This window comes from Marinomonas atlantica, assembly GCF_001639725.1.
Taxonomy (GTDB): Bacteria; Pseudomonadota; Gammaproteobacteria; order Pseudomonadales; family Marinomonadaceae; genus Marinomonas; species Marinomonas atlantica.
In genome coordinates this window covers 173015-288357 of record NZ_LTAW01000001.1, presented here as the reverse complement: position 1 = coordinate 288357, position 115343 = coordinate 173015, and the positions used below count along the sequence as shown (strand labels likewise).

115 protein-coding genes (2 of these 115 running past the window's edge) are annotated in these 115343 nt (G+C 47.0%); 48 read left to right on the top strand and 67 right to left on the bottom strand.

Annotation, left to right across the window (positions count from 1 at the left end; translation table 11 throughout):
- The 4 genes in view from rarD to AYW75_RS01340 are tightly spaced (at most 37 nt apart) and all read right to left on the bottom strand, a layout consistent with a single transcriptional unit that may run on beyond the window.
- Nucleotides 1-163, bottom strand: partial view of an EamA family transporter RarD gene (rarD, locus tag AYW75_RS01355; protein ID WP_231886123.1) — the 5' end (the start) only. Its footprint begins 734 nt before the window's first position; the window shows 163 of its 897 coding nt (coding positions 1-163); it begins with the start codon at nucleotides 161-163; its stop codon lies beyond the left edge, outside the window.
- A gap of 37 nt (nucleotides 164-200) precedes the next feature.
- Complete coding sequence (locus tag AYW75_RS01350) at nucleotides 201-2528, bottom strand: ATP-binding protein (protein ID WP_067094287.1); 2328 nt, start codon at nucleotides 2526-2528, stop codon at nucleotides 201-203.
- Nucleotides 2525-3349 carry a substrate-binding periplasmic protein gene (locus AYW75_RS01345; RefSeq protein WP_067094285.1) on the bottom strand — a complete coding sequence of 275 codons (825 nt, stop codon included), beginning with the start codon at nucleotides 3347-3349 and terminating at the stop codon, nucleotides 2525-2527. The genes AYW75_RS01350 and AYW75_RS01345 overlap by 4 nt, the downstream gene beginning before the upstream one ends.
- Entirely contained in the window at nucleotides 3337-4122 is a 786-nt protein-coding gene (locus tag AYW75_RS01340) for a response regulator (protein ID WP_269447773.1), read from the bottom strand. Before AYW75_RS01340 ends, AYW75_RS01345 begins: the two co-directional genes overlap by 13 nt.
- Before the next feature lie 606 nt (nucleotides 4123-4728).
- On the opposite strand from AYW75_RS01340, the gene nhaC reads away from it, so the two are divergent.
- Nucleotides 4729-6249 (top strand): Na+/H+ antiporter NhaC, encoded by a 1521-nt coding sequence (gene nhaC, locus AYW75_RS01335; RefSeq protein WP_067094283.1) that lies wholly within the window; start codon nucleotides 4729-4731, stop codon nucleotides 6247-6249.
- Nucleotides 6250-6361: 112 nt separating this feature from the next.
- On the opposite strand, the gene AYW75_RS01330 is transcribed toward nhaC, so the two are convergent.
- A complete protein-coding gene (locus AYW75_RS01330) occupies nucleotides 6362-7678 on the bottom strand; it encodes a Na+/H+ antiporter NhaC family protein (protein ID WP_067094280.1) in 1317 nt (438 codons plus the stop codon).
- Nucleotides 7679-7901: 223 nt separating this feature from the next.
- On the bottom strand, nucleotides 7902-10238 hold the full coding sequence (locus AYW75_RS01325) for a glucose/quinate/shikimate family membrane-bound PQQ-dependent dehydrogenase (RefSeq protein WP_067094278.1): 2337 nt from the start codon (nucleotides 10236-10238) through the stop codon (nucleotides 7902-7904).
- Between the two features lie 302 nt (nucleotides 10239-10540).
- Here AYW75_RS01325 and AYW75_RS01320 point away from each other — a divergent pair, with 302 nt between their 5' ends.
- The gene (locus AYW75_RS01320; protein WP_067094275.1) at nucleotides 10541-12691 is read left to right on the top strand and encodes an FAD-dependent oxidoreductase; all 2151 of its coding nucleotides are present in this window, start codon (nucleotides 10541-10543) and stop codon (nucleotides 12689-12691) included.
- An 88-nt stretch (nucleotides 12692-12779) separates the two neighbouring features.
- Here the strand turns inward: AYW75_RS01320 and AYW75_RS01315 are convergent, their stop codons facing one another.
- Nucleotides 12780-14306, bottom strand: a complete 1527-nt coding sequence (locus tag AYW75_RS01315) for an FMN-binding glutamate synthase family protein (protein WP_067094272.1) — start codon at nucleotides 14304-14306, stop codon at nucleotides 12780-12782.
- 164 nt (nucleotides 14307-14470) lie between these two features.
- On the opposite strand from AYW75_RS01315, the gene AYW75_RS01310 reads away from it, so the two are divergent.
- Nucleotides 14471-16111: a phosphoethanolamine transferase gene (locus AYW75_RS01310; RefSeq protein WP_197478873.1), complete on the top strand. Its 1641-nt coding sequence runs from the start codon at nucleotides 14471-14473 to the stop codon at nucleotides 16109-16111.
- A gap of 163 nt (nucleotides 16112-16274) precedes the next feature.
- On the opposite strand, the gene AYW75_RS01305 is transcribed toward AYW75_RS01310, so the two are convergent.
- The 7 genes from AYW75_RS01305 to AYW75_RS01275 form a co-directional block, all read right to left on the bottom strand.
- Complete coding sequence (locus AYW75_RS01305; protein ID WP_067094267.1) at nucleotides 16275-17333, bottom strand: class I SAM-dependent methyltransferase; 1059 nt, start codon at nucleotides 17331-17333, stop codon at nucleotides 16275-16277.
- On the bottom strand, nucleotides 17323-17922 hold the full coding sequence (locus AYW75_RS01300; protein ID WP_067094264.1) for a gamma-glutamylcyclotransferase family protein: 600 nt from the start codon (nucleotides 17920-17922) through the stop codon (nucleotides 17323-17325). The genes AYW75_RS01305 and AYW75_RS01300 overlap by 11 nt, the downstream gene beginning before the upstream one ends.
- A gap of 92 nt (nucleotides 17923-18014) precedes the next feature.
- Nucleotides 18015-18581 (bottom strand): copper chaperone PCu(A)C, encoded by a 567-nt coding sequence (locus AYW75_RS01295; RefSeq protein WP_067094261.1) that lies wholly within the window; start codon nucleotides 18579-18581, stop codon nucleotides 18015-18017.
- A gap of 60 nt (nucleotides 18582-18641) precedes the next feature.
- Nucleotides 18642-19040: a hypothetical protein gene (locus tag AYW75_RS01290; RefSeq protein ID WP_067094258.1), complete on the bottom strand. Its 399-nt coding sequence runs from the start codon at nucleotides 19038-19040 to the stop codon at nucleotides 18642-18644.
- 198 nt (nucleotides 19041-19238) lie between these two features.
- Nucleotides 19239-20369: a DUF4147 domain-containing protein gene (locus AYW75_RS01285; protein WP_082856360.1), complete on the bottom strand. Its 1131-nt coding sequence runs from the start codon at nucleotides 20367-20369 to the stop codon at nucleotides 19239-19241.
- Nucleotides 20370-20485: 116 nt separating this feature from the next.
- The gene (locus AYW75_RS01280) at nucleotides 20486-23461 is read right to left on the bottom strand and encodes an NAD(P)-dependent oxidoreductase (protein ID WP_067094251.1); all 2976 of its coding nucleotides are present in this window, start codon (nucleotides 23459-23461) and stop codon (nucleotides 20486-20488) included.
- 510 nt (nucleotides 23462-23971) lie between these two features.
- On the bottom strand, nucleotides 23972-24388 hold the full coding sequence (locus AYW75_RS01275) for a GNAT family acetyltransferase (RefSeq protein WP_067038567.1): 417 nt from the start codon (nucleotides 24386-24388) through the stop codon (nucleotides 23972-23974).
- Between the two features lie 336 nt (nucleotides 24389-24724).
- On the opposite strand from AYW75_RS01275, the gene AYW75_RS01270 reads away from it, so the two are divergent.
- Both AYW75_RS01270 and AYW75_RS01265 read left to right on the top strand, forming a co-directional pair.
- Nucleotides 24725-25213, top strand: coding sequence for a hypothetical protein (locus tag AYW75_RS01270; protein WP_067094248.1), 489 nt, complete (start codon nucleotides 24725-24727; stop codon nucleotides 25211-25213).
- On the top strand, nucleotides 25200-25739 hold the full coding sequence (locus tag AYW75_RS01265) for a DNA-deoxyinosine glycosylase (RefSeq protein WP_067094245.1): 540 nt from the start codon (nucleotides 25200-25202) through the stop codon (nucleotides 25737-25739). Before AYW75_RS01270 ends, AYW75_RS01265 begins: the two co-directional genes overlap by 14 nt.
- Before the next feature lie 19 nt (nucleotides 25740-25758).
- On the opposite strand, the gene AYW75_RS01260 is transcribed toward AYW75_RS01265, so the two are convergent.
- On the bottom strand, nucleotides 25759-26652 hold the full coding sequence (locus AYW75_RS01260; protein WP_067094242.1) for a LysR family transcriptional regulator ArgP: 894 nt from the start codon (nucleotides 26650-26652) through the stop codon (nucleotides 25759-25761).
- Between the two features lie 108 nt (nucleotides 26653-26760).
- Here AYW75_RS01260 and AYW75_RS01255 point away from each other — a divergent pair, with 108 nt between their 5' ends.
- Nucleotides 26761-27372 carry a LysE/ArgO family amino acid transporter gene (locus tag AYW75_RS01255; protein WP_067094239.1) on the top strand — a complete coding sequence of 204 codons (612 nt, stop codon included), beginning with the start codon at nucleotides 26761-26763 and terminating at the stop codon, nucleotides 27370-27372.
- 151 nt (nucleotides 27373-27523) lie between these two features.
- On the opposite strand, the gene AYW75_RS01250 is transcribed toward AYW75_RS01255, so the two are convergent.
- From AYW75_RS01250 to AYW75_RS01235, 4 genes are read right to left on the bottom strand one after another with little or no spacing between them, the layout of a single operon-like run.
- Nucleotides 27524-28252: an amino acid ABC transporter ATP-binding protein gene (locus AYW75_RS01250; protein ID WP_067094236.1), complete on the bottom strand. Its 729-nt coding sequence runs from the start codon at nucleotides 28250-28252 to the stop codon at nucleotides 27524-27526.
- Complete coding sequence (locus tag AYW75_RS01245; protein WP_067094233.1) at nucleotides 28239-28889, bottom strand: amino acid ABC transporter permease; 651 nt, start codon at nucleotides 28887-28889, stop codon at nucleotides 28239-28241. Before AYW75_RS01245 ends, AYW75_RS01250 begins: the two co-directional genes overlap by 14 nt.
- On the bottom strand, nucleotides 28886-29548 hold the full coding sequence (locus tag AYW75_RS01240) for an amino acid ABC transporter permease (RefSeq protein ID WP_067094231.1): 663 nt from the start codon (nucleotides 29546-29548) through the stop codon (nucleotides 28886-28888). The genes AYW75_RS01245 and AYW75_RS01240 overlap by 4 nt, the downstream gene beginning before the upstream one ends.
- A 10-nt stretch (nucleotides 29549-29558) precedes the next feature.
- A complete protein-coding gene (locus tag AYW75_RS01235; protein WP_067038586.1) occupies nucleotides 29559-30353 on the bottom strand; it encodes a transporter substrate-binding domain-containing protein in 795 nt (264 codons plus the stop codon).
- A gap of 356 nt (nucleotides 30354-30709) precedes the next feature.
- Here AYW75_RS01235 and AYW75_RS01230 point away from each other — a divergent pair, with 356 nt between their 5' ends.
- The 3 genes from AYW75_RS01230 to AYW75_RS01220 all read left to right on the top strand — a co-directional run bounded on the left by AYW75_RS01230 (nucleotide 30710) and on the right by AYW75_RS01220 (nucleotide 33962).
- Nucleotides 30710-31657, top strand: coding sequence for an SPFH domain-containing protein (locus AYW75_RS01230; protein WP_067094228.1), 948 nt, complete (start codon nucleotides 30710-30712; stop codon nucleotides 31655-31657).
- Complete coding sequence (locus AYW75_RS01225; protein ID WP_067094225.1) at nucleotides 31657-32118, top strand: NfeD family protein; 462 nt, start codon at nucleotides 31657-31659, stop codon at nucleotides 32116-32118. Before AYW75_RS01230 ends, AYW75_RS01225 begins: the two co-directional genes overlap by 1 nt.
- Nucleotides 32119-32294: 176 nt before the next feature.
- A complete protein-coding gene (locus AYW75_RS01220) occupies nucleotides 32295-33962 on the top strand; it encodes a formate--tetrahydrofolate ligase (RefSeq protein WP_067094222.1) in 1668 nt (555 codons plus the stop codon).
- Between the two features lie 7 nt (nucleotides 33963-33969).
- On the opposite strand, the gene AYW75_RS01215 is transcribed toward AYW75_RS01220, so the two are convergent.
- From AYW75_RS01215 to AYW75_RS01185, 8 genes are all read right to left on the bottom strand, one after another.
- The gene (locus tag AYW75_RS01215; RefSeq protein ID WP_067094219.1) at nucleotides 33970-34374 is read right to left on the bottom strand and encodes a DUF1801 domain-containing protein; all 405 of its coding nucleotides are present in this window, start codon (nucleotides 34372-34374) and stop codon (nucleotides 33970-33972) included.
- 17 nt (nucleotides 34375-34391) lie between these two features.
- Nucleotides 34392-34541, bottom strand: a complete 150-nt coding sequence (locus tag AYW75_RS18730) for a hypothetical protein (protein ID WP_156490789.1) — start codon at nucleotides 34539-34541, stop codon at nucleotides 34392-34394.
- 84 nt (nucleotides 34542-34625) lie between these two features.
- Entirely contained in the window at nucleotides 34626-36116 is a 1491-nt protein-coding gene (locus AYW75_RS01210; protein WP_067094216.1) for a transporter substrate-binding domain-containing diguanylate cyclase, read from the bottom strand.
- 415 nt (nucleotides 36117-36531) lie between these two features.
- A complete protein-coding gene (locus tag AYW75_RS01205) occupies nucleotides 36532-36966 on the bottom strand; it encodes an EVE domain-containing protein (protein WP_067094213.1) in 435 nt (144 codons plus the stop codon).
- Nucleotides 36963-37328, bottom strand: a complete 366-nt coding sequence (locus AYW75_RS01200) for a VOC family protein (protein WP_067094210.1) — start codon at nucleotides 37326-37328, stop codon at nucleotides 36963-36965. The genes AYW75_RS01205 and AYW75_RS01200 overlap by 4 nt, the downstream gene beginning before the upstream one ends.
- 77 nt (nucleotides 37329-37405) lie before the next feature.
- A complete protein-coding gene (locus tag AYW75_RS01195) occupies nucleotides 37406-38104 on the bottom strand; it encodes a helix-turn-helix transcriptional regulator (protein ID WP_067094207.1) in 699 nt (232 codons plus the stop codon).
- Nucleotides 38101-38580 carry an AAA family ATPase gene (locus AYW75_RS01190; RefSeq protein WP_231886122.1) on the bottom strand — a complete coding sequence of 160 codons (480 nt, stop codon included), beginning with the start codon at nucleotides 38578-38580 and terminating at the stop codon, nucleotides 38101-38103. Before AYW75_RS01190 ends, AYW75_RS01195 begins: the two co-directional genes overlap by 4 nt.
- A gap of 95 nt (nucleotides 38581-38675) precedes the next feature.
- Entirely contained in the window at nucleotides 38676-39413 is a 738-nt protein-coding gene (locus AYW75_RS01185) for an NAD(P)-dependent oxidoreductase (protein WP_067094204.1), read from the bottom strand.
- A 96-nt stretch (nucleotides 39414-39509) separates the two neighbouring features.
- Between AYW75_RS01185 and AYW75_RS01180 the strand changes: the two genes are divergently transcribed.
- Entirely contained in the window at nucleotides 39510-40388 is an 879-nt protein-coding gene (locus AYW75_RS01180; protein ID WP_067094201.1) for a LysR family transcriptional regulator, read from the top strand.
- 82 nt (nucleotides 40389-40470) lie between these two features.
- Here the strand turns inward: AYW75_RS01180 and AYW75_RS01175 are convergent, their stop codons facing one another.
- A complete protein-coding gene (locus AYW75_RS01175; protein ID WP_067094198.1) occupies nucleotides 40471-40662 on the bottom strand; it encodes a DUF3185 family protein in 192 nt (63 codons plus the stop codon).
- Between the two features lie 359 nt (nucleotides 40663-41021).
- On the opposite strand from AYW75_RS01175, the gene AYW75_RS01170 reads away from it, so the two are divergent.
- Nucleotides 41022-42044, top strand: a complete 1023-nt coding sequence (locus tag AYW75_RS01170) for an alpha/beta hydrolase family protein (RefSeq protein ID WP_067094195.1) — start codon at nucleotides 41022-41024, stop codon at nucleotides 42042-42044.
- A gap of 47 nt (nucleotides 42045-42091) precedes the next feature.
- Here AYW75_RS01170 and AYW75_RS01165 read toward each other — a convergent pair whose 3' ends face one another.
- The 9 genes from AYW75_RS01165 to AYW75_RS01125 form a co-directional block, all read right to left on the bottom strand.
- Complete coding sequence (locus AYW75_RS01165; RefSeq protein ID WP_067094192.1) at nucleotides 42092-42778, bottom strand: DUF4336 domain-containing protein; 687 nt, start codon at nucleotides 42776-42778, stop codon at nucleotides 42092-42094.
- A 44-nt stretch (nucleotides 42779-42822) separates the two neighbouring features.
- Nucleotides 42823-43170 (bottom strand): VOC family protein, encoded by a 348-nt coding sequence (locus AYW75_RS01160; protein WP_067094189.1) that lies wholly within the window; start codon nucleotides 43168-43170, stop codon nucleotides 42823-42825.
- A 115-nt stretch (nucleotides 43171-43285) separates the two neighbouring features.
- Complete coding sequence (locus AYW75_RS01155) at nucleotides 43286-44749, bottom strand: P-loop ATPase, Sll1717 family (RefSeq protein WP_067094186.1); 1464 nt, start codon at nucleotides 44747-44749, stop codon at nucleotides 43286-43288.
- A 1060-nt stretch (nucleotides 44750-45809) separates the two neighbouring features.
- The gene (locus AYW75_RS01150; protein WP_067094183.1) at nucleotides 45810-46538 is read right to left on the bottom strand and encodes a spermidine synthase family protein; all 729 of its coding nucleotides are present in this window, start codon (nucleotides 46536-46538) and stop codon (nucleotides 45810-45812) included.
- A 213-nt stretch (nucleotides 46539-46751) separates the two neighbouring features.
- A complete protein-coding gene (locus tag AYW75_RS01145; RefSeq protein ID WP_067094180.1) occupies nucleotides 46752-47078 on the bottom strand; it encodes a hypothetical protein in 327 nt (108 codons plus the stop codon).
- Between the two features lie 278 nt (nucleotides 47079-47356).
- Nucleotides 47357-49129 (bottom strand): ABC transporter permease subunit, encoded by a 1773-nt coding sequence (locus AYW75_RS01140; protein ID WP_082856333.1) that lies wholly within the window; start codon nucleotides 49127-49129, stop codon nucleotides 47357-47359.
- Between the two features lie 15 nt (nucleotides 49130-49144).
- Nucleotides 49145-50677 carry an ABC transporter substrate-binding protein gene (locus AYW75_RS01135; RefSeq protein ID WP_067094177.1) on the bottom strand — a complete coding sequence of 511 codons (1533 nt, stop codon included), beginning with the start codon at nucleotides 50675-50677 and terminating at the stop codon, nucleotides 49145-49147.
- Nucleotides 50678-50705: 28 nt separating this feature from the next.
- A complete protein-coding gene (locus AYW75_RS01130; RefSeq protein ID WP_067094174.1) occupies nucleotides 50706-51488 on the bottom strand; it encodes an ABC transporter ATP-binding protein in 783 nt (260 codons plus the stop codon).
- Nucleotides 51485-52285 (bottom strand): ATP-binding cassette domain-containing protein, encoded by an 801-nt coding sequence (locus AYW75_RS01125; protein WP_231886121.1) that lies wholly within the window; start codon nucleotides 52283-52285, stop codon nucleotides 51485-51487. The genes AYW75_RS01130 and AYW75_RS01125 overlap by 4 nt, the downstream gene beginning before the upstream one ends.
- 282 nt (nucleotides 52286-52567) lie before the next feature.
- On the opposite strand from AYW75_RS01125, the gene AYW75_RS01120 reads away from it, so the two are divergent.
- The gene (locus tag AYW75_RS01120; RefSeq protein ID WP_082856332.1) at nucleotides 52568-54193 is read left to right on the top strand and encodes a methyl-accepting chemotaxis protein; all 1626 of its coding nucleotides are present in this window, start codon (nucleotides 52568-52570) and stop codon (nucleotides 54191-54193) included.
- 86 nt (nucleotides 54194-54279) lie between these two features.
- Nucleotides 54280-55035 carry a histidine utilization repressor gene (hutC, locus tag AYW75_RS01115; protein WP_067094165.1) on the top strand — a complete coding sequence of 252 codons (756 nt, stop codon included), beginning with the start codon at nucleotides 54280-54282 and terminating at the stop codon, nucleotides 55033-55035.
- Here hutC and AYW75_RS01110 read toward each other — a convergent pair.
- Together AYW75_RS01110 and AYW75_RS01105 are read right to left on the bottom strand one after the other, a co-directional pair.
- Entirely contained in the window at nucleotides 55032-55640 is a 609-nt protein-coding gene (locus AYW75_RS01110) for a HutD/Ves family protein (RefSeq protein ID WP_067094162.1), read from the bottom strand. The genes hutC and AYW75_RS01110 overlap by 4 nt on opposite strands.
- The gene (locus tag AYW75_RS01105) at nucleotides 55633-57030 is read right to left on the bottom strand and encodes a formimidoylglutamate deiminase (RefSeq protein ID WP_067094160.1); all 1398 of its coding nucleotides are present in this window, start codon (nucleotides 57028-57030) and stop codon (nucleotides 55633-55635) included. Before AYW75_RS01105 ends, AYW75_RS01110 begins: the two co-directional genes overlap by 8 nt.
- 290 nt (nucleotides 57031-57320) lie before the next feature.
- Here AYW75_RS01105 and hutU point away from each other — a divergent pair, with 290 nt between their 5' ends.
- From hutU to AYW75_RS01080, 5 genes are all read left to right on the top strand, one after another.
- Nucleotides 57321-59006, top strand: coding sequence for a urocanate hydratase (gene hutU, locus AYW75_RS01100; protein ID WP_067094157.1), 1686 nt, complete (start codon nucleotides 57321-57323; stop codon nucleotides 59004-59006).
- Nucleotides 59007-59019: 13 nt separating this feature from the next.
- Nucleotides 59020-60555, top strand: coding sequence for a histidine ammonia-lyase (hutH, locus tag AYW75_RS01095; protein WP_067094155.1), 1536 nt, complete (start codon nucleotides 59020-59022; stop codon nucleotides 60553-60555).
- Nucleotides 60556-60569: 14 nt separating this feature from the next.
- Nucleotides 60570-61796 carry an imidazolonepropionase gene (gene hutI / locus AYW75_RS01090; protein ID WP_067094151.1) on the top strand — a complete coding sequence of 409 codons (1227 nt, stop codon included), beginning with the start codon at nucleotides 60570-60572 and terminating at the stop codon, nucleotides 61794-61796.
- Nucleotides 61793-62620 carry an N-formylglutamate deformylase gene (gene hutG / locus AYW75_RS01085; protein WP_067094148.1) on the top strand — a complete coding sequence of 276 codons (828 nt, stop codon included), beginning with the start codon at nucleotides 61793-61795 and terminating at the stop codon, nucleotides 62618-62620. The genes hutI and hutG overlap by 4 nt, the downstream gene beginning before the upstream one ends.
- A gap of 77 nt (nucleotides 62621-62697) precedes the next feature.
- Complete coding sequence (locus tag AYW75_RS01080) at nucleotides 62698-63507, top strand: MurR/RpiR family transcriptional regulator (RefSeq protein ID WP_067094145.1); 810 nt, start codon at nucleotides 62698-62700, stop codon at nucleotides 63505-63507.
- Nucleotides 63508-63582: 75 nt separating this feature from the next.
- Here the strand turns inward: AYW75_RS01080 and AYW75_RS01075 are convergent, their stop codons facing one another.
- The 3 genes from AYW75_RS01075 to uraH all read right to left on the bottom strand — a co-directional run bounded on the left by AYW75_RS01075 (nucleotide 63583) and on the right by uraH (nucleotide 66392).
- Nucleotides 63583-64623: a glycosyltransferase family 9 protein gene (locus AYW75_RS01075; RefSeq protein WP_067094142.1), complete on the bottom strand. Its 1041-nt coding sequence runs from the start codon at nucleotides 64621-64623 to the stop codon at nucleotides 63583-63585.
- Between the two features lie 77 nt (nucleotides 64624-64700).
- Nucleotides 64701-65855 carry an FAD-dependent urate hydroxylase HpxO gene (hpxO, locus tag AYW75_RS01070; RefSeq protein ID WP_067094139.1) on the bottom strand — a complete coding sequence of 385 codons (1155 nt, stop codon included), beginning with the start codon at nucleotides 65853-65855 and terminating at the stop codon, nucleotides 64701-64703.
- Between the two features lie 180 nt (nucleotides 65856-66035).
- Nucleotides 66036-66392: a hydroxyisourate hydrolase gene (gene uraH / locus AYW75_RS01065; protein WP_067094137.1), complete on the bottom strand. Its 357-nt coding sequence runs from the start codon at nucleotides 66390-66392 to the stop codon at nucleotides 66036-66038.
- A 131-nt stretch (nucleotides 66393-66523) separates the two neighbouring features.
- Here uraH and uraD point away from each other — a divergent pair, with 131 nt between their 5' ends.
- From uraD to AYW75_RS01030, 7 genes are all read left to right on the top strand, one after another.
- A complete protein-coding gene (gene uraD / locus AYW75_RS01060) occupies nucleotides 66524-67063 on the top strand; it encodes a 2-oxo-4-hydroxy-4-carboxy-5-ureidoimidazoline decarboxylase (protein WP_067094134.1) in 540 nt (179 codons plus the stop codon).
- 92 nt (nucleotides 67064-67155) lie between these two features.
- Nucleotides 67156-68328, top strand: a complete 1173-nt coding sequence (locus AYW75_RS01055; RefSeq protein WP_067094131.1) for an amidase — start codon at nucleotides 67156-67158, stop codon at nucleotides 68326-68328.
- A 3-nt stretch (nucleotides 68329-68331) separates the two neighbouring features.
- Nucleotides 68332-69912 carry a gamma-glutamyltransferase family protein gene (locus AYW75_RS01050; RefSeq protein ID WP_067094128.1) on the top strand — a complete coding sequence of 527 codons (1581 nt, stop codon included), beginning with the start codon at nucleotides 68332-68334 and terminating at the stop codon, nucleotides 69910-69912.
- A gap of 246 nt (nucleotides 69913-70158) precedes the next feature.
- Complete coding sequence (locus tag AYW75_RS01045) at nucleotides 70159-70977, top strand: sulfite exporter TauE/SafE family protein (RefSeq protein WP_067094125.1); 819 nt, start codon at nucleotides 70159-70161, stop codon at nucleotides 70975-70977.
- 10 nt (nucleotides 70978-70987) lie between these two features.
- Nucleotides 70988-72238 carry a pyridoxal-phosphate-dependent aminotransferase family protein gene (locus tag AYW75_RS01040; protein ID WP_067094122.1) on the top strand — a complete coding sequence of 417 codons (1251 nt, stop codon included), beginning with the start codon at nucleotides 70988-70990 and terminating at the stop codon, nucleotides 72236-72238.
- Nucleotides 72235-73461: an allantoate amidohydrolase gene (locus AYW75_RS01035; RefSeq protein WP_067094119.1), complete on the top strand. Its 1227-nt coding sequence runs from the start codon at nucleotides 72235-72237 to the stop codon at nucleotides 73459-73461. The genes AYW75_RS01040 and AYW75_RS01035 overlap by 4 nt, the downstream gene beginning before the upstream one ends.
- Nucleotides 73462-73604: 143 nt before the next feature.
- Nucleotides 73605-73970 (top strand): AraC family ligand binding domain-containing protein, encoded by a 366-nt coding sequence (locus tag AYW75_RS01030; protein WP_067094116.1) that lies wholly within the window; start codon nucleotides 73605-73607, stop codon nucleotides 73968-73970.
- A 55-nt stretch (nucleotides 73971-74025) separates the two neighbouring features.
- Here AYW75_RS01030 and AYW75_RS01025 read toward each other — a convergent pair whose 3' ends face one another.
- Both AYW75_RS01025 and AYW75_RS01020 read right to left on the bottom strand, forming a co-directional pair.
- Nucleotides 74026-74310: an addiction module antidote protein gene (locus AYW75_RS01025; RefSeq protein WP_067034916.1), complete on the bottom strand. Its 285-nt coding sequence runs from the start codon at nucleotides 74308-74310 to the stop codon at nucleotides 74026-74028.
- On the bottom strand, nucleotides 74307-74612 hold the full coding sequence (locus tag AYW75_RS01020) for a type II toxin-antitoxin system RelE/ParE family toxin (protein ID WP_067094114.1): 306 nt from the start codon (nucleotides 74610-74612) through the stop codon (nucleotides 74307-74309). Before AYW75_RS01020 ends, AYW75_RS01025 begins: the two co-directional genes overlap by 4 nt.
- A gap of 177 nt (nucleotides 74613-74789) precedes the next feature.
- On the opposite strand from AYW75_RS01020, the gene mntA reads away from it, so the two are divergent.
- The 3 genes from mntA to AYW75_RS01005 are packed head-to-tail and all read left to right on the top strand — an operon-like array spanning nucleotide 74790 to nucleotide 75912.
- On the top strand, nucleotides 74790-75182 hold the full coding sequence (gene mntA / locus AYW75_RS01015; RefSeq protein ID WP_231886119.1) for a type VII toxin-antitoxin system MntA family adenylyltransferase antitoxin: 393 nt from the start codon (nucleotides 74790-74792) through the stop codon (nucleotides 75180-75182).
- Between the two features lie 6 nt (nucleotides 75183-75188).
- Nucleotides 75189-75614, top strand: a complete 426-nt coding sequence (gene hepT / locus AYW75_RS01010; RefSeq protein ID WP_067094110.1) for a type VII toxin-antitoxin system HepT family RNase toxin — start codon at nucleotides 75189-75191, stop codon at nucleotides 75612-75614.
- Nucleotides 75615-75660: 46 nt separating this feature from the next.
- On the top strand, nucleotides 75661-75912 hold the full coding sequence (locus AYW75_RS01005; RefSeq protein ID WP_067094107.1) for a hypothetical protein: 252 nt from the start codon (nucleotides 75661-75663) through the stop codon (nucleotides 75910-75912).
- A 24-nt stretch (nucleotides 75913-75936) separates the two neighbouring features.
- On the opposite strand, the gene AYW75_RS01000 is transcribed toward AYW75_RS01005, so the two are convergent.
- A complete protein-coding gene (locus AYW75_RS01000; protein WP_067094104.1) occupies nucleotides 75937-77616 on the bottom strand; it encodes a hypothetical protein in 1680 nt (559 codons plus the stop codon).
- 326 nt (nucleotides 77617-77942) lie between these two features.
- On the opposite strand from AYW75_RS01000, the gene AYW75_RS00995 reads away from it, so the two are divergent.
- Entirely contained in the window at nucleotides 77943-78980 is a 1038-nt protein-coding gene (locus AYW75_RS00995; RefSeq protein ID WP_067094101.1) for an NAD(P)H-dependent flavin oxidoreductase, read from the top strand.
- Between the two features lie 168 nt (nucleotides 78981-79148).
- On the opposite strand, the gene AYW75_RS18725 is transcribed toward AYW75_RS00995, so the two are convergent.
- Complete coding sequence (locus AYW75_RS18725) at nucleotides 79149-79745, bottom strand: CGNR zinc finger domain-containing protein (protein WP_197478872.1); 597 nt, start codon at nucleotides 79743-79745, stop codon at nucleotides 79149-79151.
- A gap of 111 nt (nucleotides 79746-79856) precedes the next feature.
- Between AYW75_RS18725 and AYW75_RS00985 the strand changes: the two genes are divergently transcribed.
- The 6 genes from AYW75_RS00985 (at nucleotide 79857) to AYW75_RS00965 (ending at nucleotide 83102) form a co-directional block, all read left to right on the top strand.
- Nucleotides 79857-80660, top strand: coding sequence for an alpha/beta fold hydrolase (locus AYW75_RS00985; protein ID WP_067094096.1), 804 nt, complete (start codon nucleotides 79857-79859; stop codon nucleotides 80658-80660).
- 122 nt (nucleotides 80661-80782) lie between these two features.
- A complete protein-coding gene (locus AYW75_RS00980) occupies nucleotides 80783-81265 on the top strand; it encodes a YehS family protein (RefSeq protein WP_067095011.1) in 483 nt (160 codons plus the stop codon).
- Between the two features lie 104 nt (nucleotides 81266-81369).
- Nucleotides 81370-81579: a DUF4177 domain-containing protein gene (locus AYW75_RS00975; RefSeq protein WP_067034953.1), complete on the top strand. Its 210-nt coding sequence runs from the start codon at nucleotides 81370-81372 to the stop codon at nucleotides 81577-81579.
- Nucleotides 81580-81588: 9 nt separating this feature from the next.
- Nucleotides 81589-81819 (top strand): membrane protein insertion efficiency factor YidD, encoded by a 231-nt coding sequence (gene yidD, locus AYW75_RS18580; protein ID WP_082856330.1) that lies wholly within the window; start codon nucleotides 81589-81591, stop codon nucleotides 81817-81819.
- Between the two features lie 8 nt (nucleotides 81820-81827).
- Nucleotides 81828-82226 carry a TM2 domain-containing protein gene (locus AYW75_RS00970; protein ID WP_067094093.1) on the top strand — a complete coding sequence of 133 codons (399 nt, stop codon included), beginning with the start codon at nucleotides 81828-81830 and terminating at the stop codon, nucleotides 82224-82226.
- Nucleotides 82227-82244: 18 nt separating this feature from the next.
- Entirely contained in the window at nucleotides 82245-83102 is an 858-nt protein-coding gene (locus AYW75_RS00965) for a DMT family transporter (RefSeq protein WP_231886118.1), read from the top strand.
- A gap of 3 nt (nucleotides 83103-83105) precedes the next feature.
- Here AYW75_RS00965 and AYW75_RS00960 read toward each other — a convergent pair whose 3' ends face one another.
- A complete protein-coding gene (locus AYW75_RS00960; RefSeq protein WP_067094091.1) occupies nucleotides 83106-83732 on the bottom strand; it encodes a methyltransferase family protein in 627 nt (208 codons plus the stop codon).
- A gap of 18 nt (nucleotides 83733-83750) precedes the next feature.
- On the bottom strand, nucleotides 83751-84101 hold the full coding sequence (locus AYW75_RS00955) for a DUF2834 domain-containing protein (RefSeq protein ID WP_067094088.1): 351 nt from the start codon (nucleotides 84099-84101) through the stop codon (nucleotides 83751-83753).
- Between the two features lie 173 nt (nucleotides 84102-84274).
- Between AYW75_RS00955 and AYW75_RS00950 the strand changes: the two genes are divergently transcribed.
- Nucleotides 84275-85267 carry an NADP-dependent oxidoreductase gene (locus tag AYW75_RS00950; protein WP_067094086.1) on the top strand — a complete coding sequence of 331 codons (993 nt, stop codon included), beginning with the start codon at nucleotides 84275-84277 and terminating at the stop codon, nucleotides 85265-85267.
- Nucleotides 85268-85491: 224 nt separating this feature from the next.
- A complete protein-coding gene (locus AYW75_RS00945) occupies nucleotides 85492-86088 on the top strand; it encodes a hypothetical protein (protein WP_067094084.1) in 597 nt (198 codons plus the stop codon).
- A 64-nt stretch (nucleotides 86089-86152) separates the two neighbouring features.
- Here the strand turns inward: AYW75_RS00945 and puuE are convergent, their stop codons facing one another.
- The 3 genes from puuE to AYW75_RS00930 are packed head-to-tail and all read right to left on the bottom strand — an operon-like array spanning nucleotide 86153 to nucleotide 88504.
- On the bottom strand, nucleotides 86153-87082 hold the full coding sequence (gene puuE / locus AYW75_RS00940; protein WP_067094081.1) for an allantoinase PuuE: 930 nt from the start codon (nucleotides 87080-87082) through the stop codon (nucleotides 86153-86155).
- A 16-nt stretch (nucleotides 87083-87098) separates the two neighbouring features.
- Entirely contained in the window at nucleotides 87099-87830 is a 732-nt protein-coding gene (locus AYW75_RS00935; protein WP_067094078.1) for an aspartate/glutamate racemase family protein, read from the bottom strand.
- Nucleotides 87831-87841: 11 nt separating this feature from the next.
- Nucleotides 87842-88504, bottom strand: a complete 663-nt coding sequence (locus tag AYW75_RS00930; RefSeq protein ID WP_067094075.1) for a GntR family transcriptional regulator — start codon at nucleotides 88502-88504, stop codon at nucleotides 87842-87844.
- Nucleotides 88505-88781: 277 nt separating this feature from the next.
- Here AYW75_RS00930 and AYW75_RS00925 point away from each other — a divergent pair, with 277 nt between their 5' ends.
- Nucleotides 88782-90221: an NCS1 family nucleobase:cation symporter-1 gene (locus tag AYW75_RS00925; RefSeq protein ID WP_082856329.1), complete on the top strand. Its 1440-nt coding sequence runs from the start codon at nucleotides 88782-88784 to the stop codon at nucleotides 90219-90221.
- A 386-nt stretch (nucleotides 90222-90607) separates the two neighbouring features.
- On the opposite strand, the gene cyoE is transcribed toward AYW75_RS00925, so the two are convergent.
- From cyoE to AYW75_RS00895, 6 genes are all read right to left on the bottom strand, one after another.
- Complete coding sequence (gene cyoE / locus AYW75_RS00920; protein ID WP_067094072.1) at nucleotides 90608-91543, bottom strand: heme o synthase; 936 nt, start codon at nucleotides 91541-91543, stop codon at nucleotides 90608-90610.
- 12 nt (nucleotides 91544-91555) lie between these two features.
- Complete coding sequence (gene cyoD, locus AYW75_RS00915) at nucleotides 91556-91879, bottom strand: cytochrome o ubiquinol oxidase subunit IV (protein WP_067094069.1); 324 nt, start codon at nucleotides 91877-91879, stop codon at nucleotides 91556-91558.
- The gene (gene cyoC / locus AYW75_RS00910) at nucleotides 91880-92488 is read right to left on the bottom strand and encodes a cytochrome o ubiquinol oxidase subunit III (protein WP_067094066.1); all 609 of its coding nucleotides are present in this window, start codon (nucleotides 92486-92488) and stop codon (nucleotides 91880-91882) included. It abuts the gene before it with no gap.
- 2 nt (nucleotides 92489-92490) lie between these two features.
- Nucleotides 92491-94467 carry a cytochrome o ubiquinol oxidase subunit I gene (cyoB, locus tag AYW75_RS00905; protein ID WP_067094063.1) on the bottom strand — a complete coding sequence of 659 codons (1977 nt, stop codon included), beginning with the start codon at nucleotides 94465-94467 and terminating at the stop codon, nucleotides 92491-92493.
- A complete protein-coding gene (gene cyoA, locus AYW75_RS00900; RefSeq protein ID WP_067034993.1) occupies nucleotides 94467-95429 on the bottom strand; it encodes a ubiquinol oxidase subunit II in 963 nt (320 codons plus the stop codon). Before cyoA ends, cyoB begins: the two co-directional genes overlap by 1 nt.
- A 158-nt stretch (nucleotides 95430-95587) precedes the next feature.
- Nucleotides 95588-95971, bottom strand: coding sequence for a hypothetical protein (locus AYW75_RS00895; protein ID WP_067094060.1), 384 nt, complete (start codon nucleotides 95969-95971; stop codon nucleotides 95588-95590).
- Between the two features lie 298 nt (nucleotides 95972-96269).
- On the opposite strand from AYW75_RS00895, the gene AYW75_RS00890 reads away from it, so the two are divergent.
- Both AYW75_RS00890 and AYW75_RS00885 read left to right on the top strand, forming a co-directional pair.
- Nucleotides 96270-97811 carry an ABC transporter substrate-binding protein gene (locus tag AYW75_RS00890; RefSeq protein WP_067094057.1) on the top strand — a complete coding sequence of 514 codons (1542 nt, stop codon included), beginning with the start codon at nucleotides 96270-96272 and terminating at the stop codon, nucleotides 97809-97811.
- Nucleotides 97812-98258: 447 nt separating this feature from the next.
- Nucleotides 98259-99149, top strand: coding sequence for a diguanylate cyclase domain-containing protein (locus tag AYW75_RS00885; protein WP_082856328.1), 891 nt, complete (start codon nucleotides 98259-98261; stop codon nucleotides 99147-99149).
- Here AYW75_RS00885 and AYW75_RS00880 read toward each other — a convergent pair whose 3' ends face one another.
- The 5 genes from AYW75_RS00880 to AYW75_RS00860 form a co-directional block, all read right to left on the bottom strand.
- On the bottom strand, nucleotides 99150-99500 hold the full coding sequence (locus tag AYW75_RS00880; RefSeq protein ID WP_067094051.1) for a putative quinol monooxygenase: 351 nt from the start codon (nucleotides 99498-99500) through the stop codon (nucleotides 99150-99152). It abuts the gene before it with no gap.
- 18 nt (nucleotides 99501-99518) lie between these two features.
- A complete protein-coding gene (locus tag AYW75_RS00875; protein WP_067094048.1) occupies nucleotides 99519-99866 on the bottom strand; it encodes a DUF6404 family protein in 348 nt (115 codons plus the stop codon).
- Between the two features lie 21 nt (nucleotides 99867-99887).
- Nucleotides 99888-100775: a DMT family transporter gene (locus tag AYW75_RS00870; protein WP_067094046.1), complete on the bottom strand. Its 888-nt coding sequence runs from the start codon at nucleotides 100773-100775 to the stop codon at nucleotides 99888-99890.
- Nucleotides 100776-100932: 157 nt separating this feature from the next.
- On the bottom strand, nucleotides 100933-101322 hold the full coding sequence (locus AYW75_RS00865; protein WP_067035011.1) for a hypothetical protein: 390 nt from the start codon (nucleotides 101320-101322) through the stop codon (nucleotides 100933-100935).
- Between the two features lie 79 nt (nucleotides 101323-101401).
- Nucleotides 101402-101734, bottom strand: coding sequence for a DMT family transporter (locus AYW75_RS00860; protein WP_067094044.1), 333 nt, complete (start codon nucleotides 101732-101734; stop codon nucleotides 101402-101404).
- Between the two features lie 159 nt (nucleotides 101735-101893).
- Between AYW75_RS00860 and AYW75_RS00855 the strand changes: the two genes are divergently transcribed.
- The 7 genes from AYW75_RS00855 (at nucleotide 101894) to arsJ (ending at nucleotide 108302) form a co-directional block, all read left to right on the top strand.
- Nucleotides 101894-102985, top strand: coding sequence for an NADH:flavin oxidoreductase/NADH oxidase (locus AYW75_RS00855; RefSeq protein ID WP_067094041.1), 1092 nt, complete (start codon nucleotides 101894-101896; stop codon nucleotides 102983-102985).
- Nucleotides 102986-103056: 71 nt separating this feature from the next.
- Nucleotides 103057-103980: a LysR family transcriptional regulator gene (locus AYW75_RS00850; RefSeq protein WP_067094038.1), complete on the top strand. Its 924-nt coding sequence runs from the start codon at nucleotides 103057-103059 to the stop codon at nucleotides 103978-103980.
- Between the two features lie 85 nt (nucleotides 103981-104065).
- Nucleotides 104066-104440 carry a metalloregulator ArsR/SmtB family transcription factor gene (locus tag AYW75_RS00845; protein ID WP_067094034.1) on the top strand — a complete coding sequence of 125 codons (375 nt, stop codon included), beginning with the start codon at nucleotides 104066-104068 and terminating at the stop codon, nucleotides 104438-104440.
- 45 nt (nucleotides 104441-104485) lie between these two features.
- A complete protein-coding gene (locus tag AYW75_RS00840) occupies nucleotides 104486-105475 on the top strand; it encodes a permease (RefSeq protein ID WP_067094031.1) in 990 nt (329 codons plus the stop codon).
- 9 nt (nucleotides 105476-105484) lie between these two features.
- Nucleotides 105485-105721, top strand: coding sequence for a thioredoxin family protein (locus tag AYW75_RS00835; protein WP_067094029.1), 237 nt, complete (start codon nucleotides 105485-105487; stop codon nucleotides 105719-105721).
- A 54-nt stretch (nucleotides 105722-105775) separates the two neighbouring features.
- Nucleotides 105776-106786, top strand: coding sequence for an ArsJ-associated glyceraldehyde-3-phosphate dehydrogenase (locus AYW75_RS00830; RefSeq protein ID WP_067094026.1), 1011 nt, complete (start codon nucleotides 105776-105778; stop codon nucleotides 106784-106786).
- A gap of 295 nt (nucleotides 106787-107081) precedes the next feature.
- Complete coding sequence (gene arsJ, locus AYW75_RS00825) at nucleotides 107082-108302, top strand: organoarsenical effux MFS transporter ArsJ (RefSeq protein WP_067094024.1); 1221 nt, start codon at nucleotides 107082-107084, stop codon at nucleotides 108300-108302.
- 190 nt (nucleotides 108303-108492) lie between these two features.
- Here arsJ and AYW75_RS19190 read toward each other — a convergent pair whose 3' ends face one another.
- Nucleotides 108493-109203 (bottom strand): carboxymuconolactone decarboxylase family protein, encoded by a 711-nt coding sequence (locus tag AYW75_RS19190; protein WP_197478871.1) that lies wholly within the window; start codon nucleotides 109201-109203, stop codon nucleotides 108493-108495.
- Nucleotides 109204-109309: 106 nt separating this feature from the next.
- On the opposite strand from AYW75_RS19190, the gene AYW75_RS00815 reads away from it, so the two are divergent.
- A complete protein-coding gene (locus tag AYW75_RS00815; protein WP_082856327.1) occupies nucleotides 109310-110158 on the top strand; it encodes a LysR family transcriptional regulator in 849 nt (282 codons plus the stop codon).
- A gap of 7 nt (nucleotides 110159-110165) precedes the next feature.
- Here AYW75_RS00815 and AYW75_RS00810 read toward each other — a convergent pair whose 3' ends face one another.
- The 4 genes from AYW75_RS00810 to AYW75_RS00795 all read right to left on the bottom strand — a co-directional run.
- A complete protein-coding gene (locus tag AYW75_RS00810) occupies nucleotides 110166-110606 on the bottom strand; it encodes a GyrI-like domain-containing protein (protein ID WP_067094018.1) in 441 nt (146 codons plus the stop codon).
- Nucleotides 110607-110761: 155 nt separating this feature from the next.
- Entirely contained in the window at nucleotides 110762-111676 is a 915-nt protein-coding gene (locus AYW75_RS00805) for a response regulator transcription factor (RefSeq protein WP_067094016.1), read from the bottom strand.
- Nucleotides 111657-115136 (bottom strand): hybrid sensor histidine kinase/response regulator, encoded by a 3480-nt coding sequence (locus AYW75_RS00800; protein ID WP_067094013.1) that lies wholly within the window; start codon nucleotides 115134-115136, stop codon nucleotides 111657-111659. Before AYW75_RS00800 ends, AYW75_RS00805 begins: the two co-directional genes overlap by 20 nt.
- 86 nt (nucleotides 115137-115222) lie before the next feature.
- Nucleotides 115223-115343, bottom strand: partial view of a HupE/UreJ family protein gene (locus AYW75_RS00795; RefSeq protein ID WP_067035053.1) — the 3' portion only. 464 nt of this gene lie beyond the right edge of the window; the window shows 121 of its 585 coding nt (coding positions 465-585); its start codon lies beyond the right edge, outside the window; its stop codon occupies nucleotides 115223-115225.

Genomic DNA, 115343 nt, shown 5'->3' with positions numbered 1-115343 from the left:
GTATCACGACTACCACAAATGACCATAAGATCCGATGCGATAAAATATCCAACGCGGGTATGTGGTCAATGGTTTTAAAATACAACGGAGCGATAGACCACAATAGAAACGCGGTAATCCCATAAAGCATGCCTGATTTTGCCGTCGAATCCATGTTTGACATCGTCACTCCGTGTCTAAGGTTTGGAAGCTAAAGTACATTAAGCCAATATGGCATCAAACTCTGCTAGTGTATTTCTCACACTGTGTTGCAGCGTCGTAACAAGGTGTTCAAAATCCTTTAGTTGACCAACATTGGCCGCTGTTTCTAATTGTCGTAGTAAATTAGCAAGCTGTAGTGCGCCAACCGCATCCGCGTCACCGGCCAATCGGTGCGCAATATCCGCTACCTCGTAATCATCTTGCTCAGCGTGCATTTGCTTTAGATCTGTCAAACCTTCAGCCATGGCATGCTCTAAACTGATTAACAACTTACGCAGCCGTTGTTCACCTAAAGCGGATAAGTGTGACCGTAGAAGAACTGGATCAATTAACTCAGAATCACCTTGTGTTTCTTTAAGCGAAGTCGACGGGGCTGTTTGAGTACGCATAATTTGCTGCAACGATTCTTGTTTAAACGGCTTAGGTAATACCGCCCAAATACCGGCTGCATGACACTTTTGCACATTGCTGGGTTGAACATTGGCCGTCAAGGCTACGACAGGTGTGTGCTGGTTTACACCAGACTCGGAACGAATGCGTTGTGCGATTTCTAAACCGCTCATGTTGGGCAGGTGAATATCCATTAAAATCAGATCAAATGGATCCGAGGCAATGGCTGCGAGAGCCTGAGTACCATTTTCAGCCAACGTCACTCGGTGACCATCTTGCGTCAATAACTCTATTGTCACAGCTTGGTTTATCGGCGTGTCTTCTACTAATAGAATCGACATAGGAGGCAACGCTGATAGCACGTCCTCTGCCGGTACAGGTGCATGCCTTGTTTCAGTGGCTACTGGGGCAAGTGGCACGTAAAACCAAAATAGGCTGCCATGCCCTACTTCACTGGTCACACCAATTTCACCCTGCAACACCTTTACCAACTGAGCTGTAATGGCCAGCCCTAAACCAGTACCACCGAAGCGGCGGGTAATGCTTTCGTCTGCTTGGCTAAAGCGCTCGAAAATCTGCGTTAAATAGTCTTCCGATATACCAATACCAGTGTCTTCTACTTCAAAAAACACACCATCGCTGTGGTCTGGGTCGTTAGCGGGCATCACCGTAATGGTCACGGTACCTGCCTCAGTAAATTTAATGGCATTCGATACGAGATTCGACAAAATCTGACGTAACGCTCCAGCACCACCAGAATAGTGTTCAGCTAGTTCCTCATTGATATTGACGACAATTTGGCTATTTTGAGCTTTTGCTTGGGCAGAAAACAGCAAGCCGGTTGACGACACTAGCTCTTGAATTGAAAAAACACTCACCTCAGGACAGTACATACCCTCCTCTAAACGCGCATAGTCAAGCAAGCCATTTAGAATCTCTAGTAACGCATCGCCAGACTGATAAATAGCATCAAGCTTTTCTTGATTTGCAGCGGCTTGCTCGGTGCGTTGCAACAATTCCACCATGCCTAAAATACCATTCAACGGTGTTTTAATTTCATGGCTCATGGTTGCCAAAAACTGACTTTTCGCTTTATTCGCTTGCTCAGCTGCTTCCTTAGCACCTTGTAATCGTTGCGTGCGGCGTAAGACCTGCTCTTGCAGCTGATCTCGGTGGTAACGCAACTCGGCTTCAATCCGGTCTTTTTGCTTAATATCTTCTAAAATCGCTTCGCGCATATCGTTCAGAGCATTGACTACTGCATCCAATTCATCGTCTTGATCTACTTTCTTTTTATGCGGTAGACGCAACGTTTGTTTAAGGTTTCCAGCACCAACAGAGCGAGTATAACGTGACATATACTCCAAATGCCGGATCACCATAAAATGCACGATCAGCAATAATAGCAAACCATTAACTAATACTAAGCCACTTTGGAATAAGGCAATTTCTACAGCTGACCGCAATAAACGTGATTGGATGGCGACCATGTCGTGGTATACCGTTAACTCTCCGAGCAAACGCTCAGTCTGCAAGCCGTTTCGGTTTTCATAGTAAATATCGAAGGTTGTACCGTAAGCTTGGGATGCCCTTTCTGGAAGGTCGCCAACAATAATGTCATCTTGCCAATCTTGCGAGTGCAACATTACGGCATTGACGTTCGAAAAATTCATAATTCCTTTCAGCTGAAGCAGCAACTGTTCTTGATCAAGGTCCCACAAACCTTTTCGAATGCCTTCAATATGCGACGATGTGATAAAATCGGTTTGTTGCTGAAGTGCAGCGCGTTCACGACGATATTCATTGTAGACTTGAATGCTGGTCGACACGAGAGCCAGTAATAAGCTCAATGAAATCAACTTGATAAAGATACGATACGCTAACGGGTGGGCTTGTTTGTAGCCCAATACTTTGGCTAATGTTGAAGGCCGTGTCATGGAATATCCTTCTCAGAAGTCTTCGCCTCGGCGCTTTGTAGATACATAGTACGCTGTTGAGCCATCCACAAAGGAATGAGCTTGGGATCGCTTAACAGCACGTTTAACTGGCTATTAAGCTCAGGCAACCATTTTATCAAGGGGGAATGTTTAGAAATCGCAATGTACCAATAATCACTGACATCCGTCGCTACTGAGTCAATCTGTCCCGCCAACCCTAAAACATCTATCTGAAGTTGCCCAGAGCGCTTACCCATTGGCACAGCATCCAGACGGCGATCCGCTAGTTTCAAAAGATTTTGATCTTGACTGGATACCCACTCTAAGCGTGGATACTTGGCTAATTCGGCATCTGTGCGATCACCAAAGCTATCGCCCATCAAGACACCAATACTTTTTCCTGATAATCCTGCCCAGCCATTAAATTCAATCGGTTCAGATGCTGGGTAGAATAAGTTAATGTCTTCTTTAACAAGCGGTGTATCTAGGAACACCATGTAATGGGTGCGAGCTTCCGTTCGAAACCCCGTCATCACATCAACATTGCCTAGTTCGACTTCTTTTAAACATCGCCGCCAGTTACTGCTTTGCCTGTCATCCACTGAAACGCCAAATGAGTTCAGTAAAGTACGAACAAGCATGGCATTAACACCTTCAACACGGCCACTTGACGTAACCCAAGAAACTGGGGGATAAGCCGGTGTTCCACAAAGGCGCACGGTCATACCTTGTAATTCAGAAGATTCATCGAAAAGGCTTTCAGTCGCGCAACTAGACACACTAAAAAGCAGAGCACTCAGTGCAACAGCTAAGGTTCGCATGGCTCATCTTCAATCGCAGAGACACTGAACAGATAACCTACCCCATGAACTGTAATGATCATAGGCGGACAATCTGGATCTTCAGCAAGCTTGCGACGAATACGGCCAATCAACACATCAATTGTTCGATCCGTTGCATTCCAAGTACGATTTTTAATGCGGTCCATCAATTGATCGCGACTTAATGGCGTGCCCTCATGCTCCATCAATGCAAGCAATAGTTGAAACTCGCCTTCTGTCAATTGGGTGATAGTACGATCAGAGCGGACAAGCACTCTACGGGAAGTATCCAGGTGCCATGGACCTAGAGTACGTAAGACAGGCTCTTCCGTGAATTTATTCATGTCTCGTTGGGCTCTTACCCGACGAATAAGGTTTTTACCTCGTGCAAGAATTTCTCTGGGGTTAAATGGCTTGCATACGTATTCGTCTGCACCGCACTCAAGACCGATAATCCGATCTATCTCATCTTGCTTACCCGTTACCAAAATAATGCCTATCTCAGAACGAGAGCGAAGCTCTCGGGTAAGCGTTAAGCCATCTTTGCCAGGTAACCGAATGTCCAATAAGACCAGATCATAAACGTCATTGCTTAAACGCTGCTCAGCCGCTTCTGCAGTATCAACACCATCGACACTGTAGCCTTCTTCAGCAAAGTAGCTTTGTAATGTTTCTCGGGTGACACTGGAGTCGTCCACCACAAGTATTTTGATTTCAGATGTCAGCATAGTCTGATCACAGTTAGCATTAGGGAAGGAAAGATACATCGTCATAAAACCGTCATTAGACGATGATGTCATAGGACTATAGCAACTCAATCTCTAAAAGATAAGCACTGCTTTAGTATCCAGTTATGAACGAAATATAAACAGATTGATGTAATGTAAACGCATGACGAACACTTATAACAAACAAATCAATGGATCACACAGGAGCATGACAGATCCTTTCAATTAACAAAGAAAATAGCACACTTAGGGTTTGGGCTTTGCCTCAAAATCCATCACTAGCTTTCATGTTCGCTCCCACTCAGTGCAACCTTCCTTAAAGCGACATGATTCGTCTGCCTTTCTCCAATTAGCACACACTTGTTGAGTTTTAAATGCGTCATTTTAGACCATACACTCTATATCAACAGGTTACTCAGGCCTTTCTATAACTTCATATAGCGTCAGTTACTGAGTAGCTTCACGACCCTTTTGACAGCACTAAACGCTCAACTGGAAGCGGTGATCGTTTACTTACCGTTTCACATTGTTGATACAAAGTATTACGAGTTGTTTGTAAATTACGCAGCTGATCCTGCTAAAACTTAACTACTGAGTAAACTCAGACGGTTTACCAAATATAAAAAACATTTAAGAGAGCAGGAACCTAACATGGCGATAAACCAACCCACTAAAACGGCGCAGATGCCAAGCTTCGGCTTAGCACTTGTGCCCGTTATTTTGACGCTAGCAATACTCGGTGTTCAAATCTTCTACTTCGGTGATTTTACTCCTCATATTCCATTAGCTATTGGCTTAGCCATTACAGCGTTAGTCGGAATAAAATTGGGACTTCGTTGGAAGGATATCGAAGAAGGTATTTTCCATGTTATTCATGTGTCAATGCCCTCAGTATCTGTGTTGATTTTGGTAGGCATGATTGTCGGTGTATGGATTGCTTCTGGTACTGTGCCGACATTGATCTATTATGGACTGACCTTATTGTCACCACAGATTTTCCTAGCGGCAGCCATGATTCTGTGTTCCGTTGTATCGCTTTCACTAGGTACTTCATGGGGAACAGTAGGTACAGTTGGTTTGGCCTTGATGGGGATCGGTGCAGGTTTTGAGATTCCTATGTACTGGACTGCAGGTGCCGTAGTATCTGGCGCTTTCTTCGGCGACAAGGTTTCACCTCTGTCAGATACAACAAACCTAGCGCCTGCAGTGACTGGCACGGATGTGTTTTCTCACATTAAAAATATGATGCCAACGACTGTGCCATCAATGTTGATCGCATTGGTTATTTACTTAGTGGCTGGTTTTACTTTAATCGACACCGATAGTGCATCGTTTGAGCGCATTAATTCGATAACAACGTCTTTGCAAAATAACTTCGAAATTTCAGCATGGTTGCTATTACCAGCACTTGTTGTCATCGTGTTGGCCGTCAAACGTATGCCCCCAATTCCCTCTCTTTTTGCGGGTGTGTTAACGGGTGCGGCTGTTGCAATGTTCACTCAAGGCGCTGGCGTACATGACGTTTTAACGTATGCAAACAGTGGTTACTCTATTCAAACATCGTCTGATGCGATCAACAGTCTATTAAATCGTGGTGGTATTCAATCGATGATGTGGACAATTTCGTTGATCTTGATTGCCCTTGGTTTTGGTGGTGCTTTAGAGAAAACACGCTGTCTTGAGGCGATCATCGCAGCCATTATGTCAAAAGTAGATTCATTCCGTGGCATTCAAACGTCTGCGACACTTACATCTGTCGCAACTAACCTAGTAGCAGGTGACCCGTACCTATCGATCGCACTGCCTGGTCGTATGTACGCGCCGGTGTATCGTGGCATGAAATACTCCACGTTGAACTTATCTCGTGCAATCGAAGAAGGCGGTACACTGGTATCACCACTTGTCCCTTGGAATGCGGGCGGTGCGTTTGTTATCGGTGCATTGGGTTTGACAATCGGTGATGGTAACTTTGAAAACCTATTGTACATCCCACTTGCTTTCGCTTGTTGGATCTCTCCTGTACTGGGTCTGATCTACGCACAAATTGGTGTGTTCTCGCCAAAAGCAACGGCTGAAGAACAAGCCCTTTGGGAGAAACAAGGTGAAGCCATTGCAGATTATGCAGAAGGCTCATTATCTGAGCGCAGTGCATCAGGTGCTTATTCAAAATAATGCTATTTGACAGTTATCACCGACCTATTCCCTAAATGGGCTGGGGATGACAGTCATAAAAAAACCGCTTGCCGTAAATGTTACGGCAAGCGGTTTTTTTTGCATTAAACGCTTATAGCGTCTTTGGTTTCGGCCAGCCAAATAGGATCGAAGTCAACGCAACCAGTGCTAAAATCCAGCTGTATTGAACGTGTGTAATCAATTCAATGGGTGAGATACCGGCCAATGAAGACGCCAATAGGATTTGCGCGCCGTAAGGTATCAGGCCTTGTATAACACAAGAGAAGATATCCAATAAGCTCGCGCTACGACGCGGATCCACGCCATATCGAGTCGCCACATCTTTTGCAACGGAACCGTTGATCAAAATAGCGACCGTGTTATTTGCTGTACATAAGTTAGTAAGCGCAACCGACGCACTGATACTTAATTCGCCCGCTCTCTGGGAGCCTTCTTTGGCACCCAACCGGCGACTGATCGATTCAATCGTTTGTACGATCCATTCCAAACCACCTTGGGACTTCATCAGACCGCCCAAGCCGCCGATCAGCAAAGACAGAATCATGATTTCTTGCATACCGGTGTAGCCTGAGTAAATATCTTTTGACAAGCTTGCCACACTGTAATCCGCCATCGTTAGCAAGCCAATAGCCCCAGCCAACACAATGCCTGAAAACAATACTAACAGCACGTTAACACCGAGCACAGCCAACACTAGAACGGTTAGATAAGGCAAAACTAACCAGATATCAAAGTCCTGCAGATCTTCAACTTGTGCGTGTGAGCCTTGAAAAAAGAGCCATACCAACACCAATAACGCGGCAGGTAATGCGATTTTAAAGTTCATACGGAATTTATCACGCATTTCACAACCTTGAGTGCGCGTTGCGGCTATCGTCGTATCCGAAATAATCGACAAGTTATCACCAAACATCGCGCCACCCACCACAGCACCCACCGTCGTGAGCAACGGTAAATCAGCGGCATCCGCTACACCCAGTGCAATCGGTGCAATCGCTGCGATTGTTCCCATAGAAGTCCCCATCGACGTCGCTACAAAAGCGGTGATGATGAAGATCCCAGGTAAAATAAAGCTCGGAGGGATAATGCTTAAACCAAAGTTCACCGTTGCATCGACCCCACCAATGGCTTTCGCCACGCTCGCAAAGGCACCTGCCAGCAAGTAAATCAACACCATCGTAATGATAGTGGGATCACCCACACCTTTCATAAAGGTTTCAATACGGTCATTTAAAGCGCCACGGCTTAGCAATATAGCCAATACCAAAGCTGGCAAAATCGCCACAGGCGCTTGAATTTGATAGAACGCAAAATCAACGTCTTGGCTTTGGTACCAAAGACCACTGCCGACGAAAAGCGTCAAAAAGAGAAGCAATGGCAGCAATGCCACAGGGGTAGGTTTGTTCATAGTCACTGTTGTTTCCAGCTTAATTACTTGAATTTCGCAGCTTTTGGCTACGGTTAGGCGGGCATGATAGGGAATTCTCAACACTGTCGCCAATATCAAATCGTACTTTTATGGCATCGTTTCGTTATAACTAAAAACTCATATCCCCTCCAATTAAAAAACTAAAAGAAATAAAAAGCCCAGCAGGGCTGGGCTTAGTGGTCTTGCAGACTGAGACTTTCGATTAGGGTAACTTATAGGCCACAACATAATCCCCGATAGTCGTACCCAGAGAGCCATGACCACCTGCTACTTGTATGACCATTTGCTCACCTTGACTATTCAAGTATGTCATAGGTGTAGCTTGGCCACCGGCTGGCAAGCGCGTTTCCCATAACTGGGCACCTGTTTTGACATTGTAGGCGCGTAAATAGTTGTCCACACTTGCAGCCATAAATGCGACACCGCTGTCTGTTATAATCGGCCCACCGATACCAGGAACGCCCATTTTGATCGGTAATTTCAGTGGTGTTAGATCCTCAATGGTGCCGTTTTTATGTTGCCACGCTGTTTGGCCCGTTTGCAGATCAACCCCAGCAACATACCCCCATGGTGGTTGCTGACATGGGATACCAATAGGAGACAAAAATGGCCCCATTTGCACGGCATAAGATGCGCCTGCGTTCTCGTTAAGGCCTTGCTCACCTTGATTCGTTTCACCCAAATCTTGGCCTTTTTTGGCCACTAGCTTGGACGTAAAAGCTAAGTACAGTGGCATACCAAACATCACTTGGCGTTTGGGGTCGACGGCTACACTGCCCCAGTTGAACACGCCAAAGTTACCGGGATATATCAAAGAGCCTTCTTCAGAGGGCGGCGTGTAACGACCTTCGTAATTCAAGCTGTTGAACTCAATACGGCACAACATCTGGTCGATAGGTGTGGCCCCCCACATTTTGGCTTCTGTCAGCGGATCAGGCTTAAACGTAACCGCTGATGTCGGCTGAGTTGGCGCAGTAAAGTCGCCAGGGATGGCACCTTTAGGTGCGGGTTCTTCAGAGATAGGAAAAATCGGTTTGCCTGTTGCACGGTTCAGTACATAGACATCGCCCTGCTTCGTTGGAACTACCAATGCAGGCTGCTTACCATCGTCCGTGTCTAAGTCAATCAGAACGGGCTGTGCAGGCGTATCCATGTCCCACAAATCATGATGCACAAATTGTTGCACCCATTGCGCTTGGCCCGTTTCAAGACTCAACGCCACAACAGACGTAGAGTACTTTTCATCCGCAGGAGAGCGGTACATCCCTAATTGATCAGGTGTACGGTTGCCCATTGGAAAATAAGCCAAACCAAGTTCTTCGTCCGCACTTGCTACCGACCAGCTATTTGGCGAGCTAACCGCATACGTTTCATCTGCTCCAATGGGTGTCGTGTCCTCAGGGTGGCCAGCATCCCAGTTCCACTTCAACTCACCGGTCTTCACATCGTAACCACGGATCACACCCGATGGCGAGTTAACCGCATAATTATCGTTTACAGCACCAGCGACCACCACTTTGCCATTGGCCACTAACGGTGGCGACGTGGAATAGTAGTAGCCCGACTGTTTGTAAGGCATGTTATGCATTAAGTCTAACGTACCAGCGTCAGCAAAGTTCTTACACAGCGCCCCTGTCACCGGATCAAACGCCAACAAGCGAGCATCTGATGTTGGCATAAATAACTGAGCATCACACTGAACCGGCGCTAAGTCTTCAGAAGGCTGTGTCATTTTCATGGCGATATTTTGCGTGTTTGAGTTACTTGAAGGCAAATACGAAACACCGCGGCACGTCTGATGCTGACGCTGACTCTCTGCAGGTACTTTGGCATCGTACTTCCAAAGTTCTTTGCCCGTATCGGCATCCAGTGCAATCAACCAGTTGTGAGGGGTACAAAGATACAGAGCATTGCCAATTTTAAGGGGGGTTGCTTGATAAGTAGTTTCCGTGACATCTTTCGGCCCTTTGGTATCGCCCGTTTGGTACTCCCATGCTAATTCAAGATCTGAAACATTCTCGATAGTAATTTGATTCGTAGGTGAAAAGCGTTGCCCGAGATTACTGCGGCCATAAGCCAACCACTCATCTTGCCCTTCAAGACCAGTATTGGCATCTTCATCAATGACTTTTTCTGCCATCGTGCCTTTAACCGCAGTAGAGTCTTCCATTGCCAGTGGACTTAACGTGATCGCTCCACAAATTGCCCACACGGGCAGTAACAAAGCATTGGCACGCACACCTTGGCGTCGTACGAAAATCAATAGAGGCACTGCCATCACTAACCAAAGCCCCATTCGACTCGCGAGTGGCCACCAGTTTAGTCCTGACTCCCAAAGTGCCCACGCCATTGTTCCCAGTAGTAGCAAGGCGTAAACAGAATTGGCCACTACTCGGCGACGCTTAAGCGTCACACCGACGACGATAAACATTAAGCCAGCAATCAAATAGTAAGGGCTTCCACCGAGAGCTAAGAGCCAAACTCCACCGGCAGATAACGCAATACCCATTACATTAAACAGTACGGTTAAAAGAATCATGGTACAAATGAACTCCCAGTGAAAATAATAAAGTGGCGGTTTGTTTATTTAGAGTAGAAACTATTTTCACAAAAGGTAAAAGCTCAGTAGTACTGTTCCCCGTTTGTTAAGAATTTGCGTAAAATGTGCACCCACAAGTCACTAATTTAATGAAAACTAATACTTAGCCACCTCACGAAAAAAGCCATATGTAAATCAAATTATTTTTATTTGTTAGTGATGTAATATTTTTCTAGCGCTTCCGTCTAATAACAGACAAAACTAGAGTGGCATAATCACCTTATTTAATCGGGTAAAATTATATGAAAAAAATTGTTTTAGCCTGTACTGTTTTATTGTTGGGCGTCATCCTTTTCACCCAATTTGGTGACTATCTTACGCTCACTTCGATGCAGCAAAACCTAGCGCAATTTCAGGACTGGCGAGATCAACAGCCTATTTTAGTCACCCTCGTTTTCTTTGTGCTGTATGTGTTGATGACAGCGCTGTCCATTCCTGGTGCGACATTGCTAACGTTGGCTGGCGGCGCTCTATTTGGTTTAGCTTGGGGTCTGGCGATTATTTCCTTTGCCAGCACATTAGGCGCTACGCTCGCTTTCATTGGCGCACGTTTCTTTTTGCGTGACTGGGTGCAAAAACGCTTTCATCAACGCTTAAAGGCGATCAACCAAGGCGTTGAAAAAGATGGGGGATTTTACTTATTCACACTTCGTTTGGTGCCGGTTTTCCCTTTCTTTTTAATCAACTTACTCATGGGTTTAACTCCAATCAAAACTTGGACCTTTTACTGGGTGTCTCAAGTCGGCATGTTGGCAGGCACAGCCGTGTACGTGAACGCAGGCACACAATTGGCTCAGATCGACAGCCTTAGCAGTATTGTTTCTCCGAGCTTACTCGCTTCGTTCGCTCTGTTGGGTATTTTTCCTTGGATAGCAAAACTGGTACTGGGCTTCATCAAAAAGCGTCGAGTGTACGAGCAGCATCAACCACCAAAGCATTTCGATCGTAACCTAATCGTTTTAGGTGGAGGCGCTGCAGGGTTAGTAAGCGCCTACATTGCAGCTACAGTAAAAGCCAAAGTTACCCTTATAGAACAACAACATATGGGAGGCGATTGCCTCAACTTTGGCTGTGTACCAAGTAAAGCCTTGATCAAAAGTGCCAAAGTAGCGCATCAGATGCGTCATGCCGAGCGTTACGGCTTAACCAATGCCACACCAGAGTTCTCGTTTAAAACCGTTATGGCTCGCGTGCAGGACGTAATCAGCCAAATTGAACCACACGATAGCATTGAGCGTTATACCAATCTCGGTGTCGATGTGCGTCAAGGCCACGCTAAGCTGATAGACCCTTGGACCGTTCGCATTACTTCCCCTGATGGAAGTGAGGACACACTAACCAGTCGCAGCATCGTCATTGCCACCGGAGCTCGACCTTTTGTGCCTAAAATGAAAGGCTTAGATGACGTTCCGTACGTCACCAGCGATACTCTTTGGCAAACATTTAAGGACTTAGATGTACCACCTAAGCGTTTATTAGTTCTAGGCGGAGGTCCCATTGGCTGTGAATTATCCCAAGCACTGCAGCGTCTTGGTAGCCAAGTCACTTTGCTTGAAAAAAGTGAGTCTTTACTATCAAGAGAGGATAAGGATGTCAGCAGCTTAGTCAAAGATAAGCTAGCGGCCGAAGGCATCGATATACGATTACAAACACACGCCACACACTTCGTTTTTGAAGATGGCCAAGCCAGCGTCTATGCTTCTGAGAAGGGTAAAGAAAGCCGTATCGAGTTTGACTATGTGCTGCTAGCGTTAGGTCGCCAAGCACGCTTAGAAGGCTTTGGCTTGGAAGAATTGGGCATCCCTTGCGAACGAACCATCGAGACGAATGCGTTTTTAGAAACCTTGTATCCGAACATTTTGGCGGCGGGCGATGTCGCAGGGCCATACCAATTAACGCACGTAGCAGCACACCAAGCTTGGTATGCCAGCGTAAACGCCCTATTTGGCCAGTTAAAACGCTTTAAGGCCGATTATCGTGTGATTCCTGCAGTCACTTTTGTTGAGCCTCAAGTGGCTCGTGTGGGACTGAACGAAGCCGAGGCCAACGCTCAAAACATTGACTATGAAGTAACGGTTTACGATGTGTCTGATTTGGATCGCGCCATTACTGAAAGCCAAGCCACCGGTTTTATCAAGGTTCTCACTGAGCCCAACAAAGACCGTATCTTAGGTGTCACCATTGTGGCTGAACAAGCGGGAGAAATGCTGCCTGAGTTTGTTCTAGCGATGAAACATGGACTCGGATTAAACAAAGTATTGGGCACCATTCATGCTTATCCAACTTGGGCTGAGGCCAACAAATATGCCGCTGGAGAATGGAAAAAATCCCACGCGCCTAAGGCCATCATGACATGGCTTGCGCGTTATCATGCATGGCGCAGAAGAAGTTAACTGATACGCCACAGACAAGCATACGTTAATCTTAATGCTTGTCTGTGGCGGCGAGTGAATTACTAAATTTTATAGATCGATAGAGACGTTAAAATGCATCCGCCTCATGTCGGTCAGCGTTTTCTTTTGGCAACGGATTCACATCGTCGTAGCAAACAGAATGACTTTGATCTTGAATCATTCGTACATGCTTACGATTAAGCTGGCGCGCTTCACTCACACCACAAGCATGAGCAATCAAACCAATGCTGTACGCTATTTCACTGGCGTAGTTTGCAACACGGACAGATTTTTCTTCCGGCACCAGCCCTTTTTGCAGCTCAGTATCGTGCGTAGTAATCCCTGTAGGACATGTATTATGGTTACATTTCAGCGCTTGAATACAGCCTAATGAGAATAAGAAACCACGAGCACTGACCACAAAATCCGCCCCCATTGCCAAAGCCCAAGCCGCTTTGCCAGGCGTGATTAATTTGCCTGTTGCAATAATCTTGATACGCGAACGCAAGCCATAGGATGTCACGCGATTAACAACTTCAGGTAAGCTCTCACGGATGGTTACACCTACATAATCGATCAATGTTTGCGGGGCTGCGCCCGTACCGCCATCAGCACTGTCCAAAGTAATGAAGTCAGGCGCATACTCCAAACCACGCTGATGGATGCGAGAAAAGAACTCATCAAAAAAGCTCAAATCACCGACCACCATTTTGATACCTGTAGGTTTGCCAGTTAATTCACGCACATGGTGAATCATGTTAAGCAAATCATCGGTACAAGAAATGTCGACATGACGATTGGGGCTGATCGAATCTTCACCCTCTTTGATATGGCGGACCTCAGCGATTTCAGCGGTTACCTTTCCCCCTGGCAGCATGCCACCTTTGCCAGGCTTCGCGCCTTGAGACAGCTTAATCTCGATCATTTTCACTTGCTCATAAGAAGCGACTTTCAATAGACGATCATCGTCTAAATGCCCTTGTTCGTCTTGCACGCCGTATTTTGCAGTACCAATTTGAAAGACAATATCGCAGCCGCCTTCAAGATGATAAGGCGATAGACCGCCCTCGCCAGTATTCATCCATATACCGGCTTGTTTTGCACCTTTTGATAAGGCTCTTACTGCTGGTTTAGACAGGGCACCATAACTCATCCCGGAAATATTCACTAAGGACGACGCTCGGTATGGATGACGCGCGGTGTGCTCACCGATACAAATTTCTGCTGGTTTAACCGCCTCTTCTTTCAATTTAGGAAACACGCTGCTGACAAAGAAAATATCGCCAGGAGTTTCTAACGAGCGTGTCGAGCCAAAGGCCGTTGTGGTATCTTCGTGTTTTGCAGCACGGTAAACCCAAGAACGCTCAGCACGATCAAACGGCCGCTCATCACGGTCAAAGGCAAAGAAGTATTGGCGAAAAAACTCTCCCATGTGCTCAAGGGTATAGCGCATGCGGCCAATGACAGGATAATTTCGGCGTATCGTATGTTTAGTTTGGCTAACATCAACCCAGTACATAAAAGCGATGTACACACACCCTACAACCAAAGCACACAAAAATATTAGCGCCCCCCAGTGAATGATGGATTCTGACAAACTCGTCAAAAAGTTCATGCCCTTTCCTTAATAATTAACGTTGTAAATTAAGATGACATGAGTCTGACGAATGAACAACTCCCAAAACAAGCAAGAGTACAGTAAACAATCAGCACTTAAGCTACTGTTAAGAATTGCCACATATATTGCGATGCTTAAAATAATGTTTAAGGCTGTTATCTGTGAGACGCATTCTATCCGCAAGGCCCTCTATTAAAATTCAACACTTAATTCTTCTGTTATCGTTGTATTACTCGTTAGTATTGAACAGAGCATTATTAGACAAGCTATTTCAACTGGCCGCTGACAGTAATCTTGCGATATTCCCTTATACCGCTCCCATTCTATTATTTTGCTTACTGGCGTTTCTGTTTACCGTGGTTTCGCTTCCTTACGTGTTTAAACCGTTCATGATTTTCCTAACACTCACATCAGCGGTTGCCATGTATGGAGTTGAGCAGTACCACATTTTACTGGGTGTGAGCATGATGGAAAATGTCTTTGAAACCAATCAAAATGAATTGAGTACCTACATTAGCCTGAGCTCGGTACTTTTTATTATGATGTACGGCATCCTCCCTAGTTTATTCATTGGCTTCGTTAAGATTGAGTATCCGAAAGGCATCTGGGGACAATTTAAACCACGCTTAGGTGTTTTTTTAATCGCTATCATTGGCATCGGATGCGTTCTTTCAACGGAATATAAAAACTATGCATCCATCGGTCGTAATAACCATTATTTAGGAGGAATGATCATTCCGGCTCAGTTTTTTAACTCGATAAAGTACCTAAATAAGACCTATTTTACAGCCCCACTTCCTTACGTCTCGTTAGGTGACGATGCCCAGATTGCCACCAGCCAAAATGCTAAACCAACTCTTGTGGTACTCATCTTAGGAGAAACCGCTAGGGCAAAAAATTTTTCATATAATGGCTATGAGCGTAATACTAATCCTTACACTATGGTCGATCCCCTCATTACATTTACAGATGTAACATCATGTGGCACCTACACCGCTCGTTCAGTACCTTGTATGTTTTCCGATTTGGGTCAAAATGATTTTGAAAAAGCACGTGCTCAAAGCCGAGATAGCCTTGTCGACGTGATCAGGAAAGCCGGTGTCGAGACGTTATGGATTGAAAATGACGGGGGCGATAAAGGTGTTGCTCGGACAAGCAGCACGATGAATGCTATTTCTCAAGTCAGCCCTTTTTGTCAAAAGGATTACTGCTACGATGAAAGCTTAATTGCACCAATGAAAGCGTTTATTGAGTCAGCGCCACAAAACAAATTTGTCGTGCTGCACACGATGGGAAGCCACGGTCCGACTTATTGGCAACGCTACCCTCAATCGATGGAAATTTTCTCGCCTAGCTGCAATCAAAGTGATATCGAAAATTGCACCGATGAGGCAATTCGGAACGTGTATGACAATACCATTGCCTACACAGACTATTTCATCGCCAAGACCATTGAGACACTTAAACCCTTTCAGTCACAGTACAACATTGCCCTATCGTACATATCCGATCATGGAGAATCATTAGGCGAAAGTGGCCTATATCTTCATGGTACGCCTTATGCCATAGCACCCAAAGAGCAAACTCACGTGCCATGGCTACTTTGGCTACCCGAACAATACGCACACAGTAAGGGGATTGATAAAGCGTGTGTGTCAAAGAAAGCAAGTGAAACAGCACTTTCTCACGACAACTTATTCCACTCTATTTTAGGCTTATATGGCATCCAGACTCGTGCCAAAAGCCAACAATTGGATCTGTTCAGCTCATGCAAAAGCCATCTTCTAACACATGACGCATAATCGCATAGCGATTTTTTCCGGACTCCCCACTACCCCAACGACCGGCGACTCCATCTATGCCAACAATTGGCTGTAATAATCCATCCAACTGAAAAAGCACAATCACCAAACTGGATTGTGCTTTTCTAATTAACAAGAACTAACGCATTGAACGCTGTATCGCTTATTTCTTGATCTGACGAGCGTGATAAATCACAAAACCCTGCGCTTTATGAAGCTTTTGATGCTTACCTAACGAAGCATCGATCAATGGCGGGTAACGTAAGAAATCATTCGCAACTACGAACAGTTCGCCGTTTAAGGTTAAATGCTGTTTCACACCGATAAAGAAACGCTCTGCGATGGAGTAGTCGGTATGAACGCCTGAGTGGAATGGCGGATTGGTAATCACATAATTAAACCGGCCTTTCACATTATCCAAGCCATTCGATGCAATCAGCGTCAGCGCGGCACTTGCGTCATTGGCCGCAAACGTCAACTCAGTGGCTTTCAACGCCAAAGCCGAGTCATCCAATGCAGAAATATTGGCGCCCGTTTTTTGGTGTAACCACATACTGATAATGCCGTCACCACAACCAAAATCAAGCAAGCGCGCATTGGCAACATCACTCATAAAACGATGCTGCGACAACTGTTCCAGCAGCAATGTTGTGCCTTTATCAGTTTTACCATGGCCAAACACCCCTGGAATACTGCATAAGGTGAACGTCTGCCCTGCCACGTCTTGATCCCAGCGTTTGACCCATTTATCAAATACAAAGGGCGTCGCTTCACCCAATTTACGCCCGCTAAACAGCAAACAGTGCTTGGCACTTTCAACTTTGCCCACTTCTTCAAGCGGCGCCACCAAGCGCTTCATAGAAGACTTCACACCACTTTTGTTATCGCCCACTAGCCAAACACAGCCACCTTGCTTCAACAAAGGTAACGTGACCGCTAGAAGATAATCTAATAGCTCTTTCGCTTTCGGCTGATAAATAATGACGTGGTCAAATTCATTCGCCTTGGTATCATCCCACTGGTGACCAAAGTGTAAAACGTCTTCACCCATCCCCAGTCGAGTCAGAAGGTCAAACACTGTACGTGACTGACACCAAGCATAGACCGTTGCGTCTTTGCTTAAATTATGTGGGTAAGCGTCTTCTGGGTTGGCGAATAATACCTTGCCAGTGAAGTGAGATGCGTTGCGCTCTAGCAGTAAGCTAGGGGAATTAAGAGTCATAGGATCGAGATAGCTCATGTAAGGTCAGGTTCGAGACTGGCGCTAATAAATGATTCAAACGCTCAGTCGAAAGGTCTAGTTGGGCCCGAGGATAAATCGGTGTCGGGCGATCGTTCACCAGTGGCGCATGCCAGCCTTTGGTAAGCGATAAAAAATCATCAGTGAAAGCCGCGCCATGCTCTAAGCATCCCGCTAGAATGACATCCACATAACTCAATACAATCGGGTACACATGACACGGCTCTACCACTTGCTGTGTATGGTATACCCAATAGGTACCTTCTGGTAACGTTTCTTGGTGATAAGACTGTAATTGATGGCGCTCAAGTTGAGCACGCTGATAGCCCTGTTCACGCTCATCAAATAATGGAAACTGATCTTCCGCCACTTCGATTAGCACGCCGTTACAAGCTTTCGCTTCGGCTTTCATCACCGCTACTGAACTCATTCCCAGAGCCGAAGACATCACCGCCCACGATCGTTCATAGCCGAGTAACTTCACTGGCCACACTTGGCCTGTTTCACCCGTTTTAGCACGGCTTTCTGAGCTGATAAGGCTGCCGTAGCCTAGAATAAAGTGGCGGCTCATGGTCGATTCCTTCACAGGGTCACAAAGTTAAAACCGAATGATAACGCGCGTCGCCGGCGGAGGCTAGCGACTAAGCGGCCCCCGCCAATCGATTAATGATGTGCGCTGTGCTCATCCTTATCTTTCATCTCATGGCCTTCATGACTCTTCATGTCATCATGCTTCATCGTTGAATGGTCCATGTGTTTCATCGACATGCCCGCTGGCATATAGCTCGCCATTTGTTCAGGAGACATCACCGGCGCTTGCATAGGAATGCGTTCACCATTTTTCATCACTAACGTGAACTTGACTTGGTCGCCGGCTTTAAAGGGTTTCGCTAAGCCAATCATCATGATGTGATAACCACCAGGTTTTAGCATCGCTTGCCCATGTGCTGGTACAGCAATATGAGGCACACGCGCCATCACCATAGTGTCGCCTTCCATTTTACTGATGTGGATCTCAACCGTGTCCGCTGCATCACTTTCCACATCCACCAAAAAACGCTCTTGATCAGAATGATTGGTCAGTGTCACGTAAGCACCACTGGCTGGCGCACCCGGCGGCATTGCTCGTACAGCAGGATCGGACAATTCAATAGTGCTGGCCAATGCCAAGCTAGACGCTGATGCTGTCGCTAACAATACAACCGATGAAATAAACTGTTTAACAGGCATAAATTGCCCTCCTAGAAATTGGGTATTGGATTTTACGCGTATTGATATGTAACGGATGAATCAGATAACCAAACTAGGAGGTGCTCGGGGAGAATAATGAGCATCGAAAGTCGCGAGAACGTGCCCATTATGGGGGATTGCCCAGCGCGCTGGTGCAAAATTCGTGTCTGGCAGAGGAAAATCAACAGCCAGAATAGAGAGATGATCGACATTCAAACCACATTTACAACTGGCATGTAATTGGCCAATGTGGTCTTTCACTTTACTGTCTGAATACTCGGAAAGCGGTACTTTAATAAACTGTACGCCGTTCATTAAAGTACATACACGCAGAACGACATAGTCATCTTGCACAACCGGCTGCGTTGGCACCACTAAGGGTCCCAGCAAGGACAGCATCCAGGCAAATAATACCCAGCGTCCGTATTTACGCAAACCTGAAGCGACTGTATTCGACATTATCATCTCAACATTAGAAGTAGCGATATTGTAGATAAAACCCTTCGCAAAGGATAGTGCGCGCGCAGCACGCTATCTCATCACGTTACGCTGTATCTATAGAATGAGTGGCGGGCTCGAAACAAGAGAAGCGGCTCAAATCTACAGCCGCTTCCCCTATTTTTAACCGTTAAAACGCGCTGTAAAAACTAGTAATAACTAGCGCACAATCGCAATTACAACATCCATAACATTGGTGTTAGTTGGACCCGTAATAAAGATGCCATCATGCTCTCGTAAATACGTCCCCGCATCAGCGCGTTTAAGCGCATCACGCACTTGCTCTACGTTTACGGCTGTCGAACCGTCCACAATACCGCCAGCTGCGTCGGTTGGACCATCACTGCCATCGGTACCTGCAACCAAAATCAGTATGTCATCACGGCCGACAATATGCTGTGCCAAGCCTAACGCTAACGCTTGGTTACGACCGCCGCTACCAGGATTCTCTGGCAATTTTACCGTCGGCTCGCCACCGTAGATGTACACACCAGGCGTTGCTTTCGCTAACTCTTGACCGATACGCTCCGATAACACAAGTACATCATCGTAGAGACACTCTTGGTTATCATTGACAGTAAAGCCTAGCGCTTTGGCTTTTGTTGCCGCCGCGGTACGCGCTACTTCGTTGGTTGCGATTAGGTCAACGCTCGACTTCGTCGGACAGCGCTTCGTATCACCCGTTCCTGAGCCAATGGTTGCAATGCTGTCGCCCTCTACGTCCGAAATCGCTAAGACGCGCACTTCCGCACCTTTAAAGTTCAACAGCAGCTTACCGTCTTTGATTAGCGAGGTTTCTTTGCGGCGCGCATTGATTTGACCAATGTTATAACCGGCCGCCAGCATTTGGTCTGTCAATTGCTGCCAATCTGCTAATGACACATCATCAGGTAAGGCTTCTGATAGAGCCGACGTTCCCCCTGAAACAAGCAACAATAGCTTGCCCCCAGGTACCATGGCGTCGACTGTCGCTAGCATTTCTTTACCGGCATCCAATGAATGCTGATCTGGCACCGGATGCGCCGATTCGATCACTGTCACATTAGGCGCCGCCCACATAGTTTGATCTGTGTGATCGTATTTGGTCACCAGCAGTGCTGGGCAGTCTGGGTTAGAGGCTGCCAGCGCTCCGGCACACATGCCGCTCGCAGCCTTACCTACAGCAATAATTTGATCTGGCTTAAATCCATCAAGCGCCGATACAGCTCGATAGGTTGCACTGTATCCTGCGACCGCATCAATGGCAGCGTTAAAAATAGCAACTGCGGAATCTTTATCTACTGAATGCAAATCTGTTCCCCTCATTTTCCTAGCGGCATAATATATAAAAAAGCCGCATCAACAGGACTTACGTCACGGCGTTGATGCGGCTTATCGAGCTATCTATTGGAACTGGCTAATAGCGATTACTTTCCGAATGGACCTTGAAGACCATTTTGTGCAAGTAGCGTACCGTAGATATTAGAGTTCAATACCATCATTTCCGTGTACTCTGCAACCAATGCTGCACGCTTGTCTGCATCTTCTGTCGCGTTAATTGCGCCCCAGTAAGCTGCTAATTGTGTTGCACTGTCTGCAAGTTGCTTGATCTGCTCAGCAGATAAGTTCGCAACCGAGCTAGAGTTCACTTTGCCCACACCGTTTACTGTTTTAGCGCCACCATCTGTAAAGCCTTCAGGTAGATCACCTTTCAGATTCACAACTTTACCATATTGAATAACCGATAGAAGTTGGTCAACAGCTTGCTTAGCACCTTCAACACGAGAAACGTGCTCAGTGTCTGCTGCAGCGTGCGGAAGAAGCTCCATCTTACCAACGTGTTTTTCGTAGATGTTACGGTATGGAACCATAGGACCAGACAATTCGCCAGTCTCTGGATCTTTAAATAGATCCGCATCGATCGCTGCGTAGCGGATTTGGCCGCTTGCTAGTGCCGCATCAAGCGCTTCGATATCAACTACTTCACCGCGGTCGTAGTTCACTAGTACGGCACCTTCGTTCATTGCAGAGAAAACGTCTGCATTGATGATGTCAGCGTTAGCGAACTTGCCAGAGTCAGCGTTGAATGCACCTAGACCCGTGTGTGGGCTAAGCACATCAGCGTCTTGCGCTGCTTCAACGATGCTAGACGCGTAAGTAAAGCCTTCAGATTCGATCCACTGCTGGTGAGCAGGACGCGCGTAGACAGATACGTTCATGCCGAATGCCGCACCCAGTTTCGCGACTTCACGACCGATGTTACCGTAACCAACCACCGCAAGTTTCTTACCTTCTAGCTTCGTTGTTGGGAATTCAGCAAGGTTCTTACCTGTGTCGAAGTCACCAGCAACAACGCGATCATGCATTGCAGAAACTTGTAGGTCTGGTAGTACTTTAAGTAGCGCTTTCATTGCTGCTTGTGCTGTTGCACGAGAGTTGAAGCTTGGCGTGTTCATCAGTGGTGCGACACCACCTTCACCGTTACCGCCGCCCCAGCTAGCAGAACCCATGTTACCCGTACCCGCACCGATACGTACGCCACCTAGCTCGAATTTAGACTCAGCTGGGAAGAAAGTTGCTGCTGCGATCACGGCATCGTATTGACCTTCGCCAGTTTCCGCTAGCAGCTCGTCTTCACGGCTTAGGCTTGGCTGGTAGAAGAAATGTACTTTACCTTTCGCAAGCTCGCCTGCGTCAGCGACAGAACCGAAGTGGAACTCACCGCCTTGAGACTTAATGTACGCGGCCACTTCACTGCAGTCGGCTTCGCCATCTGCATTGAATACCATACCAACAAGATCAGCAATCAATACTTTGTAAGCGCGGTTAGCGTCGTCTACACGAACGTCAGCAGCATTTGATGCAGAAACAGCACTTTCGAAAGACTCGCCTTGCTCCGCTAGAATTTCTTCTAGGACAGCATTTTTCGCACGTAGGTAGCAGTACTGGATGTTGTCTAGTAGCGCCGTAATATCAGCCGTTGGACGAATACCACCGATCCATGCACGGTAGTCACCTGGAGAACCTGGGAATGCGTTCACGTAACGTGCAACGTCTAGGCCTTTCTCATGGGTGCCGTCTGTGTGAGTAACGCCTTCGTAACCTAGCATTTGCTTAGATTTCACGATGATACGGTTGTGTACATCTGCATCTGTGATGTCTTTGTCAGTTACTTTCAGAAGAGTAACCGCTGCACCACGAGAATCAGAGTTCTCTACACCAAGTTCAAATAGGTCGCTGTTTGCGATCCACTCGTTTACTAGCACACGGTTTTGCGCAGAACGTGCGTTCAGTGTGTATACATCACCGATCATGCGCTCGTTGCGTAATACAGCGAAAGTAGTTTCAGCAAATGCAAGCGTACTGAATGTGTTGATGATACCACCCAACATTTGATCTTTTTCAGCGTCGTAGATAGGACCAAGATCTGTTGTTTTTTCGCTTGATAGAGGCGCTTTTGCATCGCGTGGCACAGCAATTTTCAACTGACGAGGAATCGCCCATGCTGGATCTTTTTGATTCGCATTGATACGCGCAAGTGCTGGCTTCGTCAGAGAGACAATGAAGTAACCAGAGATACCACCGATGGCCTTTTGGAACGGCATGAACATGTTACATTTCGTCAACACGCCATCTACTAGCTCTTTTGACCAAGGCATAGCACCTAGAAGAGATGTCGCGTCGATTACCGCGTGGTGTTCTTCTGGGTTTGCGTCAACCCATTCTAGAAGGTTGCGGATTTCTTGCTCTGTGTAAGTTGTCGCGCCTGTTGTTTCGTGACCAACACCAAAGAACAACTTAACGCCTTTCTCTTGTAGGAAAGATGCGCTAGGGATCGCGCCTTCGCCTTCTGCGAAAAGGATACGGCTTTCGTCACCGTTCGTTGCATAACGCTGAAGTTCCGTTAGCTGAGTACCCCAAGATTGACGGAAGAAGCCGCCTGCTTTGCCTTCTTCTGATTCAGGCTTAGGCGTATCAACAAAAACGATTTGTGAAGGATCGTTTGCTGTCATCAAGTGAAGAGCCGCTGCAGTGAAACCGCTGTGACCACCACCAAGACCTACAGCCATGCTGTTGGCTTTAGGGAAACCAAAGTAACGGTGGATTTCACGCATCATGTCATTTAGGACTTTATCTGCAGGGTAACCACGGTGCATACCACGACCTAGCTCAGCCGTTGTGAAACTGCCAATACGGTTACCTTTGTCATCCAGTTTTGGATAGTTTTCTTCTATCCAAGCATCAAATTCAAAGCGTAATTGACGTGCATCAACTTCATTCTGAGTCATATCAGTGATAGGACCGACACCAAAAAATTGGTTGCTAGTCGCTTTAGGCGCACCGTTTTGAGTCATAGAAAGCGCACTGGCGCGTGCGGATTTGATTTGCTCAATAGAAGTCATCTTTTCGTTACCTGCAAGATAGTTAAATTCGTATGCTCTGGCGTTTTAATTTTTTTAAAACCAGACAAGGGCTCTCTGTCTTATTTTGGGAATAATGCGTTCAGCTTTGATCAGCATTACGACAGAGCATTGCTTCTTTGTTTAAGCACAAAACGATATAAGAAAGAAAATCTGTATAACTTTTGTCCTAGTACACTTAGTTTAATCGTGTTTAAACGTGTGAATGTATACTAAAAACGTCAAAATTATGCGCTTCTACTACATATGTAGAATAAGACAGAGGGAAGAGGCATGGTATTACGCTCAGCGGTCTAGTAATCGTAATGCCAAAGAAACCTAAGCAATTAAAATGAGAAGCAAGAAATAGCCATGACAACGCGATGTCAGGTAGCGTTATCAAGGTTTTGAGGAAGTAGACAAAAAAGCAAACAGCAGGTATTAACGGTCGGAGCCTCCTTTTGTGTCACCGTATTTCAAGACGAGACACAAAGATCGTTCAAAGAACAGACACTAACCGTCAATTAATTTACCCATACTAATGCGTTTTTCTACTTCAAAACCCAAGGATTCGTAGAAAGCAATCAGTTCTGGATTGTTCACCTCACGCACCTGAAGATTCACTTTAATACAGCCAAGAGATTGCAGTGTCTGAAACGAAGCATTGATCAAATTTGTTCCGACACCTTTACGACGGTAGTCTGGGTGTACAGCAACGGCATACAACCAGCCACGGTGACCGTCATAGCCAAGCATACAGGCACCAATTAACTTGCCCTCTTCCCAAGCCACTAAAATCAGATCATCTACATCCAGTTTCGTGGGTAACATAGAGCGTGGTGCATTGTGGGACGGATCATCTGGAAAGACCATTTCCCAAAGTTCTACCAATGGCTCTAAATCAATGGGTTGTACCCTTCTTATCGTCATCACACCTACTCCTATGAGGACACCTGTTTACATACCAATATATACAAAAGCACCATCAATGCACATCATGGCCCTAAATAGTTGCTATTAGATTTCTCAATTTAACAAATATACATGAGGAAATGCATAATTCTGCAACATGACTCCTCTCCAATGACAAATAGTTGCCCAACTTTTCACCTTCTTATCGAAGACCTACCGAAATCCATTAGCCGCCGTTTGCACCTCATCATAAAAAGAATTTCCAGTGCAACGCGAACTCTTCAATGCTCATATGGTCTGTTACAGGGTAAAATACGTAACAGACTAAAAATTCGATTAAAGAAACTCTGACTTATGAAATTTTTCAGCAAAGTTGAGCTGCTGTTTTACGCTGGCGCATTTGTGTCTGTGTTTGGTGTAGCAGCCATCGTTAAAATGATTCACTCGGAAGACCCGCTTCCAGAGGCATTAGGACCTTGTAATTTAGACACTGGTGCGTGCTATTTACAGGAAACACCGAAACGCTTTAACGGTGCAACCATCCAATTTGAAGACGGTATACGCCTTAATCGCCGTATTAATACGACATTGGAATTACCAAAAGCAGTTCAAAATGCTCAAGCCGTGAAGCTCGTACTTGAAGGTCGAGACATGTACTTAGGTGTTTACGAATACCCACTGAGAAAATTGCCAGATAATACATGGCAAAACCAAGTCGTCGTGCCCTTATGTACCGATGAGCGCATGCAGTGGGTGCTGAAAGTTCAAATGGTCGATGCCATGGGACGAGATCAAGAGTGGGCTTATTTATTCGATATTGAAAACCCAAATGAAGCCCTCTAACCCCTTATTGAAAAGTTTCGCGCCAATAGTGGATGAACAAGCAACCACATTGGTGCTCGGCTCTATGCCAGGCCAAGCATCTCTGGACGAGCAACAGTATTACGCACACCCTTACAATCTGTTCTGGAAAATCCCAGCTGCGGTATTAGACCAGCCTGTACCAGGCGCTTACGCAGAACGCGTAGCCATGTTGAAACGCTTTAAGGTTGCGTTATGGGACGTATTACAACACTGTGAGCGGCAAGGCAGCTTAGACTCAAAGATTGTCGCGGGTAGCGAGCGGGCCAACGATCTGCTCGGTTTGCTTTCACAGTACCCAAACATTTCAAAGCTTTGCTTCAACGGACAAAAAGCTTATCAATCCTTCAAACGCCACTTACTAAAAAATAACCCAGTCTTCTTTGCAGCGTATGAACTCGTCATTTTACCTTCAACCAGCCCTGCTAATGCCTCAATCCCCAAGGAAGTAAAGTTCGAACAGTGGCAGCAACAGGTTTGGCTAAACTCAGTAAACGCCATACTTTAGAACTAGATTTGGCAATCGCCTATCCCATCGCACTCTTTGCTTGAGCGATAAAGACACGAGTTAGATTACTCAAGACAGCGGAGCGCACTGAGGTATGCTGCCAATACAAAGGCACATCCACAGTGACGCGGCTGTCTAACAACACAACTCGTTGTTCTGCCAACGCTGACTGAATCATGCATTCCGGAACCATACACCATCCCAACCCTAACGCCGCTGCCTCGACAAACCCTTTCGAGGTTGGTAAGTAGTGTGTTGGGGGCGACAGTGGCTGATCGGTAAATTGCGCCATGAAGCGGCTTTGCAAAGTGTCCTTACGATTAAACACCAGCATCGGAGCTTGCTGAAACGCCTTAGCTGTCAGACCGTTGGCAAAGTACCGCGTTTGATAAGCAGATGAAGCAATCGCATGGTATCGCATAGTCCCGAGTGAATGAATATCACAGCCCTGTATCGCCTTAGCCTCTGACGTCACAGCTCCTACCGCAGAGCCATCTCGCAATAAACTTAACGAATGATCTTGATCGTCGACAATCACATCAAATAAGTAACCAAAATCATGAGTTAAGGCGGCTAAAGCTGGCAACACCCAAGTCTCTAGAGAGTCATCATTGACCGCAATTTTGAGGCGACGTATGGCTGTCTCAGCGGGTTGATCCAACTGAAAATCTGAAAAGGCTTCAGCTTCCAGTACCAACATCGGCTGAACCTTACGCAACAAGATCTGCCCTGCTTCAGTTGGTCGACAAGGCGGCTGACGTACGATCAAGACCTGTCCGAGACGATCCTCTAACGCTTTGACTCGCTGAGAGATTGCCGATGGTGTCACTGCCAAGCGTTTAGCCGCACCGTCAAAACTGGCTTCTTCTATGATGGCAGCAAACGCTGCCAATTGTGGATGCAATAAACTCATCATCACCCCAGATTAATTTATCTTAATCATACTCAGAAAAATTAAATTTACTAATTTAACGTTGCACACCATGATTCACCCTACTTATCACCTCATAGGAAAGTCTTGATGCTACTCACAGCACTATTAGCAGGATTCACCACTGGAGCAGGCTTGATCATTGCGATTGGATCACAAAATGCGTTTGTTTTACGTCAAGGTTTACTACGTAGACATGTTGGCGTGATCGTAGCGATCACATCCTTGAGCGACATTTTACTCATCAGTGCCGGCGTTGCGGGCATTGGCTACATCGTCAACGAATGGCCAAAAGCCATTCATCTACTTCAACTTGGAGGCGCAGTGTTTCTTGCTGTGTACGGACTGCAAGCCGCATACCGTGCCTGGACTGGCGCTGGCGCCCTTCAAGCCAGCCAATCAGGTGCAGGAGCTTCACTAAAAGTGGCTGTATTAACCTGTTTGGCGTTCACGTTTCTTAACCCACATGTTTATCTCGACACCATGGTTTTGCTCGGCAGCTTGTCGACTCATTACCCTGGCGTCGGGCAGATTGTTTTTGGCATTGGAGCCTGCTGCGCGAGTATCGTCTGGTTTGTGGCACTAGGCTACGGTGCTCGGCTACTGCGTCCGGTGTTTAACAACCCCAACGCGTGGCGGGTTTTGGATGGGATCATTGCGGTTTTCATGCTAACTCTCAGCGTATTGATGATCTTGAACTAATTATATGTATATGACCTACTTTGCTCGTTAAGAGTATTAAAACTGACTTTCTAGTCGTGTCTTTAGATAATTAATAACTCTCGAAGCGATCCATTGAGCTAACCGTCAAGTCCAGTATGGTGATAATCCTGTTGCTATACTGGCACTTTACCTACAATACCGCCCCGATAAACTGTTTCAGTTCTTCTGTCTGAGGTTCTGATAAGAGTGTTTTCGAATCACCCTGTTCCCATACTTTGCCTTGATGCATAAACACCACTCGATCGCCCACATCGCGTGCAAAGTTCATTTCATGGGTTACCAACACCAACGTCATTCCTTCTGCGGCCAGCTGCTCCAACACTTTCAGTACTTCGCCCACTAATTCAGGGTCTAATGCTGACGTAATTTCATCACATAACAATACCTTAGGGTTCATTGCCAACGCTCGAGCAATCGCCACACGTTGCTGCTGTCCGCCGGACAATTTCTCTGGATAACTGTCAAACTTATCCCCAAGCCCCACTTTTTCTAGCATTGCCTTAGCGATCACTTCAGCGTCGCGCTTTGACTTTTTCAACACAATGGTCGGCGCAAGCATAATGTTTTCGCCGACTGTTAGATGCGGAAACAAATTAAAATTCTGGAAGATCATACCAACGCTCAACGCCAAACGACGTACTTGAATGTCTTCTGATGTCACCTCTTTATCGTCTACCGAAATCCCACCTTGCTGATATTCTTCAAGACCATTAATGCAACGTAGCAGTGTGCTTTTGCCAGAGCCGCTTCTGCCAATGATCGACACGACTTCGCCAGCCTTAATGTTTAAATCGATGCCTTTGAGTACATGAAAGTCGCCATAGTATTTATGGACTTGATCAAGCTTAACGAGCGACATGGTATTTCTTCTCCAAAAACTGGCTGAACAGTGACAGCGGATAACACAAAGCAAAATAGATCAGCGCCACGAAAATAAAGACTTTAAACGGTTCAAAGGTTGCGTTATTCAACATAGTGCCCGCCTTGGTTAACTCAACAAAACCAATAACCGACGCAAGTGCCGTGCCCTTAACCACTTGCACAGAAAAGCCGACTGTCGGAGCAAAAGCCACACGCATCGCTTGTGGCAAAATGATGAACCGTAGCGTCTGCAAAAAATTCATGCCTAATACTCGGCTGGCTTCCCATTGCCCTTTTGGTAAGGTGTCGATACAACCACGCCAGATCTCAACTAAAAAAGCACTGGTAAAGAGCGTCAGTGACAGAATAGCGGCGCCCCATGCTGAAATTTCATAACCCATCATGGATAAGCCAAAGAAGCACAAGAACATCTGCATCAACAACGGCGTGCCTTGAAACAGCTCAATGTAGACCTTAACAAAACGCACCATAACCGGATTGCGAGTCAAGCGAATCGCGCTCAAACATAAAGCCACACTGGATCCGCACACAAATGCCGCCAGCGAGAGCAATACTGTCCACTGAGTCGCAAACAACAAATTGCGTACAATGTCCCAGTTCGAAAACTCAATCATCGGACCTCCCGATACGCAAACACACGCTTGCCGATTAAGCTAAAGGCATAGCGCATTAACATAGCCAAACCTAAATACATCAACGCCGTTATGACATAGCTTTCAAAAGCGCGGAAATTGCGCGACTGAACTAAATTGGCGGCATAGGTTAAATCTTGAACCGAAATTTGTGATAACACTGCCGAGCCCAACATTACGATGATGCATTGACTGGTTAACGCTGGATAAATCTTTTCAAACGCTGGCGTGAAAACCACGCGCATCAGAGTTTGGCGAAAGTTCATCCCCAACACCTTAGCTGCTTCCCATTGCCCTTTAGGGATGTTGCTCAACCCAGCACGAATGATCTCAGTACTGTAGGCACCTAAATTAATCGTTAACGCAATGATGCTGGCTTGCCATGGCGTCAATAAAAAGCCGATCGATGGCAAACCGAAGAAGATAAAAAACAACTGCACAATAAAGGGGGTATTACGAATCAATTCCACGTAAGCCGCTACAACTCGACGGCTAGCCTTGCTTCCATATTGACGGATCGACGCACACAGCGTGCCCACCATCACCCCTAAAAAAGTCGTCAACACGGTGAGCTCGATGGTGGTCAACAGACCACCAAGAAACACATCGGTATACGGCAATAAGTCCGAAAAATTCAGCATAGCCTACGCCTTACACACCAAAGCCTGCTGGTAACGGCGCTTTTAGCCATTTCATTGAAATGTCATTGAGCTTACCCTCGGCTAATGCTTTCGCAATGATGGCGTTCACTTCGCTTTGCAGCGCAGCTTCCCCCTTCGCCATACCGATGTAACACGGCGAGTCTTTTAGCATAAACTTCGCTTCTGGCGCTCGAGCTGGTTTGCGTTTCGCAATTTCCGTTGCCACCAAATTACCCGTCGCAATCAAGTTAACCTGACCTGTTAGGTAAGCGGTAAGTGTGGTGTTGTTATCTTCGAAACGCTGAATATTGACGCTAGTCGGGGCATTTTTTTCTAGCTCTAAGTCTTCTACCGAGCCTCGCGTGACACCGACCGTTTTGCCTGATAGATCTTGAAGCTCTCCTACTGAGACACTTTTCTCACCAAACACACCGAGAAAGAACGGCGCATACGGTGTCGAAAAATCAATCGCTTTCTGACGCTCAGGGTTTTTGCCCAAACTTGAAATAACCAGATCAACCTTACTGGTTTGCAAATACGGAATACGGTTTGCGCTAGTAACCGGCACAATCTTTAAGTCCACGCCCATTTGATCAGCAATGTAATGCGCCATATCAACATCAATGCCTTGGGGCTTTAGATCAGCACCAACGGAGCCAAACGGAGGAAAGTCTTGCGGTACAGCAATTCGAATTTCATCACGAGATTTAATATCACTTAGCACATCGGCGGTTGCCGTCATTGCCGCAGCCACACAAGCAGTTGCGATTAAGGTTTTACCAAGCAGTTTTTTAAGAGCTTTCATTGTCAGACTTCCTCGCTTCATTTATAGAGAATATGAAACGAAGTTTGCAACACCTGTGCCAATATGAAACAAAAGTTTCTTTAAATGACTTTGATGAGACGAAAGTCCCAAGTATTCAAACTATTACCTCAAAATATAACTAACACTAGCTTAACTAGTTGACCAATAAGTCAATTATATGAACGCCAACCCTTAAAGCACAATCGCTATACCATGCACCAATACCGAACACGTTTCAGTCTATTGACTTACTATTAAGCTGCATTTCATTGACCAATTAAATGGTATCTTTGCCCTAACAAGCACAGTAAACTCGGACTGTTTATTTATTGACCTACTAGGAAAGACCCAACGCCATGGATATGATCGAGACTCTCATTGATAACTTATTTACAGTGCCCGTCGCACTGCTAATTTTTGCTCTAATACTGCTTAAATCTTCTATTATTTTTGTACCGCAAAACCGAGCTTACTTAATTGAACGCTTTGGTAAGTTCCGTTCCACTAAAGAAGCGGGCTTGAACTTTTTAATCCCGTTTATTGATCGTGTCGGCGCGGATCGTTCGTTGAAAGAGCAAGCCGTGGATGTGCCGAAACAAGGTGCGATCACCAAGGACAACATCTCCCTGCATGTCGATGGCGTGTTGTACTTTCGTGTACTTGATCCGTACAAAGCGACTTATGGTGTCGATGACTATGTTTTTGCCGTCACTCAACTGTCTCAAACAACCATGCGTTCTGAATTGGGTAAAATGGAGCTGGATAAGACTTTTGAAGAGCGTGATGCACTGAACACCAATATTGTCGCGGCCATCAACGAAGCAGCCGGCCCGTGGGGTATCCAGGTACTGCGTTACGAGATCAAAGACATCATTCCACCACAATCTGTCATGGAAGCGATGGAAGCCCAAATGAAAGCGGAACGTGTGAAACGTGCCCAGATCTTAGAATCTGAAGGTGACCGCCAAGCGGCGATCAACCGAGCAGAAGGTCAAAAACAATCAGTCGTTTTATCCGCTGAAGCCGATAAAGAAGAGCAGGTTTTGCGTGCCGAAGGTGAAGCCAAAGCCATCATCGCTGTTGCCAATGCACAAGCCGAAGCCCTACGTACGGTCGGTGAATCTGCGAATACGGAAAGCGGACAAAAAGCCATTCAGCTAGACTTGGCTACGAAAGCGATTGAAGCCAAGCACGCAATTGCGAAAGAGTCGTCTATGGTCATCCTACCGGATAGCTCAACGGACGCTGGCTCTCTTGTTGCTCAAGCCACCTCTATTATCAGCCAACTGAATAAGCACGCGTAATGGATTTTATTACCTCTCACCTCGTTCAAGCACTCGCTGTCTTAGGGCTAGTGCTACTCGCTGTGGAAGTCATGGTATTGGGAATCAGTACTTTTGTACTCTTGTTTGCAGGGCTGGCACTTTTGTTGACCTCCCTGTCGATGTACATGGAGTGGATCCCAACCACGTGGCAATGGGCTCTGATCGCTACCACGGTCTACACTCTGTTAACGGGCATCGTACTGTGGCCCATTATGAAACGGGCACAACAAACCCCAGAGCACTCCACCGTCAGCAGCGACTTAATCGGACACAGCTTTGTACTGCCCGAAGACGTTGCGCCTGATAAACAAGTGACTTATCGCTTCTCTGGCATTGAATGGCGCTTAATCACCAACGACCCCATCGCCAAAGGTACTCTTGTCGAAGTGGTGAATTTGCAAGTAGGTGAACTGTACATCCAAGCGAAAGAAACACCTTAAAGCACGCTTATAAAGGGGCGATTCGCCCCTTTCCTTTATCTCGCCCAACTAAGCACTAACTCATTGATCTACCAAGTAGGCGAGCTTCTTTTCGATGCACTACACTAATACTTTTATTTCCAGCTAACGTTGACCCGTTATCTTTTCCAGTTGGTTTAGCCGTAGAGGTGAGCACTATGAATGACATCGACATCGCTCAAGCAGCGTCATTACAGCCGATCCGGCACATTGCCGAAAAGCTTGGCATTCCAGAAAGCGCTTTACAGCCATTTGGACACCACAAAGCCAAAGTCGACCTAGCCTACCTAAAAACACTCGAACACAAGCCTGATGGCAAACTCATTCTGGTAACGGGCATTACCCCCACCCCCGCAGGCGAAGGCAAAACGACCACGACGGTAGGGCTAACCGACGCACTCAACCGGCTAGGCCATAATGCCTCAGCGTGCTTGCGCGAACCAAGTCTTGGCCCTTGTTTTGGTATGAAAGGCGGCGCGGCTGGCGGTGGCTATGCGCAGGTTGTTCCGATGGAAGACATCAACCTTCATTTTACTGGCGACTTTCATGCTATCAGCACCGCGCACAACCTACTTTCGGCGTTAATCGACAATCATATACATTGGGGAAACGAGCTAGAATTCGACCAGCGTCGCATTGTTTGGCGACGCGTCATGGACATGAACGACCGTGCCTTACGTCAAATCACCTGCGCACTGGGCGGACCCAATAATGGCTTCCCACGCCAAGATGGTTTTGATATTACCGTGGCATCAGAAGTCATGGCGATCTTCTGCCTTGCTCGTGACTTAAAAGACTTAGAGCAGCGCTTGGGTAACATCGTCGTCGGCTACCGTCGCGACGAAACCCCTATTACGGCCAAAGAGCTTAAAGCCCCCGGCCCGATGTCGGTATTGTTAAAAGAGGCCCTAGCGCCCAACCTAGTACAAACCCTCGAGCACAACCCAGCCTTCGTTCACGGCGGCCCATTCGCTAATATTGCCCATGGCTGTAATTCGGTGATTGCCACTCGGGCCGCATTGAAATTGTCCGATTATGTGGTCACCGAAGCTGGTTTTGGTGCCGACCTCGGCGCAGAGAAGTTCATCGACATTAAGTGTCGCAGTGCAGGCTTAAACCCTGATGTGGCTATCATTGTCGCCACAGTAAGAGCCTTAAAAATGCACGGTGGCGTCAACAAAGAAGCGCTCGATACGGAAAACATCGACGCCGTTCGATCTGGTTGCGATAACCTGATTCGACACATTGAGAATATGAAGCAGTTTGACGTGCCTGTACTGGTCGCCATCAACCGCTTCACCACCGACTCTGATGCGGAGCTAGAACTGATCCGAGACATTGCCAAATCCCATGGCGTAAGAGCTGAGATTTGCTCACACTGGTCTGACGGCGGCGCAGGCACCGAAGCCCTCGCTCAGCAAGTCGTGCATGTAACCCAAACAGAAGAGTCTAACTGCCAGCCTCTCTATGATAACGACCTGAGCTTATGGAACAAAGTCCACACGCTTGCTACACGTCTATATCGCGCCGACGACATTACTGCCGACCAAAAAACACGCGACCACCTTAAAATGTTGGAGGAGTCAGGTTACGGTCATTTGCCCGTCTGCATCGCCAAAACACAATACAGCTTCTCCACCGACCCTTCGTTAAAAGGTGCGCCCTGTGGACATGTTGTACCGATTCGAGAAGTCCATCTGTCCGCAGGAGCAGGTTTTGTCGTCGTCGTTTGCGGAGACATCATGACCATGCCGGGACTACCACGAGAACCCGCCGCTAATCGCATTCGCCTCAATGAACAAGGCAATATTGAAGGGCTTTTTTGAAGCTCTTCTAGGCCCCCAAAAGAGGTAAATGCTTTCGCTGGTGATAGGTTAAAGCCAGCTCTAAGCAATGCTTGATCGCGAATTCAGGGATCGGTTGCCGTACGTCTAAGACAATGGCCCGATTACCTTCAAATACCAGCTCATCGCCGTGTAACGCGCGAAACGTGTCGACCAACTTGGTTTGGCAATGAAAGAACAAACAGTAATGCTGTGGCGATGTTGCTTTCCAATCCATACGAATCGGGCTGCCTGATTTCACACGGTAGCTCGGCTCACCCCATTTTAAAGACTCTTCGACCTGCCCAAGAGTCAGCGTATCAGCCAATTCATAGATATAACTGCGCAATGCTTCCAGACACAACCGAGCATCTTCAGGGTACTCATCAAACCGTTCTTGCACCGCTTTGTTCATTGTCATTGCCTTAGGGTTCACGCCACATTAAAAATGTGTTCACTATATAAACACTCTAACTCTTTGATATCGCATAGATCCACCACACGACCTAAAATGCGCTTGTAGTAGATAAGTTGTGCGATTGGCATCACCGATACATCAATGCCGTGATAAGGATATGCCATGTGTTTAACTCACGCTGACGTGGTCGAGGTACGAGGATTGCGCAAGCGAATTAAATACATGAGATAGAGCCTGAAAAGCAATGACTAGCCAGCGACAAGCTCTCGCGAAATTGCCACACGGTTACGGCCTGCTTTCTTAGCCTGATACATAGCTATATCCGCCCTATTTAGCAATTCATCAAACTTTTCAGAGCGCTCCAGGGACGCCAAACCGACACTGATTGTTACGCAATGCAAAGCATTATCGACACATTGGATAGGCTCATTTTCAACACGCTCCCTTAGTTGCTCTGCTACAGAGTGTGCGTCCATATCGTCAATCATAGGAAGGAGAATCACAAACTCCTCGCCACCAATACGACCGATATGACCAATATTTTTGGCCTTCAACACCTCACGACAGACGTTTACAACAGCTCTGATTACCCGATCTCCAACCTCATGACCGTATTGATCATTCACTTGCTTAAAGTGATCAATATCAATCAGCAACACACTAAAGAGCTGCCCTTCATCAAGGCACTTTTGATAATCAGTATGTGCGATTTCCAAAATAGCACGGCGATTATAGGTACCGGTTAACTCATCGGTCGTCGCGAGATTTTTTAGCTCTTCTTCTCTCTTTTTTTGCTCTTCAATTCGCTGAGTCAGCAGCTGCATTTTCACTGCAGATCTTTTTCGCCACCCCCAGCCAAATAGGACCAATAAAATAAGCACCAGAGCGCCAGCCATGGCGATTAACATATAATCCTTCGTGAATTTCCAGCCATCTGAAGAATCTAAATTAATCCAATAACGATATATATCTCGTTTCTGCAACGCGGTAATACTGTCTAGGCTTTTTTGCATAATAGACAACAACGGTGCCCAGTCATCTCTTACCGCGAAGCGTAAATTCCATTCAAAGCCCGACTCCCCGATTACTTTAAGATTTGTCAGACCATTTTTTTCAATATAGTAAATAGCCGCTGCGTTGTTAGCGACGATCGCATCAGCCGCCCCATAAGAGACCATCCGCAGCCCTGCCTCTATATCCGGTACACCTAACGCATTGAGTTGCGGGTAGTTCTCTTGCAAATGTTCATAGGATGCGTAATTTTCGATACCTACGACTTTTTTGCCTACAAGCGCCTCTATTCCGTCACCGGTATACTCTTGGCGTACAATAATCACCGCTGGCAAGCGTATATAAGGCTCGGTAAACTGCATATATTGACTACGTGATACAGTTTTCTCAGCAGCGCCCCACATATCTATTCCACGCGAGCGCCCTTCAGACATTACTTCACCCCAATCCTCAAGCTGGACGATCTCTAGCTTCTGTCCCAAGTTGAGTTGTTGATCGATTATTTTAATAAAGTCAGCCGTAATACCTTGATATTCGTTATCTTCATTAAAGAATTCAACCGGGGGAAAATTGGGGGCGGGTGCAAAGCGAATAACGGATTGTTGATCCAGCCAAAGTCGTTCATCAGCCGTTAAGATATCTTGCCCGTACAACATACCTGTCATACTGGATAGAAGCAGACATAAAAAACTGAACAAGCTTTTAGTCAAAAATCCACTTATCTTCATAACATCCCTATGAACAAAATATCCGTTGCTCAATTTACGAGCATTAAATAACCATTCCTTATAGTAATTCAATGACCTCCTATTGACCATCCCAGAAAAAGCACTCGACCTACAATTAACGACCAACTTAATGCAAACGCTTCAACATGCCTATGAACATGAATTTAAGTCGCGCATTCTTTAAAGCAGATAAGGCCAAAAACCTGATATCGCATAAGCGAATTGACCACCTTGGATCCAGCGATACAAGGTTTGTCTGACTCGGCTTATTAACGATATTTCGTATTGTTTAACTTGCGCTGACGCGTCGAAGCATGAGACTTGGCGCAAGCGAATTAAATACATGGAATAGAGCGGTACTAGAGGCGGGCTGAGGCAACTCTTTAACAGAGCTACTTTCCCTCGGCAGCGAGGTCTACAAAAGCGACGACGTCACTGCGAGGCCTTGATAGATGTGTTTCAAATCATCACGAGTGACTTCAAACAAGCCAAAGCGAAGCTGGTATCCCCAGTTAGGGGTCGATTTTGAGAAAGACAAATTTGGTAATAATGGCCGGATGGGCAACCGACCAACCTGAGACCATGCTACATCTCGTCGATAAGGTTTAAATTCAGGCGTTATCTCTACTTGATAGGGTTCACCCAGTTTGATCTGTCCAATGGCGGTAAACGCTTGTAGTTTGTCTTTTCCACCAAGTGTTTGAGTGGGCGAGTAATACGCCACCCAATCCCCTGCGTTTAAGCGCTTTAACGGCCCTGCTTTGCCATGGCACACTTGCATAAAGCCTTGCGCCACACCGATGGCGACATGATCAGCACTGGCGACGGCAACCCAGAACCGCGCGCTCATACAGACAGTCTCATCAAACGTAAGCGATGACCATCGGGATCAGTCATCATGAAAGTCTCGCCAAAGCTCAAGGTTTCAATGGGTTGGATCGGCTGCAAACCAAGTGACTGCCAACGACACCATTGTGCTTGCAGCTCATCTAGACTGTCGATGTTTAAGACGACTTCAGCGCCACCGGCCGAGGCGTTGGTCGTGGGGATAACTTTATCTTGTTGCCACAAACGCAAGGATTGCCCTGCGGGCGTGACAAACAACGCAAAATCATCGGACTGTCTGGTGGGCGACTGTTCGAGAATCTCGCTGTATAGCGCGACACTTTGGGAAAGAGATGCGACATAAAGCACAAAGCCATTTAACATCATATTAATACTCCATTCTGTATTGAGAAGAAGTACAGCATAAAACGCCTGTGCGTCAGTTTCTGTCAGCAGGGTTTTGCTTAAAACGGCAGCGGTTTAGGGATCTGTTGTTGCTCGTACCATTGATTCATCAGCGTGCGCCGAGCCGTTGGGTAACGCACCTGACCTTGAACAACTAAATCGTATAATCGATCCACACGAAAATGGCGGAAGTCTTCGCGCGCCTCACACCAAGCAATCAACATCAGCACGGTTTGAAAGTAACCCAGCGCCATCGGCCACACTACCCGCTGGGTACTACGCCCTGTTTGATCTTGATACTGAAACTCAATTTTGAATTCAGCTTGCAGTGCGGCACGCAAACGCGCCACATTAGTATCGTCCGCCAGAGATGCAGTAGGGCCAACTAATAGCGTGTTGTGCGTCACCTCATCGGCTAAATCGTCCGGCAACTCAGACAACACTTTGCCCAAACAAGACGCCGCACTGTGTGCCAACTCAGGGTCCGCTTGTCGGGTGACCCAGCGCATGCCTAATACCAATGCCTCTAATTCTTGTGACGTGAAATTTAGTGGCGGTAACCAAAAACCCGGTGCCATTTGATAGCCGACACCAGCTTCCCCTTCTATTTGTGCTCCTTGCTCTTGCAGGGTCGCAATATCGCGGTAAATACTGCGTACGCTGACATTAAGCTGTTGTGCTAATTGGCGTGCAGTTATCGGACGACGGCTTTGACGCAACAAGTCCAGCAAGGTTAACAAGCGCTTTGAGCGACTCACTTTATTGTTAACCCTTCATCAGCGGTTGGTGGCTGGAAGTATTGTGTTACATGATGAAAAACAGTTTCAGTATCAAACTGCGCTCGTTCTGGGGATTCAATACGACGCTGTCCGATCTGAGACAAACATTGCTCATCCGTAACGTCTAAAAACCAAAGTTCGTGGCTGCAATTCACTTCGTGACAAAGGGATACAAACCATGCCCTTTGCTTCACTGTATTGGCAGGAAAATCCATGACTACATTTACACCGAGGCTGAGTAGACTTTGAATGTGCTTTTTAACAAACGGTTTGATGAGATTTGAGTACTTAATATAGTCCTCAAATGTTTGAATTTGCATGGGGTAATGGGCTGCTAGCCATTCGTCTTCTGACACGAGAACGGAATGGTTATCTGCCGCAATGACCTTGGCTTTGGTCGATTTCCCCGCCCCCATTTTTCCACAGAAAAAAAACAACGTACTCTGATTTTTCACTTTGCCCCCATTTGCTCTAAAAGTTTGCTTTATTACCCTCATAATGTCCGAGATGACGAACAAAACCAACCCTTCAAAAGCGCCTCTACATCAAACTAAAACGATGAAAATGAAACGCATTTTTCATGTAAGTCAGCGGCGTTATACAACACTGGCCATTGGCCTCGCCAGTTCTCCCACGTTACTTCGTCTGTCAGCAACGTGCTCATAAAGTGTGCCACGTTAATTCGGCTTGTTTGACCAGTATCTGTAATTACACCTAACTGCGGTGAGGCAAAGGCCTTATAGTCAGTCACGTCATCATGATCAACCAAGTTATCAGGGCGGACAATGCACCATTCCAAATTCGAGTAGGTTTGGTTTTGCAACAATGCCGCCGCCAATTCATTGTCTTTATGGGGCGGTAAGATTTTACGCAATATCGAAATCACAGCACGATCCACTCGTTTAAATTGCTCATTGTTATGGATATTGATGACACCATTACTGCTCATCAACACCAAACGCATCGGTTTGTGCTGGGTTAATTCAACCAATCGCTGCACGGCGTCTCGAACCAGCGTTCGCGGCTGCCCCCAAATACCTTGTCGCGTTAGGTTATGGCCCAAGCAACATGCAATACCCTCAACTTCATTTAGTACTGCGTGTAATTCCTTATCAGGTATATCCAGCAAGCTACCCCGCTGAATTCTCATATTCCAATGGAAGCGAATATTGACAGGTAAAGTATTTGGATCACGAGCAAAACCAAATACCGTATGTCCATTTGCAAGCAGTTGAGACGCAAGCAGCCTACCCGTAGCACCAGTCAAACCTGCAATAAAAATTTTCATATCGAATTACTTGTCTCTTGGTTATGATTTGCTCACTATACGAATGCAAAAATGAAAGATACATGGCAAAAAAAACTAGAAGGTATGCATTAACGGATGGATAAAAACGCTTTTGATTGGAATCACGCGCGTGTGTTCCTGACTGTTGCCAACATGGGTTCATTGACCGCTGCAGCCGACGCACACGATCTCAGCCAGTCTACTCTAAGCCGACAAATGAGTTCGCTGGAAGCTCAGCTCGGGCTCACCTTATTCGAACGCATGGGCCGCGGGATTCAGGTAACAGAAGCAGGCCATCAATTAATTCGTTATATCGAGGTCATGCAAGAGGCGGCGACGCAAATTTCACTGAACGCAAAAGGTCAATCAGAAAGTTTGCATGGCTCCATCACCTTGGCGGTCAGTGAACTGGATGCGGCTTTTCGAATCCCTCCCATTGTGAAACGCATTCGTGAACAAGCACCCGAGCTACAATTGAACATTAAAGTGTCCAATGCAATGGCCAACCTCAAAACACATGAAGCCGACATCGCTATCCGCAATAAACGTCCCGAACAGGCTGACTTGATTACTCGCAAACTGGCAATGGAACCGATTGACGTATTTGGCACACAAGAATACGTGTCACAACTGGAGCAAACGGACTATAAAAATGTACAAATTATTGGCTTTGATCAACAAGAAGAAGTGATTGAAATTTTGAATCGGCGTGGCTGGTCAGTGGGTGTTGAGAACTTTCAAGTAACTACTGGCTTTCAATGGCTACATGTGGCGCTTGCTCGTCAAGGCAACTGTTTGGTCATTCTGCCAACAGACATTGGCAACAGCCTTGGGTTTAAAGCCGCGCGCCGGACTGCTCAACCTTTACTTGAATTGCCGATCTGGTTAGTCAGCCACCGAGAGCTGCGAACTAACCCGCGAGTGCGCTTTGTCTTTGACCAGCTTGCGACAGGGTTAGATTACAACGATGCTTAATCACTGCATAAGCCAAGCCTGCGTTTAGCTACGTTAGAGTCAGAAAAAATGTTGTTTCAACTGACTCTAACGAGCAGTCGACTTACTTGATTCTTAACAAGCCAATACCGACACAAACAGCACCGCCGACCATGCCTAGCCAAGCCTCAATAGGTGTATCGCCGCTCAAAGCTCGATCAATTTGTGACCCTGCAGCGTCATAAACATTGTATCCCCATAGAGCCAAAGCCGCGCCAACTGCGATCAATATAATCCCGATAATTTTATTATTCATAATAATTCCTCAGCCATAAGTGATGCTCATACATAAGCACCTAATCTGTTCGACGTAAGCGCTTTTTAAACAATACACGCTTCGCTCTTTGAAACACCATGATGGACAATTTAGGCTAATTCGCGCCTAGTTCCAAGGCTCTCACAAGCAGCTGGGGCCATTAGACATTTTTTTACTTGATGCCTAACCAATGCGACTCAATCGTGCTTAAAAGAATTACGATCATCATGATTTAGCACCGTTTTAATGTCCTATATCGAGTTTTAGGACGTCCTAAGTACGGTCTTAGGACGCACCCATGCTGTGTTTCACTCATAGTTGAGGCTACTTACCATGTTAACACTAAGGAGTCACCCGCGATGAAATACCTTTTAATCCTGATCAGTTTCTTGTTTGCTATGGAAGTGTCTGCCAACAGCCCGTCTTATCAAGTGGGCTTTACTCAAACTCAGATTGGCAAAGAGTCTGACCGCCCTGTGCCAGTAACCCTCTGGTATCCAACCGCAGATCAATCGCCTGTCACGCAAGTGGCTGAAAACAGCGTCTTCCTTGGTACATCAGTCATACAAGAAGCCACACCACAAGCTGGACACTTTCCGCTGGTACTGCTCTCCCATGGCTACCGTGGTAGTTGGCGTAATTTAAACTGGTTAGCAACGCGTTTAGTACAAGATGGCTACATCGTGGCTGGCGTCGACCACATCGGAACCACCTTTTATAGCCATGACAAAGAAGCGGCACAGCAATGGTGGCAACGACCACGAGACCTCACCCGCACATTAGATTGGCTGCTGGCGAGCCCCACTTGGCAAGACGCTATTGATCAGCACCGCATCAGTGCCATTGGACATTCCCTAGGTGGTTGGACGGTTATGTTACTTGCAGGCGCTCAGACCGACCCAGTGCAGCTGTTAGCGCAATACAACCGCTACCCTAACCCTAGAATCGCAGCCGTCATTGACGAGATGGACCTGACACAAAAAGCGCCTTCAGACGCATCGAATTTACAGGACTCTCGTATTCAAAAAGTCGTCTCACTGGACCTTGGTCTCGCACGAGGACTATCGACCGACAGCTTAAAAGCCCTCTCAACGCCAGCGTTACTACTGTCTGCCGGCATTGATATCGGTGACTTAGATGAGAAGCTGGAAACCGGCTTTTTGGCCGAGCACATTCCGCTTTTAAAACGTCGCTACAAAACCTACAGCGAGGCACTGCACTTTAGCTTTATGCAACTCTGCAAAGAAGGTGCAGAAGCCATTTTGGAAGAAGAGTCACCAGGAGACAGCATCGTATGCCGAGATGGGGAAAGCACACGCCCTGCACTTCACGATAACATGTACCACGATATTTCAGCGTTTTTGCAGCAAGACGTATATTAAAAAATAAGGGCCAAACGCGAGGCTGGCAGGGATTATTCAAGGGCTTGCTACAGTAACCATTTGAACGACCTTTGTAAGAACCTGTCCGTCTCTTCGCTGACAATTTCCCCATGAGCCATTACCAACCTTTGCGGGTTCCAAGACAACACTTTATTAAGGTGCTTTCGGGCTTTCGCCTTGCCAAAGATAAAACTCAAACGCCAATCCAAAGGTGTCTTGCCATTCGGTGCTAAGATACCCGCACCTTTTGCCACCACACGTTGGCAGCCGTTAAACTCATTACCCGAGAAGTTCTCTACCAAGTCCGTCACAATCAACGTACCTGAGCCTTGATGATAAAACACACACTCTTCCATCAATGGCGAGCCAGTAAACAACTCATGCTCAATGTCTGAATCCCAAGCATAACGTTGTGAATTATTCAGCGGCGCATGAAAAGACAAATCACTGCGTTTTTTCATTACCCCATCTGTGCCATAAACCTCTGCATCAGGGTAAGCCGCCATCCATTCAGGCAAGAACAAATGGTGCAATTGATTCGGCGCGATCAAATATTTAACGCCGCCCAAACTGTCCACCTGCGCCATAATGGACGCCGACAACTTGATCGGACTGTGAACCCAAAGATCGCCACTAGACAACCTAACCACCGTCATCCGCGTGGAATAAGGCAACCCAAAAAACGGCACAGACTCGCCATCAAAAATCCAAATATCATCGGCTAACTTCTTCATGTTCTTGCCATCCCATCAACGTTCAACGTGACATAATTGACTTGTTAACTGCTAAACTCAGTGACATGCCACAACTCCCCTGATGGCCCCCAAAGATAAATGACCTTTCCCCAAGGCTCCGATTTGATTGGCCCAAACCTGATATCAATGTCCCTTATCTTAGATATCACATCAAATGCCTCTTGAATATCTGACACGATAAGCTGAAGCATCAGATTTTTTGCCAACTCCTCATTGAAAAATCTTTGCAAAAAGAATGTACAAGGGCCCTTGCTAAAAATCGTTAAATCATCGCTGGCAGGCTCCATTTGAAACCCCAACGCCTTGTAGAAAGATTGGGATTCTTCGTAATCCTTACTCGGGATAAACACCCTTAAATCACTTGGTTGCATGATCGCCCTTTGGGGAGTTAACGCCGCCATAAGCGGTGAGTAACAGTTAGCTATAATAGAGCGAAGCGAAACGAGCTAACTGTAACGAATCCGACTTCATGGCCTTGTTAGCATTTTAGTACGCTTTTCCCTGTGTAACATTCAGGTAAAACCTATAGATAAAAGGAATTTTATATACTTTTTCATTTTTGGCAGTTTTCAGTTCAAAAAAACCTAACTCTGAAAGCTTATTTGCTTTTATGAGGGCCATATTAGTATCCACTCCCCAAACAGTGCATAGCGTTTCAACATTGTGTTCCGCTTTTTTATTTTCAAATGCAAGGATATCATCTTTAAATTCAGGGTACTCTGCAAAAAGTGTTCTTAAAATCCGTGTTTTAGATACCTCATAAGCTGCATTTTTTATTGCGACTTTACTTATAATATTTGGCTCTTCTACATTATTGTTTGCAATATCTTGTTCGTTTATTTCTTGCGATATCATTTCGTTATAATAGTGAATCAACTCTCTAGGTGGTGCGCTATTTAAACCATCTCTAATCCTACTTAGAACCCATTCGAAAGTTTCAGATTGTCTTTCTCCTACGTCAACCTGTTTCGGAAACATTTTATAATAAAAATCTTTTTGCTTATCATAGTCCGCCAATATATCTTTACTATCTACATTATATTGTTCGAGCAAAATAGTGTTTTGCAGGGCTCTACTTACGATCAAATTCAAAAGATTCCTGCTGTTCCATGATATTGTTATATCTCTATTAATATGGCTCGCCTCCCTAAATCCCTCCTGAGTAATTCTATTCCAAATATCATCTCTCAAAAATATTTTAAGGAAAATTGATTCATACTCCTCTAGGTCTCTATAAACCTTAAAAAGGGCTCTCAAAGCATTTTTTTCTAATTCAATACTTTGGTCAAACGCCACATCTAGTCGGTCACATAGAATCCACCCTACCTTCCCGATTTCACTAAGATATTCATTCAGTGTATCCAAAATTTCATCAACAGAGCTATATCCCTTGGTCTTTAATTCTTGATCAGGAGTATGAAATGTAATCTTCCCCGAAACACCTCCTTCTAACCCTAAACCTCCTTCAATACCTTCAACACGAGTTAGTTGTTTAGCAAATTTCTTTGCGCTAGCTAACAATCTCTTAATTGTGTTTTTTTCCTCAATCAATCCAGCGTCAACAAGCTTATCTGCGACTACCTTAGCAGATCCTTCACACATTTTATTTTCTATAAGCCAATTAACGATGAGCTGACAAAAATATACTTTCCAAAGTGTAATGAATTCATTTTCTTGAGTAGGAGGCTCACTAGACATATCAGAAAAAACTGTTTTACCTGTTGGCTTCTCTGCGGATATAAGAAAAACATCCCTTTCATATAAACTATTACTTTTATTCAGTAACAAAGTATATAAGGCACTTTTTCCTGCACCTTTACTACCGAATATGACATCAACCTCACCATTAAATAATTTCTTCCAAGCCTGTGTTTCAACGAAATATGTAGATAGAGCATTTGCTTCATTCTCAGCAACTTGATTACCAAAGTTTACTTCTTCCAAATTCATTTATATTCCTTACTTATCTGTATAACACTGAATGCTAACATTTTAATAGTGCGCATGCGCGTTTACACGGTATTGGATAGCTCAGAGAAAATGTTCTAACGATTTGTTTTAAAAACATTTTTCAGGCTTACCCAGTAACAACTAAAAACACAAATTCGAGCATGCGCGTTATAACAGTTTTCCACAGCACGCTATTCTGGCTGCAACATTGTTTAATTATTGATCTTAATACAGTTTCCTTAACGCTTCCATGACAAACCGCGAAGCTGAACGGCATTCAGATCATAAAAGTGTGCCTTGGATTTAATAAATCAAAAATAGACTGTATATAGAAACAATTTTTTAAACTTATCCACAAGAGGTCTAAGAGCTGTTGAAGCTATTTCTAATTGAGATTAAACCCTCGCAAAGCAAGGCCTTACAATAGAACAAAGCGGTCATTATGATCGCGGATACAATCCGCTCGTACGCGGTATTTCAGCGATGTTCCATGTTGTTTAATGAGCGCTGACGTGGCCGAGGCACGAGGATTGCGCAAGCGAATTAAATACATGGAATAGAGTCTGCAATAAGGTTAGTGAGCACCGAAACTGGTGCATTGCCAACCTAGAGGGAAGATTGTCTAGGTTGCGATGCGGTTTCCCTCGCGCAGCGAGGTCGTACAACTAAACAAAGCTGCCGCTTTGATCGCGGATACAATCCGCTTGTACGCGGCATTTTAGCGATGTTCCATGTTGTTTAATGAGCGCTGACGTGGCCGAGGCACGAGGATTGCGCAAGCGAATTAAATACATGGGATAGAGTCTGCAATAACGTTAATGCACGCCGACACTGGAGCATTGGCAACCTAGAAGGAAGATTGTCTATGTTGTGATGCGGTTTCCCTCGCGCAGCGAGGTCGTACAACTAAACAAAGCTGCGCTTTGATCGCGGATGCAACACGCTCATACGTATAAATAGCGATACTCCATGTTGCTTAATTCGCGCTGACGTGGCCGAGGCACGAGGATTGCGCAAGCGAATTAAACACATGGAATAGAGTCTTCAAAGCATTTTTTGCTTATCGAATCGGCCGTTTACAGACGTAGACCGAGTTGGTGGCGATGCCGCCTTGGAATGGGTTTTCAAACGGTACTAAGTGGGGTTCGACGGTTTCAAATACGGTTTTCAGTAACGCAATGAAGTCGTCTTCCGGTGGGTTCTGCGACCACATGGCGAATACGCCGTCTTCAACCAGTTGCTCTGCCATTAAGGTCAAGTTCGTGGTGGTGTAAAACCCAGCGTTGGCAGGGTTGAGGTATTCCGTTGGCGAGTGGTCGATGTCTAACAAAATCGCGTCAAACTTCTTGCCTGCCTGCTGCGGATCAAAGCCTGTCTCTGGGGACGTAGCTAAATCAAAGAAGCTGCCTAATACATAGCGATTACGAGGGTCAGCGTTAAGCACTTTGCCTAAGGGCACCATTTCCTGTTGATGCCAATGAATCACGGTTTCTAACGCGTCCACTACCAACAGCTCAGCAATGCGCTCATCGGCCAAGGCTGCAACCGCGGTGTAACCTAGGCCCAAGCCACCCACGACTACTTTTAGTTGCTCGCCTTCTACCTGCGCCAAACCCAGCGTTGATAATGCTTCTTCCGCCGCAACAAACATGCTCGACATCAAAAACTCTTCGCCCAGTTTCACTTCATAGATATCACGATCACCCAAAGCAGGGATACGGCGCTTACGCAGGGAAATCTCACCTAACGGCGACTCTTGGCTGTCCAGCTCTTCAAACAGAAGCGACATATATGTGATCCTAAAACAGGTAAATGGCCGACTAGTATACGCGTAATTTCAAATTCATACTTGAAGAGTCATAGCATGAGGCCTAAACACGCAAGGCATCCGCTCGTCAGGGAAGTGTTAGCAAGATGGCGTAAAGACAAGTGAGCGCGGTTTATACGAAAAAGCCCCATGGCGCATACCATAGGGGGCTTTTTAAAAAATCAGATCACTAAATTACTCTTGCGTAATTTTATTCCAGCCGTTCCAAAAACCTGGCGTTTGGTAGCAGATGTAGTAAGTGCCATCTTTTCCACCTTCTTTGGTGTAGGCAACCACTTGGATTTGGCCATTTGGATTGGTACACGCTTCAACGCGCGTTGCATTTTTCAGCGGTTCATTGCTGCCCGTATGACTACACGTGCCCTGTAAGGGCTGCGGCTTAGACCACTTGGTTTTACTTGAATCCTCAAGTTGCCATGTGTGCATCACTGTTCCGGATTCATCAATATAAAACGCTTCTACTTTAGAGTCTGCATTGGTCGCAATAACGTAATTTTCCATTGTTCATCCTTCCTATATTGATTGCCCCTACTCTTGTCGCTTTTCAGGTCGCGCGGCATTTTTGAAAGTTATGCTCTCTGTTCGTTGGTGTCCTGTTTAATCAGTTTCTAGCCAATCCATTTGACCAATATGAAAACCAAACTGTGTCCCTTCGAAACACCCTATGCATTTCACGTTAACGCACTCACTAGGGGATTCCAACAGAGTGCTCATTTCATTAGCACTATTTACTTTAATGCACGTTTTTCGCACGTTGATTAAGGGGCTAGCCAATACTCTTATCGGCGGTTACCAAATGCGCTGGCAGTGCTGACGGCCAAGACCGATAGCAATGCCAAGGCGCTTACAGGGGCTAAGACGACCCAGTAGCTGCGTTCAATATACGGCAAGCCTTCGGCTAAGATACGGCCCCACTCTGGGCTCGGTGGCATGGCCCCTAAGCCTAAGAAGCCCAGCGATGCGAGTGTGAGAGCAATCCCCGGCACTCGCAGCATGGCATGACGAAGTAACGGTTTAATCACGGCAGGGAACACGTAGAAGGCATTACGACGTATCATGCCGACACCAATCAACGGCAGCATTTGAATGTAGGGGCGCGCTTTGACTTCGGCGGTGAGTGCTGCCGCATGCGCCGCCAAAGGCGCCCAACTGACGATGATCACAGCAATGGACGCGCCGACTAATCCCGGTCCATAAACGGCTGCAACGAGCAAACCACTCAATATGGGCGGCAAGGCATTGGCGACTTCAATCGGTCCCGCCATTAGGCGTGGAAATTGACCAATCAAAAAACCAATCATCAAACACACCAACGCCACTAAGATCGCCAACACACAGGTATATAAACTGCCGTGCGCCAAACGCGCCAAGAGATCACGCCCCATGGCATCAGCCCCGAAAGGCAGTGCCATTGATGGCGCTTGCAAGCGCATAAACTCGACGGAGTAAGGGTCGCGCGGCAACCCTGCGAGCATGAGTGCCAGCAAGACAAATACACAAAACAGCGGCAGCAAGCGGGTGCTTTTTGACATTACCACGTCTGCTTCTTTGGGGATTGGCATTGCGCCTTGACGTAATGCTCGCCCCAGAATCATGGTTTTCAGAATATTGACCACCATGCCGACCAAGAAGGCAAACAGCAGCATTAATAGAATGCCCAACTGTAACGCCGGCACATCTTTGGCTATGGCCGCCCCTAAGGTTGCACGACCAATACCCGGAATCGCAAAGATCTTTTCTATGGCTACCGCGCTGCCCGTTAAAGCAACCACGGTTAAACCAATCATCGGCAAAACGGTCGCCAAAGCACGACGCACTACCGCCACTACAATATGCCAACGGCTCACGCCCGCGACACTCCACGTAGCCACCCACGCTTCGGTGAATACTTGGGCAATGTTGTCAGACAACAAACGCCCTAAATAGCCCCCAGCAGGGATGGCCAAAGCCAGCGCAGGTAGGACCACATACGAAATACCTTTCCAGCCATAGGTCGGTAACCACCCTAGCCAGACTGCACCCAGCAATAACAGCATCGAGGCCAGCACAAATTCAGGTAACGCCGTGAATGTCACCGCCAATATTCCGCTGCTGCGATACGCTTGACCGCGTAATCCACGACGAATGGTGGGCACACACAGCAACAGCGCAATCACAAACGCCGTACCGAGCGCGAAGCCCATCAGCGTTAGTGACACGCTCGCCGCTTGCAGCATATCGCCCAGCAAAGGCTTGCCGGATACCCATGATACGCCCGCGTCCCCATGGAACAAACCTTTGAGCCAATTGAACATCAGCACAATCGGACCTTGATCCAGCCCTAATGATTCACGAATGGCGTTTAAGGTTTCTTCGGTTGGGTTTTGTTCGGAGAAACGCGCCCGCAGCAAAGCCAATGCGGGGTCTTGCCCTGATAACCAAGGCAACATCGCCACCAACACCACAACGCCGGCTAATGACAGCAAACGTGAGCAAAGGGTAAACGCCGCAGAGCGGTCAAGGTCTAAGACCCTGCCCGCTGCGCTTAAGGTATGTCGTAAACGGATTTTCATAGAAGTGCTTAACGCTTATTCCGTCATCTCAGGTGAGACCAAGTGAGTGCGAGTTGAGATAATTAAACGCTCTCGTGGGTCAGCAATGGCATCACGCACACGCTTAGATTCACCTTGGATCACACGTTCATGCAACATTGGAATCGCCGCGTCAGTCGCTAAGATCAGGTTCTCAGCTTTCATAATGGCTTTTTGACGGGCTTCTCCAGCGGGCAACACTGCAGCGGCTTTGATGGCTTGGTCAATCGCAGGGTCACACAACTGAGCTAGGTTATACGAACCGTCACAAGTGAAATCGCTCGACATGTATGCCACGGGATCACCTAGGTCTAACATGGTCGCACGCGACAAAATAAAGGCATCAAATTTACCTGCTAACGCATCGGTTTCGATCTGCGAGTATTCGCGCACATCTTGTTTCACAGTGAAGCCTGCATCCGTTAGCTGTTGTGCTAAGTACACCGCCACTTCCGGTAATTCTGTGCGGTCAGTATACGTGCCTAAGGTAATCGTCACGCCATTCGGCTCGGCGGGTGTTACAGGATCAGCCACGGACTGGCGCAGTTTCGCGGCCCAAGGCAGTGCTGGCCCAAGCAGACCTACGCCGATGTCTGCGCGCGACTCGTAAACGTTGTCGATAAGCTGCTGACGATTGATCGCTTCACGCACCGCAGCACGCATGCCTGGGTTGGTCATGACGCCATTATGCGTATTCAAATACAGCGTATTGGTACGCGGCATCGGCACTTCACGAATCATATCGGGATCAAGCAAAGGCGCTTGCGAGACAGGGATGGCTTCTACAATATCGGCTTCACCTGAACGCAACGCCGATGCACGCGCGATGCCATCCGGTACAAAGCTGACATCGATACCCGGTGCTTGGGCTTTTTCACCCCAGTAGCCATCGAATCGATCAATGGTTGCAGTGCTCGAACCGTTAAGTTTGACCAAACGGAACGGCCCTGTGCCGGTACTCTCAGGGTTAATCGTACCGTTGTCAGCATAGGCACTCGGCGCCAACATGGTTAATTGCGGGCTGGTTAAACGCTGCGCTAACAATGGGTCGGGTTCTGCACTGCTGATGATAACGGCATTTTCACCGTCTGTTTTCACCGTCCAAGACACGCCATCTAAGATACGCGGTTTAGGGGATGCATTGATCGCAGCTTGCAACGCATTTTCAACGGCTTTCGCATCCAGCTTGGTACCGTCGTGAAACATCACATCATCACGCAAGGTAATGCGCCAATCGTTCGGTGTGAGTTGCTCCCATTGAGTGGCCAAACTGGGCTGTAAGTTGCCTTCCTTATCCAACAAAACCAAGGTCTCACCAACACTCCAGCGGGAGAATTTAAACGCATCGTCACTTAATGGCGACAAGCCCGTTCTCGGCGTAAGCAACATCGCCAGTTTAATACGTTCGTCTTGCGTGTCCGTCGATGTATTGGCTTGTGCGTTGATGTCATTGGCATCATCAAAACAACCGATTAGCACTGTCATAGACAAGGCTAGCGCGACCCACGGCCATTTTTTTACGTGTTTCATGGAAGTTTCCTTTGCGTTTATTAGGATATTAAGAAGGGGAATGCCAAGTATTGGCATGAATAGTCGGAACCGCCTCAAGAAGGCGTTGGGTATAAATATTGTTCGGTGTGCGCAGCGCTTCTTCGGTCAACCGATCCTCGATAATGTGACCTTGCTGCATCACCAACATGCGCTCACACAGACCGGACACCATAGAGATATCGTGTGTCACCACCAGCAAGCCCATGTGGTTCTCAGAGCAGACTTGATGCAATAGGCCTTTGATCTGCTCGCGAAGCGGCAGATCGAGGCCACTGGTCGGTTCATCTGCAAGTAGAAATTTGGGTTTGATGATCAAGGCACGAGCTAGCGCCACACGCTGAGCTTGGCCCCCGGACAACTCACTCGCCTTTTGCGTTAACACAGCATGCGGCAGCTCTACTTGCTCAATGGCGCGCTGTAACACCTGAGTATTGGGCGTGCCGAGTTTGAGGCGTTTCACCGGCTCTGATAGTAATTTCGCCACGGTTTGTTGTGGAGGCAGCGCTGTATGCGGGTCTTGTGGGATGTATTGCACCAATTTGCGATAGTGGTTCATTGGTCGCCATGGCTTGATGCGTATCGGCTCGCCTTCGCAATGAATCTGACCTGACTGGGCCTGAATCACGCCGAGTATCAATTTGAGCAAAGTGGATTTTCCGCAACCCGACTCCCCGACTAAACCGATGCGCTCTTGTTGACCGATATTCAGGCTTAGTTGATGAATGATATTGGACGCGCGGTCACGACCATAACGTAGCTTTTCCAGCTCTAGAAAAGGCACCTTACTCATGCGTTAACGGCCTTTTTTTGCGGTAATCTGGTATCACAAAAGACTTGTTGCGCGGCTTGCACTAAGCGCTGGGTATAAGGATGTTGTGGAGCATTCAGCAGATCTTGCAATGCTCCTTGTTCAACTATTTTTCCGTCTTGCATGACAATCGCACGATCACACAGTTGTGCAGCGACGCTGATGTCATGGGTGATAAATAGCAGGGATAATGGACTGCCATGCAGTTGTTCAGAATGAGAACACACATGGTCATCGCAGCATTGGCGTAACACCTTGATCACTTGCTGCTGACTTAACACATCTAACGCTGTGGTTGGCTCATCAGCCACCAACAAATTCGCGCCACTTAACAGAGCAAATGCGATGCATAAACGCTGACGCTGGCCGCCCGACAACTCAGAGGGCAAGCGTGTTAACAGGGACTCAGCGTCTTTCAACTGCATTTGTTTGAGCAATGCCAACAACTCATCGCGTGATTGTATATTGGTACTCAGCGACAATTGTTTACCCACACTCATGAGTGGGTTCAACGCGCTGAACGTATCTTGAAACACGGTAGCAACACGGGCTTCGGCACGACGCGCTAATACCGGCTGTCGTGCCACAGGCAAACCATTCACAATCACATCACCGGCTACCTCAATATACGGCGCTACCGTGCCGTTGATCGCGCGTGCAGTGAGCGACTTCCCCGATCCTGACGCGCCAATCAGACACACCCGCTCCCCTTCATACAACGAAAAGCTGATGTTATCGACCAGCGTTTTCTGGTCTAAAGACAGGGATAGATTACGCACTTCTAGTACGCATTTTGAGGCTGAGTGGTTAGATGACATGGTATGAGTGTATTAACGTGTTTTGATAATGTTATAACATATCAAAAAGAGCGTGTTTGAGAAAGACAGAATTACACTTATTTATATAACGAACACACTCCAATCTGCCTATTATTGAATAGGCCATAAAAAACGGATAACTGATCGCACAAAAAATAACCTCTTTTTGGTGTAAGAATGTCTGTATCTTGTTCGTATAAGGTTTAAGATCTAAATCTAACTAATCCGTGCGGGGAATAAATAATGGTCGTAAGCACCATCAAAGGAAAACTGATCGGCAGCTTTCTAGCATTGCTGATTTTACTATCGGTGATTACCAGTGTTGCCATTACTCGTATGCATAGCTTTACCAACAATTTAGAACAAATTGTTGAAGGCAAAGCGATGCTAGTTGAATCAAGCACTGAACTGACTAACCTTGCTGAAGGGCTGGCTAGCCGTTTATTACTGCTATTTGTTCTCGAAGAGCGCGAACAGCGCGTCGCCATTTATAAAGAAATTGACGCAAAGAACGCTGCCATGGATCAGCAAATAAAATCGATGCAGGCACTTGTCACGACGGCGGAGCATAGCCGCACTTTAAAGCGCCTAGCTGAACAAAAGACGCTCTACCAAGGTGCGCTACAGGCCACAGTAGAAGCTTTAGAATTTGGTGAATTGGCCGATGCAAGAACACAAATGGCCGGCAATACGCGCACTCAACTGGAACAATTCACCCAACAAGCGCTTGGCTTTGCCAATGAGCAGCGCCAAGCAATGACGGCTCAGCAACAAGCAGTGATAGCCAGCAGCGATCAAGCCATTTTCATCATGTTGGTAGTCGGTGTGTTAGCACTATTAGTTGGCTTACTGATGGCCACACTGATTACTCGCTCTGTCGTCTTACCAATTCAACAAGTAGGCCGAGTGCTAGACCAAGTCGCCAACGGGGATGTATCAAAGGTCGTCAATGTGGGCGCGTCTGGCGAATTGGCTCAACTGACCAGCAGCACTGAAAAAATGCGCCTTAGCTTGGTTCGGCTTGTTGGAGAAATAGATCAGAGCGTTAACAGCGTGTCACACTCTGCCACAGCGATCGGGAAAACCGTCAATACCGTTCGTGACGGCGCTCACGCTCAAGAATCGATGGTCTCAAGCATTGATTCATCGGTCAATCAGCTAAGTTCAGGTTCGTCTCAAATTGCCCAAAACTTGGGCTCGGCTAAAGATCAGGCACAAACAGCCCATCAATTAGCGCAACATGGCGTTCAAGTGATTAACTCTGCGTCGAAAGAAATCAATGGCGTTGCTAACTTTATGGCCGACAGTGCCTCTTCTGTAGCAAACTTAGAGCAGAGTGCAGCAAAGGTCACCGAGTTTGTCGATCAGATCCGAGAGGTTGCCGACCAAACCAATTTACTGGCACTGAATGCTTCCATCGAAGCCGCTCGCGCAGGGGAAACTGGCCGTGGTTTTGCTGTGGTTGCAGATGAAGTACGTAACCTTGCCAGTAATACAGCGCGCGTCACAGAATCCATCGACCAAGTTATCACGCAAATCAGCCAGCTGGCCTCGCAAGTGGCCAATGAAATGGGACAAGGGCGAGAGAAAATGCGTCAGGGAATCGATCAGATCGAGCAAGTAGTCACTCCTCTATCACAATTAGAGAAAGACTCGGCACTGGCCTTACAGAGTTTAAACGACCTCACCCATTTGGCGAATCAACAAGTTCAGGACGCAAGTAATATCAACCAACAGGTCCAAGCCATTGCAGACATCATCCACCGTAACACGCAAACCTCACAAGAGCTTGATGAATTAACTAGTGTGTTAAATGAAGCCGTAGGACAAAGCAAAAGCGCGACGTCGACCTTTTCTCTACCTAAGTAATCGATTGCCACTAGGGGCTAGGCATGGTGTCTCTAGCCCCATTTGGAGTACCATAATGCTTTCGTTGGATTCTTGGATAGCACACTGTGTCGAAACCTGAAAACCCATTACTTGAGCATTTATTCGATGGCTTAGACGATACGCCGCAGCCGATTTATGCGCGTTTGAAACATGCGATCATTCAACGTATTCAAAGCGGCCATTGGAAGGCGAAACAACGGGTGCCCTCCGAAGCAGAATTTGTACAGGGTTTAGGCGTCAGCCGCATGACGGTTAACCGTGCTCTGCGCGAGCTGACGGCAGAAGGCATTCTTACGCGTCAGCAAGGCTTGGGCACGTTTGTGGCGGAGAAAAAGGCGCATTCGGCCTTGTTTGAAGTGCATAACATCGCCGAAGAAATCCGTGAACGTGGCAATCAGCATCATATGACACTGTTGTTGCTGGAGTCTGGCAAGGCGACTGTCGAAGAAGCCATGATGCTTGGACTACGGACTGGTCACGCTATCTTTCGCTCCGCTGTGCTGCATTTTGAAAACGATTTGCCCATCCAGATCGAAGAGCGCGTTGTCAATGCGCTGATGGCACCAGACTACCCTACGCAAGATTTTACTCAGCATACTGCCTACGAATATCTAATGAGCGTCGCTCCCATGACGGAAGGGGAACATTTGGTAGAAGCTGTGATGCCAAGCAAAGAAGAAAGCCAACATTTGCAGATTGAAACAAGCGAACCCTGCTTGCAAATTCAACGACGCACTTGGGCGGGCGATGATATCGTCACCGCCACACGCTTGTTGCATCCGGGCTCACGTTTCCAGCTGTTTGGCCATTTTGGGCGCTAACGAATTCTCGGAGTTGCTGTCACGGTTACCCAAATGCCACTCCCCGACACCAATGTTAGCTCAGCCGCTGCCAGCATATGCACAGTATGGTCCTTTAAAACCGACACAACTTCAGGCGCTCTACCTGCGACGTTGATAACGATCTGATAATCAGATTGCGCGTACAATCCTTCAAATAAGGCGACATCCGCTTCACTTTTAAGCATCATGGGTGAGCTATGCGTGGCAACATGAGCCACCGTATCCACTTGTCTCACCATAATATTTAGATCCTCTATCGGCCCATCAGTTAATGCGGCATACGTCTTATCACCCCCAGAAAAAGACGCCTGATCTAAGGCGCAGTTCAAAACATGCGGGGGATGACACGTCCTATCAGATTGATGCGACAACATCATTCCGTTACCAGACAGCATCACCAGCGTTCGCTGCAAACCATCAAAGAAGGAGAACATACCGTCTTCGATCACGGCCGCTTGGCTCAAGCGAAAACGAACACCTATTGCATCTTCCAAACGCACAATTTCCAGCGTTTCACCTAGACCATTTTTCCACGGCATGCGCTTGTACTGAGTCGGTGAAATAATGCGATATAGACTAGGCATCGTATATCACTCTTTTAATCACATTAGCGAAATCGCGACGACTCTCCGCTTCTTGTTCATGCTGAAAGTCTTTTACTACCTGCTTACCGAAGACAAACACATCTTTGATGACATTGTCTTGGCAGGCAAATAACCAGCGATTGAGCAGATCGTGCGATTCACTGGCGGCGATGAACGGATACGTGTCATCCAGCACCATGAAGTCTGCTCGACACCCTGCTTGCAATCCCAGTGTCACGTCACAGGCTTGATTGCCCCCGTGTAAAGCTTGGTCAAATAAATAATCGCCAACGCGCGGCTGATTGACACGGTACAACCGGTTGCGTTGTTGATCACGCAAACGCTGGCTGTATTCCAAAGTACGTAACTCTTCCACGACCGACAAACTCACATGGCTGTCAGAGCCAATTCCCCAGCGACCGCCAGCCTGTTCAAACGCCACGCCTGGGAAAATGCCATCGCCAAGATTCGCCTCCGTGGTAGGACATAAACCAGCGACGGCGTTTGAGCGCGCAATGGCCTGTAACTCGCTGTCATCCAAATGGGTGGCATGCACTAGGCACCAACGGCTATTTAAACCAATGTGCTCTTGCAGCCACGCCACGGGGCGCTGACCGCTCCATTTAACACAGTCTTGCACTTCCTTTTGTTGTTCGGCGATGTGGATATGTACACGGGCCTGCTCTGGTGTAGCCTGCAAAACTGTTTCAATTTGCGTCTGTGTCACCGCCCTTAGTGAGTGGAAGCAGACGCCCAATTGATGCTGCGGTTGACCGGCCAGTAAGGACTCACAGGCTTGGTATAATGCTAAATAGGCATCGGTGGAATGAATGAACCGCGCCTGCCCAGACGTCGGCGCTTGCCCGCCGAAACCGGAATGACTGTAAAGCACCGGCAGCAAGGTCACCCCGATCCCCGAATCGTTCGCGGCTGAAAGCAGTTGCTGTGCCATTTCAGTGGGATCGTTATACGGCGTACCACCGACTTGATGATGCAGATAATGAAACTCCCCGACTTGGGAGTAACCCGCTTTGAGCATATCAATATACAGTTGCTTGGCGATGATACACGCGTCTTCAGGTGTCAGTTTTTGCACGACCTTGTACATCAGGTCACGCCAGCTCCAAAAACTATCATTCGGATTCAAGCAGACTTCAGCGGCCCCCGCCATCACCCGCTGAAAGGCGTGTGAATGCACATTGGCCACCGTTGGTAGTACCGGACCTGTGAGAAGCGTCGCGTCTGTCGGACATTTTTGATCGGATTGCACCGAACGGATAACCCCCGCTTGAACATCCAACACAACATTGTTTGCCCACCCGGTCGCCGACCATGCACGCTTAGCGAAGTACAGGTCACTCTTTGTAGGTTTGGTTTTCGTCTCGATCATGATCATGTCCAATAAGAAGCGATAAGGAAGAGTGTAATAGAGCCATTAATGTATATACAAGTAAAACGAAAGCCTCATATGAACATAAACCCTTACTTAAATCTATAACTGTTTGTTTTATTTGAAATAATCCTAAAAAAAAAGGTTTAACATTGATGAATAGTTCATTTATTCATAAAAAAATGTCCGTGAAATACTTGCATACCTCCCTTAAAACCACTAATTTCAATACAAGCTTGTATATACATCTAATAAAAAATAAACAGCCGTATTCACTGTAGGAGTGGTCCATGTCACAACCTAATCATCATACCCGTCATCGCTCTGGCGTTATCAAAGCCGCTACCGGCACCCAGTTAACCGCTAAATCGTGGCTTACCGAAGCGCCACTGCGCATGTTAATGAATAACCTAGATCCAGATGTGGCAGAGAACCCAGAAGAATTGGTGGTCTATGGTGGCATTGGCCGCGCCGCACGCAATTGGGAAAGTTACGATAAAATCGTTGAATCCCTCACCGAACTAGAAGAAGACGAAACCTTGCTGGTTCAGTCGGGTAAGCCGGTAGGCGTATTCAAAACCCACAGCAACGCACCGCGCGTTTTGATTGCTAACTCTAACTTGGTGCCCCACTGGGCTAATTGGGAACATTTCAACGAACTCGACGCCAAAGGTTTGGCGATGTACGGTCAAATGACGGCGGGCTCTTGGATTTACATTGGCAGCCAAGGCATTGTGCAAGGCACCTATGAAACGTTCGTGGAAGCAGGTCGCCAGCATTATGATGGCAAACTCGCAGGTCGCTGGGTACTGACGGCAGGCTTGGGCGGCATGGGTGGCGCGCAGCCTCTTGCAGCCACCTTAGCGGGTGCCTGTTCATTGAACATCGAATGTCAGCAAAGCCGTATCGACTTCCGTTTACGCACTCGTTATGTGGACGAGCAAGCGACCGATTTAGACGATGCTATGGCACGCATTAAGCAATACACAGCCGAAGGCAAAGCGGTGTCGATCGCCCTCTGTGGTAATGCTGCCGATATTCTGCCAGAGATGGTCAAACGTGGTATTCGTCCTGATATGGTGACCGACCAAACGTCCGCGCACGACCCGCTTAATGGTTATTTACCGATTGGCATGAGCTGGGAGGAATACCGCGACAAAGCGCAAACGCAGCCTAAGGAAATCGTCACCGCTGCAAAAAAATCCATGGCGAAGCACGTGCAAGCCATGTTGGATTTTCAAAAAATGGGCGTACCAACATTTGATTACGGCAACAACATTCGTCAAATGGCGATGGAAGAAGGCGTCGAAAACGCGTTTGATTTCCCAGGCTTTGTACCCGCTTACATTCGCCCCTTATTCTGTCGCGGCATTGGCCCATTCCGTTGGGCGGCACTGTCAGGCGACCCCGAAGACATTTATAAAACTGATGCCAAAGTGAAAGAGCTGATCGCCGACGATGAACATCTGCATCACTGGCTTGATATGGCTCGCGAACGCATTCAATTCCAAGGTCTGCCAGCACGTATTTGTTGGGTCGGACTGGGACAGCGGGCCAAACTTGGCCTGGCCTTCAATGAAATGGTGCGCAGTGGAGAATTGTCTGCGCCTATCGTGATTGGCCGAGACCACCTAGACTCAGGGTCTGTTGCCAGTCCAAACCGTGAAACCGAAGGCATGCAAGATGGCTCCGACGCGGTATCAGATTGGCCGCTATTAAACGCGCTTTTGAACACCGCTTCTGGCGCCACATGGGTGTCGTTGCATCACGGTGGTGGCGTGGGTATGGGCTTCTCGCAACACTCCGGTATGGTGATTGTCTGTGATGGCAGCGACGATGCCGCTGAACGTATTGCGCGTGTACTGCACAACGACCCAGCAACAGGCGTTATGCGTCATGCCGACGCTGGCTATGACATTGCCATCGACTGTGCCAAAGAACAACAACTTAACTTGCCAATGATCACTGGCCAATAATTCGAGGTAGACCATGTTTGAATTAACCTTACAACCGGGCAAGTTAAGCCTAAACGATTTGCGCCAAATCAGCCGCCGTTCGGTCAAGATACAATTGGACGAAAGCGCTATTCCGGCGATTAATGCCAGCACCCAAGTGGTCAACGATGTAATCGCACAAAACCGCACGGTTTATGGCATTAACACAGGCTTTGGCCTACTGGCCAATACCCGCATCGCCCCAGAAGATTTAGACGAGCTGCAGCGTAGTATCGTGTTGTCCCACGCCGCTGGCATCGGCGCACTGATGGACGATCAAACGGTTAAGCTGATCATGGCGCTTAAAGTAAACAGCCTAGCACGTGGTTTCTCGGGCATCCGTTTAAGTGTGATTGAAGCCTTGATCACCTTGATCAATAAACAAGTTTATCCGTGTATTCCGAAAAAAGGCTCCGTGGGCGCGTCCGGTGACCTAGCGCCATTGGCTCATATGAGCACGGTGCTACTCGGCGAAGGCCAAGCCCGTTACCAAGGCGAAATCCTATCGGGTAAAGCGGCACTCGCCATTGCCGGATTAGAGCCCATTACCTTAGCCCCGAAAGAAGGCCTAGCACTGCTGAATGGTACCCAAGCGTCTACCGCGTTTGCCTTAGAAGGTCTGTTCCAAGCGGAAGATTTGTTTGCTTCGGCTACCGTATGTGGCGCTTTAACCGTGGAAGCCGCGCTCGGCAGCCGCAGCCCATTTGACGACCGTATTCATCAAGTACGAGGTCATCAAACACAAATTGATGCCGCAGCCGCATACCGCCATCTTCTAGGAGAATCCAGCGAGCTGGGTGATTCCCACGTGGGTTGTGAAAAAGTTCAAGACCCCTACTCGTTGCGTTGTCAGCCACAAGTCATGGGCGCTTGTTTAGAACAAATCCGCAGCGCTGCCAGCGTGCTGTGCGTAGAAGCCAACTCTGTCTCGGATAACCCGTTAGTATTTGCCGCTGAAGGTGACATCATTTCGGGAGGGAATTTCCATGCCGAACCCGTTGCTATGGCGGCCGACAACTTAGCCTTAGCCATCGCTGAGATTGGCAGCTTGTCAGAGCGTCGTATGGCGCTGCTGATCGACAGTAACCTAAGCAAATTGCCACCGTTCTTGGTCGATAATGGCGGCGTGAACTCAGGCTTTATGATCGCCCAAGTCACCGCCGCTGCATTGGCCAGTGAGAACAAAACCTATGCCCACCCTGCGTCTGTCGACAGTCTACCGACTTCTGCTAACCAAGAAGACCATGTCTCCATGGCGACGTTTGCCGCTCGTCGATTAAACGACATGTCGGAAAACACCCGTGGCATTCTCGCGGTGGAAATTTTATCCGCAGTACAAGGTTTGGATTTTCGTGCGCCGCTTAAATCATCCGAGTCTTTAGAGCTGGCACGCGCTACATTAAGAGCACGCGTACCGTTTTACGATAAAGACCGCTACTTCGCGCCCGACATTGAAAAGGCGAACAACTTGCTTAAAGAAGCGACTCACAATGACAGTATGCCTGAGGGTTTACTGCCAAGTTTGCATTGATCTAAGGAGCTCACATGACGCAATCGGACGACCTCATGCAGCTCGACAGTTTATGGCGCGGCATTCATGTCGCGACCATGAAAGACGGAAAATACAGCACGATAGAAAACGCCGCCATCGGTGTTCACGGCGGCCGTATTGCGTGGATCGGCCCCGCCGATCAGTTGCCGCGCTACCAGACTCAGCAAGAGCACGATATGGCAGGGTGCTGGGTCACGCCGGGGCTAATCGACTGCCACACACACCTAGTATTTGGTGGCAATCGTGCGGGTGAATTTGAACAACGCTTAAACGGTGTCAGCTATCAAGACATTGCCGCCCAAGGGGGCGGCATTGCGGCTTCCGTCAGTGCTACGCGAGCTGCCAGTGAAGCAGACTTGGTCGCCAGCAGTAAACGTCGCCTGCAAAGCCTGATGCGGGATGGCGTCACCACGGTTGAGATCAAATCCGGCTATGGTTTGTCACTTGAAAGCGAGCTAAAAATGCTGCGCGTCGCAACCACTTTAGGTAACGAACTGCCCGTTACGATCAAGCGTACCTGCTTGGCAGCCCATGCCATGCCCCCAGAGTTTGATGACAAAGATTGCTACATTGATTATCTCTGTGATGAGGTGTTGCCGAAGATCGCGGCGTTAGGCGTGGCCGATGCAGTCGACGCTTTTTGCGAGCACATTGCGTTCAGCCCCGAGCAAGTCGAGCGTTACTTTCAAACGGCAGTTAAATTAGGCTTGCCGGTCAAACTCCATGCGGAACAATTGTCAGCCTTAGGCGGTAGTGCCATGGCCGCACGTTATCAGGCACTATCTGCCGACCATCTGGAATTTATCACTGAAGACGATGTCAAAGCCATGGCCAGCGCTGGTACTGTGGCGGTGTTATTGCCTGGCGCGTTCTATACGCTAAAAGAAACCCAACTACCGCCAATGAGCTTGCTGCGTGAGCACGGTGTCAAAATTGCCATTGCCACCGACGCCAACCCAGGCACCTCGCCTGCACTGTCATTGCGCTTAATGATGAATATGGCCTGTACACTGTTTGGCATGACACCCGAAGAAGCCTTGGCTGGCACCACCTTGAACGCCGCCAACGCTCTGGGTATGGCGCACACGCATGGCTCGTTAGAAATGGGGAAAGTAGCCGATTTTATTTGCTGGGATGTAGAAAGTCCGGGGGAATTAAGCTATTGGTTAGGAGGAGATCTCGTGAAACAACGCATTCAACAGGGAATCATTAGCTCATGACACCATTCAGTTCAACGCTCGACCATGCGCCATTTGAGTTTCGCCAAAGCGAAACACCTCTGCTTGTCAGCATGCCTCACTCGGGGTTAGAGGTGCCAAATAGCATTGTCGATGGGTTAACAGAACAAGCTAAAAAACTGCCTGATACGGACTGGTATATCCCTGAGCTGTATAGTTTTTTAGAATCTTTAGGTGTCGGTGTCATCAAAGCCAACTATTCTCGCTATGTCATTGATCTTAATCGGCCGATTGATGACAAACCTCTGTACCAAAGTAAAACGACAGGGCTGTTTCCTAATATTTTATTTGACGAGCAGCCCATTTTCGAAGCCGGACGCGCTCCAACTGATGCTCAACGTGCAGAGTTTAAAGAACACATTTGGCAGCATTACCACACCACAATCGCCATGGAGCTCGCACGATTGAAAGCCAAGTTCGGCTACGCCATCTTGTTTGATGCCCACAGCATAGCCGCCCAAGTGCCCATGCTGTTTGAAGGGACACTGCCTGATTTCAACTGGGGCACCAACCAAGGCGTATCCTGCGATCAAGCCCTACTCGACGCGGTACTCGACACTATTGATCCAGTTTACTCCGTTGTCTCTAATGGGCGCTTCAAAGGCGGTTACATTACTCGACACTTCGGCCAACCGGAGCAAGGCATCCACGCGATTCAGTTAGAATTATCACAAGCAACTTACCTCAATGAAGAGCAGGCTGCACGGGACATTTACCATCTGGATAACGCAAAACTGCCAGACATACAGAAACAACTTAAAGCGGTTATTGAGGCATGTTTAGGCGCAAGGTTCGACACTGTTTAAAACATTCAACATTGGCACGCTACCCGCTTTCGATTACCTTATACGTCATACTCTGATCTACTAAGGCGATACAACACGTGAAGCAAGATGTTCTTTCTTTAATCGAGCAAAACTACCCGACCCTGTCGCCTTCAGCGCGTACCATCGCAAATTACTTGCAGCAGCACCCGCTAGCAATTGTTAGCCAAACATCAGCTGAGATTGCCGAACATACGCATACCTCTAAAGCCACGGTCAGCCGCTTCTTTCGTCAATTAGGTTTTGAATCTCAACAAGATGCAAAACAGGCCCAATTACAATTGCGTCAGAACGGAGTGCCTGTTTTAACTCAAGGTCACTCAATAGATCAAACCGCTGAAGAATTAAAAAACTTATCGCAGACCTTTGAAGGTTTGCAGGCCGATATACTCAATGACGTGTGCGCTAAATTAGCGAACGCCAGCCGTGTTACGTTGATTGGCTTTCGTAATTCTTATCCCGTGGCGTTGCACTTTCGCCAACAGTTACAGCAGATTCGGCCGTCTATCCGTTTACTGCCTCAACCAGGGCAGACATTAGGGGAAGATTTACACGATATTTTAGACGATGAAGTGATTGTGTTATTTGGCTTCCAGCGCCGCACTCGTGTCTTTAAGAAAATCGTCGAAGTACTGCAAGACCATCAAACAATCCTGATCACGGACCCTACCGGTCAAATGTACAATCAACAAGTCAGCCAAGTCTTAGTGTGCCATTTGGGTAATGATAATCCTTTTTACAGCTATGCTGCACCGATGAGCTTAGTGTCGATGTTGTCTAATCGCGTATATGATCTGATTGGTAAAAACGGCCATCATCGCACCCAAGCGATTTCTCAGCTTTTCAATGAATTAGGTGAGATGGAATAACTGCCCAAGTGCTATGACTACGAATAAAAACCAACCTTCAAACAGATTGGTTTTTAACCATTTCTGCAGTTTTAATTAATGTTGTAATGCTTTGACCATACTGGCTACAACCTCTGAGCTTGAAGGAATACTCGCATCAGCACGCATGACAATATGATGTGATTCGTAAAGCGGCGTATAGCGATAAGGTACCGTAAAATAGAATATCCCTACCGTTGGCGTATGTGTCGATATCGCGATATTTCGAACCCCTGTATCGGGTGCCACAAGTAGCGACGCTTTAGCGACTTTCATCACTAAGTCATCTAAAGGTAAACACGCCTGGATCGAGAAGTTACTTTTCGACGTTAAGTCTTCCAGAAACTCACCTTTTTCAAAGTCATTTTTACCTTCTAAATAAACATGTTGGTAATCTGGTAACGCAGCCATTCCCTGCTCCACAACGTCACGCATCTGCTCTTTAGACAGGATTTTGCTTTTCATCGAAGCACCATTGAAGTACAAAATAAATGGCTGCTCTTTATCACAAACAACTTGGTGATCTGGGTAGGCAAACTCTAAACGTCTTGGTGGTGTATGTCCTAAAATACGCAGCATGTCTAGCATCACCTCAACTTCAGGCTGTAAGTCAGAACGAAAAACTGCCACGTCACACAGTACTCTACGGATCAAATTATTGTAGGGGAAACCAATTTTAAGCTTTGCTTTGCCCAGCGCCATCATCCAATGGGAGCGATTGGTACTGGCGAGATCAAACATGAGGTCTTGTTCACCAAGTGCTTTGACACAGGCAATTTTATCTTTACTACCTGTGGTTTTTCGCATATCAGTGCCGGGCATAATACTCACATGATCCACTAAATCGACCGGCATTCCATATTGATAATTAGAAACAGCTGCTAAGGTAATTTCTGCATTCGGAAAGAACTTGCGCGCTTCGACTAAGAATGGACGTAGGATCACTTGATCACCCAACGCAGCATGACGAATTACGGTGATTTTTTTGATTGCGTTAGGGTCAAACTCTTCACGCAAAAAATGACGTGCTTTTTTGTTGGCGTACGCACCACGCTCAAACCAAAGATGTTTTAAACGATCTGGTGGGAGTTTTGTCATGTGTTAATCCGTTATAAGGTGCAAACAATAGGTAAACGGATTTTACTGATAAGCAGCGGCGATGCAAAAATATCTCATCATCCAAGAGGACCACCCAAAATTGTTTTTGACAAACCGCTCAAGATACCAGTGCCATCCTCATTGCGTAATTCTTCATACCAAGCTTTGGTTTCATCTGGGTTAAAGCCATGGGTTACCTCACAGCGTTTGCGTGCCTTAAGCACCAAATCTTTTACACGCTCTAAACGAGCATCGTTGTAACGCAACAAAGCACCTTCGATATCCTTGCAAGTTGCAAAGCTGCGTCCTAGTACCACAGCATCTTCTAGCGCGGCACCTCCGCCTTGGCCAATATCAGGAGTAGTGCTGTGCCCTGCATCACCTAACAAGGCAACACGCCCTTTCACTAACGGGCTAAAAGGGTCGACATCATGGATTTCAATACGGTTGGTAGTATCGGGATTAATGACATCGATCAAGCGCTGGACCGGTTCAGCCCACCCTTCAAAATAGCCTTTAAGGTCTTTGATTACGGTAGAACGATCTTGCGGTAAGCCTTTTTCAAGCGGCACATCAAAGAAAAAGTAGAAGCGGTTGTCGGCAATGGGCATGACAGAGACACGTTTGCCATCCGCCACAAACATTGTCCATTGCTCCGCTGGAGCAATGCTTTCATCGATCTCAACTAAGCCATTCCAATTCACATAGCCTGCGTAGCGCCGTTCCACTTTGTGACCCATTAGATAGTCACGGGCGATAGAATGAGCACCATCGGCCGCAATCATAAAGTCCCCTTGTGCCGTGCTACCGTCGGTAAATGTGGCGGTCACACCCTGATCATTTTGGCTGACACTCTCTAGGCGTTTACCAAACTGGACTCTATGGCGCCCCCACCAATCAATCATGCGTGATTGCAGATCTGCACGAGAGACCGGACAGGGTCGTTCCCCCACCTCTTCAACCAAGGGCGATAAGCTAAATTGCGTCATTTTTTCACCACTAAAGCCTTCAAGATACGCCATGTAATGCATCGGCCCACCCAGATCGTCCATGATTTTGCCCATCCCCAAGTGATTCATGCACTTTACGCCATTGGACCAAACCGAAATCGCCGCACCAACCGGTTTCATTTCTTTTACTGCTTCATAGATCTCGCACTCAATACCTTGTTGATCCAATGCCGCGGCGGCCGACATACCACCGATGCCCGCACCAATGATGATTGCTTTCATAACGATACCTCATTGCCTAAATACTGCGTTATACAGTACATCGCAAGAACTGTGCCCAAAGCAGGCATTCCTAGGAACGCCTTTGATGGCAAGGAACTTAATAACCATTTGGTCAATTTTAGCAATTAACAAGCAAAACCAGGCGCACTCAATCAGTGCAACCAATCAAATCTGTGCACCTTAACTGCCTCGGTAAGTACTGTAAGAATAAGGTGTTACCAACAATGGCACATGATAATGGCGGTCTTCATCGCTTACACCAAAACGTAATAACACCACATCCAGAAAGCGAGGCTCAGGTAATTCCACCCCTTTTTCAGCAAAGTAGTCACCGACCGAGAATGCCAATTCATAACACCCAGCTTGGAAAGCGTCACCTTCAAGTAGCGGCGAATCACAACGGCCATCAGTATTTGAAATCGTTTTAGAGACCAAGTTTCGCGTACCATCTTCTGCTAATTTGTACAGCTCGATAATGACACCCGATGCAGCAACGCCGCGCGTGTTATCCAAAATATGTGTTGTTAAATAGCCCATTTCCAGCCCTCAAAATAGCCCTATGCTCACTATCCATTTAAAAAATTAACACTTGCACTGACAAGTGATTACGATCAAAAGTGACTGTCAGCTAATCACAAATCCACCCCAGACACCAACAAGGAGATGTAATGAGTAACCATAAAACATCACTTTTAGAACTAGATAAAGACAGCTTCATCAATCACTTAAAAGATATTTACGAACACTCTAAGTGGGTTGCTGTGGCACTTTATGAGCAACGTGATGCACTCAAAGCGCATTCTGAGGGACTGCAATATTCGGTGGCACAAGCCATGCAAGACATTGTTGAAAATGCTGACCACAGCACACAGCTGGCCCTGTTACGCGCTCATCCTGATCTGGCTGGAAAAGCCGCACTGGCTGGGGAGCTAACTGATGCTTCCAGCAATGAGCAAGCTGGCGCAGGATTAGATACTTTAAGTCCGATGGAGTTGGAGTATTTCTTAGCATTGAACACAGGCTATCGTGACAAATTCGGCTTCCCGTTCATCATGGCGGTCAGAGGTGCAACTAAGGACCAAATCATTGAAGGGTTTGAAGCTCGCTTACCCAGTACCCAAGAAAAAGAGTTCCGCCACGCATTAAACGAAGTACATAAAATTGCAGGCTTTCGCTTACAAGATTTACCAGAGGAATTATGGGGATAACGACCAAAATTGGTGCATAAAATGTTTCTTTTGTTCCAGTTGACAGATTATGGAAACGATTGTTTCATATAGGCAAATCAAAGGAGCAAACAATGCAGCATTCCATCACCACTAGCCCATTTTTAAGACTGACACTGGCCAGCTTTCCAAGCTGCCCTGCTGCGTCAGAGCAACCGTTGGCTGGAATGCGTTTAGCCGTGAAAGATTTGTTTCATATGCAAGGTTTACCTACTTCAGCAGGTAACCCTACTTGGCTAGCCACTCACGATTTACCCACCACAACGGCCTCAAGCGTGATCAAGCTGCTGCAAGCTGGCGCACAGTTTGTCGGAAAAACCATTACCGACGAACTGGCCTACAGCCTCAACGGTCAAAATATCCATTACGGCACACCAGAGAACCCGGTAACACCTGATCGCTTACCAGGAGGCTCCTCTTCTGGTTCGGCGGTGGCCGTAGCAAAAGGTTTTGCTGACATTGGCTTAGGCACCGATACGGGTGGATCGATTCGTGTGCCTTCCAGCTACAATGGTCTGTTCGGTTTACGTCCAACCCACGGCATAATTGCCATGGATAACATGGTGCCGCTTGCGCCATCGTTTGATACGGTGGGTTTCATGACTCGTCGCTTAGACGAACTTGAAAAAGTAGCCCACGAAGTTCTGCCCGCACAGCAGCCAAAACTAAATAAAGTTCTGATTGCTAAGGATTTAATTCAGCAAGTTGAACACAAAGACGCACTTCTACAGCTGCTGAATACTTGGCATGCTCAAGACAAGCTCAACATTGGGCAAAGTCTTGAAGTTGATCCTGCTTATTGGCAAACCAGCACGACCTTCCGAACTCTACAAGGGGCGGAAATTTGGCAAACCCATGGCACTTGGATTTTACAAAATGACCCTGATTTTGCACCAGATATTACCAGTCGTTTTGAGTGGACAAGCACCATCAAAGCTGAAGATGTAGACCAAGCAAAATTACAACAAGCGAGGTTTCGCTCGTGGTTGGATGAACAACTTGAAGGAGCTGTGCTTATTTTGCCAACGACACCCGGTTGCTCTCCATTTTTAACCATGCAAGACAGTGAGTTAGCGAATTACCGCAATCAACTATTAGAGCTTACTGCAATTGCTGGCCTGTGCGGCCTTCCTCAATTGCACTTACCTGTTTGTGAGATCAACGGCGCACCATGCGGCCTGTCTTTGATTGGCCCTCGAGGCAGTGATCTTAGTTTGATCGCCCTCGCCAAAACATTAATGGAGTAATACATGTCTTCTATCGCGTTTACCGCACCGCACCATGAGGCGACCAAAGCAGGCCAAGCCATTCTTGAGCAAGGCGGCACTGCCATCGAAGCGATGGTCGCAGCTGCCGCAACGATTGCTGTGGTCTACCCCCATATGAATGGTCTGGGCGGTGATGGTTTTTGGCTGATCAGCGAGCCAGGTAAAACACCGATTGGCATTGATGCGTCGGGTAAAGCGGCGCAAAAAGCCACGCTGGATTTTTATGCAGGAGACGATGCCATCCCAACTCGAGGCGGCAAGGCTGCCGTAACGATGGCCGGAGCCGTGGCCGGATGGCAAAAAGCGTTAGATATCAGCGCCTTTTGGCAATCACCAAAGTCTCTAAACGAACTTCTGAAAAATGCCATCGATCACGCTAAGAATGGCATTGAAATTACCGAAAGCCTGCAGTCGGCAAGTCGTAAAGTACACGACGACTTGGCAATATTACCGGGTTTTTCACAATTTTTAGATCAGGGTGAAACACTTACCCAAGGTAATTGCTTAACCCTTAATACGCTGGCAAAGACATTAGAGCACTTGGCAGAAGCAGGTTTAGAAGATTTCTACCATGGTTCCATAGCAGAAAAATTAGCGAACGATTTAGAAGCCGCAGGCTCACCGATTCGTGTGGAGGATTTCGAGAGCTACCGTGCTACTGAAGTCACCCCGCTCAATGTGCATACCAGCACAGGAACACTTTATAACTTACCCGCACCCACACAAGGTATCGCTTCGTTGATCATCTTGGCTCTGTATGACCGCATTTACAAGATGGGGGATGGCAGCGAAACCGACATGGCGCACCTTTTGATTGAGGCCACAAAGCAAGCCTTTATCGCTCGCAATGAGTACGTCACCGATCCCACACGGTTAAGTGTTGAACTACAGGATTTACTCAGTGATGCAAACCTCGCAACGATGACGGACAAGATTGTCATCGACCAAGCGCAAGCGTGGCCACACCCTGCGAAGCACGGTGACACCATTTGGATGGGTTGCTGTGACAGTGAAGGAAGAATGGTGAGTTATATTCAAAGTTTGTTTTGGGAATTTGGCAGTGGCATCGTCAGCCCAAGCACAGGCATTGTTTGGAACAACAGAGGATCGTCCTTCAGCCTTGAGAAAGGCAACTTGCAGGAACTTAAACCCAATTTAAAACCTTTTCATACCTTAAACCCTGCGTTTGCAGAGCTAGCAGATGGACGCCGTATCAGCTACGGCACCATGGGTGGCGAAGGCCAACCACAAACTCAAGCGGCTTTATTCAGCCGTTACGTGTATCACAAGCAGCCTTTAGACACTAGTATCGCGGCTGGGCGCTGGCTACTTGGCCGCACTTGGGGCGATGTCAGTCATAATTTAAAAGTGGAAAGTGATCTCGCCGCCGATGCCGCACAGTCATTGATTGCTCATGGACACGACCTTGTTGAAGTGCCTGCCTGCAATGAGTTAATGGGCCATGCTGGCGCTGTGGTGCTATTCCCTGAGGGCAATACCGACGCCGCCACCGACCCACGCAGTGATGGCTTAGCGGTTTCTTCGGCTAGTCATTCAGGTTAAGTCATTGGGTCTGATATGCATCGAAGTTGATTCTGAAAGCGCCGTCCGTTGGGCATCCCTGCTCAAAAGTCCGGCACGCCCAACCATGGGCTGACTCTTTTCATAATCAGCTTCTTGCTAAACAATCTGACTTAAATAGGAGCAGACAACCCTTCAAAGACCAGCAATCAGGATGATTAAGCTGGGTCGAGAAGGGGTTGTTGTTCCCATAACACAAACATTTCGACGTAAAAGTGAGAGTAAAACATGTCATTCATAATGGAAAACTATTCCATGATTTTAGCCATGATGGGCACGGGCGTAGTCGCAGGTATCTTGGCTGGCCTTTTAGGTGTTGGCGGCGGTATCGTGATTGTTCCAGTACTGTTCTTCTTGTACCAAGGGCTCGGCGTCAGCGCTGATACGGCGATGCTAGTGGCCACCGCAACGTCGCTCGCAACGATCATTCCAACGTCAATCAGCTCTATCCGCGCCCATCATGCTAAAGGCAATGTGGACTTTCAGTTACTGAAGTTTTGGGGCGTTTTTATCTTTCTAGGTGTGTTAGTGGGCAGCTATGTGGTGACACAAGTCGAAGGCCAATGGCTAACCTTGCTGTTCGGCGTCATTGCAACGCTATCCGCTTTAAACATGTTGCTGGGTAAAAAGGACGCCATGTTCCAATCACTACCAGGCAAAGGCGGGCAAGGTGTCATCGCCACTTGCATTGGCTTCTTTAGCTCTATGGTTGGCATCGGAGGCGGTACGTTAACCGTACCAACGCTTACGTTTTGTAATTACCCTGCTCACCGAGCAGTAGGTACTGCCGCAGCGGTTGGCCTGATCATTTCACTGCCTGCCGCCATCACTATGCTTATTGTGGGTCAAACACCTATCGATTCACCATTCGGCACCTTTGGCTTAGTAAACCTAGTCGGCGCAGCCTGTATCATCCCGCTGACGGTATTGTTTGCGCCCGTTGGTGCAGGTCTTGCACAACGTTTGAACGCTGCCATGTTGAAAAAGGTCTTTGCCGTCGTGCTGATCTTTACTGGTTTACGAATGCTTTATCAAGTTTTAGCGTAGGAGCTACCTCATGCAACCTCTACAATTTCCACCCCGTTTGCTGATGGGCCCCGGCCCTATTAATTGCTACCCAAGTGTTCTGCAAGCCATGTCAACGCAGCTTGTCGGGCAATACGATCCAACCATGACTGGCTACATGAATGAGGTCATGGCGTTGTATCGCCAAGTATTCAATACACAAAACGAACAAACGTTCCTAATCGATGGCACCTCTCGTGCAGGCATCGAAGCCTCTTTGGTATCGGTGCTTGAGCCAAACGATAAAGTACTTGTGCCGATTTTTGGCCGCTTTGGTCACCTGCTAACGGAAATTGCAGAGCGCGCAGGTGCCGACGTGCACACCATTGAAGTGCCTTGGGGCGAGGTCTTTGACCCGCAACAAATTGAAGAGGCAATTAAACGAGTGCAACCCAAAGTCTTAGCGATCGTGCAAGGTGATACTTCAACCACCATGTTACAACCGTTGAGCGAGCTAGGAGGTATTTGTCGAGCACACGATGTGCTGCTGTATACCGATGCCACTGCATCCATTGGCGGCAACCCGTTTGATATGGACGCTTGGCAGATCGATGCTGTCTCCGTGGGCTTGCAAAAATGCCTTGGTGGTCCATCTGGCAGTGCGCCAGTCAGTTTCAACGATCGCTTTGCATCGGTTGTGCGTCAGCGCCACCACGTCGAAGCAGGCATTCGAGATGCCCACCACGAGGACGCAAAAGGTTCACGGATTCGTTCCAACTACTTTGACCTTGGCATGATCATGGATTACTGGGGGGAAGAGCGTCTAAACCATCACACCGAAGCGGCGACGATGTTATTTGGTTCGCGTCAGTGTGCTGTTGAGCTGCTTCGGGAAGGACAAGATACGGTTATTGCTCGCCATCAGCTTGCAGGCAATGCCATGCTGCAAGGTATTCAAGCCATGGGGTTACAGCCTTATGGCGACTTGAACAACAAGATGAGCAACGTGGTCGGTGTGTCTATTCCAGACAACGTAGATGGTGAGAAAGTCCGTCACGACTTGCTGAACATTTTTAATATCGAGATTGGCACCAGTTTCGGTCCACTAAAAGGCAAGGTTTGGCGTATCGGCACGATGGGTTATAACGCTCGCCAAGATGCTGTGCTTCATACCCTGCAATCATTGGAAACGGTTCTACGTGGACAAGGTCTTGGCTTGCCTAATGGTGCAGGTGTCGATACGGCACTAGCTGTTTATAACACCGCTCAAAATAGTGCGGTAACAGAGAAGGCTACGTCATGATCGACTTCCAGACGCTCGGCCAAACCGTCATGGCACGTTTAGAAACACTTGGCAAAATAAGTCAGTCACCCGACTATTTGGACCGCCGCTATTTATCTGAGCAGCACAAGAGAGCCAATCAACTGATAGATAAATGGATGACTGCCGCTGGCATGCGTTCTTGGCAAGATCAAGCCGGTAATATTTGGGGCCGCTTTGAAGCAGAGCAGAGCGATGCACCCCGCTATATCATGGGGAGCCATCTCGACACTGTGCCAAATGGCGGTAAGTACGATGGCATGTTGGGGGTGGTCGCTCCTATCACATTGATCGAAGCTCTCCATGTGGAAGGCATTCGTTTGCCCTTTCACTTGGATATCGTTGGTTTTGGCGATGAAGAAGGTACGCGCTTTGGCTCCACGTTATTGGGCAGCCGCGCATTAACGGGTCAATGGCCAGCAAGCTGGGCCGACCTGCAAGACGAAGACGGCATAAGCCTTACCCAAGCGTTAGAACACTTTGGTTTGAACTTCGATAACGTTTCTGAAGCGACTATTCCAACTGAAAATCTAAAGGGCTACCTTGAGATACATATTGAACAAGGCCCCGTGTTAGAGCAGAGAAACCTGTCTGTCGGCGTCGTCAGTGCGATTGCCGCCGCCAAACGTTTTGAGATTACCGTTACGGGCATGGCAGGTCATGCTGGCACCGTACCTATGCCCATGCGTCTGGATACCTTGGCAGCCAGTAGCGAAATGATTTTAGCCATAGAAAGCGTTGCTAAAGAGCATGGCGTGGTCGCCACCGTTGGCCAGATCAGCAATAGGCCTAACGGCGTCAATGTGATCTCGGGAAAAACCGTATTTTCACTTGATGTTCGCAGTGCGCAAGATTTTCAGCGTGATGATGCCATTGCCGATATTATGGATCGCTTAGATAACATTGCGGCAAAACGTAATTTGGCGTTAGAGCATAGACCGACCCACAGTGCACACGCTGTGCAATGTGACGACGAGCTGCAAAGCGTGCTATGCAATGCTATCGCAGCACAGGATATCGGTGTGCATACATTGTTTTCTGGGGCTGGACACGATGCGGTAGCCATGGCCGATATCTGCCCTGTTGCTATGCTGTTTGTGCGTTGTGAAAAAGGGATCAGCCATCACCCGGCAGAAGCCATCACAACCGAAGATGTGAGTGCGACCTTGGCGGTACTAAACCATACGTTGCAGAGTTTGAAATAACGAACAAGCTTCCATGCGCTTGAGCGTCTTCTTGATGCAACCATCCATGCAATTCAATTGGCTTGCCAATTAGATAAAGGGGGCAGATCCCTTTTGTGCATGGAGTCTTACCAATGAGATCTTTCTACTTTAGGGAATATCCAATGCAATTTACTCGAATTTATAATGATGATCAGGGCAAGAGCCATTTTGGTGACGTGAACATCGATGTCCGTGACGGTGGGCCAATTGGTATGCTGTCTGAGCGTTTTGATGCAGGGCAGATGATTTTCCGTGAAACGCCCGCGGACTACGACTTTAAATGGCATCCAGCGCCGCAGCGTCAGTTGTTGTTTATCATCAAAGGTCGTTGTGAGTTTAAAGTCTCGGACGGCGAAACCCGCCAATTTGCAGGCGGTGATGTACTGCTACTTGAAGATACTGAAGGCGAAGGCCATTGCTCAAAGGCCCTGAACAATGAAATCCGCCACTCAATCTTTGTCACACTTCCAGAAGGAACTGTGTTTTAACCCCTTCTTCAGCCTTATCCCTGTACGACCTGACTCTGTCAGAGACATGGCTTTGCTAACCTACAATTTTTAGCTCTAAGCCAAGAGCTTTTAACACTTTCAAGATCGTATCAAATTGCGGCCGCGAGCCTGATCGCAATGCCTTGTATAAGCTTTCTCGTCCAAGGCCACTTTCTTTAGCTATTTGGGTCATGCCTCGCGCTTTAGCGATATGGCCAATCGCTGCGATTAACTCCTCGGTATCACCTTCTTCCAGCACCATCGACAAGTATGCCGCGATATCCGCGTCATCGCGCAGTTGCTCAGCCATATCAAAGCTTTTCAATGCTGCACTGCTCATGGTCGTACCTCGTTTAAATTGATCGCTATTTGCTTAGCTCTTGCTATATCTCGACTTTGAGAAGACTTATCACCGCCAGCAAGCATGATGATTATGGTGTCGCCCTGCTGAACGTAGTACATACGCCATCCTGCCCCGAAGTGCTCACGCATTTCAAACACACCTTCACCAACTGACTTCACATCACCCAACGCTCCACGCGAAGCCTTCTCTAAACGTCGAGCAAGACGTAAACGGGTGATATTGTCTTTCAAGCCATTGAGCCAAACATCAAATTCATCCGTGAGTTTAATGTTGTACATAATTTATATTCGTATCCAAGTGAATACAGAATAGTTGATTATTTACGCTCGTGCAACTTGAACATATATAGTCACTCCATAGATACTAGACAAGAGGATGCCACACTTTCAGTATCAAATACCTTGCGGTTGATGTATGACCTACCCATCGCCAAAGAACTAAAGGAAATACTCTGTTTGAATCACGATATCACTAACAAGCTAATTACTTTAGCCTCTGAAGCTAATAATATCTCGGCGCTATGGCTCTATGGCTCACGTGCGAAAGGCAATCATCGTCCCGATAGCGATTACGACTTAGCTGTGTTGTTTAATGATTGGGTTGAAGACCCTTTGGATCGCCGTCTGCGACCTGAGTTGCTGGCAATGGATTGGGCAAAAGCGCTTGGCAGGGAAGAGGAAATGCTAAGTATTGTAGATATTCAGAATGCGCCGATTCCGTTAGCGATGAATATCATCTCTGGAAAATTACTTTATTGTGGTGATGAGGGTGCGCGCTTAAGTGTTGAAGGGATCATTATGTCAAAAGCTGAGTTAGACTATCAGTATCATTTGAAGCACTTTGGATAATAGCTGATGCCTGATTCTTATTACCTTTCTGCGATTCGTTCCAACGCCAAGACCTATCAATCAGAGTTAAACGAGTTACATAAGATTTTATCCGAGCGTAACTTATCAACGTTTGAATACCGTGCTGCAGAGCGCTCTCTGCAAGTCAGTATCGAAGCAGCCATTGGCGTCGCAAAGCATTGGGCAAAGTCGCTCGCGGGCAGCAGTCCAAGCGAAGCCTATCAAGCCTTTGAAGTGATCTCACAGCACCAGCGCCTAACATTGGATCAGCTCACAAACTGGCGCAAAGTCATTGGTTTGCGTAATGCGTTAGTGCATGACTATTTAAACATCGATCCTAATATTGTCCGCTCAATCATTGCTCAGGGCTATTATGCGCAAGTGTTCGATTTTATAAATGTTGGAACGGCGGCTTTAGAATCTATACAGTAAGTGCTTACCCCCCCCCCCACTTTCACTAATGTATTTGAGTATTAACATGGATAGAAGCGTAATTATGAAAGCCTCGCTGGTAATAGCCGGAAGCTTATGTACAGGGCTAGCGTCAGCCGATGTGATATTCTCCTGTGATACGAAAAACGGTAAACAGGTCTTGGTTGAAGACGCTGGTGAACATATTAAGTACGCATTTGGCCGTGACTTAAACAGTCCTGAGTTGTCTCTCTCCGTCCCTCGCGAAGCGGCTTCCACATGGCAATGGAAGGGGATCGGCCTTAAGGATGACCAGTAGCGTCTATTACTAAAATTCCAACATCTACAATTGCTTAGATCTCAAGCTTTCCAATAACCAATCCACTACTGGCTCGGCGATTTTTTCCGCACGGTCATAGCCCATCCATTGGTTGTAGTCGATCATGGTGAGGTTTTCTTGTTCACCAAGAACCCAAGACCAGTCGATATGGTTGGCGATGTCGTCCATGTTGTCTTCGACAAAGGTTTTCAGGGAATAACTGGCATCGTGGATCTCACCATTTGCCATGGTGCCTAGCGGTAAATTAAAGCGAAAGTTATGCAGCACAGTGTCTAAATCGAGGGCGCTGTCACCACCTGTGATTCGAAAGAGTTGCGACTCAAGACGGTCACGACGTTCGACCGCTTCATCCATAACTTTCTGTCGGTAGTCTTCACCTTGTTGCTGGAAAAACGCTAGACCTGGATGGCTATTGGACTCACGTAGTAAGCGACTATTAGTACCGACTTCCCAAGGCTCTAAGCCAAATTTGTTATAAACGATTTGGTCGAGTAATTGGCTATTCTCACCTTTCTTCAACCATTCTCCCACTGTCTTGGGGGAGTCTTCGAATTGCTGTTGCTGGGTTTGCACCGCATTGATCAATCCACCAAATTTGTTTGTTAAGTCTCGAATTTTGTCTGCATCTGGGTGTAAGTTGTCACCAGGCAGCATCGCTGGGTCTTTACCTGCGGCAAGGTTATCCAAGATTTCCTGGAGCGACATGCTAGGTTCGATACTTTGCATTTGCGCTTGGATATTCGCGGACACTGTTGAGTAGATATTACTGTATTTGGCAAGTTGGCTTTGCTGCTCTTGTTGCATCATACCGGTGGCAAGAGCTCTTTTCATGGAACCCGCATTCCCCATCATCAAGGCCATTTCAATGGATCGTTTGGTATAATCTTCATGTACAGGAAGAGAGAATACTATGCCATCTAAGATAGAAATGCCTGTTTTAGAACCAATATCATTCAGCTCACTCGGTAATACTTGCTGGGCCTCTTTTCCATCTTGAATATTGAAGTGATAGCTTTCTTTTAAGGCATCACTGCGTTCCCTTACCCCATTGAAGCCACTGTAGCGATGCTTTTCGACCATTGCATCCAACTGTGCTGGGCGTTCAATTTGTTTGTCGTTAAGCCACTCAGACAGATGCTGTGGAAAGGTTTTTAGTGCTTCGTATTGCTGCTCAACGTCGGAGATGTTGGCTTGCTGTGCTTGCCAGAATGATTGAATCTGTTCGGCATGCTCCACACTCGAGCCATCGGCGTTCAATGTCGGCGCTCGTCCAGCTGCTGCGTTATCCAATAATTGGTCCAAATCAGCTTCAACACCCTCTTGATTGCCCAAATGTGCTTGCAAGGCATCCGATACAGTGTGAAAACTGGAAAGATAATCAGCGGCTATTTGGCGCTTCTCTGCCGTCATTTGTGTCAAGTAACTGGCTGCTTGCTGGCCGAATTCACCATCCTCCATCATTGCCCACCACTGAGTATTGGTACGCTCACTCCAGAACCTGAGCATATCTTGCTGCACGATAGGCTCGTCGTAGCTTGTTCGATTCTGGGTTACTTGCAACGCCCCAGAGTTTTCGCCAATCAAGCCCTCTGATCGAAGTTCATTAAACTCTCGTACCGTCGCAGTTTGTAGGCTCATTCGTCCCACGAGGTCAGGATTCAATTTCAATGATGTCACACTCATACAAACTCCTTTTGATAATCAGACATAACGGGCGAAAGGGCTAATATGGCAAGTTTACGCCGCCGATTTCCTCTACCCCGTTGATCAAATCTGCAAAAATGCCGTTTTGTAAGCAGATTCAGTATTTTTGTAGAGACTTTCGCAAAGTCTATGCCAGTCTTCTAAAAGAAAGATGCCGTGTTTTCATGGCGATGATTAGAAAACCCGCTGTCTTCACTGTAGATACAACTGATGTGTGCAATATTGAATATCATGCAACGCGTATTTGGTAACGTCATATTTCAATGTTAGCCTGATACTATGAACAATGGATTTGCGAGGGCATCATGACGATTCAGGAACTTCTGGGCATTAAACTCCCCATCATCCAAGCACCCATGGCGGGTGTGCAAGATCATGAACTAGCGGCGGCGGTTTCTAATGCTGGCGGTCTTGGGTCTTTACCTTGCGCTATGTTAGATGTCGAAGCACTCGAACATGAATTGACGGCTCTGACCCTTAGAACAGACAAACCTTATAGCGTTAATTTCTTTTGCCATCGCCCCCCAGAGCCTGACAGTGCCATAGAAGGCGGTTGGCGTGCCGCCTTGCTACCTTATTTTGAAGAATTCGGCCTCGACCTTTCTACAATCAATTCAGAGGGAGGCCGTACACCATTTAATGAACACTTTGCCAAGGTACTAGAACACTTTAAGCCGCCAGTAGTGAGTTTTCATTTTGGGTTACCTTCTCCCTCGCTCATTGCGCAAATTCGCGCCTGGGGAGGCAAAGTTTTATCCACTGCGACCACGGTTGAAGAAGCACTCTGGCTTGAAAAGCACGGTGTCGACGCCATCATAGCTCAAGGCTTAGAAGCTGGTGGGCATCGCGGTTTTTTCCTATCCCATGACATAAGCACACAAATGGGCACCTTTGCACTGTTGCCTCAAATAGCACAGGCCGTATCGATTCCCGTGATTGCTGCAGGGGGCATTGCTGATGCAAAAGGGGTTCAAGCAGCAATGAGCTTAGGAGCCGCGGGTGTGCAAGTAGGTACTGCGTATTTGTTATGTGACGAAGCGAAAACAACGCCTATTCACCGAGAAGCACTGCAAAGTAATGCGGCTCGCGTCACCGCTTTGACCAATTTATTCAGTGGTGGCGCTGCACGAGGTATCGTCAATCGTGCCATGACAGAGTTGGGGCCAATGAGCCAGAAAACACCAACTTTCCCATTGGCTGGCGCAGCCATCACGCCGCTTCGAGTGGCTGCTGAAAAACAAGGCTCGGGGGATTTTTCTCCGCTTTGGGCAGGGCAAAATGTCAGTGGCTGTGACGCCATCTCCGCCGCTGCTATGACGCATAAACTAACCCAATATACGTGAAATATAAGGTTGGATAACGGCCACGGTAGCGTAGTGATTCGGGATCGAAACACTACGCTACCCATCTCCTTTAAAAGCACGGTCAACTTCCACCAATACACCGGTTTCACTGCCAATATCCACAAGTGTCACTTCAAAGTGAATTTACAAGATGTAGAGCAGATTGCTCTAGCCTTCTTCACGTGCTCGGTTTCTGAAAGAGGCTAGCTTCGCTCGATTACCACAGGTACTCATATCGCACCAGCGTCGTCCACGCCCACGACCTTTATCTAAAAACAGCCAACTGCAGCGACCGCACTCTTTTAACTTTTTAAGTTCTTGCGAGCGAAGCAATTGTTCGAACGAAAATAAAAAAGCATCTTCTATCCATAGCTTCTGAGCCATGTCTGGTTGCCATTGATACCCTTCAGGCGCTGCTGATAACGAAGCTCTCCCGATTGCCTCTTTAATTTTTGACTCAAGTTCAAGCAGTGGTTTATTTGGTTGAAAGCCATTCATCGCAATGTCAGATAAAACGGCATATTCTTTTTCTCTTAACTTATGAATAACCTTTAGCAATTGTTCTTGCTCGGCGCTGCTGACTATTTGATGAAATGCTTTTATCTGTACATCGGTAAACATACCCGATGCACTTACCCATTCTAGAAAGTGCTCCCACTGGGCAATACTGCTACATCCTCTATCTTTGTCTTGATCGACAACCGTATTGATAAAATCCAATGTAGGATGCCCACCTAAGAACGAGAAGCTATTTTGTTTAATCACTGCCCACCCCATTAAGTAACCTTTTATTTAATTATATAGGTTGCACGGAAGATATAGAACATGTAACCCTATTAATAAAATTAACGGTTACAAACCAAAGGGGATATTAGGATGCTTTCATTAAACTCTCGGTTTAAATATAAAGGTCAATCTGTTGCTTGGGGCTGCTTGGGTAAAGGTAAGCCTATGGTATTGATCCATGGGACACCGTTTTCTTCACAAGTGTGGCGGAAGATTGCGCCGTTATTGGGTCAACACTACAAGGTCTATTTCTTTGATTTATTGGGTTATGGTCAGTCAGAGAAAAGGGAAGAGCAAAATGTTTCTCTAGGTGTTCAGAATAATTTGCTAACAGCGCTTCTAGAGTTTTGGGGATTAGATCAACCTGAGCTTGTCTGTCATGATTTCGGAGGGGCGACAGCATTACGAGCTCATTTTCTCAATGGCATTCAATTTAGCCGCCTCACCTTGATCGACCCTGTGGCTATAGCGCCTTGGGGCTCTCCGTTTGTGCAGCACGTTCGTCAATATGAGAAGGCCTTCACTGACTTACCCGCATACGCACACGATGCGCTGTTGAAAGCATACCTACAAGGTGCAGCGTTTACTAAATTGAGTGATGCGACGCTGGGAATTCATATGGCACCTTGGCAAGGTGAAGCGGGACAAGCGGCGTTCTATCGCCAAATCTCACAGATGGACCAACAGTATACCGATGAAATTGAAGGGTTATATAGCGTTTGTAGCAATCCAGTACAAATACTGTGGGGAGAACAGGATGAATGGATACCATTAGCACAAGGACAGAAGTTGGCAGAGCGACTCACTGCAGGCAAACTCGTTCGAGTTCCAGAGTCGGGCCACTTGATGCAAGAAGATGCTCCCGAAGCCATCGTAGCAGCTCTATTAACATAAAATGGTCGATCCACTCTCAATTTTAGACGTTCAGCTATAGCCCAACGCGACAGTCTGTTACCATGCGTATTCACCAGCAATCATCTGGATTAGGCTGGGCTTATCGACTACTGGAATCTATTTTGACCAACAATGATATTTTGCGTCGCGTACGCTACACCTTCGATTTTAAAGACAGCACTATGGTGGAAATCTTCGCTTTAGCGCAAGTAACGGTAACAGAAGAGCAAGTAGCGGCTTGGTTAAAAAAAGATGATGTAGAAGGATTTGAACCAATCGAAGATGTCGAACTGGCGTCTTTCTTAAACGGTTTAATTATCTTAAAGCGTGGCCCACGCGAAGGCGAACAGCCAGTACCAGAGACACGTTTAAACAATAACATCGTACTGCAAAAGCTACGTATCGCGATGAATTTCAAAGCAGAAGACATGCTGGAAATGATGCGTTTAGCAGAATTTAATCTCAGTAAACATGAGCTCAGTGCATTTTTCCGTAAACCGGACAACCGCCATTATCGTGAATGTAAAGATCAGATTTTGCGTTACTTTTTACTTGGGTTACAACTTCACGTTCGCTCTTCAAAAAATAACGCGACTGGCGATTAATCCTCTATGGCTTGCTCACGCAAGCCTGTTTTTAGTTGCAAATACCATACATAGTTAACAAACTGACTGTATTATCCCAGCACCTCAAATTGGAGAGCTTAGCAATGTATAAGGAATACAAAGTCGAAATCGTAACCGAAGGCGGATGTGGCACACTGCTTTTAGGATCCTCTGGTTTACCAATCAAACGTCTTGAATCGAGACTTAATGAAGCGGCTTCTGAAGGCTGGCAAATGGTCTTCCAAGTCATTGAACAAAAGCGCTTTTGGCTGTTCTGGACACGTGAAACGGTTATTCTAACCTTAGGTCGTTAATCCTATATCATGGCTTGGTTACAGCGATTTATACTTCATCACATCGACCGCTATCAGCAGAAAGGCGGCGGCACACAACAGTTTGGTGTATCGTGTAACTTTACACCGACGTGCTCTGAATACGCTCGCCAAGCCATTTTAAAATACGGCTCAATAATCGGTTGTTACATGGCTATCAAGCGTCTCAGACGATGCAATGAGCGCGATCGTGTTGATAGAATTCACGACCCAGTCGATTAAGGTGATCAATGTTTGAAGCTTGGTATTTACGCTCTGAAAACGTGACTGAGCAAGAAGAAACGCTTCGGTTAGCGCTACGCAATTTATCCGATGAACAACGCAGCCTCTTTTACAAGCAGTACGCGACTCAAATTAAAGACCCAGATACCTATGCTGCACTCAATTGGTTTTTTGTCTCTGGCCTACATAACTTTTATCTAAAAGAATGGCTAGCAGGCATATTAGACCTGATGCTTATGCTGATTGGGTGTATTCTATTATTCTTCATTATGCCGCTTGGCGTAGCACTACTGATCTTAGTGAGTGTCATTGAACTGCCCGCTTTGTTCCGCAGTCAAATTATAGTAGCCGATTACAACAACAAACTGGGTTGGCGCTTACTCAAGCCACTACAAAACATGCCATAGCATCGATTAGGAACCAATGTGTCGACTCACTCTATTGTTAAAGTTGGACTGCTAACGGCCTTGGCTTTGATCGCATTTGCGGCTAATTCGGTTCTGACGCGTATGGCTCTGGCCGAGCCATTAATTGACGCAGGCAGCTTCACCAGCATTCGCTTACTGTCGGGCAGCGCCATTCTTATGCTGATTTTATGGCTTCGACAAAAACACCCTGCCACCAAGCAAACAAACGGCAGTTGGTTTGCCAGTATTATGTTGTTTCTTTATGCAACGGGGTTTTCCTACGCATATCTGCTGCTTGAGACAGGAACTGGCGCACTGATTTTATTTGGTATGGTGCAAATCACCATGGTGGCCATGTCCTTGTTGAAAGGACACGTCTTACACAAATTAGAATGGCTGGGAATCGGAGTTTCCTTTCTAGGGTTTGTCTATTTGGTATGGCCTGAAGTCTCTACGCCGTCAGTATCCGGTGTGCTGCTGATGTCTATCGCAGGTGCAGCTTGGGGGTTATACACATTACTTGGCAGAGGCTCTAGTGACCCATTAGCGGACACCGCTTACAACTTTCTACGCTGCATACCATTCGTCATCGTTTTGATGCTAGCTAGTTGGTCGACGCTTTCACTTGATTATCAAGGTGTGCTCTATGCCATTCTCTCTGGCGCGGTTGCTTCAGGACTAGGTTATACCGTTTGGTATCTTGTTTTATCTCATTTGAGCGCTACACAAGCCGGTGTTTTACAGCTGCTGGTACCAGTGATTGCTGCCTTTGGTGGCGTATTATTTGTCGCAGAGCCTATTAGCTTACGACTGCTATTATCAGCATTGTGCATTTTAGGTGGGATATTGATGGTGATATTAGCCAAGCGCGTCTAAATCTTACAGCCAACGAGGCACTTGCGCTTGATAAACAGGGTATTCTTTAGGGAAAAGCTGAGCTAGATGGCGCTCTTCTTCTCGGGTTTGACGTAAAATGGTTGTGACGCCAATCGCAAAGCACAGCACTGAAAACCAAGATGGTAGCGCCAGCATAAACCCAAACTGAGACACCAGCACCCCGATATAGATGGGGTTGCGACTGACGCGATACACACCTTGCGTCACCAATTTCGTCGGCCCAGTTTGATTAATTCCAGAGGTCCACTGCTTGCCTAATGCAAAGTGCGTCAAAATCGTCCAAGCAAAGCCAAACGTAAGCAGAATATCGCCTAACAGCAGACTCAATGATGACGATATGGCAGGAAAAATACCAAGATAGCTATCAGTGCTTGGGAAAAGCCAGCGCACGACACACACCATCCAAATAGTCACACGAAACACATCAAATATTTTATGATGCCACCAGTTAGGCGACAAAAATGGTCCGTGATAAACACGCTCCGTACCGGTAGAACGCTTTAGGGTAATAATCCGAACAGTATAAAACACTGCTACGACAGTGTAGAAAATAGCCAAGTAGGCTCTTGTAAACTCTTGGATCACATCAGGGGAGGTAAAAATATTCACGAACGAATCTAGGGCCCATTAATTATTGGATGAAGTACTAAGGTCGAGTTCAGGGTTTATTGTTTCACTTAAGTGTCGCTCTCGTAAATACAAGAACAGAGGCAATCCTAGCGAAACACCGACTATGCACGTTGCCAAAATAGGCAACCAAAGCCTAGACATACTCAAACGGCGCCCTTCAGCCACCACAAAACCCACTAACACCAGCGCCGACACCACTACGTCCAACCATGCAAAAGCACTGAGTGGATGAGAAAGACCTTGCCATATTAGAGGTAGATCAAAGCCAAACGTCGTGATCCAAGGTAAAAAGCTGCTAAACGGTAACGCCGTGCCTAAGACGCACATCCATAAATAAAATCGCGTCATACAGTGATCCCTCACGCCAAACGATTATTTTTTATTTCTATGGAGTAAGAATAAACGCCGGCCAATTATTAAACAACTATGGAAAGGGCCATCATTTTAGCGCCAAATACTTAACCTATTGGACAAATAAGTCTAGTCTCACTTACATACTTTTTAAATTTGGAATGAGACTTATGAATTATCAAGCCATTAAGCTGGTTAAACGACCAACCGAAGCCATCACACCTGATCTGTTCGAGACCACTAGCCAAGCGCTTCCAACATTAAAAGACGGCGAACTATTAGTAAAACTAACTCATCTTTCATTGGACCCTGCCATGCGTGGTTGGATGAGCGCCGACGAAAACAGTTACATTCCGCCGGTTCAACTGGGGGATACCATGCGCGCTAGCGGCATAGGCTTTGTTGAGCAGTCGAACAATGAACAGTTCCCAGTGGGTACACGTGTTATGGGCCTTATGGGGTTAACAGAATATGCGGTCAGCGATGGTAGTGGCCTTAACAAACTTCCCGCCGAACTTCCTGCCGAAGCTGTACTAAGTGTCATTGCACTTCCCGGCATCACCGCCTACCACGGGCTTTTTGAAGTGCTCAAACCGGAATCAGGTCAAACCATTGCCATTACCGCAGCAGCTGGATCCGTTGGCTCATTAGTCGGACAAATGGCAAAAAACAAAGGCCTAACAGTCATTGGTGTTGCCGGTTCGCAGGAAAAATGCGCTTGGCTAAAAGATGAGTTGAACTTTGATCATGCTCTGAATTATAAAGACGCCGATTTTGCAGACCAACTCAATGCAGCGGCCACAGATGGCATTGATCTATTCTTTGAAAATACCGGTGGCATTGCTCAACAGCCTATTTTTGAGGCGATGAACCCTCATGGTCGCATTGCCGTGTGTGGCATGATCGCTGAATACAATAAGACGGAGGCTTCGCCAGGACCAAGCTGGGTGGGTATTATTAAGCGCCGTTTGACTATTCAAGGTTTTACAATGCCTGATCATTGGCACCGTATCCCAGAATACGGTCAAGCGCTTGGTGCGATGCTAAGTAAGGGCGAACTCACCTATCGAGCGCATGTATTAAACGGTCTAGACCAAGCCCCTGACGGTATTAACTTATTATTCCGTGGAGAGAATAGAGGTAAATTGATCGTTGAGATCTAGTTTTGTAGACGGCCAAATGAAGCATATAGTCGTTTCAATTTGGCCGTTTTCTACATCAATTGATCTGACTATTCGATGCGTCTGATCGATAAATAGCATTCTTTATACGTATTTTCGTATTAGAAAAACTTAACATAGTATTCTGATTTACTTACAATGCTGCCACAGTGTATTAATTACTTAAAAGAACCAATGACGGTTAATTAATCATCAGGGAGCATTAGATGAAAGTCTCGTCTTTATTTACTACAAGCCTGTCCGCCTTTTCTATAATAACCTTAAGCGCTTGTTCTATCGTCAATAATTCTATTGATGCAGAATCAACAGCGACCTTACGCCCACATTTTTCTAGCTCGTTAGAACAAACCCAATGGCTTAAAGAAGAGTACCAAGAGTACTTAGAAAAGAAGGGGAATAAAGCCTTCGCCGTTTATTGGGATAAACAGGGTATTCCGCGAGCGTCAGGTTTTGGCGATGACAAACTGTCTATTGAAATAGCCCGTCGAGAGGCTTTAAGACTGTGCCATGCCTATACTCAAAACCAAGACACGGGTTGTCGTTTAGAAGACGAAGCCACAACCGATAGAGCGCCCTTAAACCAAAATAACTACCCTAAAGAAGTGATCGCTTACCGCGATGCGGCCCACTGGGATAAATATCAAGCCACCTCAGGCCACAAAGCCATTGCTGGCAATTTATCAGGCATCCAAGGAGGTGCCCAAGCAGGCACTCAAACTGAAGCGGAAGAGCAAGCGCTTCTAGAGTGCCATGAAAACACGCACTTCTCGATGCCCACTTGCTACCTTATTGATTCTCACTAACCACTAAAATGACCGCATCCTTTGAAGCTGGAAATAGGCGTTAAGCAACTCTTATTTTCAGCACTTAAGGCGCCGGATGATGCTCCATCCAGTGATTGGCAATATCACTTCTTCGGGCAATCCATACCCCATCATGAGACTGCACATAATCCAGAAATTTCTTTAATGCCATAAAACGCGCAGGCTTACCCAACGTGCGAGAGTGCATACCAATCGACATCATTTTCGGCGCTGTTTCACCTTCGGCATACAAACAATCAAAGCTGTCTTTTAGGTACTGGAAAAACTCCTCACCATGACTGAATCCATAGGGCGAAGCAAAGCGCATATCATTACAGTCTAACGTGTAGGGAATGATCAAATGAGGCTTGGTTTTGGTCTTGTCTTCATGGTGCGGTACTTCCACCCAATACGGTAGATCGTCGCCATAATTATCTGAATCGTATTGTAACTGAGACTGTTCGGCTACTAAGGTTCGTGTATTGGGTGAGTCTCGTCCAGTGTACCAGCCCATGGGCATCACACCCGTCACTTCTTGAATCATTTGCAGCGCCTCTTGCATGTGCTGGCGCTCTTCTTCGATGGACATTTCTTGATAATGAATCCACTTTAAACCATGGCAAACAATCTCATGACCACCTTCGACAAAGGCCTTTGCAACCTCTGGATTACGCTTCAACGCGGTGGCAATAGCAAATACAGACAACGGTAATCCACGTTTTTCAAACTCATTCAGGATACGCCAAACACCATTGCGAGAGCCGTATTCATAGAGCGATTCCATGCTCATATGACGATCCTTAAAGGGCTGCGCACCGAAGATCTCAGACAAAAAGGTTTCTGCATGCTCATCGCCGTGTAACACACAATTTTCACCGCCTTCCTCGAAGTTCAGTACAAATTGCAACGCAATACGGGCTTTGTTTGGCCATTCCACTTTAGGTACGTTCACTCGACCGTAACCTGCATAGTCTCGTTCTAAATAATTCTTCATTCCTATAGCCTTATTACTAACGATTCCAATGTTCATAGCGGCCAATAAAAGGTTTATTTACTGGCACACCATACTGCCCCACTTTGGAGGTTTTAATACCTAATTGGTGCAAAGACTCTGCCAGCTTTACCGCTGCGGCGACGCCATCGATAATAGGGACTGGAAGGTCGCTACTAAGTCGCTCAACCAACGCTGACATGCCAGCACAGCCCAATACGATGGCTTCCGCGCCGTCGTACTCAATCGCTGCCTGACATTCATCTCGCAATTGGTAATAGGCTCTTGGTTCAATATGCTCTAGTGCTAATACCGGAATTTCTGTCGCTCGCACACCGCTGCATAGGTGTTTGTATCCATACTTTTGTAGAAGGTGCTCACTGGCAGGTACAGTTCGAGATAAAGTAGTCACTACCGCAAACTTATGGCCGATCATACTGGCTAATTTAAAAGCGGCTTCAGCAATCCCAATGACTGGCACATCCGCTAATTCGCGAGCAGCGTCTAACGCAGGGTCACCAAAACAGGCGATGATATGGGCATCGACACCTAAGTGTTTACCCTGTTGCACTTGATCCAGCATGGCTGCGCCTGCAATGACTTCGTCAAACGCACACTCGATACTCTTTGGTCCATGCTCAGGTGTACTGGCGATAATGTCGGTACCAGACAATGCGATGATACGTGCGCTGTCAGCCATTACGTCAGTCATGCTGGTGCTGGTATTAGGGTTAATAATCTGAATTCGCATGGCACTTCCTGCTATGAAAACAAGCGCTGAAAATCGATGTTCTGTTCTTCTTGTCCTTCCAACACTAGCGACTTTTTAATGGACTGTAGGTGGTGCTTCATCCACGCTTGCGCCTTCTTCGTTTGCCCTTCATCAAGCAACGTTAATAGCTGACTGTGGTCTCCACAATCACAGCTAACACTGCTACGGGTACCATAAGCGGCAATTACCAAGGAGGAGCGATAACATAACTGCTCTACAAAAGTTGCCAACACGCTGTTGCCAGCCAGCTGAGCTAACTCATAATGAAAACGGGCTGTTGCTTGAATCGAGCTAGCCATCTCACCTACCTGCTCAGCTTCATGCTCTTCTTCGACTAAATCTCTAAAGCGCTCAGATTGCTCAGCATTCCAGTGGCTCTGTACACCTTCAATCAGCTGCGGCTCTATTAAGATTCGACTGTCTAATACTTCTAAAGCTTCATCTTCGCTCGGATGATTCACTTGAGCCCCTTTATTACGGGCAATCACCACAAAATGTTCCAGCGCAAGACGTTGTAATACTTTACGAATACCCGTTCGGCTGACACCAAAAGCTTCCGAAAGGCGATCTTCGGGTAGCCTTGCCCCAGGTGGCAACTGATGCTCAACAATTGCTTTTAATATCTTTTGATAGATTTTTTCGTCGTTCGACATAAATTTAATCTCTCATAATCGTATACACTTAGTGCGTGTAATTTGTATACATACATCCACAATATAGCATGACAAGAAAAGCTACACACCTATAAATTGCGACATACACAGTATGCACAAAAAAAGAACACCTCAATTAAAAAACGCCTTATATCAGTGCTTTAAAGTTTCTCAATACTGCTAATTATTTCTTTAAACTCCTGTAGATAAAGACATTTATGTTTTTGGCACGAGGATTGTATTAATTATTGTATACAATTAAAACGGAATAATTAGCATGCATCATAAACTACCAGTGAGCCCAAGACTCAGTAACAAAGATCTCAAGCCAGACACCGATCAAAAATGGGGTTGGTATTCTATCTTCGCTTTTTGGATGTCGGATGTTCATAGTGTCGGTGGATACGTTTTTGCTGCCAGCTTGTTTGCATTAGGTTTAAATGGTATTCAAGTTTTTATCTGCTTGCTTATAGGGATTTCAATCGTATTGGTGTTTGCGAACCTAATGGGCAAACCCGGACAAAAAGCAGGTGCGCCTTTTCCTGTTATCGCTCGCATGGCCTTCGGCGTATTCGGGGCGAATGTACCTGCGGTGATTCGTGGCTTAATTGCCGTAGTTTGGTACGGCATTCAAACCTTCTTAGCCTCGAGCTCATTCATTATCTTGTTGTTGTATTTCTTCCCAAGCATGGCGACCTTAGCAGAAGACAGCTTTCTAGGATTGTCATACCTTGGCTGGATTGGCTTCACAGCTATGTGGATCCTTCAAGGTATTGTGTTTATGTTCGGCATGGAAATGATTCGTAAAGTTATCGACTGGTCTGGTCCTGCAATTTATGTGGCGATGTTTGCCTTGTGCATCTACATGATTAACCTAGCGGGCTGGGAAAACATTAGTTTCACCCTCGGCGAAGCCAACTTGTCTGGCACAGACGCGATTATGCAAATGATCATTGCCATCGCATTAGTCGCTGGGTACTTTGCCGGCCCAACTCTTAACTTCAGTGACTTCTCTCGTTACTGCGGTAGCTACAAACAATTGAAGTTTGGTAATCTTTTAGGCCTGCCATTTAATTTCATTTTATTCTCCGTGTTCAGTGTGGTGATTGTGTCAGCCTCCATTCCAGTGTTTGGTGAAATGATCACAGACCCAGTCGAGACGGTTCGTCGCTTAGATTCAGGCATGATCACGATACTGGGTGCGATGACGTTTATCTTCGCGACCGTCGGCATCAATATCGTTGCTAACTTTGTTGCACCAGCATTCGACTTTTCTAACGTCTCACCTCAAAAAATTAGCTTTAAAGCCGGTGGCTTTATCGCGGCATTTGGTTCGGTTTTATTGATGCCGTGGAACTTGTTTAATAACCCTGAAGTCATTCACTATACAGTCGATGTACTCGCCGCCATGATTGGCCCTTTATACGGCATCATTATTGTTGACTTTTTCTTCATTAAGAAAGGAAAGATCGATATTGATTCGCTGTATACCGAGTCAAATAAAGGTATTTACTGGTATGACAACGGTATCAATAAGAAAAGTATTTACGCGCTGGTGATTGCAGGTATCGTGGCGATTTTCTGTAGCTTCGTTTTCACTGCTTTAGCAAACTACGCTTTGTTTATCGGTGGCTTCACGGCAGCGTTCTTATACCGCTACCTAATGGAACCTGAACGCATTGCTTTACACGGACTCGACCTTGCGAAACAGAACTAGTCCATCACTGTAGACAAGCTTCCCTAAAGCCTGTTTGCTTTTAAAAAGCCTGCTAGTACATTTGCTAGCAGGCTTTTTTCGTTATTCTTTTAGTCAGATGTTTTCAGTGCCTACCGTTTGTTCTGCTACAGCACAGGAAAACACGCTTAAGCTAAAAGCAATGAGCGAAGTAAACTTCATACTATATTGGTCCATTTTTTAGCCTCAAAAAGTGATTCGCTAAAGCGCTGTAAGAAATGCCTCAACTAATTTACATTTGCTGCGCGGCAACTCACCTGCTCTTACATCAGCGCAAAACCAGAGGACCCACAAGGGTTTAACACAAACGAAAAACGCCCCGCTGGTTTGCCAGCGGGGCGTTTTAAAGTTCGTCAGACGAATCAGACTTAGTTCGATAGCATAACGAGATAGTCAGGGGCTACGTCACGAAAGTCTAACGACATGGTAATACTCAATGCCGTAACGGTAATGATGGAGAAGAAGAACACTTGGCGTGCCCAACGGTTCACATCAATGTCAGCACGGTAGCCTTTAAGGGCCATACCAAGCCACCAGAGACTGGTTGACGCGGCAACGGCCATAAAGCCAACACCTACGTAACCTGTCAAAGGTAGCAATGCTGATGCGACGGCAAACACAGCGATCCACAATACAATATGGTGTTTCGCTTTTTGAATGCCTTCGGCTACAGGTAGCACTGGAATACCAGCCGCTGCATAGTCTTTGTAGCGGAAGATGGCAATGGCATAAGAATGAGGCATTTGCCAAATACTAAACATCACCAATAAAATCGCCGCACCAGCATCGAATTGACCTGTCACCGCACAGTAACCCACCACAGGAGGGACTGCACCAGACAGACTACCAATTAGCGTGCCGTAAACCGAATTGCGTTTAAAGTACAGGCTGTACAAACCTACGTACACGAAGTAGCCGAATGCTGCAAAGAGCACGGCAACTTGATTCGTAAAATACGCAAGTAGTCCAAACCCAACCACGCCTAGTACCAGTCCGTGTGCTAACGCCGCTTTCAGCGACATTTCACCAGTAACTGTTACGCGGTTACGAGTACGTTGCATCTTGGCGTCAATGTCGCGGTCGATGCAGTTGTTGATTGCGCAACCAGAGGCTACGACCAGTGACAATCCAATGATTGTCACTAGCATAAGTAGCCAATCGATGTCTCCGCGAGCGGCGAGGAAGTACCCCCCCGCCACGGAGATCAAATTGCCCATAATAATGCCCGGCTTGGTTACTTTTACGTAACGGTCGAACACACTATGTTGTTCTGGTTTTTGCGACGATGAGATCCGCTTAAACATACGCTTCTTCGCCTAGTACATCATCATCAGAACGGATTCGTAGATAATCCATACGGATAGTGCTACGACCATAACAATAATGATGGCAGTAAAGATAAATGACAGAGTATCGATCTTGCCTTCTTTAGAGAAGTTTAGGTGCAAGAAGTACTTCAGATGCACAACGATCTGAACCACTGCTGTTACGACGATAATCGCGAACAAGGTGGCACGGTCGTATGCACTTGTCATTACTGCCCAGAATGGAATCACAGTCAGAATAACGGATAGTACGAAGCCGACTACGTACGAGCTTACGCTACCGTGAGAATGTGCATCGTGATCATGTTGACTCATTTACATAGCTCCCATTAGGTAGACGAAAGAGAATACACAGATCCAGATTACGTCTAGGAAGTGCCAGAACAAGCTTAGGCAGCCTAAGCGAGTTACCGTGCGGTCTTTTAGACCACGCTTGGCAATATCGATAAATAGAACCGTAATCCACAGTAGACCTGCCGTTACGTGCAAGCCGTGCAAACCTACTAGCGAGAAGAACGCTGTTAGGAAGGCACTTGAACTTGGACCGTTACCTGCGTGGATCAAGTGATTGAACTCGTACAGCTCGATGCCGATGAAGGCCAAGCCGAACAAGAATGTCACAAACAACCAAAACAGCGTGCCGCCTTTGTTGTTTTTGTACGCAGAGATCATCGCAAAGCCGAATGTAATCGAGCTTAACAATAGGGCAGCCGTACCGCCCGCGATCAAGTTCAGGTCAAAAATATCTTTACCAGATACACCGCCCGCAGTGTTCATAAACAACACTGCGTACGTTGCGAAGAAGGATGCAAACAGGATGCAGTCCGTCATCAGGTAAATCCAGAAACCTAACGTAGTATTACGTCCAGTATCGTGGTGTTCTTCATGGTGCGCATCGTGATGCGCTGCTGCATGAGTACTCATGATTACCCCTTAGCCACGTTATCAAGATGTTCATTTTCGATACGTGCCACTTCGTCTGGCTGTACGTAGTAATCAGTGTTACTAGCGTAAGCACGGCAGATGAAGGCAACGATCAGACCGATGAAGCTTGCACCAGCCAACCACCAGATGTGCCAGATCAAGGCGAAGCCCATAGCCGTAGCTAGAAGACCCATGATCGGACCAGCATTGGTATTGCTTGGCATATGGATAGGCTCGTAGCTCGCGTGGCGAGTGTACGCAGTACCTTTCTCTTTCATGTCAGTGAACGCATCCAAGTCTTCAACATGCGGAATTTTCGCGAAGTTGTAGAACTGTGGTGGAGACGCTAGAGACCATTCTAGAGTGTGGCCGTTCCATGGATCGCCAGTCTTATCAAGGTTCTTGTCTTTGTTCTTGAAGCCAAGGAACAATTGAAGAACGAATGCACCGATACCGATAGCGATAACGAACGCACCCACTGCTGCGATGTATAGCCAGATGTTCCAATCAGCATTGTCTGTGTGGTTTAGACGGCGAGTCATACCTAGGAAACCAAGCACGTAAAGCGGCATGAATGCTAGGAAGAAGCCAATGAACCAACACCAGAAAGACACCTTGCCCAGTTTTGGATCCAAGTGGAAGCCCATTGCTTTCGGGAACCAGAAAGCAAAGCCCGCTAGGTAACCAAACACTGCACCACCGATAATCGTGTTATGGAAGTGAGCGATTAGGAACAAAGAGTTATGCAATACGTAGTCCGCACCAGGGATAGCAAGCAATACACCTGTCATACCACCAATAGAGAAGGTGATCATGAAGCCCATTACCCAGTACATTGGCACAGTCATACGAATGCGACCTTTGTACATAGTGAATAGCCAGTTGAACAGCTTCACACCCGTCGGAATCGCGATGATCATCGTCATGATACCGAAGAAGGCGTTAACGTTCGCGCTCGCCCCCATGGTAAAGAAGTGATGCAGCCATACGATAAAGCCAAGGATCGAAATCGCACCGGATGCGTAAATCATTGACTTGTGACCGAATAATCGCTTACCCGAGAAAGTCGATACGATTTCCGAGAACATACCGAATGCTGGCAATACCAGGATATACACTTCAGGGTGACCCCATGCCCAGAACAAGTTGATATACATCATCGAGTTCCCGCCAAGGTCGTTAGTGAAGAAGTGGAAATCCAAGTAACGGTCAAGCGTCAACATTGCTAGCGCAGCCGTCAGGATCGGGAAAGACGCTACGATCAATACGTTGGCCCAAGTACAGGTCCAAGTAAAGATAGGCATATCCATCAACTTCATGCCAGGTGCACGCATCTTAAGTACAGTGACTAAGAAGTTCACACCCGTTAGAGTGGTACCGATACCGGATATCTGCAGTGCCCATATGTAGTAATCCACCCCGGTTCCCGGACTGAATTCGAGTCCTGACAATGGTGGGTAAGCTACCCAGCCTGTCATCGCGAATTCACCCAAGCCTAGCGAGATATTGACTAGCAACGCGCCCGAAACGGCCAACCAGAAAGACAGGTTATTCAGGAATGGGAACGCAACGTCACGCGCACCGATCTGTAGTGGCACGATAATGTTCATCAAACCAATCATAAATGGCATCGCCATAAAGATGATCATGATGACACCGTGTGCCGTAAAGATCTGGTCATAGTGGTCCGGTGGTAAATACCCTTCCGAACCATTGGTTGCCACAGCAAGCTGTGTACGCATCATAATGGCGTCCGCGAAACCACGAACCAGCATTACTAGCGCAAGAATGATGTACATGATACCCAAACGTTTGTGGTCGACAGACGTCAACCATTCACGCCATAGCCAGCCCCATTTCTTCGCCAACGTCATGAACACGAACAAAGCCGCGCCACCAATCGCTACGATAGCAAGGGTAACTAGGACAATTGGGTCATGAGGGATCGCGTCCCAAGACAATTTACCTAGAAGATTCATTAGTGAGAGGCCTCCTCAGCTTCATGGGTAGTGCTCTTTTGCTCACGTTGAGGAAGGATTACGCCCTCAGGAAGCTGTGCACCGTATTCAGGCTTACCGTAAAAATCGATGCGCCCCATATCGCCCATGTATTCCCAGATGATATCGAAGTACAAGCCATCTTTAACCGATGCAAAGTACTCGACTGGGTGGTATTCAGTCGGCTCAACAAGCTCTTCATAACGTTCAGTAGACAGTGTTTCACCGCTAGCTTTAACGCCTTCAACCCACTCTTGGAAGTCTTCACGCGTTGGTGTCGCGATCGCTTCGAATTTCATGCCTGTAAAGCCATGACCAGAGTAGTTTGCTGAAATACCCTTGAACGTACCCGGTTCATCTGCGATCAAATGAAGCTTCGTTTCCATGCCCGCCATAGAGTAGATTTGACTACCCAATTGTGGGATGAAGAATGAGTTCATTGTTCCGGCAGACGTGATTTTGAAGTTCACAGGAACATTCGCAGGGAACGCCAACTCATTTACCGTAGCGATACCAAGATCTGGGTAAATGAATAACCATTTCCAGTTAAGAGATACCACTTCAACAGTGATCGGCTCTTCTTCAGATTCGATAGGCTTGTACGGGTTCAACGCATGCGTTGATTTGTAAGTAATTACACCAAGTATCGCAATGATGATAATTGGAATAACCCATACCACGGTTTCAATTTTTGTGGAGTGTGACCATTTTGGCTCATATGCTTCACCACGACCTTCGCGATATTTCCATGCGAAGTAAAGAGTCATGAGAATCACCGGAACCACAACAAGCAGCATTAGGATCGTAGCTGTAATAATCAGCTCCTTCTCCATCACACCGATTTGTCCTTTCGGGTCAAGCACACCACCCTGACAACCAGCTAGTAGTGCTACTAGTGCTGCCAAAGCGACTTTACTTAAGTTACGAGTTAACAAGAGATTCATCCTCTAACCCAGATTGACGTAGGCTGACATCGAAACGATGACAGGATTTCAGACCGGCTCAGGCCGGTAACTTTTCCGCGTGGGAGTAATGCGTGCACTCAAAGAGTACGTGACTAACCGCAAACTCGGATGAGTCGTTAGTTAATCCGCAAAACTCCTTAAGCAGAAACGGGAGGTGCACGACAAGCAGATACCTTACGGTAGTTGGCTTGTCGAATAACCACCTGACGCGGTGGCTTTATGTTACGGCGGTTTCTTTCCGGCAACATAAATTGCCCACTTGGCATAAATAACCAGTAGACAAACACAAAGAGGCTGATCATGCCAAAGAAGGCATACAGGGAGATAAGCGGAAGGTCTTTAAAGACCGTGTGGAAAAAGTCACTTGGGTCGTAAGCGCCGCCAAGCGGGAAAATAATTAAATTCACCGCGACAATAGCTAAAACAAACGCATTCAAACGAGCCGCCCACTTCAGGGACTGAAGAGGCTGGCGTAGCTCGCCAAAATTGCTCATCATGTTGCTGGTTTGTTTATCATCCACTATTGGATACCTACGTTGTTGACTTGTGACAGAACAGAATTGATCATTATATAATCAATTTTGACTTAAATCAGAATTTCGACCGAAAATTGTACACATTAGTTCACAATCTCTCCACTCAAAATTTCAGAAAAAGCATTTCAACCAGCCTATTATTCATAAACACACTGGTTTTTTGTTATACGTTGCTTAAAGTACATTCGGAACATGAAAATCTTTCATGCTCATTAAAAGTCTAAAAGCTGCAAACAACCGTATATCGTTATTAACTTATATAGTTTGAGGTCTCGTTACTACCATGTCTTTTTCAAAAGCGGTATCCATGGCCTTTATGCTTTCGTTGCTTTTATGTGCCAATGCATCGATTAAAGCTGAGCCCACACCAACAAACACAGTTAATGTTAGCGCTAGTTTCGACTTTCAAAACCTCGAACTTTCTCGCTATGGCTATGTTTTTACCCGCATGCAAGTGGTCGAAACCTTACTTAACATTGATCATCAAGGGGGGTTATTGCCCAGCCTTGCAATCCGCTGGGAAATCCTAGATGAAGGCAAGCATTGGAGATTGTCACTGCGCGACGGAGTTGTTTTTCATAACGACAAACCTATGACTTCTCAAACTGTCGTAGAGGTTTTGAAGTATGCAGCGGAAAATGCCGGTGCATGGCAAAATGTTCCCATTAAAAGCATCCAGTCGGATGGCCATCAACAAGTAGATATTTTCCTCAATAGCCCCTATCAGCCACTAGGATCTATCTTAGCACACCATTCGAGTGGCATCATTGACTTGACGTCTTTTGACCGAGAAAACATTGATACGCAATTGATTGGTACAGGGCCATACGCCAGTTATGAAATTGATCCTCCGTACCGTCTGGTGGTTAAGAAGTTCGATGATTATTGGGGTAAAAAAGCAGCTATTCCCTATGCGCGCTATTTGACAGGGCTTCGCACCGAAGCCCGCATGCTGCAAGCTCGAAGCGGCAAATCCGACATTATTTTTGATTTAGACCCGATTATCATTGGAACACTGCAACGACAACCCACTCTCAATATCATGCGCTCCGAGCTGCCTCGCACCGTCGCGATTAAGCTCAATGCAGAGCACCCTTATTTGAAGGACATTAAGACACGCCAAGCCCTCAGTCTTGCCATCGACCGACAAGGTATTGCCATTGCAATACTGCGAACCCCCCAGTCCGCTTCAGCCCAATTACTACCGCCATCAATGGGCGACTGGTATTTAGCAGAAACATCAATGCAGCAAGATATGGCAAAAGCGAGCGAATTACTGACACAACAAGGCTGGACGAAAAACCGCGATGGTTGGCTCGAAAAAAACGAAGTGCGCTTTGAAATTGACATGTTGACCTACCCTATTCGTCCAGAACTGGCTGAGGTAGCGACTGTCATTCAAGATCAATGGAAACAACTCGGCATCAAGCTCAATATTGAAATTAAACATTACAGCGCCATCCCAATCGCTCATTCAAATGGTTCGCTTGAAACAGCCTTAATTTCACGTAATTACGGCATAATTGCCGACCCGCTAACGGTATTATTAGACGACTTCAGTACACTTCAAGGCAGCGACTGGGGCAGTATGAATTGGGCGAATACAAATGTACAAACACTACTTAAATCTCTGGTCACTGAGCTCGACCCTATCGTTTACAAACAAAAAGCTCAGCAGATTGCACAAGTAATCTATAACGAGAAGCCTGTAATACCAATCGCTTACTACGTACAACAAACGGCCGTAAGCAAGCGTTTGAATGGATTCCGTTTTGATCCATATGAACGAAGCTATTACTTAAATGAGTTAACGTGGGCGCAATAATTTCAGCACTCAGACTGCGTACCAAAATTCCATTTAAAGAAGTATTGCATTTCGCCATAAATGTTATATTATAACATTTATGGCTTGGTTAGCTTACCAACCCTGCTTACAGTAGTTTTAGCGTCGGTATTAGTGAAACATGTGAACTCTGCTACCGACCAGAAACTTGCTGTATGCCTTACTCCCAGCGCGACTGGAATGCGGTTTTGATAAGTACGCCTTATACTTTGTATTCTATGAATTGCCATGCAAAGCAGCTCACATTCCGGTCGACGTTTTATACCTAGAAGCCTTACTAAATAAGGCTTCTAGGTCATTTTTCCTGCTGATCATTGCGCTTCAGTACTGACTTAGCACAATACCAAGCCACTTCGACAAACGATAGATCATTCGATTGGGCTAAGATAAACTGACATTACCTTCATAAATCTAGTTTATGGCCTAATCGTGCAAAAATTCGATTTCCAAGAATTTGTTACCGCTCTTGATGCAGGGCAACAAGCTCACCTTGAGTGGAGCCGTAGGATTTTACGCTGCACCGTGCTGCGCTCATTTCCGGATGATGACGTCATGCATAACGATGCCCACCATCTATGCCAATTTGGTCAGTTTTTAGCGCAACACCTCATCACGTTTACATCCATCAATGCCGAGCAAACCCAACGTTTAGTGACCGTGCACCAGCAAATGCACGATACTATTCGAAATTTAGCACGACCGATCAGCCAAGGGCTGGCGGGCAATATCGAAGATTTAGAACACTTCGAGCGCTGCCAAGCCGAGCTGATCGATCACTTGGCCTACTTCAAAACCCAAGCCATTTACCATTACACCCAAATTGATAACCTAACCGGTTTACCGTTACGTCAACGCTTAATACAAGAGTTTCGCGGTCAGCAGGAACACTGCAGTGGCGCATTAGCCTTAATGTTTATCGATGTGGACCACTTTAAATCGATTAACGACCTATACGGCCATAATATGGGCGATACCGTGTTACAACAGTTAGTTTTGCGCATACATGACCTATTGAATATAGATCAATCGATGTACCGCTATGGCGGGGAGGAATTCATCATTATGCTGTGTGCCGCGCAAGCTAAGCAGGCCAAAGCACTGGCAGAGCTTATTCGACATACTGTGTACCATACGCCAATCGTTCATCAGGATGACGCGACGATTCAAATCAGTGTGACCATTGGCGTCGCGCTGGCACGACACCCAGAGCCCTTAGTGAGCGTCATCGAACGGGCTGATAAAGCCATGTACTACGGCAAACAACACGGTCGAAACCGCGTCATTAATGCTGATCACATCACGCAGAAAAATAAGTCTTAATTACTCAAACACAGGGGCATCAAAGTCGGCAGGCTCATCAGTGTAAATACAGACATTCCAATCTGCTGCTAAGCCGTCATCTGCTTGGCAGTATTTTTCAAAAAATGCAGCGATATCCTGGCGCTGGCAATGCGCCTCAAACGACGCCATATCCGCCCATTGCTCATGAAAGGCAATTGGGAAGCTCTTGCCATCCGCAAACGGGCTGGCTACTTGTCGAGTCACACGGTATTGAAGACAGCCATCTTCACGTAGGGTGTTTGGTTCAAGGCTTTGTAGCACTTCAAACAGCGCCTTTTCTTGGCCTTCTTTTGGCAGAAACTGGGCGACACAATACACTTTGCTAGACATATAGATTCCTATAAATAGTTACAGCGACGACCAGTCGCTGAGTGATAATTTGCGACGACGAATGGTATAGAAAATTGCCATTCCCATGCCATAAACAAAACCCCACAACGCAGCTTTGTCCATCGCAGTTTGAAAGGTATCTGAGCTACCTAAAATGCCAAAGTACATAACCAAGAAAATGATCAACGCAAAATACCAAAAGGCGATGATGGCATTTAGGTGAAAACCAATATAGTACGGCGGTGGCACTTTGATGCCCAGCATACGCAGTAAACTGAACATTGGTGGTTTGTAGTTTGATAGCCACACACCCTGAGCCTGCAGCTCTGCATGCGCTTTTTCTAAACGCTCTTTAAACGACGACAAAACCGTCTCCTTAATTGTCTTCTATTCATCTGCTCGGCGAACATTACGAATGACTCGAGTAACGGAAAAACCCGTGACCAAAGACGTACCTGATAGCACAAGCAAAGTACCTATGAGTGTATTCCAGCCCACAGGTTCCCCTAAAAATAAATGCCCCCATAAGATACCAAACACGGGGACCAAGAAGGTCACTGACAATGCTGAAGCAGCACCGATGTCGTCCACTAGACGAAAGTACAACACATACGCTAAGCCAGTACAAAAAATACCAAGCGCCAAAACCGGCAAGCCTATCTCTAACGTAATCGGCTCGCGTGCAGGCATCAACAACGCCAGAGGCAACAGCAGAATCGTTGCCCCCCACATACTGCCATGAGCATTATTAAACGAAGGCACTTTCGGCGCAATTTTCGTATAGTTCGTGGCAATACCGTAGCAAAACGCTGCCATAACGCTGCAACACATAGGAACAATCGCATCGATACCCACCAATCGCGCTTCTTTTCCAACCAACACACTGACCCCTAATACCCCCAGCGCTAACCCAAGTAGGACTTTACGAGTTAACGGGATCTTCCCCCAAAAAGCACCAATCAGGGCCCCCCATATTGGTGCGGTTGAGTTCAAAATAGAAAGTGTCGAAGCGTTTAATGTTTGCGCAGCGTAAGCAATCAAGATGAATGGCAAAGCTGTGCTGAACAGGCCGAGAATAAAATAATGCTTAACATGAGAAAGGAACGATAAACGTTTGCGCAGAATAATGGCAACAATCAACAAAGTCACAGCCGCTAATCCAACACGCGCTTCGATCATCAAAGCGGGCCCCATAGGTAATGCGGCGATACGCATAAACAGGAAAGAGCTTCCCCACAATGCAGCGAGGGCAAACAAACTGAACAAGCTGGCCATTTTAATCGTCCTTAATAAAGCCATTACTTTGCTACAAGTGTTGTGGAAGAACAACCTGATTATTACAAAATATCAGATTGTTCTATTGTCCGGGAGGAATGCAATTTGGCTGGAAAAACATGGCTTTACAGCCATAAGAAAAGTGGGACCGAACGAGTTACTTGTTACGACGCTTTGCTAGCAGATCCATTACCACCCATACAGCAACCATCAAAGGCGCAACGAGGATCAGCGGCAAGCTTGGGTAATCTGCAAAGCACGACAAGAAGCCGTAAGTGAACGTCACCAAGCCAACCACAACAAAGCTGGTGGCAAAGTTAACAAGCTGCTGTTCTTGTAACTTCGTTTCCATTTGCTTAACTAAGCGAACGGTAGTGCGAACCGCCCAAATAGCAGGGATAAGCGGTAAAATGGCAAAGAAAGTAGACCAGCCACTTTCAGGGCAAAAATAAGTAAAAACTGCACTAAATAGCAGTAATGCGATAAATGCAGCAATGGGTAAACCCAATTCTTTTGCGCATTGATATTTGCTTAATAAGCTAAACATAGAATACCTCTAATATGCCAAATTGACTTAGGGCAAATTACGCTGAGGTCGGTCAAATCACTATCCTGTTTGCGACGAATTAATGCCCACTTGCGTTTGAAAACAAATTAATCACAATTACTCCCAATAGTATCAGGCCCATCCCTACAAGAGCCGCTGCATCGAGCTTCTGGCCGAATATTAACCATCCAATGATCGCTGTTAGAACAATGCCAAGCCCTGCCCAGATGGCATATGCAATGCCAACTGACATCACTTTCAGTGTTAGCGACAAAAAGTAAAACGCCAACACATACCCCACCACAACTAGCACACTTGGCCCCAACTTAGTGAACCCCTCGCTGGCTTTTAAGGCGGAGGTAGCAATCACTTCAGAAAGAATGGCCACGAATAAAATAATCCAAGTTTGCATAACATTGACCTTTATTTACATCTAACGATATTCGAATTTTAAATGACTGTTATCCAAAAACATCAATTTATGAATAACAAGAACACCCTATCATAGGTGCCACATACTCGCTGGCTAACCTACGTTCGCCAGCTATCTCCATTACAAGAGGAGCGCACCATGGCTCAGTTATTCACACCATTTCAACTAAAGAACATTACCCTAAAAAATCGTATTGGTATCCCGCCAATGTGCCAATACAGTGCAGATCAAGACGGCATTGCCAATGATTGGCATCAGCAGCACTATGCTGAGCTTGCTCGCGGCGGCGCAGGCTTAGTTGTCGTTGAAGCTACAGCCGTCTCACCCGAAGGCCGCATTTCACCCAACTGCCTTGGTCTTTGGAATGAAGAACAAGCTTACAAATTAGCTAAAATCGCCCAGTCCATTAAAGCAAATGGCAGCGTACCAGGTCTTCAAATCGCACATGCAGGTCGCAAAGCCAGCGCAAACCGCCCATGGGATGGTGATGATCATCTTGCTGAAGATGATCCACGAGGCTGGGACACGATTGCGCCGTCGGCAGTGGCCTTTGGTGCCAACTTACCAAAAACACCTAAAGAAATGACCCATGCAGACATCGAGCGAGTCACACAAGATTTTGTCGCCGCAGCACAACGCGCCTTAGACGCAGGCTTTGAGTGGCTCGAGCTGCACTTTGCCCACGGCTACTTGGCTCAGTCTTTTTTTAATCGCGATGCAAACCAGCGTACGGATGAGTATGGCGGAGACAAAGAAGGTCGCAGTAAGTTTATATTGGACACATTTAAAGCGGTTCGCGCTATTTGGCCACAAGAGCTGCCATTAACCGCACGCTTTGGTGTCTTGGAATACGATAATCATGACGAAGAAACACTGCAAGAATCCCTATGGTTAGTTCAACAACTAAAAGACAATGGGCTCGATCTATTGAGTGTCAGCGTAGGCTTTTCAACTCCCGACGTCAAAATCCCTTGGGGACCGTCTATGCTCGCCAACGTGGCTGAACGCGTTCGTCATGAAACAGGTCTACCGGTTTCCTCTGCGTGGGGGTTTGATCAACCACAAAACGCCGAACGTGCCCTGGTAGAGGGACAACTGGATCAAGTACTGATCGGCCGTGCTTATCTTGCTAACCCGCGCTACACCTACCAACTAGCGAAAGCTTTACAGGAAGAACAAGCGTCTTCTGTATTACCGGCGCCTTATGCCTATTGGTTAGCACGCTACTAACGTAGTAAGGTTTAACTCAACCCCCTACAACACGGGCCTTTGCTCGTGTTGTTCGCTTTAAAGGCTGAGTCATGAATATCTTTCGTCGCGATTTAAACTTATTACTGCTGTTTCATGTGCTGTACCAAGAGCGTAACGCGTCTCGCGCCGCCAAACTGTTGTCCATCAGCCAGCCCGCGTTAAGTCACAAACTCAACAAGCTAAGGGACGAGTGGCGTGATCCTCTGTTTATTAAGGCGCCAAGAGGCTTGACCCCCACCCCTAAAGCACATGAGTTGGCGAAAGAAGTGAACGAATTAATGCCCAATTTAGAAGCGTTCTATGCCACGCAAATTGAACCAGACTTTCGCCAACGCAACGATAAGATTGTGATCTATACCCATGATTATTTTGAAATGTGTTCATTGGCATATCTCTTAAAAATCATGCGCGAGCAAGCCCCTAATGTGCGCTTTGTTATCCGTAATACCCGCGGGGAGTTGCCCCGTGCAGAGCTTGAAAATGGACAATGTGACCTTGCCATTGCAGGTTTTTATAACGATTTGCCCGATACTATGCGTCAGCAGTTAATCGGCGAACGCCATTATTTGGTTCTAGCTTCCAAAGACAACCCCTTTATCACTGACACGCTAAACCTAGACGCTTATCTCAAGTGTGAGCATCTGGTCATCTCTGTATCCGGAGATTTAATCAGCGACATGGACCTCGAACTAGAAAAGTTAGGTAAAAAGCGTAATGTCGTCGCAGGGGTTTCGAGTCATCTGGCACCCGCGCACATCATTAACGAAAACCCTCAAATCATCACCAGCTGCTTTGAAAGTGTGGCTATAACCGCGCAACGAAACCATCCAGATTTACGGGTTTACACTCCCCCTGTCTCCATTCCCAGCGTTCGCCTGACCCAAGTTTGGCACGAACGTACCCATGCCGATCCATTACGTCGCTGGGTTCGCCAATTAATTCAAGAGTTCACTCTTAACTACCCTGAAAAATAGCACTTCCAAATATCTGAAATTTCATATATCTTAAAAATAAAATATACGGATAACCATATATATAACAAATAGCAGGATATACGTCATGTCAGGGGATGTTGTTGAGATCGAGATCAACCCAACACAGTTTTATAAGTGCTTAGCCGACGAGACTCGACTACGCTGCCTTATGTTGATTCAGCTCGAAGGCGAGCTGTGTGTCTGTGAACTGATGGAAGCACTGCAAGAAAGTCAGCCAAAGGTATCTCGTCATCTAGCTCAATTACGCAATTGCGGCTTACTCACTGATCGTCGCCAAGGTCAATGGGTGTTCTACAGTATTAACGAGGAGCTTCCAGCTTGGAGCAAGTTAGTCCTTCATGTTACTGCGGCAGAAAACCTTGAGCACTGCGCAGCAGATCTCGCGCGATTGGATCACATGGGAAGCCGCCCAGAACGCGCAAAGACCTGCTGTGCATAGTAAGGCTTCACTCTCATAGTCGGTTAGCCCAAAAGGGGATGCCCCATGTTTGAAGTATTCACACAATTCGCCGATTGGTTGGCTTACGATCTGCTGAGTTTATCACCGGACTCAAAGTTCGGTGACGCAGTGCATTTCTTTATTGAAGATGTCAGCAAGATCTACGTTTTGCTCGTCGTGATGATTTATTTCATCGCACTGCTCCGCGCCTCCCTAAACGTCGAGCAAGTACGTAATTACTTAGCAGGGAAACATAAAGGTGTTGGTTACATATTGGGCTCTGGCTTTGGAGCCATCACTCCGTTTTGCTCATGTTCTAGTATTCCAGTATTTCTTGGTTTTACCTCGGCAGGCATTCCCGTTGGTATCACCATGTCTTTTTTGTTGACGTCCCCACTAATCAACGAAGTCGCCATTCTGCTGCTAATGAGTCTATTGGGCTGGAAGTTCACGCTTTTATACGTCGTCGTTGGTATGACAGTGGGCATTATCGGCGGGGCATTTCTGGATGCCATTAAAGCGGAGCGCTGGTTGCAGTCGTTTGCTAAAAAAGCGCTAGAAGCTGGGCAAAACGCACCATTACAAACCTCTCAAGAAACAGAAAAGTTGTCTCTTACTGAGCGTCATCGCTTTGCCAAAGACGAAACGCTGGAAATTTTCGGCCGTGTTTGGAAATGGGTGATCATCGGGGTGGGCTTGGGTGCGGCCTTACATGGCTTTGTACCTGATGGTTGGATCGAGCATTACTTGGGCGACGGTCAATGGTGGTCCGTCCCAGCCGCCGTTCTGTTAGGTATTCCGCTGTATTCCAACGCGACCGGCGTAATTCCAGTCATGGAAAGCCTGATCGTGAATGGTTTGCCTATTGGTACAACGCTGGCATTTTGTATGAGTACTGTAGCGGCCAGTTTCCCAGAGTTTATTCTATTGAAGCAAGTGATGCAGTGGCGTTTGCTCGCGACGGTGTTTGCTATGTTGCTTCTGTCATTCACCCTTATCGGGTGGCTATTTAATGGATTTTCAGCATTTTTGTGAGGTGCATAAATGAAACAAATCAAAGTGTTAGGCAGTGGTTGTACGAAGTGTCAAAAAACAGCAGAACTGATTGAACGCATTGCCTCTGAACAAGGTGTTGAGGTGAACGTTAGTAAAGAAACCGATGCACAAACTTTCTTACAGTACGGTGTTATGAGCACACCGGCCGTGGTGATTGACAAGCAACTGAAACACTCAGGCTCTATTCCACATACAGATCAAGTAAAAGAATGGCTAGCGGTGTAATTCACCCATCGCTGTACAGAACACATCATTATTAAAGAGTAGATCGAGAACACTATGACTATCAAAGTAGGTATTAATGGTTTTGGTCGCATGGGGCGACTGTCTTTTCGTGCGGCATTCGACTGGGATGACATTGAATTCGTACAGATCAATGACCCAGCAGGCGATGCAGCGACACTGGCACATCTAATCACGTTCGACTCGGTTCACGGCCGTTGGCAGCATGAAGCTACTGTCGATGGCGACGATATGATCATCAATGGTCAACGTATCCCTTGCACTCAGAACAAAACCATCGGCGACACCGACTGGTCTGATTGTGATGTGGTCATCGAAGCCAGCGGTGTGATGAAAACCAAAGCGCTCTTGCAAGCCTACTTGGACCAAGGCGTGAAGCGCGTCGTGGTGACAGCCCCTGTCAAAGAAGAAAGTGTGCTCAACGTGGTTATGGGCGTGAATCATGACCTATACGACCCTGCGACACACCCAATTGTCACCGCCGCATCGTGTACCACTAACTGCCTTGCGCCAGTCGTCAAAGTGATTCATGAAAAGCTGGGCATCCAACACGGCTCTATGACTACGATTCATGACATCACCAACACCCAAACCATCTTGGACGCACCACACAAAGACCTGCGTCGCGCCCGCGCCTGTGGCTCCAGCTTAATTCCAACGACCACAGGCTCAGCAACCGCAATCACGCATATCTTTCCTGAGCTGAAAGGCAAGCTGAACGGCCATGCAGTACGTGTTCCCTTAGCCAACGCCTCTTTGACGGACTGTGTGTTTGAAGTCAGCCGTCCTACGACGGAAGCGGAAGTAAACGGCTTCCTCAAAGACGCAGCTGAAGGCGAGCTGAAAGACATTTTAGGCTACGAAGAGCGTCCATTGGTGTCGGTGGATTACAAAACCGACCCACGCTCTAGCGTGATCGATGCATTGTCTACGATGGTCATCAATCAGACACAAGTGAAGCTGTATGCTTGGTACGACAACGAATGGGGCTACGCCAACCGGACCGCAGAGCTAATGCGCATGGTTGGTCGAATGGATCAAAATTAACAGGCCTGCGGTTGCTTAACCCCCTCCCAGCCTCCCCCTTAGAAAGGGGGAGGCACGAGACATTCAGCAATGCAATGCTTCAAGCTCCCTCTCCATATTTAAGGTAAGAGCAAGGAGCTGTTACTGAGGTGTTTCAAGTTCCCTCCCCTTGTTTTTTTTAAGGGGAGGGTTAGGGTGGGGTTAAGCCGCTTGAGTAAATGAAAAAATGCATTACTAAGAACTAATTAACCCCCTCCATGCCTCCCCCTTAGCAAAGAGGAAGCAGGGGGAGGAGCTTTCTCGGAGCCTTCTAGCAATGACTGCATTAGCTAATCTTTCGCCAGCGATCCGCCAATATATGGTGGTCACAGGGAATTACTGGGCGTTTACGCTTACCGACGGCGCGCTGCGCATGTTGGTGGTGCTGTATTTCTACGGGTTGGGCTACAGCCCACTCGAAATCGCCATGTTGTTTTTGTTTTACGAGATCTTTGGTGTCATAACGAACTTAGTGGGTGGCTGGCTCGGGGCTCGTCTTGGCTTAAACCGCACCATGAATATTGGACTGTTTTTGCAGATTGTTGCGTTGAGTATGCTGCTGGTGCCCGCAAGTTTCTTAACCGTCCCTTGGGTCATGGGCGCGCAGGCATTATCGGGAATCGCCAAAGACCTGAACAAAATGAGCGCGAAAAGCTCGATTAAGCTGTTAGTCCCAAGCGATGCTCAAGGCCAATTGTACAAATGGGTCGCATTGTTAACCGGTTCTAAAAACGCGCTAAAAGGCGTGGGCTTTTTCTTAGGAGGTGCGTTACTGAGTCTGTTTGGTTTTCAAGGCGCGATCCTAGGCATGGCCGTTGCACTCACCTTGGTGTGGATGGCAAGCCTATTTTCACTTAAGAAAGATCTTGGAAAAGCGAAGAATAAACCAAAATTTGGCGACATTTTCTCTAAAAGTCCCGCCGTTAACTATCTTTCTGCCGCGCGCCTATTCTTATTCGGCGCGCGCGATGTATGGTTCGTGGTAGCGCTACCGGTTTTCCTTGCCAGCACGTTTGGCTGGGACCACTGGTACGTAGGTGGTTTCTTAGCACTTTGGATCATTGCCTACGGTATCGTCCAAGGCTTTGCGCCACGCTTTACGGGCAAGGCTTCTGGCAAAGCCCCCGATGGCCGCCAAGCCCTTAGCTGGGCTCTGGCACTTGGTGTGATCCCTGCGGCGATTGCCTTAGCGCTGACCTTTGAGTGGCAAATTGAATTCGCCGTCATCGCAGGCTTACTCGCCTTCGGTGCCGTTTTTGCTATCAACTCCTCGCTACACAGCTACTTGATCGTCAGCTACGCTGGCAAAGACGGCGTCTCCCTCGACGTCGGCTTTTACTACATGGCCAACGCCATGGGCCGCCTCATCGGCACCCTACTCTCCGGCTGGCTATACCAAGACTATGGCCTCGCGGTGTGTCTCTGGGTCTCAGCAGGGTTTATAGCTTTCACCGCGTTGATCTCAGTGCGGTTGCCGAGGAATGAAGCTGGCGAATAATTCACCAGCTCAAGTTCAATATCGTATACTGATACATACATTCAAACTGGGTTTAGCGTTATGGATATCGACTCTGAATAGCACTTACTTAAAAAGCAACTTATAGAAGAGTAATGACTTACCGAGTTTTTGTTCGCAAGGAAGCAGAGCAAGATATTCGTGACTCCCTCGCGTACTACAAACGAATAAATTAACTCATCAAATGACTATGGTGGAGTCGAACGACTTCGGTTAACCCTCGTTCCATGTAAGCTTGTGTGTACGGCATGGCGTGATGTTTATGAAAATCTGCTTCGGTGGCAAAGCATTCCCACAGCATTAACTTAGTCGGCTCCTCCGTGCATTCATGCACTTCAAACAGGTAGCAACCTAATTCATTACGTGTTTGACGACATAACTCATGTATCGCAGTTCTTGTCTCTTCAATACGGTTCGTGTCGGTAATTTCAAGTTCAGCTGTGGCGAAGTAGCTGCCAGCTAGAGTCGATAACGACTGTTTGCTAGGCAACGGTGCCGAGTCTGGACTTATGCCTCGCTCTTGCAAGACATTTTGAACGGCAAACAAGCCATTGAGCGCTGCGGGAAACCCCGCATACACCGCCATTTGCATCATCACTTCGATGATTTCTTGGGGCGAGCAACCGACATTCAGAGCGCCATGGATATGAACTTTTAGCTGTGGCGCTGCATTGCCCGTGGCGGCCAATGCAGCGATGGTAGCGATCTCGCGAGACTTCAGATCCAACGCCTCACGGCTGTAGATATCGCCAAACGGAAATTCGATCAGAAGGCGTGCAAAATCCGGCGCAATGTCCTCCATCGCTTGAATCACTTTCTCCCCTTGCTCGCCATCAATTTGCGCTAACTTCTGCCAGCCCAGCTTGTATCGTTCAGAATTCATAGCCCACCTCTGTTTCTTTGCAGTTTGTAGGCGTAGCATGACATTTCTCAAAATCAGAATATTTAGCTAATAAAACAAGACAGCTTTTCAATATTGGAAAATGGATATGACATTAAATTGGGACGATTCACGGGTCTTTTTAGCGCTTGCTCGAGCAGGCACGTTAACTGCCGCCGCACAACAACTCGGCATTGGCATCGCCACACTCTCGCGTCGTATTGAACGCTTTGAAAAAGGCCTCGGCGTAGCGTTGTTCTTCCGCTCACAAATGGGTTATCAACTTACCGAAGAAGGCATTGCTTTGGTCGCCAGTGCCGAACAAATGGAAGCGGCTATGCTTGGCTTTTCTAAGCAAACATTTGATACTCAGCTTTCCGGCACTGTTCGCTTAGCCACCGCTGAGAACCTCGCGACTAAGCTAATATTGCCAAACCTTGCTCAGTTAAAACAACGGCATCCAGACTTGAACATTGAAATCGTAACCGATATCCGTACCGCGAATTTACATCGGCATGACGCGGATATCGCCTTGCGCATGACTAAGCCCACACAAGGTCATGTGTCGTTTCGTCGAGTGGGAACATTAAGCTATGGGCTTTATCAAGCACTGGAAGGTCCAACCATCGAACTCACACCAGAAGCTGCCATTGGCTGGGATAGTCACTACCAAGATCTACCGGCAGCGGTGTGGCTAAACCAAGCGCTTGACGGCAAAACACCGACATTGACCACCACCTCTGTCGCAACACAGCTAGCCGCCTGTAAAGCGGGTTTAGGCATCGCCGTACTACCAGACCTCATCACCACAGATGAAGCGGTTCGCTGTGTAAAAGCTCTGCCGGAACTATCACAACCCATCTATCTAGTGTTGCACAACGATATACGTCATAGTAAACGGGTACGTTGTGTAGCAGATTTTCTAACAGAGCTCATCGAGCAGCCTTTAACGACTTAAACTCGTCCTATTTAATAGCGATATACACCTCGACCTCATCATCGCTTTTGTAGCACTCAAAGTCAGTGGTGTACGCGCGTTCACGCTCTGGTAGCTCTGAAAAATACTGCCAAATTTCTACCCACGCATTAATCACCGACTGTGGCATCTCGCCCTTTTGCGAAAACACCATGTACTCACCCGCTTCAACTACCACGCTTTCCAAGTCGTTTGCCTCAGACAGCACATTACTGCCCGCAAGTACATCAAACTCCCCATTGGCGTCCGATTCATAATGGCAATATACACCGTAGACGATTGAGTCTGATGTTAATTTAGGAGCAATGCTCGAGCCAAACTTCTGCCAAAGCCCCCCTATTTTAACGCTGTCAGCGTTCATCTCATCCGCATTTTTCGTGCGTACTTGCACACCGGATACCGTAAATTCTTCTACATTAACGATTTGCATTACCGCACGTCCTTTTCGATAGATAAGTAGGATATTGAATGTAGCGAGGCATTCGGAGTACTGCAAATAAAAAAGGTCCTGTTGCTAGGAGCCTTCTTAAGTTCGATCAGCGTTGTACTACGCTTTTTTCCCTAAACTGGGATGTCAGTATTATGCTACTCTGCTGCAGCCATTATTCGTAACGCGACGCCGGCGGCTGCGGTGCGATTCTCAACGCCCAACTTAGGGAAAATTTGTTCCAAATGTTTATTCACGGTTCGTGGACTCATTTCTAGAATCTCTGCCACTTCGCGGTTAGTTTTACCATTGGCAATCCAGTAGAGCACATGGGACTCGCGCTCAGTCAATGCTAATTCCATCTTTAACCGCTCTGGGCCTGTTGGCAAGTTTCCATCTTCCAACTTCACCAACGCTTCTTTCTGCTCCGTGTGACCAATAAACTTCAACGCCAAAGGGTAGTCTAACCCTTTTAAGATCAAGCGGTTGCCTTCTTCAGGATGATGCCTCAACCATTCACAAACTTGCGGTGCAAGCTGCTCAATCTGCCATAAAGGGGTCAATCGTGCTCGCGCCATTAAGGCATACGCTTGCGGTGTTGCCCAAGCCACCCCTCCCAACTCACTGAAGGTCAGTAAATATTGCCCCATACTATCCAGCGCAAATTGAGCATTGTTGCTCAGCCGAGCATTCGATAAATGCACGCGCATACGGGCAATCAGTTCATTTGGCTGAATCGGCTTGGTCAAATAGTCCACACCGCCTGCTTCTAGTCCGCGCACTATGTCATCAGTTTCACTTAGACCCGTCATAAAGATGACAGGGATACTCGAAAGACTAGGATCATTTTTCAAAGCCTGGCACGCTTCAAAGCCATCCATGTGAGGCATGATCGCATCCAATAAAATGATGTCAGGACGCATACGCTTCGCGATGGTTAACGCTTGCCGACCTTCGAGGGCGACCAGCACATCCATATCAGCGGCTTCAAGGGTGTCATGAATTAAGCTCAGGGCATCCGGTGAGTCATCAACAACCAGCACAATGTCGCGTTTATTGGTGGAATTCATCATGTCCGCTACCCGAATCAGAAGAGTGTTGTTGCAGGTATTGTTCAATACCATCGAACTGGAAACTTTGGTATAGCGCTTCCAATTGCATTCGATGCTCCGGCGCTAAAACATCGCTGTCGCTCAATTGGTCAAGTACACCACGTACACCTTTTTTATAGCCCATTTGCGCAAATGCCATTAACTCACGAATACTTTCGTGATCCGGAATCTGAGGTAAGTACCCTATCTCAGTTCCTCCATCGCTATCATCTAGCAACGAAACCTCCGAAACAGGCGAAGCCGAGTGTTGCGCTTCACCGTCTATCTCTTGATACACCCATTCCAACACAAGCCAGTGTTGAATGGCATCAAATAGAGCACTGTTTTTCACGGGTTTCACGATGTATTGGTTGAAAGCACTTTGCTCATCGGGGTGGCGCTGACTTTCTTGGGCGTCAGCCGATAGCATCACTATAGGTACACTGTAATTTTGCTCACGTAGTGTTTTCGCGAGCGTTAACCCATCCATTCCGGGCATCGAAACATCTAAAATGAACAAATCAGGAGAGCACGCATTCAGCTCGGCTAAACACGCTTGGGCGTCAGCCGCTTCAATCACATTAAAACCTATGGGTGACAAGATGTCGGAAAATAATCCGCGCACAACAGGGTCATCATCGACAATCATCACCGTACGTTGAAAACCACGATAACTCACTATTTTGCGTGATGTATGAGTAAGCTCATCACCTTGAGAGATCCAAGGCAACATTAAACTCACTTTAAACTCACTGCCTTGCCCTATCGTAGACTGAGCTTGCAGATCCCCACCCATTAGTTCAGCGAGAAGCTTCACGATCGTCAATCCTAATCCTGTACCCGGCAGGTTAGCCGTCGTCACATCACGCACTCGTTCAAATGGATCAAAGATCCGCTCAAGATGCTCTTCCTTAATACCCAAACCCGTATCACGGATAACAAACTCTGCCACTTGATTTCGATAGTTCACAACGAACATAACAGAGCCTTTTGGCGTGTATTTCACCGCATTAGACAGTAAATTGATCAATATTTGCCGCAAGCGTTTTTCATCGGTTACCACGTGGTTGGGCAATGGAGCCAGTATCTTAGTCTGGAACGAGATACCTTTAGCACGCGCTTGCATCACGAACATGCTATTGAGCTGATCAATCAGTTTCGGCAAATCCACCGTATTGCGATACAGATCAAACCGCCCTGCTTCAATTTTAGAAATATCCAGTAGACCTTCAATCAAATCAGCCAAATACAAGCCACTTCGATGAATGATATCTAAGCCATTTTGATGGCCTGAGGGCGTATTTTCTTTTTCTGATAACAACTGAGCGTAGCCAATAATAGACTGTAAAGGGGTACGTAATTCATGACTAATACCGCTAAGATAACGACTTTTCGCTTCATTTGCATGCTCTGCCTGCTCTTTCGCCCCCTGTAATGCCAGGTCCGTCTCCTTGTGGGCTTCGATTTCTCGTGTCAGTTTACGAGTCTGACGATTCGACTCTTTCTGAGCGACGACTCGGCTTTCATGTGCCAACAAAAATAACCATGACAACACACCCGACACGATCAATAAGGTAAAGAACAGCGCAAACATTGCTTCCTGCAGCAACGTTGACTCATTGACTGTTTCAGGTGCCATCTGTCGATAAATCAGCATCATTAATGCCGCATTGATAACGTTGATTACCACCAGCATCGAAGCAAAGCGACCCAAGCGTGAACTGATCGCTCGTACCAAGCGCTTTGGCAAAAACAGTTTAAGAAAATAATCGCTCTGTTGAGCAATGCTTGCTTGTGGTTTACAGCTGTCGAGACACCTTACATCCAGCGAACAACACAACGAACAAATAGGCTGCTGATACGCTGAACAAAAGCTCATATCTTCACTTTCAAATTCGTTTTCACAGATACCGCAAGTTAACGTAACAACATGATTAGGGTTCTCCTGCTTCGCTAAATCAATCAACGGCAGTAGCTCAGGGCTTTGGCGCGCGATGTAGTATTTCCCCTTCGTGAGCCATGCAAGCAAGGGGACACATACAAAACAGGCCCCAATCGAAATAAAGTGCGACAAACTTTTCGCCACCTCACCAAATAGACCTAAATAACTGAGTAAGCCCAAGCTGGTAGCAATCAACATAGACCCAGTACCGACAGGGTTAATGTCGTACAAATGAGCCCGTTTAAATTCGACATAATCGGGGCTTAAGCCCAGCGGTTTATTAATCAACAAATCCGCGGATAAGCTCGACAGCCAACTCACGGCACTGATGGCGAACACACTTAAAATCGCCCCCAGCGCTTGGTAAATCCCAAGCTCCATAAGCAGCAATGCAATAGTGACATTGAAGACCAGCCATACGACTCGCCCTGGGTGCGAATGTGTCAATCGGGAAAAGAAGTTTGACCACGCAATCGAACCTGCGTAAGCATTTGTCAGATTAATTTTCATCTGACAAATAAACACAAATACCGCCGCAAGTATCAATGCCGTGGTAGGCGATGTGGTTAAAAATAAAAAGATACGTTGGTACAGATACGTGGGATCGGTGGCTTGCAAAGCGGTTGCCCCATCGGATATCGCCAAATACGCGAGGAACGATCCGAGCAACATTTTCACCGCCCCTATAAACACCCAACCGGGGCCAGCAAGAATCAGCCAAAACCACCAACGTCGACGATTTTGTTTAGTTTTTGTAGGAAAAAATCGCAAATAGTCCACTTGTTCGCCGATCTGCGCCATCAAGGCAAACAACACCGACGCTGCCGCTCCAAACAGCACCCAATCAAAGCCCGTATCTTGGGGTAAGTGGCTCGGCACAAAATCGGACCAGCCGTAGAAGCTCTGATACTCTTGCGTCACCACCACACCAATGGCCGCGACTTGCAAAACCAGCCAAATCCATTGAGTGCCATTTTGAAAGCGACTGATCGCGCGGATTCCATGCGTCACGATGGGGATAACAAACAACGCAGACAACGCATAGCCAATGGGCAAAGGAATGCCAAGCAGTACCTCCAACGCCGAGGCTAAAATCGCCGCTTCAATCGCAAAAAAGATAAAGGTGAAGGTGGCATAAATAAGCGACGTAATCGTTGAGCCAAGATAACCAAAGCCGGCACCACGAGTCAGCAAATCAATGTCTAAGCCATGCTTAGCCGAATAGTAAGCGATCGGGAAACCCGTGATAAAGAACACTGCCAGCACCGTTAAAATCGCCGCCACCGCATTCGTGAAGCCGTAGCTGAGTGTGATCACGGCAGCCAAGCCTTCCAATGCCAAAAACGCAGCCGCACCCAGCGCAGTATGCCCGACGCGCTCAATGCTCATGGAATGACCTTGCTTAGCGGTATAACGCAGCGCGTAGTCTTCTAGCGTTTGGTCAGCGACCCACTTGTTATAGTGCCGTCGTACTTTGAATATCTTTTGTGCAGCTGCCATATCACCTCAAACCAGCAAAACGCTGAACGTTTTTCACGCTCAGCGCTGACTGGATTTACTCATCCCTTTCGGACTCGAATTATTCACTAGGCCAATGCCAGCAGCATTCCCATCAGTGCGATGACAGAACCGCCCACACGTGTCACCAGCGGTGTTCCGATACGCGCCATCCATTGACCAAAGCCAACGCCCGCGGCATGCAATAAA

Excerpts from the sequence above, each read along its gene's own strand:
- AYW75_RS01005 (WP_067094107.1), top strand. The coding sequence starts at position 75,661 with ATGGATAGAAGCGTAATTATGAAAGCCTCGCTGGTAATAGCCGGAAGC.
- AYW75_RS19190 (WP_197478871.1), bottom strand. The coding sequence starts at position 109,203 with ATGAATTCTGAACGATACAAGCTGGGCTGGCAGAAGTTAGCGCAAATT.
- AYW75_RS01210 (WP_067094216.1), bottom strand. The coding sequence starts at position 36,116 with ATGAAGATAAGTGGATTTTTGACTAAAAGCTTGTTCAGTTTTTTATGT.
- AYW75_RS01110 (WP_067094162.1), bottom strand. The coding sequence starts at position 55,640 with ATGCCTAGTCTATATCGCATTATTTCACCGACTCAGTACAAGCGCATG.
- AYW75_RS01300 (WP_067094264.1), bottom strand. The coding sequence starts at position 17,922 with ATGAGCCGCCACTTTATTCTAGGCTACGGCAGCCTTATCAGCTCAGAA.
- AYW75_RS01260 (WP_067094242.1), bottom strand. The coding sequence starts at position 26,652 with ATGAGTTTATTGCATCCACAATTGGCAGCGTTTGCTGCCATCATAGAA.
- AYW75_RS01000 (WP_067094104.1), bottom strand. The coding sequence starts at position 77,616 with ATGAGTGTGACATCATTGAAATTGAATCCTGACCTCGTGGGACGAATG.
- AYW75_RS00880 (WP_067094051.1), bottom strand. The coding sequence starts at position 99,500 with ATGTCTAGCAAAGTGTATTGTGTCGCCCAGTTTCTGCCAAAAGAAGGC.
- AYW75_RS01025 (WP_067034916.1), bottom strand. The coding sequence starts at position 74,310 with ATGAGCAGTGCAGCATTGAAAAGCTTTGATATGGCTGAGCAACTGCGC.
- hpxO (WP_067094139.1), bottom strand. The coding sequence starts at position 65,855 with ATGAAAGCAATCATCATTGGTGCGGGCATCGGTGGTATGTCGGCCGCC.
- AYW75_RS01280 (WP_067094251.1), bottom strand. The coding sequence starts at position 23,461 with ATGACTTCTATTGAGCAAATCAAATCCGCACGCGCCAGTGCGCTTTCT.
- uraD (WP_067094134.1), top strand. The coding sequence starts at position 66,524 with ATGAGTAACCATAAAACATCACTTTTAGAACTAGATAAAGACAGCTTC.
- AYW75_RS01290 (WP_067094258.1), bottom strand. The coding sequence starts at position 19,040 with ATGTCGAATACAGTCGCTTCAGGTTTGCGTAAATACGGACGCTGGGTA.
- AYW75_RS00995 (WP_067094101.1), top strand. The coding sequence starts at position 77,943 with ATGACGATTCAGGAACTTCTGGGCATTAAACTCCCCATCATCCAAGCA.
- AYW75_RS00815 (WP_082856327.1), top strand. The coding sequence starts at position 109,310 with ATGACATTAAATTGGGACGATTCACGGGTCTTTTTAGCGCTTGCTCGA.
- AYW75_RS01140 (WP_082856333.1), bottom strand. The coding sequence starts at position 49,129 with ATGAAAATCCGTTTACGACATACCTTAAGCGCAGCGGGCAGGGTCTTA.
- AYW75_RS01230 (WP_067094228.1), top strand. The coding sequence starts at position 30,710 with ATGGATATGATCGAGACTCTCATTGATAACTTATTTACAGTGCCCGTC.
- AYW75_RS01120 (WP_082856332.1), top strand. The coding sequence starts at position 52,568 with ATGGTCGTAAGCACCATCAAAGGAAAACTGATCGGCAGCTTTCTAGCA.
- AYW75_RS01330 (WP_067094280.1), bottom strand. The coding sequence starts at position 7,678 with ATGAACAAACCTACCCCTGTGGCATTGCTGCCATTGCTTCTCTTTTTG.
- AYW75_RS00890 (WP_067094057.1), top strand. The coding sequence starts at position 96,270 with ATGTCTTTTTCAAAAGCGGTATCCATGGCCTTTATGCTTTCGTTGCTT.
- AYW75_RS01305 (WP_067094267.1), bottom strand. The coding sequence starts at position 17,333 with ATGACTCTTAATTCCCCTAGCTTACTGCTAGAGCGCAACGCATCTCAC.
- AYW75_RS00945 (WP_067094084.1), top strand. The coding sequence starts at position 85,492 with ATGAAAGTCTCGTCTTTATTTACTACAAGCCTGTCCGCCTTTTCTATA.
- AYW75_RS00845 (WP_067094034.1), top strand. The coding sequence starts at position 104,066 with ATGTCAGGGGATGTTGTTGAGATCGAGATCAACCCAACACAGTTTTAT.
- AYW75_RS01035 (WP_067094119.1), top strand. The coding sequence starts at position 72,235 with ATGATCGACTTCCAGACGCTCGGCCAAACCGTCATGGCACGTTTAGAA.
- arsJ (WP_067094024.1), top strand. The coding sequence starts at position 107,082 with ATGACTGCATTAGCTAATCTTTCGCCAGCGATCCGCCAATATATGGTG.
- AYW75_RS01135 (WP_067094177.1), bottom strand. The coding sequence starts at position 50,677 with ATGAAACACGTAAAAAAATGGCCGTGGGTCGCGCTAGCCTTGTCTATG.
- AYW75_RS01170 (WP_067094195.1), top strand. The coding sequence starts at position 41,022 with ATGAAATACCTTTTAATCCTGATCAGTTTCTTGTTTGCTATGGAAGTG.
- AYW75_RS01030 (WP_067094116.1), top strand. The coding sequence starts at position 73,605 with ATGCAATTTACTCGAATTTATAATGATGATCAGGGCAAGAGCCATTTT.
- AYW75_RS00840 (WP_067094031.1), top strand. The coding sequence starts at position 104,486 with ATGTTTGAAGTATTCACACAATTCGCCGATTGGTTGGCTTACGATCTG.
- yidD (WP_082856330.1), top strand. The coding sequence starts at position 81,589 with ATGGCTTGGTTACAGCGATTTATACTTCATCACATCGACCGCTATCAG.
- AYW75_RS00830 (WP_067094026.1), top strand. The coding sequence starts at position 105,776 with ATGACTATCAAAGTAGGTATTAATGGTTTTGGTCGCATGGGGCGACTG.
- AYW75_RS00865 (WP_067035011.1), bottom strand. The coding sequence starts at position 101,322 with ATGTTTAGCTTATTAAGCAAATATCAATGCGCAAAAGAATTGGGTTTA.
- AYW75_RS00850 (WP_067094038.1), top strand. The coding sequence starts at position 103,057 with ATGAATATCTTTCGTCGCGATTTAAACTTATTACTGCTGTTTCATGTG.
- AYW75_RS00925 (WP_082856329.1), top strand. The coding sequence starts at position 88,782 with ATGCATCATAAACTACCAGTGAGCCCAAGACTCAGTAACAAAGATCTC.
- AYW75_RS01155 (WP_067094186.1), bottom strand. The coding sequence starts at position 44,749 with ATGAATTTGGAAGAAGTAAACTTTGGTAATCAAGTTGCTGAGAATGAA.
- AYW75_RS01020 (WP_067094114.1), bottom strand. The coding sequence starts at position 74,612 with ATGTACAACATTAAACTCACGGATGAATTTGATGTTTGGCTCAATGGC.
- AYW75_RS01200 (WP_067094210.1), bottom strand. The coding sequence starts at position 37,328 with ATGATGTTAAATGGCTTTGTGCTTTATGTCGCATCTCTTTCCCAAAGT.
- AYW75_RS00930 (WP_067094075.1), bottom strand. The coding sequence starts at position 88,504 with ATGTCGAACGACGAAAAAATCTATCAAAAGATATTAAAAGCAATTGTT.
- AYW75_RS00870 (WP_067094046.1), bottom strand. The coding sequence starts at position 100,775 with ATGGCCAGCTTGTTCAGTTTGTTTGCCCTCGCTGCATTGTGGGGAAGC.
- AYW75_RS01245 (WP_067094233.1), bottom strand. The coding sequence starts at position 28,889 with ATGATTGAGTTTTCGAACTGGGACATTGTACGCAATTTGTTGTTTGCG.
- hepT (WP_067094110.1), top strand. The coding sequence starts at position 75,189 with ATGCCTGATTCTTATTACCTTTCTGCGATTCGTTCCAACGCCAAGACC.
- cyoC (WP_067094066.1), bottom strand. The coding sequence starts at position 92,488 with ATGAGTACTCATGCAGCAGCGCATCACGATGCGCACCATGAAGAACAC.
- AYW75_RS01045 (WP_067094125.1), top strand. The coding sequence starts at position 70,159 with ATGTCATTCATAATGGAAAACTATTCCATGATTTTAGCCATGATGGGC.
- AYW75_RS01040 (WP_067094122.1), top strand. The coding sequence starts at position 70,988 with ATGCAACCTCTACAATTTCCACCCCGTTTGCTGATGGGCCCCGGCCCT.
- AYW75_RS01180 (WP_067094201.1), top strand. The coding sequence starts at position 39,510 with ATGGATAAAAACGCTTTTGATTGGAATCACGCGCGTGTGTTCCTGACT.
- AYW75_RS01205 (WP_067094213.1), bottom strand. The coding sequence starts at position 36,966 with ATGAGCGCGCGGTTCTGGGTTGCCGTCGCCAGTGCTGATCATGTCGCC.
- AYW75_RS00970 (WP_067094093.1), top strand. The coding sequence starts at position 81,828 with ATGTTTGAAGCTTGGTATTTACGCTCTGAAAACGTGACTGAGCAAGAA.
- AYW75_RS01160 (WP_067094189.1), bottom strand. The coding sequence starts at position 43,170 with ATGCAACCAAGTGATTTAAGGGTGTTTATCCCGAGTAAGGATTACGAA.
- AYW75_RS01270 (WP_067094248.1), top strand. The coding sequence starts at position 24,725 with ATGAAATTTTTCAGCAAAGTTGAGCTGCTGTTTTACGCTGGCGCATTT.
- AYW75_RS00810 (WP_067094018.1), bottom strand. The coding sequence starts at position 110,606 with ATGCAAATCGTTAATGTAGAAGAATTTACGGTATCCGGTGTGCAAGTA.
- AYW75_RS01315 (WP_067094272.1), bottom strand. The coding sequence starts at position 14,306 with ATGAACTTTTTGACGAGTTTGTCAGAATCCATCATTCACTGGGGGGCG.
- AYW75_RS01325 (WP_067094278.1), bottom strand. The coding sequence starts at position 10,238 with ATGATTCTTTTAACCGTACTGTTTAATGTAATGGGTATTGCGTTATCT.
- AYW75_RS00935 (WP_067094078.1), bottom strand. The coding sequence starts at position 87,830 with ATGCGAATTCAGATTATTAACCCTAATACCAGCACCAGCATGACTGAC.
- cyoB (WP_067094063.1), bottom strand. The coding sequence starts at position 94,467 with ATGAATCTTCTAGGTAAATTGTCTTGGGACGCGATCCCTCATGACCCA.
- AYW75_RS01265 (WP_067094245.1), top strand. The coding sequence starts at position 25,200 with ATGAAGCCCTCTAACCCCTTATTGAAAAGTTTCGCGCCAATAGTGGAT.
- AYW75_RS01295 (WP_067094261.1), bottom strand. The coding sequence starts at position 18,581 with ATGCCTGTTAAACAGTTTATTTCATCGGTTGTATTGTTAGCGACAGCA.
- AYW75_RS01175 (WP_067094198.1), bottom strand. The coding sequence starts at position 40,662 with ATGAATAATAAAATTATCGGGATTATATTGATCGCAGTTGGCGCGGCT.
- AYW75_RS01250 (WP_067094236.1), bottom strand. The coding sequence starts at position 28,252 with ATGTCGCTCGTTAAGCTTGATCAAGTCCATAAATACTATGGCGACTTT.
- AYW75_RS00860 (WP_067094044.1), bottom strand. The coding sequence starts at position 101,734 with ATGCAAACTTGGATTATTTTATTCGTGGCCATTCTTTCTGAAGTGATT.
- hutG (WP_067094148.1), top strand. The coding sequence starts at position 61,793 with ATGACACCATTCAGTTCAACGCTCGACCATGCGCCATTTGAGTTTCGC.
- cyoD (WP_067094069.1), bottom strand. The coding sequence starts at position 91,879 with ATGAGTCAACATGATCACGATGCACATTCTCACGGTAGCGTAAGCTCG.
- AYW75_RS00800 (WP_067094013.1), bottom strand. The coding sequence starts at position 115,136 with ATGGCAGCTGCACAAAAGATATTCAAAGTACGACGGCACTATAACAAG.
- AYW75_RS01275 (WP_067038567.1), bottom strand. The coding sequence starts at position 24,388 with ATGACGATAAGAAGGGTACAACCCATTGATTTAGAGCCATTGGTAGAA.
- AYW75_RS01075 (WP_067094142.1), bottom strand. The coding sequence starts at position 64,623 with ATGACAAAACTCCCACCAGATCGTTTAAAACATCTTTGGTTTGAGCGT.
- AYW75_RS01350 (WP_067094287.1), bottom strand. The coding sequence starts at position 2,528 with ATGACACGGCCTTCAACATTAGCCAAAGTATTGGGCTACAAACAAGCC.
- AYW75_RS01165 (WP_067094192.1), bottom strand. The coding sequence starts at position 42,778 with ATGAAGAAGTTAGCCGATGATATTTGGATTTTTGATGGCGAGTCTGTG.
- AYW75_RS00975 (WP_067034953.1), top strand. The coding sequence starts at position 81,370 with ATGTATAAGGAATACAAAGTCGAAATCGTAACCGAAGGCGGATGTGGC.
- AYW75_RS01150 (WP_067094183.1), bottom strand. The coding sequence starts at position 46,538 with ATGTCGCTTCTGTTTGAAGAGCTGGACAGCCAAGAGTCGCCGTTAGGT.
- AYW75_RS00955 (WP_067094088.1), bottom strand. The coding sequence starts at position 84,101 with ATGACGCGATTTTATTTATGGATGTGCGTCTTAGGCACGGCGTTACCG.
- cyoA (WP_067034993.1), bottom strand. The coding sequence starts at position 95,429 with ATGAATCTCTTGTTAACTCGTAACTTAAGTAAAGTCGCTTTGGCAGCA.
- AYW75_RS01220 (WP_067094222.1), top strand. The coding sequence starts at position 32,295 with ATGAATGACATCGACATCGCTCAAGCAGCGTCATTACAGCCGATCCGG.
- AYW75_RS01145 (WP_067094180.1), bottom strand. The coding sequence starts at position 47,078 with ATGGAAAATTACGTTATTGCGACCAATGCAGACTCTAAAGTAGAAGCG.
- AYW75_RS01130 (WP_067094174.1), bottom strand. The coding sequence starts at position 51,488 with ATGAGTAAGGTGCCTTTTCTAGAGCTGGAAAAGCTACGTTATGGTCGT.
- AYW75_RS18730 (WP_156490789.1), bottom strand. The coding sequence starts at position 34,541 with ATGGCATATCCTTATCACGGCATTGATGTATCGGTGATGCCAATCGCA.
- AYW75_RS01185 (WP_067094204.1), bottom strand. The coding sequence starts at position 39,413 with ATGAAAATTTTTATTGCAGGTTTGACTGGTGCTACGGGTAGGCTGCTT.
- cyoE (WP_067094072.1), bottom strand. The coding sequence starts at position 91,543 with ATGTTTAAGCGGATCTCATCGTCGCAAAAACCAGAACAACATAGTGTG.
- AYW75_RS00855 (WP_067094041.1), top strand. The coding sequence starts at position 101,894 with ATGGCTCAGTTATTCACACCATTTCAACTAAAGAACATTACCCTAAAA.
- AYW75_RS00805 (WP_067094016.1), bottom strand. The coding sequence starts at position 111,676 with ATGATGAATTCCACCAATAAACGCGACATTGTGCTGGTTGTTGATGAC.
- AYW75_RS01055 (WP_067094131.1), top strand. The coding sequence starts at position 67,156 with ATGCAGCATTCCATCACCACTAGCCCATTTTTAAGACTGACACTGGCC.
- AYW75_RS01255 (WP_067094239.1), top strand. The coding sequence starts at position 26,761 with ATGCTACTCACAGCACTATTAGCAGGATTCACCACTGGAGCAGGCTTG.
- AYW75_RS01225 (WP_067094225.1), top strand. The coding sequence starts at position 31,657 with ATGGATTTTATTACCTCTCACCTCGTTCAAGCACTCGCTGTCTTAGGG.
- puuE (WP_067094081.1), bottom strand. The coding sequence starts at position 87,082 with ATGAAGAATTATTTAGAACGAGACTATGCAGGTTACGGTCGAGTGAAC.
- AYW75_RS01050 (WP_067094128.1), top strand. The coding sequence starts at position 68,332 with ATGTCTTCTATCGCGTTTACCGCACCGCACCATGAGGCGACCAAAGCA.
- hutH (WP_067094155.1), top strand. The coding sequence starts at position 59,020 with ATGTTTGAATTAACCTTACAACCGGGCAAGTTAAGCCTAAACGATTTG.
- AYW75_RS00950 (WP_067094086.1), top strand. The coding sequence starts at position 84,275 with ATGAATTATCAAGCCATTAAGCTGGTTAAACGACCAACCGAAGCCATC.
- AYW75_RS01105 (WP_067094160.1), bottom strand. The coding sequence starts at position 57,030 with ATGATCGAGACGAAAACCAAACCTACAAAGAGTGACCTGTACTTCGCT.
- nhaC (WP_067094283.1), top strand. The coding sequence starts at position 4,729 with ATGGCGATAAACCAACCCACTAAAACGGCGCAGATGCCAAGCTTCGGC.
- AYW75_RS01345 (WP_067094285.1), bottom strand. The coding sequence starts at position 3,349 with ATGCGAACCTTAGCTGTTGCACTGAGTGCTCTGCTTTTTAGTGTGTCT.
- AYW75_RS00835 (WP_067094029.1), top strand. The coding sequence starts at position 105,485 with ATGAAACAAATCAAAGTGTTAGGCAGTGGTTGTACGAAGTGTCAAAAA.
- hutU (WP_067094157.1), top strand. The coding sequence starts at position 57,321 with ATGTCACAACCTAATCATCATACCCGTCATCGCTCTGGCGTTATCAAA.
- AYW75_RS01235 (WP_067038586.1), bottom strand. The coding sequence starts at position 30,353 with ATGAAAGCTCTTAAAAAACTGCTTGGTAAAACCTTAATCGCAACTGCT.
- AYW75_RS01320 (WP_067094275.1), top strand. The coding sequence starts at position 10,541 with ATGAAAAAAATTGTTTTAGCCTGTACTGTTTTATTGTTGGGCGTCATC.
- AYW75_RS01240 (WP_067094231.1), bottom strand. The coding sequence starts at position 29,548 with ATGCTGAATTTTTCGGACTTATTGCCGTATACCGATGTGTTTCTTGGT.
- AYW75_RS01215 (WP_067094219.1), bottom strand. The coding sequence starts at position 34,374 with ATGAACAAAGCGGTGCAAGAACGGTTTGATGAGTACCCTGAAGATGCT.
- hutI (WP_067094151.1), top strand. The coding sequence starts at position 60,570 with ATGACGCAATCGGACGACCTCATGCAGCTCGACAGTTTATGGCGCGGC.
- AYW75_RS01340 (WP_269447773.1), bottom strand. The coding sequence starts at position 4,122 with ATGACGATGTATCTTTCCTTCCCTAATGCTAACTGTGATCAGACTATG.
- uraH (WP_067094137.1), bottom strand. The coding sequence starts at position 66,392 with ATGGGCTATTTAACAACACATATTTTGGATAACACGCGCGGCGTTGCT.
- AYW75_RS00985 (WP_067094096.1), top strand. The coding sequence starts at position 79,857 with ATGCTTTCATTAAACTCTCGGTTTAAATATAAAGGTCAATCTGTTGCT.